At 64.2% G+C, this 113,090-nt stretch carries 98 protein-coding genes, 1 tRNA gene, 14 pseudogenes and 2 riboswitches (2 of these 115 only partly in view); of the genes and pseudogenes, 56 read left to right on the top strand and 57 right to left on the bottom strand.

The window, feature by feature from the left end; translation table 11 throughout:
• Positions 1-381, top strand: partial view of a ketopantoate reductase family protein gene (locus tag ACSKB9_RS08250; RefSeq protein ID WP_438072468.1) — the final stretch only. 546 nt of this gene lie to the left of the window's left edge; 381 of the gene's 927 nt are visible here — the last part of the coding sequence; the start codon falls outside the window, past its left edge; it ends in the stop codon at positions 379-381.
• On the opposite strand, the gene ACSKB9_RS08245 is transcribed toward ACSKB9_RS08250, so the two are convergent.
• The 10 genes from ACSKB9_RS08245 to ACSKB9_RS08200 all read right to left on the bottom strand — a co-directional run bounded on the left by ACSKB9_RS08245 (position 378) and on the right by ACSKB9_RS08200 (position 13,080).
• A complete protein-coding gene (locus tag ACSKB9_RS08245; RefSeq protein WP_438072466.1) occupies positions 378-1,064 on the bottom strand; it encodes an esterase/lipase family protein in 687 nt (228 codons plus the stop codon). The two genes, ACSKB9_RS08250 and ACSKB9_RS08245, sit on opposite strands and share 4 nt — an antisense overlap.
• Positions 1,061-1,951, bottom strand: coding sequence for a crotonase/enoyl-CoA hydratase family protein (locus ACSKB9_RS08240; RefSeq protein WP_018272348.1), 891 nt, complete (start codon positions 1,949-1,951; stop codon positions 1,061-1,063). Before ACSKB9_RS08240 ends, ACSKB9_RS08245 begins: the two co-directional genes overlap by 4 nt.
• A 141-nt stretch (positions 1,952-2,092) precedes the next feature.
• Positions 2,093-3,511, bottom strand: a complete 1,419-nt coding sequence (locus ACSKB9_RS08235) for an amidase (protein ID WP_438072464.1) — start codon at positions 3,509-3,511, stop codon at positions 2,093-2,095.
• Positions 3,504-4,676, bottom strand: coding sequence for a M20 aminoacylase family protein (locus tag ACSKB9_RS08230; RefSeq protein WP_028336101.1), 1,173 nt, complete (start codon positions 4,674-4,676; stop codon positions 3,504-3,506). The genes ACSKB9_RS08235 and ACSKB9_RS08230 overlap by 8 nt, the downstream gene beginning before the upstream one ends.
• Positions 4,677-4,682: 6 nt before the next feature.
• Positions 4,683-6,203: a M81 family metallopeptidase gene (locus ACSKB9_RS08225; protein ID WP_438072463.1), complete on the bottom strand. Its 1,521-nt coding sequence runs from the start codon at positions 6,201-6,203 to the stop codon at positions 4,683-4,685.
• Between the two features lie 222 nt (positions 6,204-6,425).
• Positions 6,426-8,075 carry an ABC transporter ATP-binding protein gene (locus ACSKB9_RS08220; RefSeq protein WP_253608010.1) on the bottom strand — a complete coding sequence of 550 codons (1,650 nt, stop codon included), beginning with the start codon at positions 8,073-8,075 and terminating at the stop codon, positions 6,426-6,428.
• 141 nt (positions 8,076-8,216) lie between these two features.
• Positions 8,217-9,104 carry an ABC transporter permease gene (locus tag ACSKB9_RS08215; RefSeq protein ID WP_229190462.1) on the bottom strand — a complete coding sequence of 296 codons (888 nt, stop codon included), beginning with the start codon at positions 9,102-9,104 and terminating at the stop codon, positions 8,217-8,219.
• Between the two features lie 3 nt (positions 9,105-9,107).
• Positions 9,108-10,049, bottom strand: coding sequence for an ABC transporter permease (locus tag ACSKB9_RS08210; protein ID WP_028336105.1), 942 nt, complete (start codon positions 10,047-10,049; stop codon positions 9,108-9,110).
• Positions 10,050-10,209: 160 nt separating this feature from the next.
• Positions 10,210-11,568 carry a D-amino acid dehydrogenase gene (locus ACSKB9_RS08205; RefSeq protein ID WP_438072461.1) on the bottom strand — a complete coding sequence of 453 codons (1,359 nt, stop codon included), beginning with the start codon at positions 11,566-11,568 and terminating at the stop codon, positions 10,210-10,212.
• 65 nt (positions 11,569-11,633) lie between these two features.
• Positions 11,634-11,748: riboswitch (glycine riboswitch) on the bottom strand.
• Between the two features lie 3 nt (positions 11,749-11,751).
• Positions 11,752-11,858: riboswitch (glycine riboswitch) on the bottom strand.
• Positions 11,859-11,949: 91 nt separating this feature from the next.
• Positions 11,950-13,080, bottom strand: a complete 1,131-nt coding sequence (locus ACSKB9_RS08200; protein ID WP_438072459.1) for a M20/M25/M40 family metallo-hydrolase — start codon at positions 13,078-13,080, stop codon at positions 11,950-11,952.
• 265 nt (positions 13,081-13,345) lie between these two features.
• Here ACSKB9_RS08200 and ACSKB9_RS08195 point away from each other — a divergent pair, with 265 nt between their 5' ends.
• Positions 13,346-14,965: an ABC transporter substrate-binding protein gene (locus ACSKB9_RS08195; protein WP_225160283.1), complete on the top strand. Its 1,620-nt coding sequence runs from the start codon at positions 13,346-13,348 to the stop codon at positions 14,963-14,965.
• Positions 14,966-15,318: 353 nt separating this feature from the next.
• Here ACSKB9_RS08195 and ACSKB9_RS08190 read toward each other — a convergent pair whose 3' ends face one another.
• Both ACSKB9_RS08190 and ACSKB9_RS08185 read right to left on the bottom strand, forming a co-directional pair.
• A complete protein-coding gene (locus ACSKB9_RS08190) occupies positions 15,319-15,561 on the bottom strand; it encodes a hypothetical protein (RefSeq protein ID WP_438072457.1) in 243 nt (80 codons plus the stop codon).
• A gap of 168 nt (positions 15,562-15,729) precedes the next feature.
• A tRNA-Leu gene (locus ACSKB9_RS08185) sits at positions 15,730-15,816 on the bottom strand.
• A 224-nt stretch (positions 15,817-16,040) separates the two neighbouring features.
• Between ACSKB9_RS08185 and ACSKB9_RS08180 the strand changes: the two genes are divergently transcribed.
• Positions 16,041-16,475, top strand: a complete 435-nt coding sequence (locus tag ACSKB9_RS08180; protein ID WP_438072455.1) for a twin-arginine translocation pathway signal — start codon at positions 16,041-16,043, stop codon at positions 16,473-16,475.
• 39 nt (positions 16,476-16,514) lie between these two features.
• On the opposite strand, the gene ACSKB9_RS08175 is transcribed toward ACSKB9_RS08180, so the two are convergent.
• Together ACSKB9_RS08175 and ACSKB9_RS08170 are read right to left on the bottom strand one after the other, a co-directional pair.
• Positions 16,515-17,717, bottom strand: coding sequence for an FAD-dependent monooxygenase (locus ACSKB9_RS08175; protein ID WP_438072453.1), 1,203 nt, complete (start codon positions 17,715-17,717; stop codon positions 16,515-16,517).
• Positions 17,718-17,724: 7 nt separating this feature from the next.
• Positions 17,725-17,970, bottom strand: a complete 246-nt coding sequence (locus ACSKB9_RS08170; RefSeq protein ID WP_018272338.1) for a zinc-finger domain-containing protein — start codon at positions 17,968-17,970, stop codon at positions 17,725-17,727.
• Between the two features lie 234 nt (positions 17,971-18,204).
• Between ACSKB9_RS08170 and ACSKB9_RS08165 the strand changes: the two genes are divergently transcribed.
• Together ACSKB9_RS08165 and ACSKB9_RS08160 are read left to right on the top strand one after the other, a co-directional pair.
• On the top strand, positions 18,205-19,338 hold the full coding sequence (locus ACSKB9_RS08165) for a hypothetical protein (protein WP_438072451.1): 1,134 nt from the start codon (positions 18,205-18,207) through the stop codon (positions 19,336-19,338).
• Between the two features lie 57 nt (positions 19,339-19,395).
• Positions 19,396-20,141 (top strand): annotated as a pseudogene (locus tag ACSKB9_RS08160) (alpha/beta fold hydrolase); the annotation flags it as partial.
• Here the strand turns inward: ACSKB9_RS08160 and ACSKB9_RS08155 are convergent.
• Positions 20,022-21,527, bottom strand: coding sequence for a hypothetical protein (locus tag ACSKB9_RS08155; RefSeq protein WP_438072449.1), 1,506 nt, complete (start codon positions 21,525-21,527; stop codon positions 20,022-20,024). The pseudogene ACSKB9_RS08160 and the gene ACSKB9_RS08155 overlap by 120 nt on opposite strands.
• A gap of 195 nt (positions 21,528-21,722) precedes the next feature.
• Between ACSKB9_RS08155 and cysE the strand changes: the two are divergent.
• Positions 21,723-22,551, top strand: a pseudogene (cysE, locus tag ACSKB9_RS08150) (serine O-acetyltransferase).
• A gap of 193 nt (positions 22,552-22,744) precedes the next feature.
• Positions 22,745-22,957: a DUF3126 family protein gene (locus ACSKB9_RS08145; protein WP_021077729.1), complete on the top strand. Its 213-nt coding sequence runs from the start codon at positions 22,745-22,747 to the stop codon at positions 22,955-22,957.
• A 118-nt stretch (positions 22,958-23,075) separates the two neighbouring features.
• On the opposite strand, the gene ACSKB9_RS08140 is transcribed toward ACSKB9_RS08145, so the two are convergent.
• The gene (locus ACSKB9_RS08140; RefSeq protein WP_438072447.1) at positions 23,076-23,786 is read right to left on the bottom strand and encodes a hypothetical protein; all 711 of its coding nucleotides are present in this window, start codon (positions 23,784-23,786) and stop codon (positions 23,076-23,078) included.
• A 219-nt stretch (positions 23,787-24,005) separates the two neighbouring features.
• Between ACSKB9_RS08140 and ACSKB9_RS08135 the strand changes: the two genes are divergently transcribed.
• Both ACSKB9_RS08135 and ACSKB9_RS08130 read left to right on the top strand, forming a co-directional pair.
• Positions 24,006-24,335 carry a DUF6949 family protein gene (locus tag ACSKB9_RS08135; RefSeq protein WP_028336117.1) on the top strand — a complete coding sequence of 110 codons (330 nt, stop codon included), beginning with the start codon at positions 24,006-24,008 and terminating at the stop codon, positions 24,333-24,335.
• A gap of 192 nt (positions 24,336-24,527) precedes the next feature.
• The gene (locus tag ACSKB9_RS08130; RefSeq protein WP_028336118.1) at positions 24,528-25,058 is read left to right on the top strand and encodes a gamma carbonic anhydrase family protein; all 531 of its coding nucleotides are present in this window, start codon (positions 24,528-24,530) and stop codon (positions 25,056-25,058) included.
• Between the two features lie 4 nt (positions 25,059-25,062).
• Here ACSKB9_RS08130 and ACSKB9_RS08125 read toward each other — a convergent pair whose 3' ends face one another.
• Complete coding sequence (locus ACSKB9_RS08125; protein WP_438072444.1) at positions 25,063-25,332, bottom strand: hypothetical protein; 270 nt, start codon at positions 25,330-25,332, stop codon at positions 25,063-25,065.
• Between the two features lie 87 nt (positions 25,333-25,419).
• Here ACSKB9_RS08125 and ACSKB9_RS08120 point away from each other — a divergent pair, with 87 nt between their 5' ends.
• The 3 genes from ACSKB9_RS08120 (at position 25,420) to ACSKB9_RS08110 (ending at position 26,908) form a co-directional block, all read left to right on the top strand.
• Positions 25,420-25,734, top strand: a complete 315-nt coding sequence (locus ACSKB9_RS08120; RefSeq protein WP_310881147.1) for a hypothetical protein — start codon at positions 25,420-25,422, stop codon at positions 25,732-25,734.
• Positions 25,735-25,889: 155 nt separating this feature from the next.
• The gene (locus ACSKB9_RS08115) at positions 25,890-26,387 is read left to right on the top strand and encodes a hypothetical protein (RefSeq protein WP_438072442.1); all 498 of its coding nucleotides are present in this window, start codon (positions 25,890-25,892) and stop codon (positions 26,385-26,387) included.
• Between the two features lie 371 nt (positions 26,388-26,758).
• The gene (locus ACSKB9_RS08110; protein ID WP_156436402.1) at positions 26,759-26,908 is read left to right on the top strand and encodes a hypothetical protein; all 150 of its coding nucleotides are present in this window, start codon (positions 26,759-26,761) and stop codon (positions 26,906-26,908) included.
• Between the two features lie 457 nt (positions 26,909-27,365).
• On the opposite strand, the gene ACSKB9_RS08105 is transcribed toward ACSKB9_RS08110, so the two are convergent.
• The 9 genes and pseudogenes from ACSKB9_RS08105 to ACSKB9_RS08065 all read right to left on the bottom strand — a co-directional run bounded on the left by ACSKB9_RS08105 (position 27,366) and on the right by ACSKB9_RS08065 (position 35,361).
• A complete protein-coding gene (locus tag ACSKB9_RS08105) occupies positions 27,366-27,857 on the bottom strand; it encodes a hypothetical protein (protein ID WP_076830140.1) in 492 nt (163 codons plus the stop codon).
• Positions 27,858-28,045: 188 nt separating this feature from the next.
• Positions 28,046-28,576 carry a bifunctional 3-hydroxydecanoyl-ACP dehydratase/trans-2-decenoyl-ACP isomerase gene (gene fabA / locus ACSKB9_RS08100; RefSeq protein WP_438080109.1) on the bottom strand — a complete coding sequence of 177 codons (531 nt, stop codon included), beginning with the start codon at positions 28,574-28,576 and terminating at the stop codon, positions 28,046-28,048.
• 33 nt (positions 28,577-28,609) lie between these two features.
• The gene (locus ACSKB9_RS08095) at positions 28,610-29,242 is read right to left on the bottom strand and encodes a TetR/AcrR family transcriptional regulator (RefSeq protein WP_438072440.1); all 633 of its coding nucleotides are present in this window, start codon (positions 29,240-29,242) and stop codon (positions 28,610-28,612) included.
• Between the two features lie 50 nt (positions 29,243-29,292).
• Entirely contained in the window at positions 29,293-29,544 is a 252-nt protein-coding gene (locus tag ACSKB9_RS08090; RefSeq protein ID WP_438072438.1) for a hypothetical protein, read from the bottom strand.
• A 495-nt stretch (positions 29,545-30,039) separates the two neighbouring features.
• Positions 30,040-30,654, bottom strand: a complete 615-nt coding sequence (locus ACSKB9_RS08085) for a transglutaminase-like cysteine peptidase (RefSeq protein ID WP_438072436.1) — start codon at positions 30,652-30,654, stop codon at positions 30,040-30,042.
• 332 nt (positions 30,655-30,986) lie between these two features.
• Positions 30,987-31,604, bottom strand: coding sequence for a PilZ domain-containing protein (locus tag ACSKB9_RS08080; RefSeq protein ID WP_028336124.1), 618 nt, complete (start codon positions 31,602-31,604; stop codon positions 30,987-30,989).
• Between the two features lie 57 nt (positions 31,605-31,661).
• Positions 31,662-33,282 (bottom strand): annotated as a pseudogene (locus ACSKB9_RS08075) (FAD-dependent monooxygenase).
• A 288-nt stretch (positions 33,283-33,570) separates the two neighbouring features.
• Entirely contained in the window at positions 33,571-34,506 is a 936-nt protein-coding gene (locus tag ACSKB9_RS08070; RefSeq protein WP_438072435.1) for an acyl-CoA desaturase, read from the bottom strand.
• 162 nt (positions 34,507-34,668) lie between these two features.
• The gene (locus ACSKB9_RS08065) at positions 34,669-35,361 is read right to left on the bottom strand and encodes a hypothetical protein (RefSeq protein WP_438072433.1); all 693 of its coding nucleotides are present in this window, start codon (positions 35,359-35,361) and stop codon (positions 34,669-34,671) included.
• A 75-nt stretch (positions 35,362-35,436) separates the two neighbouring features.
• Between ACSKB9_RS08065 and ACSKB9_RS08060 the strand changes: the two genes are divergently transcribed.
• From ACSKB9_RS08060 to plsY, 4 genes and pseudogenes are all read left to right on the top strand, one after another.
• Positions 35,437-36,588, top strand: coding sequence for a zinc-binding dehydrogenase (locus tag ACSKB9_RS08060; RefSeq protein WP_438072431.1), 1,152 nt, complete (start codon positions 35,437-35,439; stop codon positions 36,586-36,588).
• 222 nt (positions 36,589-36,810) lie between these two features.
• A complete protein-coding gene (locus ACSKB9_RS08055; protein ID WP_438072429.1) occupies positions 36,811-38,754 on the top strand; it encodes a patatin-like phospholipase family protein in 1,944 nt (647 codons plus the stop codon).
• Positions 38,755-38,812: 58 nt separating this feature from the next.
• Positions 38,813-39,953, top strand: a pseudogene (locus tag ACSKB9_RS08050) (amidohydrolase/deacetylase family metallohydrolase).
• Between the two features lie 40 nt (positions 39,954-39,993).
• Positions 39,994-40,646 (top strand): annotated as a pseudogene (plsY, locus tag ACSKB9_RS08045) (glycerol-3-phosphate 1-O-acyltransferase PlsY).
• Between the two features lie 60 nt (positions 40,647-40,706).
• On the opposite strand, the gene ACSKB9_RS08040 reads toward plsY, so the two are convergent.
• Complete coding sequence (locus tag ACSKB9_RS08040) at positions 40,707-41,927, bottom strand: ABC transporter substrate-binding protein (RefSeq protein ID WP_438072427.1); 1,221 nt, start codon at positions 41,925-41,927, stop codon at positions 40,707-40,709.
• Between the two features lie 289 nt (positions 41,928-42,216).
• Between ACSKB9_RS08040 and ACSKB9_RS08035 the strand changes: the two are divergent.
• Positions 42,217-42,572 (top strand): annotated as a pseudogene (locus ACSKB9_RS08035) (amidohydrolase family protein); the annotation flags it as partial.
• A 118-nt stretch (positions 42,573-42,690) separates the two neighbouring features.
• On the opposite strand, the pseudogene ACSKB9_RS08030 reads toward ACSKB9_RS08035, so the two are convergent.
• The 6 genes and pseudogenes from ACSKB9_RS08030 to ACSKB9_RS08005 form a co-directional block, all read right to left on the bottom strand.
• A pseudogene (locus ACSKB9_RS08030) lies at positions 42,691-42,777 on the bottom strand (IS5/IS1182 family transposase); the annotation flags it as partial.
• A gap of 15 nt (positions 42,778-42,792) precedes the next feature.
• Positions 42,793-43,968 carry a M14 family metallopeptidase gene (locus tag ACSKB9_RS08025; protein ID WP_438072425.1) on the bottom strand — a complete coding sequence of 392 codons (1,176 nt, stop codon included), beginning with the start codon at positions 43,966-43,968 and terminating at the stop codon, positions 42,793-42,795.
• A gap of 311 nt (positions 43,969-44,279) precedes the next feature.
• Complete coding sequence (locus ACSKB9_RS08020; protein WP_438080107.1) at positions 44,280-45,029, bottom strand: amino acid kinase family protein; 750 nt, start codon at positions 45,027-45,029, stop codon at positions 44,280-44,282.
• The gene (locus tag ACSKB9_RS08015) at positions 44,917-45,474 is read right to left on the bottom strand and encodes an amino acid kinase family protein (RefSeq protein ID WP_438072423.1); all 558 of its coding nucleotides are present in this window, start codon (positions 45,472-45,474) and stop codon (positions 44,917-44,919) included. The genes ACSKB9_RS08020 and ACSKB9_RS08015 overlap by 113 nt, the downstream gene beginning before the upstream one ends.
• Positions 45,475-45,513: 39 nt before the next feature.
• Complete coding sequence (locus ACSKB9_RS08010; protein WP_438080105.1) at positions 45,514-46,416, bottom strand: hypothetical protein; 903 nt, start codon at positions 46,414-46,416, stop codon at positions 45,514-45,516.
• A complete protein-coding gene (locus tag ACSKB9_RS08005) occupies positions 46,397-46,636 on the bottom strand; it encodes a hypothetical protein (protein WP_438072421.1) in 240 nt (79 codons plus the stop codon). Before ACSKB9_RS08005 ends, ACSKB9_RS08010 begins: the two co-directional genes overlap by 20 nt.
• Positions 46,637-47,152: 516 nt before the next feature.
• On the opposite strand from ACSKB9_RS08005, the gene ACSKB9_RS08000 reads away from it, so the two are divergent.
• On the top strand, positions 47,153-48,589 hold the full coding sequence (locus tag ACSKB9_RS08000) for an IS1182 family transposase (RefSeq protein WP_438072420.1): 1,437 nt from the start codon (positions 47,153-47,155) through the stop codon (positions 48,587-48,589).
• A gap of 151 nt (positions 48,590-48,740) precedes the next feature.
• On the opposite strand, the gene ACSKB9_RS07995 is transcribed toward ACSKB9_RS08000, so the two are convergent.
• On the bottom strand, positions 48,741-50,144 hold the full coding sequence (locus ACSKB9_RS07995; protein WP_438072418.1) for an alpha/beta fold hydrolase: 1,404 nt from the start codon (positions 50,142-50,144) through the stop codon (positions 48,741-48,743).
• A gap of 246 nt (positions 50,145-50,390) precedes the next feature.
• The gene (locus ACSKB9_RS07990; protein WP_076831674.1) at positions 50,391-50,624 is read right to left on the bottom strand and encodes a DUF1127 domain-containing protein; all 234 of its coding nucleotides are present in this window, start codon (positions 50,622-50,624) and stop codon (positions 50,391-50,393) included.
• A 138-nt stretch (positions 50,625-50,762) separates the two neighbouring features.
• On the opposite strand from ACSKB9_RS07990, the pseudogene ACSKB9_RS07985 reads away from it, so the two are divergent.
• A pseudogene (locus tag ACSKB9_RS07985) lies at positions 50,763-52,325 on the top strand (winged helix-turn-helix domain-containing protein).
• Between the two features lie 676 nt (positions 52,326-53,001).
• On the opposite strand, the gene ACSKB9_RS07980 reads toward ACSKB9_RS07985, so the two are convergent.
• Positions 53,002-54,612, bottom strand: coding sequence for an ABC transporter substrate-binding protein (locus tag ACSKB9_RS07980; protein ID WP_438072416.1), 1,611 nt, complete (start codon positions 54,610-54,612; stop codon positions 53,002-53,004).
• A gap of 349 nt (positions 54,613-54,961) precedes the next feature.
• On the opposite strand from ACSKB9_RS07980, the gene ACSKB9_RS07975 reads away from it, so the two are divergent.
• From ACSKB9_RS07975 to coaA, 4 genes and pseudogenes are all read left to right on the top strand, one after another.
• Entirely contained in the window at positions 54,962-55,822 is an 861-nt protein-coding gene (locus ACSKB9_RS07975) for an FAD binding domain-containing protein (protein WP_028336137.1), read from the top strand.
• Positions 55,823-55,826: 4 nt separating this feature from the next.
• A complete protein-coding gene (locus ACSKB9_RS07970; RefSeq protein ID WP_438072415.1) occupies positions 55,827-56,321 on the top strand; it encodes a (2Fe-2S)-binding protein in 495 nt (164 codons plus the stop codon).
• Complete coding sequence (locus ACSKB9_RS07965; RefSeq protein WP_438072413.1) at positions 56,318-58,576, top strand: xanthine dehydrogenase family protein molybdopterin-binding subunit; 2,259 nt, start codon at positions 56,318-56,320, stop codon at positions 58,574-58,576. The genes ACSKB9_RS07970 and ACSKB9_RS07965 overlap by 4 nt, the downstream gene beginning before the upstream one ends.
• 224 nt (positions 58,577-58,800) lie before the next feature.
• Positions 58,801-59,723 (top strand): annotated as a pseudogene (gene coaA / locus ACSKB9_RS07960) (type I pantothenate kinase).
• A gap of 120 nt (positions 59,724-59,843) precedes the next feature.
• On the opposite strand, the gene ACSKB9_RS07955 reads toward coaA, so the two are convergent.
• Entirely contained in the window at positions 59,844-60,788 is a 945-nt protein-coding gene (locus tag ACSKB9_RS07955; RefSeq protein ID WP_438072411.1) for an ornithine cyclodeaminase family protein, read from the bottom strand.
• Between the two features lie 158 nt (positions 60,789-60,946).
• Here ACSKB9_RS07955 and ACSKB9_RS07950 point away from each other — a divergent pair, with 158 nt between their 5' ends.
• Positions 60,947-61,687, top strand: a complete 741-nt coding sequence (locus tag ACSKB9_RS07950; protein WP_438072410.1) for a hypothetical protein — start codon at positions 60,947-60,949, stop codon at positions 61,685-61,687.
• A 221-nt stretch (positions 61,688-61,908) separates the two neighbouring features.
• Positions 61,909-62,295, top strand: a complete 387-nt coding sequence (locus ACSKB9_RS07945; RefSeq protein WP_438072408.1) for a COG4315 family predicted lipoprotein — start codon at positions 61,909-61,911, stop codon at positions 62,293-62,295.
• A 152-nt stretch (positions 62,296-62,447) separates the two neighbouring features.
• On the opposite strand, the gene ACSKB9_RS07940 is transcribed toward ACSKB9_RS07945, so the two are convergent.
• The gene (locus tag ACSKB9_RS07940) at positions 62,448-62,954 is read right to left on the bottom strand and encodes an HdeD family acid-resistance protein (RefSeq protein ID WP_438072406.1); all 507 of its coding nucleotides are present in this window, start codon (positions 62,952-62,954) and stop codon (positions 62,448-62,450) included.
• Positions 62,955-63,272: 318 nt separating this feature from the next.
• Here ACSKB9_RS07940 and ACSKB9_RS07935 point away from each other — a divergent pair, with 318 nt between their 5' ends.
• Positions 63,273-63,494: a dodecin gene (locus tag ACSKB9_RS07935; protein WP_026192947.1), complete on the top strand. Its 222-nt coding sequence runs from the start codon at positions 63,273-63,275 to the stop codon at positions 63,492-63,494.
• 334 nt (positions 63,495-63,828) lie between these two features.
• Here the strand turns inward: ACSKB9_RS07935 and ACSKB9_RS07930 are convergent.
• The 4 genes and pseudogenes from ACSKB9_RS07930 to ACSKB9_RS07915 form a co-directional block, all read right to left on the bottom strand.
• A pseudogene (locus ACSKB9_RS07930) lies at positions 63,829-64,388 on the bottom strand (N-acetyltransferase family protein).
• An 18-nt stretch (positions 64,389-64,406) separates the two neighbouring features.
• The gene (locus ACSKB9_RS07925) at positions 64,407-66,764 is read right to left on the bottom strand and encodes an Orn/Lys/Arg decarboxylase N-terminal domain-containing protein (RefSeq protein WP_438072404.1); all 2,358 of its coding nucleotides are present in this window, start codon (positions 66,762-66,764) and stop codon (positions 64,407-64,409) included.
• 106 nt (positions 66,765-66,870) lie between these two features.
• On the bottom strand, positions 66,871-68,022 hold the full coding sequence (locus ACSKB9_RS07920) for a DJ-1/PfpI family protein (protein WP_438072402.1): 1,152 nt from the start codon (positions 68,020-68,022) through the stop codon (positions 66,871-66,873).
• A gap of 200 nt (positions 68,023-68,222) precedes the next feature.
• On the bottom strand, positions 68,223-68,828 hold the full coding sequence (locus ACSKB9_RS07915) for a tetratricopeptide repeat protein (RefSeq protein WP_438072401.1): 606 nt from the start codon (positions 68,826-68,828) through the stop codon (positions 68,223-68,225).
• A 265-nt stretch (positions 68,829-69,093) separates the two neighbouring features.
• On the opposite strand from ACSKB9_RS07915, the gene ACSKB9_RS07910 reads away from it, so the two are divergent.
• Positions 69,094-69,480, top strand: a complete 387-nt coding sequence (locus ACSKB9_RS07910; protein ID WP_438072400.1) for an ester cyclase — start codon at positions 69,094-69,096, stop codon at positions 69,478-69,480.
• A 28-nt stretch (positions 69,481-69,508) separates the two neighbouring features.
• Here the strand turns inward: ACSKB9_RS07910 and ACSKB9_RS07905 are convergent, their stop codons facing one another.
• Entirely contained in the window at positions 69,509-71,242 is a 1,734-nt protein-coding gene (locus tag ACSKB9_RS07905; RefSeq protein WP_438072398.1) for an adenylate/guanylate cyclase domain-containing protein, read from the bottom strand.
• Positions 71,243-71,371: 129 nt separating this feature from the next.
• The gene (locus ACSKB9_RS07900; RefSeq protein WP_438072396.1) at positions 71,372-71,926 is read right to left on the bottom strand and encodes a PAS domain-containing protein; all 555 of its coding nucleotides are present in this window, start codon (positions 71,924-71,926) and stop codon (positions 71,372-71,374) included.
• 486 nt (positions 71,927-72,412) lie between these two features.
• Here ACSKB9_RS07900 and ACSKB9_RS07895 point away from each other — a divergent pair, with 486 nt between their 5' ends.
• Positions 72,413-73,210 carry a rhomboid family intramembrane serine protease gene (locus ACSKB9_RS07895; RefSeq protein ID WP_057019671.1) on the top strand — a complete coding sequence of 266 codons (798 nt, stop codon included), beginning with the start codon at positions 72,413-72,415 and terminating at the stop codon, positions 73,208-73,210.
• A 191-nt stretch (positions 73,211-73,401) separates the two neighbouring features.
• The gene (locus ACSKB9_RS07890; RefSeq protein WP_028336151.1) at positions 73,402-73,830 is read left to right on the top strand and encodes a CBS domain-containing protein; all 429 of its coding nucleotides are present in this window, start codon (positions 73,402-73,404) and stop codon (positions 73,828-73,830) included.
• Between the two features lie 3 nt (positions 73,831-73,833).
• Here the strand turns inward: ACSKB9_RS07890 and ACSKB9_RS07885 are convergent, their stop codons facing one another.
• Positions 73,834-74,880 carry a patatin-like phospholipase family protein gene (locus ACSKB9_RS07885; RefSeq protein WP_438072391.1) on the bottom strand — a complete coding sequence of 349 codons (1,047 nt, stop codon included), beginning with the start codon at positions 74,878-74,880 and terminating at the stop codon, positions 73,834-73,836.
• Between the two features lie 278 nt (positions 74,881-75,158).
• Between ACSKB9_RS07885 and ACSKB9_RS07880 the strand changes: the two are divergent.
• Together ACSKB9_RS07880 and ACSKB9_RS07875 are read left to right on the top strand one after the other, a co-directional pair.
• Positions 75,159-76,236 (top strand): annotated as a pseudogene (locus ACSKB9_RS07880) (hypothetical protein).
• Between the two features lie 234 nt (positions 76,237-76,470).
• On the top strand, positions 76,471-78,954 hold the full coding sequence (locus ACSKB9_RS07875; protein WP_438072390.1) for a putative bifunctional diguanylate cyclase/phosphodiesterase: 2,484 nt from the start codon (positions 76,471-76,473) through the stop codon (positions 78,952-78,954).
• A 108-nt stretch (positions 78,955-79,062) separates the two neighbouring features.
• Here ACSKB9_RS07875 and ACSKB9_RS07870 read toward each other — a convergent pair whose 3' ends face one another.
• Positions 79,063-79,626, bottom strand: a complete 564-nt coding sequence (locus ACSKB9_RS07870; RefSeq protein WP_076831733.1) for a nitroreductase family protein — start codon at positions 79,624-79,626, stop codon at positions 79,063-79,065.
• An 84-nt stretch (positions 79,627-79,710) separates the two neighbouring features.
• Positions 79,711-81,759: a threonine--tRNA ligase gene (gene thrS, locus ACSKB9_RS07865; protein WP_438072388.1), complete on the bottom strand. Its 2,049-nt coding sequence runs from the start codon at positions 81,757-81,759 to the stop codon at positions 79,711-79,713.
• Between the two features lie 227 nt (positions 81,760-81,986).
• Here thrS and ACSKB9_RS07860 point away from each other — a divergent pair, with 227 nt between their 5' ends.
• On the top strand, positions 81,987-83,297 hold the full coding sequence (locus ACSKB9_RS07860) for an ATP-dependent Clp protease proteolytic subunit (protein ID WP_438072386.1): 1,311 nt from the start codon (positions 81,987-81,989) through the stop codon (positions 83,295-83,297).
• A 106-nt stretch (positions 83,298-83,403) separates the two neighbouring features.
• Entirely contained in the window at positions 83,404-84,540 is a 1,137-nt protein-coding gene (locus tag ACSKB9_RS07855; RefSeq protein WP_438080103.1) for an MFS transporter, read from the top strand.
• Positions 84,541-84,622: 82 nt separating this feature from the next.
• Here the strand turns inward: ACSKB9_RS07855 and ACSKB9_RS07850 are convergent, their stop codons facing one another.
• Together ACSKB9_RS07850 and yidD are read right to left on the bottom strand one after the other, a co-directional pair.
• Entirely contained in the window at positions 84,623-84,790 is a 168-nt protein-coding gene (locus ACSKB9_RS07850) for a hypothetical protein (protein ID WP_016843922.1), read from the bottom strand.
• A 124-nt stretch (positions 84,791-84,914) separates the two neighbouring features.
• Positions 84,915-85,226: a membrane protein insertion efficiency factor YidD gene (gene yidD, locus ACSKB9_RS07845; RefSeq protein ID WP_438072384.1), complete on the bottom strand. Its 312-nt coding sequence runs from the start codon at positions 85,224-85,226 to the stop codon at positions 84,915-84,917.
• A gap of 368 nt (positions 85,227-85,594) precedes the next feature.
• Here yidD and ACSKB9_RS07840 point away from each other — a divergent pair, with 368 nt between their 5' ends.
• Complete coding sequence (locus ACSKB9_RS07840) at positions 85,595-86,431, top strand: hypothetical protein (protein ID WP_253639525.1); 837 nt, start codon at positions 85,595-85,597, stop codon at positions 86,429-86,431.
• Positions 86,432-86,557: 126 nt separating this feature from the next.
• Here ACSKB9_RS07840 and ACSKB9_RS07835 read toward each other — a convergent pair whose 3' ends face one another.
• A complete protein-coding gene (locus ACSKB9_RS07835; protein ID WP_057019663.1) occupies positions 86,558-87,004 on the bottom strand; it encodes an iron-sulfur cluster assembly scaffold protein in 447 nt (148 codons plus the stop codon).
• A gap of 240 nt (positions 87,005-87,244) precedes the next feature.
• Here ACSKB9_RS07835 and folE point away from each other — a divergent pair, with 240 nt between their 5' ends.
• From folE to ACSKB9_RS07785, 10 genes and pseudogenes are all read left to right on the top strand, one after another.
• Entirely contained in the window at positions 87,245-87,925 is a 681-nt protein-coding gene (gene folE, locus ACSKB9_RS07830) for a GTP cyclohydrolase I FolE (RefSeq protein WP_016843918.1), read from the top strand.
• 28 nt (positions 87,926-87,953) lie between these two features.
• Positions 87,954-88,382 carry a phosphoribosyl-AMP cyclohydrolase gene (hisI, locus tag ACSKB9_RS07825; protein WP_438072381.1) on the top strand — a complete coding sequence of 143 codons (429 nt, stop codon included), beginning with the start codon at positions 87,954-87,956 and terminating at the stop codon, positions 88,380-88,382.
• A gap of 203 nt (positions 88,383-88,585) precedes the next feature.
• Positions 88,586-89,197, top strand: a complete 612-nt coding sequence (locus ACSKB9_RS07820) for a c-type cytochrome (RefSeq protein WP_229159873.1) — start codon at positions 88,586-88,588, stop codon at positions 89,195-89,197.
• Positions 89,198-89,246: 49 nt separating this feature from the next.
• Positions 89,247-90,462, top strand: a pseudogene (locus tag ACSKB9_RS07815) (c-type cytochrome).
• 10 nt (positions 90,463-90,472) lie between these two features.
• Entirely contained in the window at positions 90,473-90,652 is a 180-nt protein-coding gene (locus ACSKB9_RS07810; protein ID WP_438072379.1) for a hypothetical protein, read from the top strand.
• Positions 90,652-91,214 (top strand): annotated as a pseudogene (locus ACSKB9_RS07805) (cytochrome C oxidase subunit II). The gene ACSKB9_RS07810 and the pseudogene ACSKB9_RS07805 overlap by 1 nt, the downstream one beginning before the upstream one ends.
• Positions 91,204-92,829 (top strand): b(o/a)3-type cytochrome-c oxidase subunit 1, encoded by a 1,626-nt coding sequence (locus ACSKB9_RS07800; RefSeq protein WP_438072377.1) that lies wholly within the window; start codon positions 91,204-91,206, stop codon positions 92,827-92,829. Before ACSKB9_RS07805 ends, ACSKB9_RS07800 begins: the two are co-directional and overlap by 11 nt.
• Positions 92,826-93,617, top strand: a complete 792-nt coding sequence (locus ACSKB9_RS07795; RefSeq protein ID WP_438072375.1) for a c-type cytochrome — start codon at positions 92,826-92,828, stop codon at positions 93,615-93,617. The genes ACSKB9_RS07800 and ACSKB9_RS07795 overlap by 4 nt, the downstream gene beginning before the upstream one ends.
• A 92-nt stretch (positions 93,618-93,709) precedes the next feature.
• Positions 93,710-94,714: a transglycosylase SLT domain-containing protein gene (locus tag ACSKB9_RS07790; RefSeq protein WP_438072373.1), complete on the top strand. Its 1,005-nt coding sequence runs from the start codon at positions 93,710-93,712 to the stop codon at positions 94,712-94,714.
• Positions 94,715-94,876: 162 nt separating this feature from the next.
• Entirely contained in the window at positions 94,877-96,058 is a 1,182-nt protein-coding gene (locus ACSKB9_RS07785; RefSeq protein ID WP_438072372.1) for a DUF2336 domain-containing protein, read from the top strand.
• A 68-nt stretch (positions 96,059-96,126) separates the two neighbouring features.
• On the opposite strand, the gene ACSKB9_RS07780 is transcribed toward ACSKB9_RS07785, so the two are convergent.
• From ACSKB9_RS07780 to ACSKB9_RS07770, 3 genes are all read right to left on the bottom strand, one after another.
• On the bottom strand, positions 96,127-96,705 hold the full coding sequence (locus ACSKB9_RS07780; RefSeq protein WP_016843908.1) for an Hpt domain-containing protein: 579 nt from the start codon (positions 96,703-96,705) through the stop codon (positions 96,127-96,129).
• Positions 96,706-96,714: 9 nt separating this feature from the next.
• Positions 96,715-97,260 (bottom strand): response regulator, encoded by a 546-nt coding sequence (locus tag ACSKB9_RS07775; protein ID WP_028336173.1) that lies wholly within the window; start codon positions 97,258-97,260, stop codon positions 96,715-96,717.
• Positions 97,261-97,364: 104 nt separating this feature from the next.
• Complete coding sequence (locus tag ACSKB9_RS07770) at positions 97,365-98,144, bottom strand: NAD kinase (protein WP_253608058.1); 780 nt, start codon at positions 98,142-98,144, stop codon at positions 97,365-97,367.
• Positions 98,145-98,307: 163 nt separating this feature from the next.
• On the opposite strand from ACSKB9_RS07770, the gene ACSKB9_RS07765 reads away from it, so the two are divergent.
• Together ACSKB9_RS07765 and ACSKB9_RS07760 are read left to right on the top strand one after the other, a co-directional pair.
• Positions 98,308-99,909: a S10 family peptidase gene (locus ACSKB9_RS07765; protein ID WP_438072370.1), complete on the top strand. Its 1,602-nt coding sequence runs from the start codon at positions 98,308-98,310 to the stop codon at positions 99,907-99,909.
• Between the two features lie 242 nt (positions 99,910-100,151).
• Entirely contained in the window at positions 100,152-101,132 is a 981-nt protein-coding gene (locus tag ACSKB9_RS07760) for an IS4 family transposase (RefSeq protein ID WP_438072368.1), read from the top strand.
• Positions 101,133-101,561: 429 nt separating this feature from the next.
• Here the strand turns inward: ACSKB9_RS07760 and ACSKB9_RS07755 are convergent, their stop codons facing one another.
• Positions 101,562-102,458, bottom strand: a complete 897-nt coding sequence (locus ACSKB9_RS07755) for a DUF2189 domain-containing protein (protein WP_438072367.1) — start codon at positions 102,456-102,458, stop codon at positions 101,562-101,564.
• 542 nt (positions 102,459-103,000) lie between these two features.
• Here ACSKB9_RS07755 and ACSKB9_RS07750 point away from each other — a divergent pair.
• The 8 genes and pseudogenes from ACSKB9_RS07750 (at position 103,001) to ACSKB9_RS07715 (ending at position 109,799) form a co-directional block, all read left to right on the top strand.
• Positions 103,001-103,834 carry a cytochrome c oxidase subunit II gene (locus ACSKB9_RS07750; RefSeq protein ID WP_438072365.1) on the top strand — a complete coding sequence of 278 codons (834 nt, stop codon included), beginning with the start codon at positions 103,001-103,003 and terminating at the stop codon, positions 103,832-103,834.
• An 83-nt stretch (positions 103,835-103,917) separates the two neighbouring features.
• Positions 103,918-105,693 (top strand): annotated as a pseudogene (gene ctaD / locus ACSKB9_RS07745) (cytochrome c oxidase subunit I).
• A complete protein-coding gene (locus tag ACSKB9_RS07740; protein WP_438072363.1) occupies positions 105,690-106,394 on the top strand; it encodes a cytochrome c oxidase subunit 3 in 705 nt (234 codons plus the stop codon). Before ctaD ends, ACSKB9_RS07740 begins: the two are co-directional and overlap by 4 nt.
• Before the next feature lie 15 nt (positions 106,395-106,409).
• Positions 106,410-107,132 carry a heme-copper oxidase subunit III family protein gene (locus ACSKB9_RS07735; protein WP_438072362.1) on the top strand — a complete coding sequence of 241 codons (723 nt, stop codon included), beginning with the start codon at positions 106,410-106,412 and terminating at the stop codon, positions 107,130-107,132.
• 8 nt (positions 107,133-107,140) lie between these two features.
• Positions 107,141-107,548, top strand: a complete 408-nt coding sequence (locus ACSKB9_RS07730; protein ID WP_050384760.1) for a cytochrome C oxidase subunit IV family protein — start codon at positions 107,141-107,143, stop codon at positions 107,546-107,548.
• A gap of 140 nt (positions 107,549-107,688) precedes the next feature.
• Positions 107,689-108,597, top strand: a complete 909-nt coding sequence (locus tag ACSKB9_RS07725) for a heme o synthase (RefSeq protein ID WP_438072360.1) — start codon at positions 107,689-107,691, stop codon at positions 108,595-108,597.
• A 449-nt stretch (positions 108,598-109,046) separates the two neighbouring features.
• Positions 109,047-109,211 (top strand): hypothetical protein, encoded by a 165-nt coding sequence (locus ACSKB9_RS07720; protein ID WP_167350399.1) that lies wholly within the window; start codon positions 109,047-109,049, stop codon positions 109,209-109,211.
• A 150-nt stretch (positions 109,212-109,361) separates the two neighbouring features.
• Complete coding sequence (locus ACSKB9_RS07715; protein ID WP_438072358.1) at positions 109,362-109,799, top strand: DUF5658 family protein; 438 nt, start codon at positions 109,362-109,364, stop codon at positions 109,797-109,799.
• Between the two features lie 78 nt (positions 109,800-109,877).
• Here ACSKB9_RS07715 and ACSKB9_RS07710 read toward each other — a convergent pair whose 3' ends face one another.
• The 3 genes from ACSKB9_RS07710 to ACSKB9_RS07700 all read right to left on the bottom strand — a co-directional run bounded on the left by ACSKB9_RS07710 (position 109,878) and on the right by ACSKB9_RS07700 (position 111,638).
• Entirely contained in the window at positions 109,878-110,384 is a 507-nt protein-coding gene (locus ACSKB9_RS07710) for a hypothetical protein (RefSeq protein ID WP_438072356.1), read from the bottom strand.
• Between the two features lie 24 nt (positions 110,385-110,408).
• On the bottom strand, positions 110,409-110,621 hold the full coding sequence (locus ACSKB9_RS07705; RefSeq protein WP_438072354.1) for a hypothetical protein: 213 nt from the start codon (positions 110,619-110,621) through the stop codon (positions 110,409-110,411).
• Between the two features lie 135 nt (positions 110,622-110,756).
• On the bottom strand, positions 110,757-111,638 hold the full coding sequence (locus tag ACSKB9_RS07700) for a LysR substrate-binding domain-containing protein (protein ID WP_438072353.1): 882 nt from the start codon (positions 111,636-111,638) through the stop codon (positions 110,757-110,759).
• Between the two features lie 181 nt (positions 111,639-111,819).
• On the opposite strand from ACSKB9_RS07700, the gene ACSKB9_RS07695 reads away from it, so the two are divergent.
• A complete protein-coding gene (locus ACSKB9_RS07695; RefSeq protein WP_438072352.1) occupies positions 111,820-112,281 on the top strand; it encodes a (2Fe-2S)-binding protein in 462 nt (153 codons plus the stop codon).
• 3 nt (positions 112,282-112,284) lie between these two features.
• Positions 112,285-113,090, top strand: the 5' portion of a protein-coding gene (locus tag ACSKB9_RS07690) for a molybdopterin cofactor-binding domain-containing protein (protein ID WP_438072350.1). It continues 1,372 nt past the right edge of the window; 806 of the gene's 2,178 nt are visible here — the first part of the coding sequence; it begins with the start codon at positions 112,285-112,287; its stop codon lies off the right edge, out of view.

The raw sequence follows: 113,090 nt of genomic DNA, 5'->3' as shown, positions 1-113,090 counted from the left end.
CGGTGGCAGAAATTTGTATTCCTCGTCGGACTATCAGGCGCGACCGCAACGACTCGCCAGCCGCTGGGGCCGATCCTGGCCGACCCGGATACGCGAGCGTTCTTTTACAGCCTGATGAGCGAGGTGGTGGCGGTCGGCCGTGCCAGGGGCGTTCCTATTCCGGAGAATTTTGCCGAGGACAGGATGAAATTCGCGGAAGCCTCGCCGCCCACCTTCAAGGCTTCCATGCTGCACGATCTCGAACGCGGCAACCGGCTCGAACTCGACTGGCTCGCCGGAAAGGTGGTGGAGTTCGCCCGCCCGCTTGGCGTTCCCACGCCGGCCAACAATGCGGTCTATGCCATGCTGAAGCTGCACAGGATGGGTAACGCCCACGCCTAGTCCACCTGACGATCTGTGCTGAATCTGCCTTCTTGCAGGAACGCGATGGTCTGCGCGATCGCTTCCTTGTTGCGCACCAGCCAGGGATGCGAGGTGCGGATCACGATGTGATCGGCCATGCCCTCGAGCCTGGTGTTGGCGACCGACACCCGGCCGTCATGCGGCCGCGGCAGGGCCATGGAGGTGATCGGATAGACCGAACGGTTGCCGGCGATGATGCCGGCGGAATAGTCGATCGGCGGCAGCAGCGCGCTGGTCGCGGCATCGCGGCGGGTGACGAGCTGCTGGCCGGCCGGACCGAAATAGGCGCGATAAGCCGCGAGGTTCTTCAGGCGGTCGGCGATCTCGCTGCCGCCGTTCGGCGTGCCCAGCATCACGACGCGGCCGAGCCGCGCCGGGCGATGCCTTGCCAGATAGACGCGCGCCAGAAGCCCGCCCATGGAATGGCAGACGAAGTTCACGGAGCCGTCGAGGCTCTCTGCGAACCGATCGAGCGAGGGGCGGATGTCCTCGGCCAGCGCGTCGAGTGGCTTGCGCCGGCTATCATAGTCGAGATTGAGGGTGGCAAAGCCGGCAGCCTTCAGTGCCAGCTCCATCCTGCGAAACGAGCGCGCCGTCCTGCTGATGCCGTGCAGCAGGACGACGCCATCAAGTGTGGACGCCGCTTGACGCCGTTCGTTCACTTATAGTCGCGCTCTTGCCACCACGGGAAATAGTCGGGCATGTCCGACGACACCTTGTTCTTGAACTGCGCGGGGCGCTTTTCCAGGAACGACACCACGCCTTCCTTGACGTCATCGGAGCGGCCGCGGGCATAGATGCCGCGGCTGTCGACCTTGTGCGCCTCCATCGGATCGTCGGCGCCCATCATGCGCCACATCATCTGGCGGATCAGCGCCACCGACACCGGCGCGGTCTTGGCCGCGAACTCCTTGGCGAGCGCACGCGCGGTCGGCAGCAGATCGTCCGGCGGCACCACCTTGCTGACGAGCCGGCCGGCGAGCGCTTCCTGTGCCGGGAAGACGCGGCCGGAATAGCACCATTCCAGCGCCTGCGAGATGCCGACGATGCGCGGCAGGAACCAGCTCGATGCGGCCTCCGGCACGATGCCGCGCTGGGAGAACACGAAGCCGAAGCGCGCGGCGTCGGAGGCGATGCGGATATCCATCGCAAGCTGCATGGTGACGCCGATGCCGACCGCCGGGCCGTTCACCGCGGCGATGACAGGCTTCAGGCACTTGAAGATGCGCAGCGTCACTTGCCCGCCGCCGTCGCGCACCTGCGGATCGCTGTAGTCGACGCTGCCGTCGGCATTGCGCTTGACCGGGCCACGCCGCGCATCGCGGTCGAAGGTGTTGGCGCCGGAGGAGAGATCGGCGCCGGCGCAGAAGCCGCGGCCCGCACCGGTCACGATGATGGCCCTGACGTCGTCGTCCTTGTCGGCTTTGTCGAACGCGTCGATCAACTCCTGCTGCATCGTGGCGTTGAAGGCGTTGAGCTTGTCGGGACGGTTCAGCGTGATGGTCAGGATCTGCTCGGCGACCTCGTACTTGATCGTCTCATACGCCATGGGGATGATTTCCTCTCGGTTTTCTTGAATGAACGGCGCAGGCGCGCGTCTCCATCCAGTTAACCCGGCAATCATCCCTTGTGAAGAAGAGGGATGCGCGGGCTTGGCTCCGCGCATCCCGACTTGCGTTGAGGCGCTGCTTTACTTCTTCGGCGGCGCGGGCCACGGCTTCTGCGGGCCGCGCAGGCTTTCGAACGCCTTGCCCATGCCGAGCACGCCGATGTCGTCGAAGCGGCGGCCGATGATCTGGACACCGATCGGAAAACCCTTCTTGTCGTAGCCGCCGTTGATCGACAGCGCCGGGTTCTCCGACATATTCCACGGCACGGTAAAGCAGATGTGCTCGAACGGCTTTGCGGGGTCGTTGAGCGGCGCTGCGAACTCCGCCGGGAAGTTCACCACCGGCGATACCGGCGAGATCACGTAGTCGACCTCGCAGAACAATTTCGCGGCGGCCGCGCGGATCGCCATCGTCATGTTGAAGCCGCGCACCACATCGACGCCGGAGAGCTTTGCGCCGGCTTCTGCCCAGTTGAGGATGTAGGGCAGGGTCTTGCCGCGGTCGGCCTGCGACAGTTTCGACAGCTCGTCCCAGGTCCTAGCGCGCCAGAAATTGTCGAGCCCTTCGAGCATCTCGGGCGTCAGGATGCCGTCGATCTCGGTGATGACGGCGCCGGCGGATTCGAACGCCTTCGCAGCCTTCACGACGACCTCGCGAACCTCCTTCTCGACCTTCTGGCCGGAGCCGGCGTCGAGCATCAGCCCGATGCGCAGCTTGCGCGGCGACTTCTCCAGCGCCTTCCAGTTCACCTCGAGCGCCGGCAGGCTCATGCCGTCGCGGCGATCGGGACGCGACAGCACGCTCATCATCAGCGCGGCGTCGTCGACGGTGCGGGTCATCGGACCGGCGACGCGGCCGACATAGGGCGGGTCGATCGGCACGCGGCCGAGGCTCGGCTTCAATGCGACAAGGCCGCACCAGTTGGCCGGCAGCCGCACCGAGCCGCCGATATCGGTGCCGAGATGCAAGGGACCGTAGCCGGCAGCGCCTGCCGCGCCCGCGCCGGCGCTCGAGCCGCCGGGGTTCTTGCTGACATCCCAGGGATTGCGGGTCAGCGGATGGAACGACGACAGGCCCGACGACAGCATGCCGTAGTCCGGCATCGTGGTCTTGGAGAAGATCACGCAGCCGGCCTCGCGCAGCCGCGCCGCGGGCGGCGCATCCTTCTCCGCGGGCGCCAGCTTAACGCTCGCCGCGCCCAGCGGCACCGGCTGCCCCTTGGTCGCGACATTGTCCTTGATGGTGGCGGGAACGCCATCGAGCGTGCCGGCCGGCTCGGCCTGCTGCCAGCGCTCGGTCGAGGTCCTGGCGACCTTCCGCGCCCCTTCGGGGTCGTACAAATACAGCGCCTTGATGTGCGGCTCCCAGGTCGCGACCTGGGAGATGATTTCCTCCAGCACCTCGGACGGCGAGAACTGCTTGGCACGATAGCCGGCGAGCAGGTCGACGGCGGAGAGATCGTGCAGCGACGTGATGGCGTCCCCTTTGGGCTTATGCATGCGCACCTGCCGGCATGCGTTTCTCGATGATGCGGGCGAACATGCTGGCGCCGATCGGCAGGATCTTGTCGTCGAGAACGTAACCGGGATTGTGAACGGGCACGGAGCCGTCATGGCCGACCCAGAAATACGCGCCGGGAATGGCCTGCATCATGTCGGCGAAATCCTCGCTGCCCATCTTGGGTGTCGAGCGGGTGATGACCTTGGCCGGATCGACCACGGTGCGCGCGACTTCCTCGACCACGCGGGACTGCTCTTCCTGGTTCACCAGTACGCTGAAGCCGTCGCGGATCTCGACCGAGATTTCGGCGTCATATGCCGCCGCAAAGCCGGCGGAGATTTCGCGCATGCGCTTGCGGATCAGCTCACGGATCTCGTCGGAGAAGCAGCGCACCGTGCCGCACATCCAGGCTTCGCCGGGAATGACGTTGTACGCCGACCCGGAATGGATCTGCGTGATCGACAGCACCGCAGCCTGCAGCGGATCGACGTTGCGGCTGACGATCGACTGCAACGCCTGTCCGAGCGTCATTGCGATCACGACCGCGTCCTTGGAACGCTCCGGCATCGCGCCATGCGCACCGTAGCCCTGGATCCTGATGTCGAAGAAGTCGGCTGCGGCCATTGCCGGGCCCGGCAGGATCGCGATCTCGCCATGGTTGAGGTCGGGCGCGTTGTGCAGGCCATAGACCTCGTCGCAGGGGAACTGCTTGAACAGGCCGTCCTTGATCATAGCGCGCGCGCCGCCGAGGCCTTCCTCGGCCGGCTGGAAGATGAAATGCACGGTGCCGTCGAAATTGCGGGTCTCGGCGAGATAGCGTGCCGAGCCGAGCAGCATCGTGGTGTGGCCGTCATGGCCGCAGCCGTGGAAGCGGCCCGGGATGGTCGAACGCCACTTCAGATTGGTGTTCTCCTCCATCGGCAGCGCGTCCATGTCGGCGCGCAGGCCGATCTTCTTGGTGCCGTTGCCCTTGCCCTTGAGCACGCCGACCACGCCGGTGCCGCCGAGGCCGCGATGCACCTCGATGCCCCAGCTCGTCAGCTTGTCGGCGACGATGCCCGAGGTGCGGACCTCCTCGAAGCCGATCTCGGGATGCGCATGCAGATCCCGTCTGATGGCGGTGAGTTCGTCGGCAAAACTGTCGATGCGCTCAATGGTCGGCATGGCTCTCTATCCGTTTGTGCGTGATGGGGAGGTGGGTGTGAAAGTAGGGCCGTTCGGCTTGATACGAATGCCGGGACGCAAATGTCTCCACGGCAGCGTGGCGGTATCGGCGGGCATCGCGCCGGGAGCGGCGCAAATCAAGAGCTTCTCGGCGATCGGCTCGAAATCGGCGCGGAAGTGCACCGAGCTCTTGTTGACCAAAATCTTCTGTGCCGTCGGCTCGATGCCGACATAGCGGTACATCGCCTGGTCGGCAAGCTGGGCCTTGTAGGAGCCGACCACGACGCGGACGTCGCCGACCCGCAGGCAGGCCGAGGGGCCCATGTCCATGTCGCGGCCGCCGAAATAGGGACCGGGAGCCACGAATTTTCCATCCGAGAGCTGTTCGACGACAAAAGTCTCCCGGTATGGCGCGTCGCCGGGAATGCCGGACTTGCCGCCGAGCTCGAGCGTGACTGATGCCCCGACACCGGCGCTGTGCGCGGCCTTCGCGGATTGCGGGTCGTAGATCACGCCGGTTGCGGCACTCGCCTTGTTGCGCACCAGCGCGCGCAGCATGCCGGTGGTGTCGGAATCGCCGCCGGCGCCGGGATTGTCCTGGGTGTCGGCGATGATGATCGGCTTGCTGGCCGATTTCGCCAGTTCCATCGCCAGCCGCACGCCTTCGTCGGGCGAATAGATCCGGCCGTCGAAATCGTCCTCATGGCTCTCGATCAGGGCGACGACCTTGTCGGCGGCGGCATCCGCATCGGCCTCGGTGCGGCCGTAGGCGAATACGCTCGGCCCGCAATCCCTGAAATCAGCGGCCGGGAAACCCGGCGCAAACGACAGCGTCGGCACCGCATCGCTCTCGAGGGCGGCGAGCTTTTGATAGATGCTCTTGGTCGGCTGGTCGTTGGTGCATTGCCAGCTGATCGGGATCAGGAACGGCAATTGCCGGAATGCCTTTGCGAAGCGCTGCCTGGACTTCAGCATCAGCGCCAGATGCCGGGCGCAGGCGCGGCCGGTTTCGGCCATGTCGACATGCGGATAGGTGCGGTAGGCAATCAACGCATCGGCATGTTCGATCATCTTTGGCGAGACGTTCGCATGCAGATCGAGGCTCGCCACCAGCGGCAGGTCGTTGCCGATCGCCTTGCGTACGCGGGCCAGGGTTTCGCCTTCGCCGTCGTCATGATGCTCGGTGACCATGGCGCCGTGCAGGTCGAGATAGACGGCATCGATCGGTCCGGCCGCGGCGATGCCGTCGACCATCTCCGTCACGATCCGCTCATACGCATCCTTGCTGACATGCGCCGACGGGCTCGCCGCGGCGAAGATCGTCGGCACCAGCTCCCAGCCATTGGCTTCCGCCGCCTCGACAAAGCCGGCGAGGCCGACATTGATCTTGCGCATGACCTTGAGCACGTCGGCGCCATGCGTCATCGACGGCCAGCCGCCGCCATGCACGAAATCGTCATAGGTTGCCTTCGTCGGTGCGAAGGTATTGGTCTCGTGCAGGAAGCCGCCAACGGCAATGCGGGTCATCAAGTCGGTCTCGGTACGTTTCTTCGATCATGATGCGATCAGGACGACGCGCGTCATGATCTCATCTCGTTGGTTGGAGCGTGATCTCCGGGGAAGACCGGTGTCCGCCTTCAGAGCCACGCTCTAGCGCGCGACGTTAAGCGTGTCGTCGCGCCAAGCGCAAGCCGGGGAGCACCAGCGGATTTGCATGCCCTGTGGGCGGAAAGGCTTGAGGCTAAAGACCTAGGCCGTCGCCACAATGCCTTCCGAAACGGGGCGGAAGTTGGCGAAGTCCCAGCCGCGTCCAGGCGCCGCATCGAGCAGCGCGCGGGTATAGGCCTGCTGCGGATTGGTCAGCACCTCGGCGGCCGGTCCCTGTTCCACGACGCGGCCATGTTGCATCACGGCGACGTCGTCGCAGATTTGTGCGGCGACGCGCAAATCATGCGTGATGAAGAGCAGCGCGATGCCCAGCCGGCGCTGGATTTCGTCAAGCAGATCCAGAACCTGCGCCTGCACCGAGACGTCGAGCGCGGACACCGCCTCATCCGCGACGAGCACGTCGGGATCGAGCGCCAGCGCGCGCGCGATCGCGATGCGCTGGCGCTGGCCGCCGGAGAACTGGTGCGGATAGCGCGAGATCGCGTCGGGCGGCAGGTGTACGAGCTCGAGCAGCTCGCGCGCGCGCGCCAGTGCATCCTTGCGCGGCATGCCGTAATTGACCGGGCCTTCCGCGATGCTCTCGCCGACGGTGACGCGCGGATTGAGCGAGCGGTAGGGATCCTGGAAGATGATCTGGATCTTCTGGCGATGCGGCTGCAACAGCCGGCGCGACAGGTCGGAGATTTCGCGGCCGGCGAGGCGTACCCCGCCCGAGGTCGGATCGATCAGGCGCACGATGCAGCGCGCGACCGTCGACTTGCCGGAACCGCTTTCGCCGACGATGCCGAGGGTGCGGCCCTTGCGCAGAGTGAGCGTGACGTTGCTGGCGGCGGCGACCTCGCGGGCTTTGCCGTACAGCGACCGCTCCCGGTAGACCTTGCTGAGCTCGTTGGCTTCCAGCACCACGGGCTCGGTGGTCTCCGGGCGCGGCGCGCGCGGCACCAGGCTCGGCACCGAGGACAAGAGGTTGCGGGTGTACTCCATCTTCGGATTGCGCAGCACGTCCTGCAGCGGGCCAGTTTCGACCAGGCGGCCGTGTCGCATCACCGCGACGCGGTCGGCGATCTCGGCCACCACGCCCATGTCGTGGGTGATGAACAGAACAGCGGTGCCGTGATCGCGTTGCAGGTCGCGGATCAAGGTGAGGATCTGCTTCTGGGTGGTGACGTCGAGCGCGGTGGTCGGCTCGTCCGCGATCAGGAGCTTCGGCTCCAGAACCAATGCCATCGCGATCATGATGCGCTGGCGCTGGCCGCCCGACAGGCGGTGAGGGTAGGAGGAGAAGATGCGCTCCACGTCCGGCAGCCGCACATGCTCCATCATCGCCAAAATCTTCTGGCGCCGCGCGCGGGCATCGAGATCAGTGTGGGCGCGCAGCACCTCGTCGATCTGGCGGCCGACCGGCACCACGGGATTGAGCGCGGTCATCGGCTCCTGGAAGATCATCGCCATCCGCGTGGCGCGGAGTTGCCGCAGCCGCCGGTCGCTGGCGGTGAGCAGTTCCTCGCCGACCAGCTTGACGCTGCCGCCAGACGGCACCAGCGTGCCCTTCTGCTGCAGGCCCATCACTGTGAGCGATGTCACCGACTTGCCCGAGCCGCTTTCGCCGACCAGGCACAGCGTCTCGCTTTCACGTACCTGCAGCGAGAGGTCGTCGATGATGCGATGCGCATCCGCCTTGCGGCCGAGGCCGACGACGAGATTGCTGATGTCGAGGACGACGTTGGTCATGTCAGGGTCTCTTGGCGCTGCGAAGGAATTTACCCACTGTCATTCCGGGATGGTGCGCCAGCACCAGACCCGGAATCTCGAGATTCCGGGTTCGATGCTTCGCATCGCCCCGGAATGACGGCTTCAGAAGAGCTGAAGCCGTCACTTGCCCTCACGCTGCTTCATGCGTGGATCGAGCGCGTCGCGCGCGGCGTCGCCGATCAGGTTGACGCTGAGAATGGCGATCGAGAGCAGCAGCCCCGGCCAGAAGATCAGCGACGGCTTGACCTGGAAATAGGCGCGGCCCTCGGCCATGATGTTGCCCCAGGTCGGCGTTTCCGGCGAGATGCCGGCGCCGAGGAACGACAGGATCGCCTCGGTCAGGATCGCGGACGCGCAGACATAGGTGCCTTGCACGATCAGCGGCGCGATGGTGTTCGGCATCAAATGCCGCCACATGATCTTCGGCAGGCTGGTGCCGAGCGAGATCGCGGCCTCGACATAAGGCTCCTCGCGCGCGGTCAGCACCACCGAACGCACCAGCCGCGCCACGCGCGGGATCTCGGGGATGGTGATCGCGACCATCACGGTCCAGATGCTGGCGCCCGACAGCGACACCACGGCGATCGCGAGCAGGATGGCGGGGATCGCCATCAAGCCGTCCATCACGCGCATCAGCACCGCATCGACCCAGCGGAAGAAGCCGGCGACGAGGCCGATCAGAAGGCCGATGGCGATCGAGCAGACCGCGGCGCCGAGCCCGATCACCAGCGAGATCCGTGCGCCGTAGATGATGCGCGACAACAGGTCGCGGCCATAGGCGTCGGTGCCGAGCAGATATTGCGCGCTCGACGGCTTCAGTCGCTGCGACGGCGTCAGCAGCAGAGGATCATGCGGCGCAAGCAGCGGTGCGAAGATCGCCATCAGGATGATGAGGGCGAGGCTGATCGTCGCAATCGCGATGATCGGCGTCGACGTCAGGAAGCCGAACTTGACGCGGAACGGCCGGGTGACGGGAAGCGAGGATTCGGGAAGGGTTTCGATCGCCATTGCTCAGTACCGGATACGAGGATCGAGCAGGGTGTAGGCGAGGTCGATCAACAGATTGACCGCGACGTAGATACCCGACGTCAACAGGATCATCGCCTGGATCACCGGATAGTCGCGCGCCAGCACCGCGTCGACGGTGAGGCGGCCGATGCCGGGCAGGTTGAACACGCTTTCGGTGACGACGACGCCGGAGATCAAGAGCGCGAAGCCGGAACCGATCACGGTGATGACCGGAACCGCGGCGTTGCGCAGCGCATGGCGCAGCAGCACGCCGGTCTCGCCGATGCCCTTGGCCCGCGCCGTGCGCACGTAATCTTCGCCGAGCACATCGAGCATCGAGGCCCGCGTCATGCGTGCGATCAACGCGACATAGATGAAGGAGAGTGTGCAGGTCGGCAGGATGAGGCGCTGGAAGAACGGACCGAAGCCGGCCGAGATGCTCTTGAAGCCCTGTACTGGAACCCAGCGCAGATCGATCGCAAAGATCTGGATCAGCACATAGCCGATCACGAACACCGGCACCGAGAAGCCGAGCACCGAGAGCCCCATCACGAAGCGGTCGATCCAGGTGCCGTGCTTCCACGCCGCGATCACGCCGAGCGGCACCGCCACCAGGATCGAGAGGATGATGGTGGCCAGCGCGACCGAGATCGAGGGCTCGAGGCGCGGGACGATCATTTCGAGGATCGGCTTGTTCGAGATCAGGGAGACGCCGAGGTCGCCGTGCAGCAACTTGGCGATCCAGGTGTAGAACTGGATGTAGATCGGCTCGTTCAGACCAAGCGAGGTCCTGATACGTTCGAGCTGTTCGGGAGTCGCGTTGTCGCCGGCGAGGATGGCGGCCGGGTCGCCCGGCGTCAGCCGCAGCAACAGGAACACGAACAGAGCCACCACGCCCATCACGGGAATGGCGGCGAGGATGCGGCGAAGCAGATATCCGAGCAAATTTGATCCGTTGGGTTGTGGTCGATGAAGTCCCCAGCGGGACCGTTGCACACCAGACCGTAGCACAGATGGTAGCAGACTCACGGTAGAACTTGAGCAAGTCCCATGCCATCGGTGCTGCGGATTTTGCGGTGCAGCTAATCAGTCCTGTTGGCCGCGATTATTCCTCCGGTGAGGTTCGAAGCAGTCCACTGGAAGGTGGATTGATTTCAGCTTTGCGCGCGTTGGCAGGCACGTCGAGCCCGGCACCGAACGTCGGCGCCATCGGCGGCGTGTCGAGGTCGCGCCAATCGTCGATCGCCTGGGCCACCATCTGCGCCGTCGCCGCCGACAGCGTCCAGCCGAGATGACCGTGGCCCGTGTTGTAGAACACGCCCGGAATCCGTCCGGCGCGAACCACCGGCATCATGTTCGGCATCATCGGGCGCAAGCCCGCCCATGGCACGACTTTCGACGTATCGATCTCCGGGAAATGATGCCGCACCCAGTCCACCAGCGGTTGAATGCGATCGGCACGAATGTCGCGGTTGAAGCCGTTGAACTCGGCAGTGCCGGCGACGCGGAAGCGGTCGGCGCCGAGCCGGCTGGTGACGATCTTCGCAGCTTCATCGAGCAGGCTGACGGTTGGGGCCGCATTCCGGCTTTGCGGCGCATCGAGCTGCACCGTGATCGAATAGCCCTTCACCGGATAGACATTGACGCGGTCGTTGAGCAGGCTGGCGAAGTGGCGGCTCGCCACGCCGGCGCAAATCACGATCCCGTCCGCCTGCAACTGCTGTCGCGTCGCGACCGCAGCATCATGTGAAGCTGCTTCGTTCCAGCCGATGCGGAAGCCGTCATCGCCGCGCGCGATCGTGTCGACGTCGGCTTCATGGACAAAGCTCGCGCCACGGCGGATGCAGGCGTCGGCAAGCCCACGCGTGAACTTATGGATATCGCCGGTCGCGTCCGACGGCGTGAAGAAGCCGCCATAGCAGGCCGTCTGCAGCGCGGGTTCGATGACGCGGATCTCGTCCGGCGTCACCGGCCGGCGGTCGAGCCCGCCCTGCCGCAGCAGCGTGTTGACCTTGAGGCCGGCTTGGAAGCCGGCCCTGTCGTGATAGACGTGCAGGATGCCGCGGCGTTCGAGATCGAAGGCGATGTTCTCGCGCTCTGCGATCGAGAACAGATGCTTGCGCGCTTCGATGGCGAGCTTCGTGGTCTCGATGGTGTTGCCGCGATAGCGCGTGATGTGGCCTACGAACTCGCCGATCCAGGAATATTTGTGCCAGCTCGGCTTCGGGTTCATCAGCAGCGGCGCGTCGCTTCTCAGCATCCAGCGCAGCCCCTTGAGGATGGTCGCAGCGCTGTTCCACACCTCGGCGTTGCTGGCGGAGAGTTGTCCGCCATTGGCGAACGAGGTTTCCATCGCGGCGTAGCGATGCCTGTCGAGGACAGTCACCTTGTAGCCGCGTTCAAGCAGGGCATAGGCCGTCGTTACGCCGGTGATGCCGGCGCCGATGATCGCGATGTGTGGCATGATAGTTGTCAGGCTCCCGTGGGTTAGAGTCGCCGAACCACCGGTGAAACCGGCATCGGCGCCCCATCTGTCACGGTACCTGAGAGCTTGATCCGCATCGGGCCGGGGCCAGAAGCGAACTATCCCCTTCGGTGGACGTCATGGCCCTTGATGTGCGGCCATGTTCGTCTCTCTCCAGATCGTCCTGACGATACAGTCCTTTTGCCTGAGAGTTTCCGGGGCGGTTGCTCCGTCGGCGCCGAAGGCAACAACACGAATGTTGTCGCTTCGATCTCTCCCGCATCGTCGCGTTGGACGGCCGGACCGTAGGCGAAGCCTTAAAAATGGACAAGGCTAAATTTCGATCCGGCAGTGCCAACGTGTTGTGCAGTGCAATCGATGTCAGTCCAGCGTTGCCAGCAGCGCCGCCATCAGGCGGCCGCGTTCGGCGAGGCTGTCGACCTCGATGTGCTCGTTGAGCGTATGTGCATCGGCGCCGCGAACGCCGAGGCCGTCGAGCGTGGGGATGCCCATCGCGCCGGTGAAGTTGCCGTCCGAGCCGCCGCCGGCGCTGCCATGCGGCAGATCGAGACCCATCGCTGCCGCAAGGCCTTTTGCCTTTTCATAGAGCGCCATGGTGCCGGCATCGGGCTCCCACACCGGGCGAGTGACGCCGCGCGTCACCTTGAAGGTCACGTCGTTGGCGGTGCCCGACAGTGCCAGCATGCGCTCGACGCCGCGGTCGAGATCGGCCTGGCGCTTGGCCATGCTGAGCGCTTCGCCGGTGCAGGTCGTCGCGACGCAATTGACCCACTGGCCGCCATGCACGATGCCGACCGAGAAGGTGCAGTCCTCGGTGGTCATGCCGTCGATGGCGATGATCTGCCGCGCCATCTCGCGGATCGCGGAGCGGCCGGAAGACAGCGTCGCGCCGGCATGGCTGGGCTTGCCGGTGGCTTCCAGATTGAAGCGCGCGATCGCATAGCGGCCGGTGACGACGCCGTTGTTCGGACGGCCGGGCTCCGGCACCAGCACGTACTTGTTGCGCGCGGCTTCCGCCTCGATGATGTCGCGCGTCGACGGCGTGCCGACCTCTTCGTCGGGGGTGAACAGCACGGTGATCGGCAGCGGGGTCGTGAAGGAGGCGCGCGCCAATTGCCTGAGCGCCTCGATCGACAGGTAGTTGCCGCCCTTCATGTCGAAGATGCCCGGCCCGAAGCACTTGTTGCCTTCGCGCCGCCACGTCAGCTTCTCGATGGTGCCGACGGGGTGAACGGTGTCCAGATGGCCGGCGATCAGGATGCCGGGCTGGCCTGGTTTCGGATGGGGGAAACGGGCGCGGACGCAGCCCGCGAAGCCCTGGCGTCCGGCGATGCGCTCGATCGTCGCACCCATGATCGCCATCTCGCGGGCGGCGAGATCGAGCATGCGTTCGACCGCGGCGGCGTCCCAGGTCGGGCTTTCGCATTCCACCCAGCTGCGCAGGCCTTGCAGCATCGTTTCGGAATCAAAGGGGAGATTGGCGGGGTTCATCGTTGTTCTCTCTTGTTGTTCTGACGGCGCCGGCATCGCGCGCGCGTTACGAAAATCTCAGCCGACGATTTTGTAAAGCCAAAATCTGGCGCGCGGCCTCATTCGTTTGTGTACGTCCGATGCGACCTGAAACCGATTGACGCGCTTGGCGCTTGGTGCAAGTCTCGATTTCACAAGCCATACAGCATGTTAGTTCGCCTAAATAACGAACCACATGCATAACGAATAAGCCGGCTTTGACCAGTTACACGTCAGGAGAGATTGCATGTTCCCTATCTCGCGTTGGAAACACCGCACGCTAGCGGCCGCGTTGACGGCGCTCGCGCTGTCGTTCGCGCCACAGGAATTGTCATTCGCGCCGCAGGCGATGGCCGCGGGCAAGACCATCACCGCGGTGATGCACTCGGATCTGCGCGTCATCGATCCGATCATGACCACGGCCTACATCACCCGCGATCATGGCTACATGATCTATGACACGCTGCTGGCGACGGATTCCAATTTCAAGATCCAGCCGCAGATGGCGGACTGGAAGGTTTCCGACGACAAGCTGACCTACACGTTCACGCTGCGCGACGGTCTGAAGTGGCACGACGGCGCGCCGGTCACCGCGGAAGACTGCGTCGCCTCGCTGCAGCGTTGGGGCAAGGTCGACGGCATGGGCCAGAAGCTGATGGACTTCGTCGCGAGCCTGGAGGCGACCGACGCCAAGACCATCACGCTGAAGCTGAAGGAACCCTACGGCCTCGTGCTGGAATCGATCGGCAAGCCGTCATCGCGCGTGCCGTTCATGATGCCGAAGCGTCTGGCCGAGACGCCGCCGGACAAGCCGATCCCGGAACAGATCGGCTCCGGACCGTTCAAATTCGTGCAGGCGGAATTCCAGCCGGGCGTGAAGGCGGTCTATGAGAAGAACAAGGACTACGTACCGCGCAAGGAGCCGGCGAGCTGGACCGCGGGCGGCAAGGTCGTCAAGGTCGACCGCGTCGAGTGGGTCACGATGGCCGATGCGCAGACCGCGGTGAACGCGTTGCAATCCGGCGACATCGATTTCATGGAGAACCTTCCGTTCGACATGCTGCCGGTGCTCGAAGCCAATCCGGATCTCAAGATCGACGTCCTGAACAAGTTCGGCTTCCAGACCCTCGGACGCATGAACTTCCTCTATCCGCCGTTCGACAACCCGAAGGTGCGCCGGGCTGCGTTCCTGGCGATGAACCAGAAGGACGTGCTCGACGCGCTGGTCGGCAACGCCAAGTACCAGAGGATCTGCGGCGCCTTCTTCGTCTGCGGCACGCCGCTCGAGACCGACGTCGGGGCCGAAACGCTAGTGAAGGGCAACGGCCTGGCGGAAGCCAAGAAGGCGCTTGCCGCATCCGGCTATGACGGCACCCCCGTGGTGATCATGGCGCCGGGCGACGTCACGACGTTGAAGGCCCAGCCGGTCGTGGCCGCGCAGCAGTTGCGCGAGGCCGGCTTCAAGGTCGACCTGCAGGCCACCGACTGGCAGACCGTGGTGACCCGCCGCGCCAGCCAGAAGCCGCCGAAGGAAGGCGGCTGGAACATGTTCTTCACCAACTGGGTCGCGGCCGACGTCTCCGATCCGATCGTCAACGCGTCGATCACCGGTCGCGGCAAGAATGGCGGCTGGTTCGGCTGGGCCGAAGACCCGAAGATCGAGGAGCTGCGTGACAAGTTCGCACGCGCCGGCTCGGCTGAGGAAAAGAAGAAGATCGCCACGGAAATCCAGACCGAGGCCTACGATCAGGTGATCTACGTTCCGCTCGGCCAGTACACCATTCCGAGCGCGTGGCGGAAGTCGCTGACCGGTGTGCTCGACGGCCCGGCGACGCCGATCTTCTGGAATATCGACAAGTCCGAGTAAGCTTGCGGCTTGACGCAAAACAAATGGCCGGGACTTGTCCCGGCCATTTTCTTTTCGCGCTGTCGCGTGTCAGGTGTGGCTGTCGCGGAGCTGCTCCAATCCGTCGCTGAGCGGTGGTCCGCCTTGTGGTGCGTGCTGCGGCGGGGAGGGGCGCTCCTTGCGCTGATCGGGTTGGTCGGTTGCGCGCTGCGCGGATGGATCGTCGTTCGGCATCGTCATGCTCCAATTGCGGCATGACAACGAATACGCAGTGCACGGGTTCCGAACCGGCGACCGCTAATCGCCGTGATCTGGTCTCATGCTGCTCGGGCTCGACAGGCTCGTGAGCTGCGTCGGTCCGATGCCGGTTCCGCTCATCCAGACGCCGCTCCAGCGGCAAACGCGAGCAGTCCGTACACCATGATCGCGCCGCGGATCCATCGCCGATAGATCGCGCGGTCGTCGGGCGCAGCGTCGCGGAATTTCTGTGCATCGAGCCCGTTGCTGCAATGAGCCGCATCGTCGCCATGCTGGAGAGTAAAGGCACCATGATCGCGCGCCGTTTCGCTGGCAATCCGATTGCCCTTCGCAATCCGATTGCAGTTTGCAATCTCCATCGCCGCCTCCGACCAAAATTGATTTCGAAATGCAACAGCCGCGAAAATGCGCGGCCGGAATTTCCAATGCGGGCAAGACTACGACAGACAGCGACCGCGGTGTGTGAACTGCGCCACAGCCGGAAAACACGACGCTGGCCCGCTCGGGTGCGCGTGGCATGCGAAGGTTGGTGCGGGCGGTGGGACTCGAACCCACACGACGTTGCCATCGAGGGATTTTAAGTCCCTTGCGTCTACCAGTTCCGCCACGTCCGCGTTGCGCCAGGCGCGCCGATTTCTAGCGCGTTTGGGCGCCGAGTGGAATTGTCATTATCCGGTGCTAACAGGTGAGCTTTCAAAGGCTTAAGCGGCGGCCCGCAATTCCATTTGCCTCGGCGGCCGAGCATTGGGATAAGCAGCGCGCCGCCGCGATTGAGCCTCAATCCGGACACCGGTGGCTGCTTTAGGCAATCTCAACACTGTCCGGTTAAGAAAGCTGAATGTCCGTTCGTTTCCCACGCCGCCTGATGCTGTCGCGCGCGGCGGCCGTCATCGCGCTGCTCGCCTCGGCCGCGGGCGTTTCCGGCTGCGCGCAGATCGGCGACACCGTGCCGTCGGCATTCGCCGATCCCGCCAAGTACGAGCTTTATGATTGCAAGCAGCTCGAGAACGAGCGCAGCAATCTCAAGACCCGCGCGGCGGATCAGGAAAAATTGATGGCCAAGGCGGAGACCGGCGTCGGCGGTACTGTCGTCTCCGAGATGGTCTATCGCAACGAGCTGATCTCGATCCACTCCCAGCAGAAGCTGGCGGATGAGGCCTGGCGCAAAGGCAGGTGCCATGAAAGCACGCCGGACACGCCTGCGGCCGCTGCACCCGCTGCCCCGACGCCGGCGGCGAAGGGCCCGCGCGCGCCACGGGGCCTCGTCCACTAAGGCTGCGTTTCCGGACGAGTTGGTCGTGATTGGCCGACTTCAGGCGCGCCAGTCGTAGATCCAGTGCTGCCGCGCCAGCATGCGCTCCGGACCGATGGCGCGGATCGCCAGATCGCGCGCGATCGCCGCCGGCCCGCGCAAATGATAGATGCGGCCCTGCTGTCGCGCCAGGCGCTGCACTTTCAGCACGCGCCCGCGCCGCACCCGTGCGTAGCGCTTCAACGCGGCGGGAATGCCCGCGGTGTTTTCCCCGGTGCTGTCGCTCAAGGCCTTGGCGAGCACGGCCGCATCCTCGATCGCCATGCCGGCGCCTTGTGCGGCGAACGGCAGCATCGCATGCGCGGCATCGCCGAGCAGCGTCACCGCGCCTTCGCTCCAGCGGCCGATGTCGGGCAGGGTGAACAGCGCCCATTTGCGCCAGCCGTCGACCGCGCCGATCAGCATCCGCGCCGTCGCGGGCCAGCGCGCGGTGGCGAATGCACCCTTGATCTCGTTGATGTCGCCGGGCTCGCTCCAGCCCGGCCGGTTCCAGGTGCCCGATACGATCGCGACCACGTTGATCTGGCGTCCGGCCGAGATGGGATAGGCGACGAGATGCGCGTCCGGTCCCATCCAGAGCTGCACACGCGGTGCGGTGTATTCACGCGGCAGGGCGGTGGCGTCCAGCGTGCCGCGCCAGGCGATCAGGCCGGAGAATTGCGGCTGTACATCCGGAAACAAATGCCCGCGCACCGACGACCAGATGCCGTCGGCGCCGATCAGCGCGACGGCCAATTCCTCCTGCCGTGAATTGCCGCGGCGTTGCACGACGGTGAGGCCTCGCGCATGCTTGGTCACATCCTCGAACTGGCAGCCGAGCCGCAGATCGATATCGGGATGGTCGCTCGCGGCGGCCTGCAGCGCGGCCTGCAAATCGGCGCGGTGGATCACCCAATAGGGTGCGCCGGCGCGGAACTCGGCGGCCTGGCCAAGCGGCATCCGTGCGATCTCGCCACCGGCCCGCGCGCTCAGGATGTTGACGGATTCAGGCGTGACCGCGCGCCGCGCAAGCGGTTCCTTGAGCCCGAGCTCGACCAGGATGCGGCTGGCATTGGGAGAGAGCTGGATGCCGGCGCCGGCTTCCTCGAGCCGTTCGGCCTTCTCCAGCACGACGACGCGAAAGCCCTGTGCCGCCAGTGTCAGCGACGCCGTCAGTCCTCCGATCCCGGCGCCTGCAACGATGACGGTTCGCGTCAGCGCCACGGAGCGGTCAGGCGACCTTGTCTTTCAGCACGCATTCCGGCGGTCGCGCTTCGCCGGCCGCGAGGTCGGATGCGAAGCGATAAAGCGTCGAGCAGTACGGGCAGATAATCTCGTTGTCATTGCCGAGGTCGAGGAACACGTGCGGATGGTCGAACGGCGGGTTGGCGCCGACGCACATGAACTCCTGCGATCCGATTTCGATCACCGAGACACCGGCATCGTTATGGAAGTGCGGGACGACGTGGTCGGACATATTCTCACCTTGATGGCAACGATGGGCAGACGCAATCAACAGCATGCGGCATCGCGAAATGCCGCGCACCATACTGGCGGGAACAGTTGATTCCTAGAGCCCCGATGGCTCATTTGCTCATGCAAATTCGACACAATCTTGTCGTCCCAGAGAAGCCCTCCTTTGGTCGGAGCCGTTGTGTCGCAAAAACGGCACACTATCTCCAAGGCGAATAAAACTAGAGGTTTTATCGGAATGAATCGGGTGCGCGTCAGCTTGGCGGTGGTCGGCGTGGCGGCAAGTGCTGCCGTGGGCGCGGCGATCTGGCCGCACGCCCGTGACGCCGGCACCGTGCTGGCGGCGCGGGACGATCCCGCTGCGCTCGCCGACATCAGGCTCAATTCCGTGCTGCGCAACAACCCGGCGTTGATCTCGGACAATATCGAGGCGGCGCTGGCCTCCGGAGATGCCGACCTTGCGGCCAGCTTTGTCGAACTCGCCGGCGAGAAGACCATCGCGCTCAGTGATGACCTCACCAAGCGCGTCGATGACGCGCGCGCCGAGCAATCATCCACCATGCATTTCGCCAAGGGCTTCGCCACCGGCCTGGTGACCGGCAATGCCGACGATGTCGCAAGCCTGTCCGGCACGGTCGCCGGCGACCTGTTCGTGTTCGGTGATGTCAGGGACGTCGTGCGCGAGGGCAAGCACCTCGTGATGGGCGAGGACACCGACCAGCTGGTGCTCGGCCTCGCGGCCGCCGGGCTCGCGGTGACCGCGGCCACCTATGTGTCGGTCGGTGGTGCCGGGCCGCTGCGCGCCGGGCTGACGCTGGTCAAGGATACGCGTAAGGCCGGGCGGCTGAGCGAGGGGATGATCGAATGGGCCGGACGCTCGACCCGCGAGGTCGTCGATCAGCCGGCGCTGCGCGAGGCGGTCGCATCCGGCTCGGTGCTGCGGCCGGTGCAAACCGCAACCGCGATCCGCGCGGCCTTCCGAGCCGAGAAGGCGGGCGCGCTGGTGCGCGTCGCCAAGGACGTCGGGCGCATCGGCGAGGCGGCCGGGGTTCGCGCTGCGCGGGATACGCTGAAGGTCGCCGAGAACCCGAAGGAGATCGCGCGGGCGGCGCGGATCGCCGAGGTGAAGGGCGGCCAGACCCGCGCGATCCTGAAGCTGCTCGGCCGCGGCGCGCTGCTGCTGGCGGCCGGCGCATTCAATCTCACCATGTGGCTGTTCGGCGCGCTGCTGGCGCTGTTCGGCTTCCTGTCGTCGATCAAGGCCACCACCGAACGGGCCACCGCCGGGTGGCTCAGACGAAGCAAGGTGCTGCGCCTGAAGCGGCAGATGGCCGCTCAGGCTACCTTGGCGAGTATGCCCGCCCAGGGTTAGGCTTGCGGTCGCCGGTCGATCGCCAATCGCAAATCCCAAGAACAAACGGAATGGATGATGCCGAGTTTCCATCACGGCGATGTTCAAATTGCCTTTATCGACGAAGGCGCGGGCGAACCGATCGTGCTGGTGCACGGCTTTGCCTCGAGCAAGAACGTCAACTGGATCTACCCGACCTGGGTGTCCGATCTCGTCAAGGCCGGCCGTCGGGTGATCGCGCTCGATAATCGTGGCCACGGCGAATCCGCCAAGCTCTACGATGCCGCGCAGTACGAGATCGCGACCATGGCCGGCGACGTGATTGCGCTGATGGACCATCTCGGAATCGCGCGCGCCGACATCATGGGCTATTCGCTGGGCTCGCGGATGACCGCGATCCTGGCGCGAGAGATTCCGATCGGGTGCGCTCGGCGATCCTTGGCGGGATCGGCATCGGACTGATCGAGGGCGGCGGCCCCGGCGAGGCGGTCGCGCTGGCGCTGGAGGCGCCGTCGCTCGACGATGTCACCGACCCGGTCGGCCGTACCTTCCGCGCCTTTGCCGATCAGACCCGCTCCGACCGCCGCGCGCTCGCCGCCTGCCTGCGCGGCTCGCGCCGCCTGATGACGCGCGAGGAGGCGGCCGGCATCCGCGTGCCGGTTCTGATCGCGGTCGGCAGCAAGGACGAGATCGCGGGCTCGGCGTCAGCGCTCGGCCGGATCATTCCGGGTTCGGAGGTGCTCGACATTCCGAACCGCGATCACATGCGGGCGGTCGGCGACAAGGTCTACAAGACCGGAGTTATCGACTTCCTGTCGCGGCGAAAATAGATCGTCGGCTTCATCCCTGGCGAAGGCGCGCGCGGCCGCGATCAACACCACGAAGGTCGCGACCCACACCATGCGCGCGCCGTAGCGGTCGTGCGGTCCCGAGATCACGCCGCAGACAAAGGCATTGCCGAGCAGGGCGAGCGTGACCGTGCCCGCCAGCAGCGTCAGATCGTCGAGCCGCCGCTGCCACAGGCCGCGGCCGAACAGGATGACGACCAGGAGCATCGAGCCCAGCGCGACCGGCACGTGGATGCGGTTGATCGCGGTGAAGTCGAGATGCCAGCGTTGCTGCCGCGCCGCGCGCATCGGCCGGACCTGTTTGGGAATGTAGCGCTCGATGATGCCGTAGGTATGCGGGATCCAGCCATTGGTGCCTTCACCGGTCGCGACGTGCATGAGCTGGTCGGCGGTTGCGGCCAGCGCCGCCCTGGCCTGCCATTCCGGATATTCGGCCAGCGAGCGCAGCACGATGGTGCCCATCTCGTCATTCAGTCCCTTGAAGCGGCCGAGCGTGTTGAACATGCTGTGGCCCCACAGGAAGTCGTCGGCGGTCGGCGGCAACTCGTTGCGATAGGGGCAGAGCTTGAGCTTCTCCGTCGCGCAATGATCGTGCAGATACTGCGCGACGATGCCATCCTGCAGCATGCGGCCGAAGGCGACGCCATAGCCGCCGGGCGTCCAGGCCAGCTGTCCGGACAGCGCAAAGTTCGCCGCCAGCAGCATCGCCGCGCCGGCAACGGTGGTCAGGCTGCCTTGCACCAGGCCCGCGACCGGGATGCGCCGGCCGAGCCACGGACGCAACATCCAGCCGACGCAGCACAGGCCGAGCAGCACCGCCAGCGTCGCGCTGTGCGTGGCGGCCGAAAACGCGATGAAGGCGAACAGCACCGCCTTCTCCAGCGTCGAGATCCGTTCGCCGTGCAGGACGAGGATGAAGAGTGCGAGCACCGAAAGGCCGGCGAAGATGTCGGTCAGCAGCATGCTGGCCAGCCAGGGCAAGGCGGTGGTTGCGATCAGCGCGAGGCTGATCGCGATCAGCCGGACCGGCCGGGCGAGGCCGAGCACGCGCAGCGTCAGCTGCAGGATCCACAGCGTCGCCAGGGTCTGGATGCCGAGGTTGAGCCAGAAGTCCGACGTCTCGCCGACATGGAGGTAGATGCCGAATACCGTGGACCGGCTCGGCACCAGGTAGCCCTCATACCAGCGCGCCAAATAGCCGCCGGTATCCCATTGGAGCAGCGGATAGCCGTTCCAGAAGGCAGGGGCGAGCAGCAGGAGGGGGATGGCAATGGTCGCGATCCAGACCGACCGTGCGTCGGTCAGGCGGGCACCTAAACTGCGGGTATTGATGATGTTTCCCCCTTTATTGGGGCCGACCATGCCCAAAACCACACGGGGGACGAAATCCGCCAATAGTTGCAGAAGCACGGCTTGATTTCGGCAAAATCCCGACCAATTCCCCTAGACGCCGGCCCGGGGTGTTCGGCTGGGGTTTACCGTACTGAGCCATCCCGGGACGCGCTGGGTCCATCGTGCTATAACGCACATCAGAACAACCGAATTGCGAGAGCAGCTATGGCAGTTCATCAGGTCAATCCGCAGGGAGGCAAGCTTGCGGCGCTCGATCCGATCTGGGATCGAATCCGCGGCGAAGCGGAGGACATCCTGCGGCGCGAGCCGGAACTCGCATCCTTCATCTATGCGACCGTGCTGCATCATGAACGGCTGGAAGATTTCGGTAGTCCATCGCATTGCCGAGCGGCTCGATCACGCCGCGCTGTCGGGCGATTTGATCCGCCAGACCTATGGCGAGGCCTTGCGCGATGCGCCCGATATCGGCAACGCCTTCCGCGCCGACCTCGTCGCCGTCTATGACCGCGATCCGGCGACCTCGCGCTTCATCGATCCCTTGCTCTACTTCAAGGGCTTTCACGCGCTGCAGACCCATCGTCTCGCGCACTGGCTGTATCAGAAGGGCCGCAAGGATTTTGCCTTCTACCTGCAGAGCCGCTCCTCGGCCGTGTTCCAGACCGACATCAACCCGGCCGCGAGGATCGGCCGCGGCATCTTCCTCGATCATGCCACCGGTTTCGTCTGCGGCGAGACGGCGGTCATCGAGGACGATGTCTCGATCCTGCATGGCGTCACGCTCGGCGGTACCGGCAAGGAGAATGAGGATCGCCATCCGAAGATCCGCCACGGCGTGCTGATCGGCGCCGGCGCCAAGATCCTCGGCAATATCGAGATCGGTCATTGCGCGCGCATCGCGGCCGGCTCGGTCGTGGTCAAGCCGGTGCCGCACAACGTCACGGTCGCGGGCGTGCCGGCGAAAATCGTCGGCGAGGCCGGCTGTGCCGAGCCGTCGCGCACCATGGACCAGATGCTCGGCGCGATCGGGCTTTGATTTCACTCGCTTTCTGATCGCGGCGCGTTCCTGCGCGAAGTGGGCGCCGGTTCGCGTGAAGAAAACGCCACAAAGCACAAAACGAGAGTCGTGTGCGCAACATCACGTCGCCAAAGCCTGAAAAGGCTCTGGCGATCTTTGCCGTCTCGTCCTAAAACTCCCCCGAAAATCATCGACCCGATTGGAGACGGCCGTGGACGTTCAGGAAGTCAGGAAGCTCGACGCGTATCTCAAACGCGTGTTCAGCAATCCCAAGATCCGCGTGGTGCCGCGGCCCAAGAAGGACGACTCGGCCGAGGTCTATATCGGCGAGGAGTTCATCGGCGTGCTGTTCGTCGACGACGAGGACGACGATCGCTCGTTCCAGTTCCAGATGGCGATCCTGGAAGAGGATCTGGCCGAGTAAGGCGGAACAGCCTCGCCTTCGCACGTCGTTGCGACGAACTCGCGACAAAATTGCAGAGTGATTTTGCGCTGGAGCGACCATCCTTCGCGGACACGTCGCTCCGCTTGCAATGACAGTGTCATCCCCTCGCGCTGTGCATCTGCGCGGAGAGACGGTTCATCGCGGTGGCGATGTCGCGCCACTGCGCGAGCCAGCTGCGCGGAAAGCGAAAGATCAGGTCGGCGCCGTCGATGCGCCGCTCACTCAGGCACATGCCGGGCGTCGAGGTATCGCGCGTGCAGCGCGCGGTCAGCTGCGGCTCGCTCGCGGTGAACAGGTCCTCGCCGCCATAGGGCGTGCCGTCGCGGAACGCGCGCGCCGTCAGGCCGTCATCAATGTTTGCGCGCTCGTCGAGATAGCGCGGATAGATCGTGCGCAGGCGCATGTCCGGCGCGAGTGAATCGTGGTGCGCCGCGATCGATACGAAGATCCTGTCGATCGGCTGCACCTTGTCATCGACCGTATCGGCGCTGTAGTGCTTCGGCGCGGCGGGCGCGTCCAGCGACGGATAGAGGAAGCTCAAATCGACGCGCTCCTGCGGCCCGGAGTGGCGCTGGATCTTCATGCGCACCGCCATCGTCGGCACGTTGAACAGCGTGCCGCCGACGCTCACCGGCAGCCGCCACGGATCGCTCGGCGGGATGGTCGTGTAGGTCGGCCACAGCAGATAGGCGACAAGCGCGACCGCGCCCGCCGCGATCACCGCCGAGGCGATGATCGGAACGAGATGCGCGCGCGGGTTGCGGCGGGTGTCGCGGGCGAGATGTTGGGCGGTCGAGAGAAGCGTCATGAGCGAGGCTGAGATCAGGTCGGGAGTGGCCGAATCATCTGCCGAATATGCCACGTAGCGGGGAATTTCCGTACGATTCCAATGGAATCCGGGACCGAATGGCCATGCGCAAACGCCGCGCCTGATGTGTCCGGTTAACCTTTCCTTAAGGATGATGTGGCGGCAGGCTGCCAATTCTGCGAAGCAGGGCGGGTGGCCTGTTGCGTAGCGGAAGTTCCGATGTCGCCCGATACCTTGAATTCCCTGTTCTCGCTCTTGATCGGTTTCGCGCTCGCGGGCGCGCTGGCCAACGGTTACCAGGCGATGGCGGAGCGCCCGGCCGGTTTCGGTCTGCTGCAGGAGGGCGCGGCGCCGAAGACCTTCGCCGCGGTCCCGTTCCTCGTCTTCGCCGCACCGTTCATCATCATGCGCAACACGCTGCGCGGGGCGCGCATCGAGCGCCGCCGCTTCGAATTCGTGATGATGGCAACCGTCATCTCCGGCTTCTGGAGCCTGATGTCGGGCACCTTCTTCGTGATGACGCTGCGCGCTGCGGGCGTGCTGGCCTGATCCGATCATGATCCGCGGCCGATCACGGTCGCGCTTGCTTGAAACCATGTCGGCCGTCGTGCCAAGGTCTCCTGCGATCAGGGCTTCGGTTCTGATTGAATCAGAAACCGAAGCTCTGGATTTTCGTTTCGACGCGTTTTCTTCACGCGAACCGGTGTCCACTTCGCTCGAAAACGCTCCAGGGAGACCTCAATGGCGATCTACGAACTCGACGGGCAGGCGCCCGATCTTCCCGCCGACGGCAGCTATTTCATCGCCGACAATGCCGTGGTGATCGGCAAGGTCCGCCTCAAGTCCGCCGCGAGCGTCTGGTTCGGCGCCGTGCTGCGCGGCGACAATGAGTGGATCGAGATCGGCGAGGGCTCCAACGTCCAGGACAATTCCACCCTGCACGTCGATCCCGGTTTTCCCCTCAGCATCGGCAACAACGTCACCATCGGGCACAATGCGATCGTGCACGGCTGCACGCTGGAAGACGGCGTGCTGATCGGGATGGGATCGATCGTGATGAACGGCGCGCGGATCCGGCGCGGCAGCGTGGTCGGTGCCGGCTCCGTCATCACCGAGGGCAAGGAGTTTCCGGAAAATTCCCTCATCATCGGCGCGCCCGCCCGCGTGGTGCGTACGCTTGACGCTGCGCAGGCCGAGGCGTTGTCGCGGCCGGCGAAGTCCTACGCCATCAGGGGTCCGCAATACAAAGCGGGACTGAAGAAGATCGGCTGAAGCCTCAGCGCTTGCGGCCGCGCTTGCGCGCGGCGTTTGCTGCCGTGGTGCGAGGCTTCGCTGCGTCTTGCGGTCTCGTTGCCTGTAGTCTTGTTGCCTCCTGAAGTCTTGCGCTCTTGCGCAGCGCATCCTTCAGGTCGATCGGAATGCCGTACTTCTTGAGCAGGTCGGCGAAAGCTTCGTCGGCGAGCTCCTGCAAGGTCGCCATCCGGTCGCGCCCGAGCTGCTTCAGCTTGTCGAAAGTGTCGTCGTCAAACTCGATCAGCTTGCGCAAATTGCATTGCTCCCAAACTGTATTGCTCCAACGCCTGTCGGAACCGGCGTTTTGCGGACTCGTCGACGTCCGCAAGGGAGAATTGCCATGCGCAAATTATCTGTCACCACCGCGCTCGCGACAATCGCGATTGTGCTGACGCCCGCGGTTACCGTCGCCCAAGGTACCGGGACCGGTGCCGGGACCGGCAGCCCTTCGTCAGCCAGCCCGACATCGCCGCAAGCCACTTCACCGCCGGCCGGGACCAACAGCGCCGGGACCGCGCAATCCTCCGGCGGCCCCAATACCGGTAGAGGCGTTACCACCGGATCGGCAACGACGACCGAGAGCGTCGACAAGGCCATCGCCGACGAGAACGAAAAAGTCGAGCGCCGTACGAAAGGCATCTGCCGCGGCTGTTAACTTCTGACGGCCGTGCTTCGATGAACGCGGGTCGCGCAGATGTGAGCGCGACATAGGCGCGCGGTAGAAGCCGCGGTCCTAGATTGAGCTAGCATACGCAGGACGCGGCGGAGGAGGCTTGAAAACAAAGCCTTTGAAAAAAGGAGTAACGGGTGATGTTGCGTAAAACGATGATTGCCTTGCTGGCGACGGCCTCGGTCGGTCTGTTCACCGTCGATGCTGCGTCGGCACGCGGTGGCTTCGGTGGCGGCGGCTTTCATGGTGGCGGCGGCTTCCGCGGCGGTGGCGGATTTGGCGGCTTCCACGGCGGCGGCGCTGCATTCCGGGCGATGGGCGGAGGCGGTGGCTTCCGGTCGGCTGCGATCGGCAGCGGCGGTTGGGCCGGCCGCGGCTGGCACGGCGGAGGCTGGCGTGGTGGCGGCTGGAACGGTGGCTACTATCGGCGCGGCTGGGGCGGCGGCTGGGGCTATCCGCTCGCGGCGGCTGCGGTCGGCTTCGGGCTGGGCTATGACGGCTACTACGGCAATCCATACTACGCCGGCTACGGCTACGACGATGGCTACGGCTACGGTTACGGCGGCTGTTACGTCGTTCGCCGCGGCGTGATGACACCGTATGGCTGGCGCGTTCGGCCGGTGCAGGTTTGCAATTGAGCCATTCGCTCGCGCATGGCCGGTCCATTCGCTCGCCATGCTGATGGTCTTGCAATGATCGGCGCGGCCGGCGTTTCGATGCCCGGCCGCCGCGTTCTCTGTCGCGCACTAGTGTGCTGAATGCGAAGTTCGTGCGATTTCGCGGCAACCACTTTCACGAACTTCGCATTCATAAAGCACACTAGAATTATAAGTTTGCTAGTGTCTTTATCAAATCCGAAGTTCGCTCCGAAGGTGCGGCAAATGATGCGAACTTCGGATTCGGGACACTGGTATGCAGCTTGCACCGCCTTGCAGAAGTCCGTGCGTGAGCGCGCCGCGAAAACAGATGGCCCGGCCGCGATTGAAGCCGGGCCCAGAGGACATCAGAGATGCTGACCATTCCTGACCTGACATTGCTGCTCATGGTGGTTGTTGCGAGCCTTGCCGTTGCGCTGATCTACATGCTGCGCGAGCTCGAGCCGAAGCTTGCGCGGCTGCGACTGCGAGGTGGTCGCGTCTTGCGCGATCGCACCGAATAGGGGCGGCAATTCCGTTCGCCGCGGCTTTGGCCGCGGTGATGCTGCGCATACAGAGTCGTCAGCCGAGCACGCCGTGTTTCTTCAGGCGGTCTGCGTCTTTCGCGCGGCGAGGGCCGCCTTCGGGATCTCGAGCTGGAGCTTTCCTGCCGGGCGGTCGCGAGCGGGATTCAAGGACCCCAAAAAACAAGGCCGTCGACGTAGTATACCGTCAACGACCTTGCCAGCCCCGGATATTGAAATCGGCTCACGCCATCCGGTCATTCGAAGATGACTCGGATTCGAAGGCCAATATGTGAACCAGTTCACAAAGTCAGGATTAATTCACGGTAACGGGCACTCATGATCGGCCGCCGCCGGCAGCCCTCGAGCGCGAAAGTTCCCGTTAGATGATGATCTTGCTCGGGATTTGGCGCATTTTTATGGCTGGGCACCTGGGTGGGCGGGGTCTGCGGGGGCGTCAACCGCGCGACCTGTGGCGCTTCCGGTTGGCGCTACGGGTGGCCTTCGAGCGCTTGCGGGGCGCGGGCTCGGCGGCCGGCTCGTTGGCCTGCGCACTCGCCAGCGACTGGCGCAAACCCTCGACCTGTTCGGTCAGCGCGGCGACCTGGTCGGAGAGCCTCTTCGCATCGGCCGCCTGCAAGGCGAGCTGCTTGCGCATGGTCTGCAGCTGGTCCTGCACCTCCTGCAGCTGGTCGATCGATTCCTGCTGGGTCGCCTCCATGCCCTTGGTCTTTTCCACCAGGGCCTCGGAGACCTGCGCGGTCCGCGCCTGCAACTGCCGCGCGGCGACCATGCGGTCGGTCTCCGGCACGTTGCCGGTGTAGGCGCGCCACAGCGCGATCGAGCCGATCCCGAACAGCACGAGCACCAGCGCCACGGCGCCGATCGCAATCGGCTGCACGCCAATCAGGCTGCTGGCTTGTGAATTCCGGGGGGCAAGTTCGACCATGCGACCAACAACCGGACATCAATTGAAAGGTTCGAAATAGCACAAACCCCGGCGCGGGCAAAACCGGGGGTGTGTAGACCACTGCGGCAGCAGCGAAATTTGTATCATATGTTAGTTTTCGGCCGTGCTGCCCGGCCTGCTCGAGGCACGATCGGCCTCTGGCCGACCCGAACTCAACCTCCCCGAATTCAGCCTCTGGGCGCGATCAGGCCGACCCGCATGTCCCTTGCCAGATAGACGCAAGCGCCGTCGGCGAGCACCCGGCCGTCGGCGATGCCCAGCACCAGCCGGCCGCGCCTGGCCTGGCGTATGTCGACCTCATAGCGCACCAGCCTGGCATCCGGCGTGATGTGCCCCCTGAACTTGACCTCGCCGACCCCGAGCGCGCGGCCCTTGCCCGGCGAGCCCGACCAGCCGAGCCAGAAGCCGATGATCTGCCACATGGCGTCGAGGCCGAGGCATCCGGGCATCACGGGGTCGGCGGCAAAGTGACAGGCGAAGAACCAGTGGCTAGGTGCAATCTCGAGTTCGCCGGCGACGTGGCCCTTGCCGAACGCGCCGCCGTCCAGGCTGATCTCGGTGATGCGGTCCATCATCAGCATCGGCGGTGCCGGCAGCTGCGCATTGCCCGGGCCGAAATAGCCGCCCTCGCTCGAGCGCAGCAGATCGTGCTTGCTGTAGGACGATTGCGGTGCGTGAAAATCGTGCGGATTGAACAAGATGGCCATCGATGTTGGGATTCTGGCTGAAGCTTAGCTGCGGCTGCGCCGCGTGGCTCCTGGCCGCGCGGACAGGGGTTTGGCGGGTAAGCGCAGCGCGGCGGCCATGAAGGCCCAGATGTCGCCGGTCAGCGTTGCCGGATCCGGCCGTCTTTCGCTCATGAGCGCGCCGATCAGCGCCTGGCGGATGCCGCCGATCATCAGCGCGATGGTGAGGTGAGCGTCGATGCCACCGGGCACGATCCCGTCGCGCTGGGCCGCCTCGAGCATGCGGGCGCCGGCTGCAAGCTGCCGGCCGGTGAAGGCGGTCTCGACATCGAGCACCTCGGGCGCGCGGCTGAGCGGTCCGATCACGAGGGGCGCAAACGGGTGATCATAGTGAAAGGCGACATAGGCGCCGATCCGCGCCCTTTCTCGGTCAGCCCAGTCCGTGGCGGACAGCTTGGCACCGCCGAATGCCGCCGCATCAAGCTGTTCATAGAAGCCTTCGACCACGGCGGCGATCAGGCCGGCCTTCGATCCGAAGTGGTGGTAGGCGAGCCCGACCGAGACCTGCGCCCGCCGTGCGACGGCCTGCATCTCGAGGTGCCCATGGCCCTCGATAAGCTCGGCCTGCGCTGCCGAGAGCAATCGTTCCCGTGTCCCGAGGCTCGCCGCGTCCATCATGGGCCCATTCGCTGAATTGAATTCAATTCAACATCGCCGATGCCAGGATGTCAAGCCGCCGACACGGATGGCAAAGCGAGCCGGCGAAGGAAGGCGATGGCGTTTGCGATCAAGACCGAGATCCGAAATCCGCGGGCGAAGGTGTTCACCTTCACCGCGCAGAAGACCATGTATGGCGGGAAGCACATCGCGGCCGACGATGTCGTGTTCGTATTCGCGAGCGAGAACGAGGGCGGCAGCGGCCTGATCGCCCGCGCGATCGTCGCGTCGGCGGACGCGACACCGCGCAAGGTCGGCGTCATCAGGCAGGACGCCGCGCGTCAGCATCACGGTCAGACGCACCGCATCCGCGGCGCGGCTGCTCGGCCGCGACCAGCTCAAGCGCTGCGAGGATTGGGGCGATGGCCGGCCCGAGACCGAGCTGAATTTCAAGTTCTATCGCCAGGCCACCAACAAGATCGTCGGCATCTCAGACGAGACCGCGGCGTTTCTCGATCGGTTCTTCTAGTGTCCCGAATCCGAAGTTCGCATCATTTGCCGCACCTTCGGAGCGAACTTCGGATTCGATAAGGACACTAGCAAACTTATGATTTTAGTGTGCTTTATGAATGCGAAGTTCGTGAAAGTGGCTGCCGCGAAATCGCACGAACTTCGCATTCAGCACACTAGGCGTCGATCGCGCCGCTCAAAAAAGGTGCGGCCACCCTTTGGGGGAAGGGTGGCCGCGCGCGAACCGGTCTGGGACGGGGAGGGGTGGGGATGTGACCGGGTCGCGAACTCGAAATTTCCTGTTCTGCTCAGCGCGAGCTTGCCGTTGCAACTGCCGGGCGGTTGTCACCGAGCGAGACCCACACATTGGGATCGCCCTGCGACTGCCGCTTGACGAAGCGGTAGCCAGTGTCGGTCCAGGCGACGATGCTCTCGTTCTGGTTATCGAGCACGAACTCGCCCTTGTCGGTCTTCACCGTCAGCACTGCGTGGCCTTCGCCCTTCTTGTCGCGGACCACCGTGATCAACAGCGCCTCGCGGGGCCAGCCGGCGTCCATCAGCATCTTGCGCTTCAGGAGCACGTAGTCCTCGCAGTCGCCGTAACCGTCGGATGGCAACGACCATTTCTCGATCACGCCCCAATGATCCATGTCGGTCATCGGCTTGATGGATTCGTTGACCCACTTGTTGACCCGTACGAGGTCCCGCCAAGCGGTCTGCGACAACACGATGTCGCGTGGTTGCGTCGCGCCGCCGCGGCATTCGCCCGGATTGTCGGCACAGAATTCGACCCAGCCGATCGGCGAACGCGCAACGTCACCCAGGCTGGCGTAGACCGGGTCGCCGGCCTTGGCCGACACGCACGCCGCAAACAGGATGGCGGCAACCGCCAAACCTTTCCCCTGTCCCCTGAACCCAAACATCGTGGCCCCCGTTCTTCTTGTTGGGACCACGTTTCGCACAAAGCTTTTGCGCCGCCGCTAAGTACGCAAAGTAGATTTGACGCGAATACTGGTAAAAGCTGCGGCGAATTCGAACTGTACTTGAATCGAATTCGCGTAAAATTTGAAACAACTGCAATTGATTCAAATTTTATGCATTAACGCGGCAAGCGCTGCGCCAGCGCGGTTTGTTGCGCCAAACGCTGGGGCCGTTAACCGCCGATTTTCACCGGGCCAAACGCGCGGAAGGCGGCCACCGATGCACCGGTGGCCGCCTTCGCGGGCCAAACAGGGGTCTTGAGCGCTTTTTCGCTTTACCTCGCGGTAACGCTCTCTTCGAGCGTTTCCGCCGATTGCTCGTGAACGAACTCGAGCGCGAAGCCTTCCTCGAGATTTCGCACCACACGGGCCTGTACCCGCCCGAGCATCACCAGCGATTTCAGCGGCGGGCGATTCTCGGCGGCAATCGCAGCACCGGACAAGGAAAGGTCGATGATGCGGCAGGTCATCCGCGTACCGTCTTCCTGGGTCAGCAGGGCGATCGGGTTGCGCGGCACGATACGGTCGTGGCGGCGATCCTCGGGCAGATTGAGGATGTCGCGGTTGGCGAGCCAGGTCAGCTGCGCGGCGAGCTTGTCGCGCTTGCGCGCAGTGGCGCCGATCGTCATCGCAAAGCCGTTGTCGATGATGCGGGTGATGCGTCCTTCGACCCGGCCGATATGGTCGAGATAGGCGATCACACGGTCGCCGACATTGCCGATGCCCGGCGCCAGCAAAGCGAGGCCGCCCGGCGACATGTTGATAATCTGGCAGGGAAACTCGCGCCGGTCGGGCAGCATGTAGCGGCCGAGCAGGTGCACCTTGACGCGCTGGAAGCGCCGCCGCTCCTCGGCTACGGGGACGACGGTAGTTTTCTTCTGTGCAAACGACATCACGACAAACCCGGCCACCGTCCATTCGGAGCCCCGACGACCCTACGGCTGATAGGGTTAACGGGGCGTTACGGTTGAGGCGGGGAACCCGCACACGGTGCAAGAGAAGTGTGAGTGGAAGGGGCAGGGCCGCGCATCAGGTTCGCCGAACCACCGCGACATGACCTGAGCGGCTTCATCGAGGTGGGGGGCGGTGTCGGCGGCCCATGCGACGAAGCCGTCGGGGCGTACGAGCACGGCATTAAGGCCCAGCCGATCCCGCGCGTCGCTTGCGACATAGCCGATCCGCCCATGCCAGCGATCGGCAAGCGTTTGCAGGGGCGCGCGCCGATCAAAGTCCAGCAGCAGGCCGCGCCCGTTCCTGAGCAGCTCGCCGAGTTTCGTGCCACAGGCGAGCTCGAAGTCGGGCGCGCTGCGGCCCACCAGCGGATGGTTGCCGCCAAGATCGTAGCGCAGCGAAACGCCCCACACGCGCTCGGCAAAGTAGGTCGCGCCGTCTGATGTCGCGATCAGGTCGCGGATGATGGCTTCGAGCGCGCGCGAACTGCGGCTTGGCCGCATCAGCGCGACCTGGGCGCGCGACCAGTCCAGCACCTGCGCGCCCACCGGATGCCGCTCACGCGAGTAGCTGTCGAGCAGGTCCACCGGTGCGTCGCCGCGGATCGTGGCCGCGAGCTTCCAGCCGAGGTTCATCGCATCGCCAAGCCCGAGATTGAGCCCCTGGCCGCCGAGCGGAGAATGAATATGCGCGGCATCGCCCGCGAGCAGCACGCGCCCCTTGCGATAATCCGTCGCCTGACAGGTGCGATCGGTCCAGGTGGTGGCAAGCCGGAGCGCCGTCAACGTGACGTCTGTGCCGGAGACGCGGCGCAGCACCGCCTGCACATGCTCGCGCGTGATCGGCCGGGTTCGGTGGAAGGCGCCGCCGTCGAACTCCACCATCGCGATCGTGCCGGGCCGTGCGTAGGTATACATGCCCGTCGGCGTGTAGTGACGGCCGGTGCGGAGCTTGTCCGGATCTGATATATCGACCTCGACCGAATAGCCGGTGAACTCGGGATCGGTGCCGACGGATTCAAAGCCGCCGGCCTTGCGCACCATGCTGCGGCCGCCGTCACAGCCGACCAGCCAGCGTCCGTGGAACGTCTCGGCACCGTCGCGAACGATCACGCCATCATCCGATTGTTCGAACGCCTCGACGCCTGTGCCGCGCCTGATCTCAACCCCCATCGCGGTTGCGCGCGCGGCGAGGGCGGATTTCGAGCGCCTCCATCTCGACCGCCATGCTGGTGCCTGCCGGGCTCGGCAGACGAAACAGCCACTTCGACGTGTCGAGATCATCGTGAAAGAACTGGATGCCGGCAAAATGGCCGGCCGGGCGGCGCGGCTGTTGCATCCAATGCGCGCCATTCGATGCGCTGCTGCCCGAGCCATCTCTTGCGTGCTGTCGTGCCGCGATGTCATCCAGCATCCCGCGACGATAGAACGCCTCGATGCTGGGCGCCGAAAGGCCGCGCATACCGAAGGGCAGCCGCTTCAGCGGCGAATGCGGATCGGCGGCCTGCTCCAGCACCAGCACCGAGCACCCTGCGAGCCGCAGCTCGCAGGCGAGCATCAAGCCGACGGGGCCGGCGCCGGCAATCACGACATCATGGGGAAGGGGGCGGCTGGTGTGCATGGAGTGCTCCGATGTCGGTGTTCGACCGGAGCGGTTCGTCGGGTTGAGAACCACACGGACGAACACGATGGGCGCCTGGATGGCGTCCGGTGTTCGTCGTGGGGATCTCATGCGCGAGGCAGGAGACCAGAGCTTTCGTTCTCGAAAGGACTTCGATCCGAAAGGACCTTCGTTTTCGAAAGGACTTGGGCTTACCAAACCAAGTCTGCCTTTTCCGACACGGGCGATATAGCGGCATCGCGACGGATCTGCAACGGGCGCGGCGGCTATGCCACCTACGCGCTGTCGCTAGGTCCCGGCGACCGCATCGGCGTTGCCTGGTTCGTCGACGCGGCGCGAGCCCGGGCGCGGCGCAAGATTGTCCGGCGTCTTGATGTTGCTCGCGAGTCCTGCGGCTTCGAATGCCTTGATCAACCACCAGCCGAGGTCGATCTGACCCGGCAGCAGCCCGAGCTTCGCGGAGCCGGGATAGGCGTGGTGATTGTTGTGCCAGCTTTCGCCCATGCTGATCAGGCCCGCGATGCCGACATTGTAGCCCTGGGCCGCGACGCCTTCGATGATCCAGGTCTGTCCGCCCTTGCGATGCGAGTAATGACCGATCAGCCAGTGACCGGTGACGCAGACGGCGACGCGGACGCAGATGCCCCAGACCAGCCAGCTCCACGAGCCGATCGCGAGGAACAGGATCGCCCAGGGCAATTGCTGCCACATCCAGGTTCGCTCGACGAAGGCGTAGAAGGGGTCATCGGCGAGCCGCCGTTCGAGCCGGAATTCGGGCGGGTGTTTCAGCACCAGCGTGCAGTGCAGTTGCCACCACGCGTCGCGCCAGAAACCGGCGCGGTGGCAGGAGTAGTCGTGGCACGCCGTCTGGCGCTGCGCCCAGTCGCGGAAATCGTGCAACCGCACCATGCCGTAGGGGCCGGCCATCCCGACCAGCGTGCCGAGATAGACGCAGAGCCGCTCCAGCCACAGCGGACAGTCGAAGCTCGCATGGATCAGGCGGCGGTGCATGCCGACTGAATGCCCGAAGCACAGCGTGATCGCGCTGGTGATGATGAATAATGCGAACGCGCTCCACGTGAACAGCAGCGGCCCGAGGACGATCGCGACCGCGGTCATGCTGCCAAGCCACAGCGACTTCGCCGGCGCCCATCGCACGCGCCCGTCCAGCGGATCGGTGCTGGCGTCCACGAAGATTCGCTCCGAGCCGGGTTGCGGCTTCATTCCGTCACCTGAGGTTGCATCGCAGGTTGCGGTGAAGCGATCGTCGCTGTCAATCGGCCGCGCACGTCCGTCATGTCGCAGCCCATATTGGCGTCTGCGGCGGCTTCAGCCGGGTGGCGGCACCCGGCGGATCCTGGGGTGTGCGGAAGCGGCGCGGTGAGGTTATTTGGCCTCGGCGTCCATTTCCGGTTCGACAGCCGTTTCCGGTTCGACTGCCGCCGCTGGTGGTCCAACAGCCACGGCTTTCAGCATCTTTCGTTTCGCCGCGCGGACCTCAATCTGCAGCGGCGGCTGATAGGATTTGCTTGGCGGCACGAAGACGAAGGCATGGTGTCCATCGCCCTTGTTGAGCTTGAGAAGATCGTTGCGGAACTGATCGGCGACGACTTCGCCAACGAGATTGCCGTTGAAGTAGATATCGATCGCGACCCTCTTGTCGGGGTGTTGGTTGTACAGCGCCCAGCCGGAAATCCTTTTTTCGTTGACGACGTCGACATGGCCGGTGATCTCGCCATACAGACTCTCGATGCCGGCCTCGATCACCTCGAGGTCGCTCCTGTAGATCGATCTCGTCACATCGAAGCTGAAATTCGCGGTATCGACGCATTGGTCGAGCAGACCCTGTCGATGCTCCTTCATTCGTTGCAGCGTGTCCAGTTCGCCCAACTTGACGTACATGCCAACGATGCCTTCGATACCAGGATTCATGGTGTCGTTCCCCGCAATGCTACCAGCCAATTCGCCCTTGGCTTCTTTCACAATCGATGCCTCCTTGCGGAAAAATGCTCCCGCCAGGACGAAAAGCGCCTCGTTCCGCCAAGGTCCGTCACGAAGACCTTCATGGCAGGCCTTCATGACATCCCAATCGTCCTGACCTAAAGTCGGCTCGGCCGAACCCGGCCCAACGACAAGGACAGGGAGAGCGAACCGATGGAGCAGATCCGCGTCTGCACGCATGATGGACCTGGAGCCAAGCCGGTAATCCGGACAGTGCCATGGCCGGAAGTCGGCAAAAAGGCGGCCTTGATCAAGGTGGGCGCCTGTGGCGTTTGCGGAACCGATCTGCACATCCTGAAGGGACATTGGCCGAAGCCGTTGCCGTGGCCGTTCACGCTCGGCCATGAACTCGGCGGCGTGATTGTGGAATGCGGCGCGGAGTTCACCGAGGATTTCATGAGCAAGCCGCTGCAGGTGGGATCGAAGGTGATGATCCCGCCCTTGATGCCGTGCGGCCGCTGCTACTACTGCATCCATTATCCCGAGAGCGCCAACAAATGCCTGACGCCGGTCTATTACGGCCGCTATCTCGGTTTCGACAAGGCGCCGCACATGTGGGGCGGCTGGGCTGAATATGTCTATGTCGATCTCGACATGCTGCCCGGCACCAAGATCTACAAATTGCCTGACGACATGTCGCTGCGGCTCGGCGCGCTCTCCGAGCCTCTGACCTCCTGCATCCGCGCCTTCAACCGCGCCACCCGCGCCGGCGGCTTCGGCTGGGGCGACACGGTGGTGATCCAGGGCTCGGGGCCGATCGGTATCCTCGCGGTCGCCGCTGCGCAGGAAATGGGCGCGGGGCGCGTGATCTGCGTCGGCGCGCCGGAGGCGCCGCGCCTTGCGCTGGCGCGCAAGTTCGGCGCCGAGGCGACCGTCGATATCGAGCAGCTCAAGACGCCGGAGCAGCGCATCAAGGCGGTGCGTGACATCGTCGGCGGTTTCGGCGCCGACCTCGTCATGGACTGCTCGGGCCATCCGACCGCCGGCCCCGAGGGCATCGAGATGCTGCGCGACGGCGGCACCTATGTCGAGATGGGGCAGTTCACCGATGCCGGCTCGATCAACACCTCGTGGCACCGTATCTGCACCAAGGATCTCAACGTGCTCGGCTCCTGGGGCTTTACCGGCAACGACCTGCCGCTCGGCGTCGACATGCTCTACCGCACGCGCAACAAATATCCCTGGCTCGACATGCAGACGATCTATCCGTTCACCGAAGACGGCGTCGCCCGCGCGGTTGCCGACGCAATGGCGATGAAAACGGTGAAGTCGACCATCGTGCCGTGGCCGGAATTGGTCGGGTGAAGCAGATGGCGGATGCTGCAAATCCTGCTGCAGTGCTCCCAAGGATTTGTGGCTGGAGCGTTTTCGAGCGAAGTGGATGCCGGTTCGCGTGAAGAAAACGCGTCAAAACAACAATCCAGAGCCCCGTTCCGATTCCATCGGAACGGAAAATGGCTCCAGGGTGCGGCCGATTGGGCCCTGATATCGCTCGCCGGGACGACGGCCCGGCGCTGACATCGGATCATGCATTCGAACCGTGTGCCGCCGAGCGCGACGTTTGCGTGGGGAAACGTGTCCGAGGACTTCGCGCTGTTCAGAACCCTCAGCGCGGAGCAGCGGCTGATCGCCTTTGGCGCAATGACCCGGCGCGACCTCGTGCGCGGCGAGCTGCTGGTCGAGCAGGGCGGCGCCTCCGACGCGCTGTTCCTGGTGCTGCATGGCGCGCTCGCGGTGTACCGGACCAGTCATCCCGAACCGATCGCGGAACTTCGCGCCGGCGAACTGGTCGGCGAGATCGGGTTCTTTGCCAATATCCCGCGCACGGCCAACGTGATTGCGATCCGCGACACCAGCGTGCTGGTGTTGACGCGCGCCGCCTATACGACGCTGGCGCGGGAAACGCCCGAGATCGTCGAGGCGCTGCTGGCTGCGCTCGCGTGGCGGTTTGCCACCGAGACCGCGCGTCTGCTGCCGCTCCGGGCGTCACCGAAGGCGCGCACCGTCGCGCTGATCCCGGGCGGACGGGAACCGGTGCCTGCCGCCTTTGAGCACAGGTTGCGCGAAGGCCTTGCCGCTGCGGGTGCCGAGATCGTCGACCTCGCGCGGATTCAGGCGATGTTTCCCGGCCGCGCGCTCGACGCATCCGAGGTCGCCGACTGGCTCAACAGGATCGAGTACGACGCGCCGCTGGTGGCCTATTTCGGTGGTCCTGACGCATCGGAGTGGGCGCGGAAAACCATCCGCCAGGCCGATCTTGTCGTGTTCGCCTGCCGTGGCCATGCGCCGACGCCCGATCTGACGGAGATCGAACGCTTCGCCTGCGCCGTGCATCCGGCGTCGACGCGGCGCCTCGTCCGGGTTCATGACGTCAGGCGCCACGAGGTCAGCGGCACCGCGGCGTGGCTGGCGCGGCTGCCCTGCTTCATGCATCATCACGTCGCGCTCGAGGACCAGCTCGACATCGACAGCCTGGTTCGCTTCCTGTGCGGTCGCGCCGTCGGATTTGTCGCCGCCGGCGGCGGCAGCCTCGGCACCGCGCATGTCGGCGTCTACAAGGCGTTTCGTGAGCGCGGCGCGATGTTCGACATCTTTGTCGGCACCAGCGTCGGCTCGGCGATGGCGGCGGGCTTTGCCAAGAACTACGACGCCGAGCATCTCGAGCGCGGCACGCATGAGATATTCGTCTCCAGTCGCAGCTTCCGCCGCCCGACCTGGCCGCGCTACGCCTTGCTGGACCACAAGGCGTTCGATGCCGCGCTCGCCGAGCAGTACGGCCACAATTGCCGGATCGAGGACTGCTGGCGGCCGTTCGCGGCGGTCGCGACCAATCTGTCGACGCATAGTCTCGAATTGATCCGCACCGGTCTGCTGTGGCACGCGGTGCGGGCGTCGAGCGCCATCCCCGGTCTGCTGCCGCCGTTCTATACGAGGGACGGCTCGATGCTGGTCGACGGATGCCTCGTCGACAACGTTCCGCTGGCGCAGATGCACCAGATGAAGAGCGGACCGAATCTGGTGGTCCATTTCGGCGACCCGGCAACCGAGATGTTCGACGTCGACTACGCCGCGCTGCCGGGGCGGCTCGAGCTGCTTGCATCGCTGCTGACGCCGTTCCGCAAGAAATTGCTTCCGGCCGCGCCGAGCGCCGTCAACGTGCTGTGGCGAAGCCTCGTCGCGCATCAGCGCTATGATACGCTGCCGACCACGCCGCTCGACATGGTGATGCGTCCGCCGACGCCCGACGGCATCGACGTCACCGATTTCGACCGCCATCAGGAAATCTTCGAATCCTCGTACCGCTGGGCCCGCGAGACCATTGCTGCCTCGGAGGCGGCACATAATCCCGCCATTGCGGCCATCGTCGCGTCGGCCAACGGAGCGGACAAGGGAACGGACATGGTCGCTGACAAGGGCGCGGATCGCGCGACAGCGACCGCGCCGGTTTCCCAACAGGCCCGTGTCGGTTGAGCGGCTTGCAGGCGCCGGCGAAGTCGACCATCGTGCCGGACCGAATCCGGAGAACACGATGCCTTTCGATTTGATCCTGCGCGGCGGACGGGTGATCGACCCGTCGCAGAAACTCGATGCCGTGACCGATGTCGGCTTTGCCGCGGGCAAGGTCGCTGCGGTCGGCCGCGAGTTGCAAGCCGATCCCGCCACCGAGGTCCGCGACGTCTCGGGGCTAATCGTCTCACCGGGCATCATCGACCTGCACACCCATGTCTATTGGGGCGGCACCTCGCTCGGCATCGACGCGGAGGAGTTTTGCCGCAATTCCGGCGTCACCACCTCGGTCGACACCGGCAGCGCCGGCCCCGGCAACTTTGCCGGCTTCCGCAAGCATGTGATCGAGCCGAGCCAGGTCCGCATCCTCGCCTATCTGCACATCTCGCACGCCGGCATCTTCGGCTTCTCGGATCGCGTGATGGTCGGCGAGAGCGAGGAGCTGCGGCTGATGAATCCGAATCGATGCGGCGCGGGTCGCCGACGAGAACCGCGACCTGATCGTCGGCATCAAGGTGCGGGTCGGCCTGTTCGCCTCGGGCACCTCGGGGCTGGTGCCGCTCGAGATCGCGCTCGAGGTTGCCGAGCAGGTCGGCATGCCCCTGATGGCGCATATCGACCATCCGCCGCCGAGCTATGAGGAGGTGCTCGGGCGCCTGCGTCCGGGCGACGTGCTGACCCATGCGTTCCGTCCGTTCCCCAACACACCCGCGACCGCGCAGGGCACGGTGAAGAAGGTCGTGCTGGAGGCGCGCGAGCGCGGCGTGCTGTTCGACATCGGCCATGGCAAGGGCTCGTTCGCCTTCAGGACGGCGCGCGCGATGCTCGCCAACGGCTTCTATCCCGACACCATCTCCTCCGACATCCATCAGCTCTGCATCGACGGCCCGGCATTCGACCAGGTGACGACGATGTCGAAATTCCTCTGCATGGGGATGCCGCTGCCGGACGTGATCGCGGCGTCCACCGTCAATGCCGCGATGGCATTGCGGCGGCCGGAACTCGGCAGCCTCAAGCCGGGCAGCGTCGGCGACGCCACGCTGCTCTCGGTCCGGCAGGGGACGTTCGACTATGTCGATGTGGTCGGCGAGCATCTGACGGGCGATCGCAAGATCACATCCGAAGGCGTCGTGGTCGGCGGACGCTGGTGGCATCCGCGCTAGGATTGATGGACGCGCCGCCGCGGGCATCGAGGTGACTGACATGATCTTCTGGATCGCGGGTGTGGCTGGACTGGCGATCGCCTATCTGCTCGGTTCGACGCCGACGGGGTATCTGGCGGGAAGCTGCTGAGGGGCATCGATATCCGCCAGTATGGCTCCAAATCCACCGGGGCAACGAACGTATTGCGAACCCTCGGGAAGTGGCCCGCATTGGCGGTGCTCCTTGTCGACGTGCTGAAAGGCGTAGCGGCAATCCTGTTTGCCCGCTGGTTTTATCCCTGGTTGTACACCTTGCCATCCGTCACGCCGCCGGCAGCGCTTGATCCGCAAACGTGCGTGTCCTGGGCTGTCTGCCTGGCCGGGCTGGCCGTGTTGCTGGGGCACGGCCGTTCGATCTGGCTGAATTTCACCGGCGGCAAATCGGCCGCGACCGGGCTCGGCGTGTTGCTGGCGATGTCCTGGCCGGTAGGCCTCGGCGCTGCGGCGGCCTTTGGCGCTGTGGTGGCTGTCTTTCGGGTTGTCTCGCTCGGCTCGATGCTGGCGGCATTGACGGCGATCGTCCTCGTCTGCGGCCTGGAGCAGCCGTTGCCCTATCGCTTGCTGGTGATCGCAGGCGGCATCTACGTGATCGTGCGCCATCGTGCCAACATTCAGCGGCTGCTGGCCGGCACGGAGGCGCGGCTCGGGCATTGAGACGTCTTCGGATGTGCAAAGTGATCGCGGTGGGACAGGAGCGGTGACGCGTGGATAGGGTCAATCCTTGACCATCGGTCCGAGCGGCTCCCAGCGCTCGCCGGTGAAGCGCATCATCCGGAACTCCTTGACGACGCGATAGTCGCTGCGGCTGGTGTTGATGGAGAGGCCTGGCAGTAAGAGATCGAGCTTCACGTCCTTCAGATTGGCGGCCTGGCGCATGATGTTGTCGCGCGAGAGATCGTCGCCGCATTGTTGCAGCACGCGCACCAGCAGCTCGGCGGCGCTGTAGCCGTAGGTCGTGAAGAGGCTGTTCCGGTCGCCTTCCGGGTAATAGGAGGCCATGAAGGCGCTCCATCGTTTCATGCTGGCATCGTCGGCCCAGGTCGGGTCGCTGGCTTCCTTGAACGAGCTCGCCGAAATCAGCCCGCGAGCGTGCTCGATCCCCGCCGGCACAAGCACCGCGTCGATCGAGGACGAGCCGACACCCAGCAAATGCAGCGGCTTCCAACCGAGCTCGGCGGTCTTGCGGATGGCCTGCGCGGCGAATTTCGGCGCGGCCATGTCGATCAGCACGTCGACCGCCGCAGCCTTGAGCCGGACCACCTGCAAGTCGATGGTCGGGTCCGTCATGTCATAGGGGGCTTCGGACGCCAGCATGGCCGGCGCCCGCGCGCCGAGCGCGTCCTTCAGCCCCGCGAGATATTCCTTTCCGCTCTCGTCATTCTGGTAGAGCAGGCCGATCCTGGCGTTCGGGTAATTGTCGAGAATGAAACGCGCATAGACGCGGATCTCGGTCCGCAGGTTCGGCGCGAATCCCATGGTCCAGGGAAAGTTGACGGGATCCTCGAACCGCATCGACCGCCCGCCCGCGAAGAGCTGGGGAACGTGGCGGTCGTTGAGATATTTCTGGATCGCGATGTTGGGGGCGTTGCCCACCGACTGGAACATGAACAGGACTTCGTCACTTTCGACGAGCTTGCGGACCTGTTCGACCGTCTTCGCCGGCGTCGCGGCATCGTCGTAGGAAATCAGGTTGATCCGGCGGCCGTTGATGCCGCCCCGCTCGTTGATCATCCGGAAGTAGGCGGCCTGCACCTTGCCGATGACGGAGAATACCGACACCGGGCCGCTATAGGGCATCGTCTGTCCTATCCTGATCTCGGTATCGCTGGCACCGGGATCGTATTTGCGGCCTTCGGCAAACAGGTCGGCCGCTGCAAGCAGACCGAGGCTGATGATCGCAGCTCCGATTGTCGGCCTGAACCAGCCCTTGCGCATCGCGTGGCTCCACGGTCGGCAGTCATGATGGCGATGTCATCCGCGCACCGGGTTGTGGAGGCGTGGTACGACCGTCGAGGAGGCGCCGGCGCTTGGCTGCCTGCTGCCGCGCAAGCATTCCCTCGTAACAGACTCCTAGCATTCGCGCGTGCAGGCGGTCTCGCAACGTCATCGGGCGTTTTGCCGAAGCGGCGTGGAAATACTCCCGACTGATCGGCGAGCCACGTTCCTGTGCGGCGTGAGTTCTTCGTCCGGGAACATTGCGCTCCTTGCGCTCCATCGCCGCGTGAAGATGGCGCGCGCGATGCTCGCCAGCGGCCTCTACCCCGACACCATCTCCTCCGACATCCATCAGCTCTGCATCGACGGATCGGCATTCGACCAGGTGACGACGATGTCGAAATTCCTCTGCATGGGGATGCCTTTGCCGGACGTGATCGCGGCGTCCACCGTCAATGCCGCGATGGCATTGCGGCGGCCGGAGCTCGGCAGCCTCAAGCCGGGCAGCGTCGGCGACGCCACGCTGCTCTCGTCCGGCAGGGGACGTTCGACTATGTCGATGTGGTCGGCGAGCATCTGACGGGCGATCGCAAGATCGCATCCGAAGGCGTCGTGATCGGCGGACGCTGGTGGCATCCGAAATAGGGCACGTACTCACAAAACCGCGTCCGCTTCGTTCTCAAGCAGGCGATAGCGAAGCCGGTCTGGATGCCAAGGGCCGACGGGCGACGTCGTCCCTTGCCAAATTTCAACTAGGGCGCGGACTCGTCAGGCCCCCTCGCGAGCGACCCATATCTTGGCGATCGTTGTCCGCGATGCAGGCTCCGTGCTGGTGCACGCGCACGACGGAACGTGCTCGGGCGAACTACTCGGGATAAGACTCCATGCCCTCCCGCGTCGGCTTCTCGAAAAGAATAAACAGCAAAGGATTGCCCGGCTCAGATGTCACGTCAGTACGCAGTGCAAAGACCTCCCCCGTGACGCTGCTCATATATTCGGCAACAATCTCGCCAAAGCTGTTGCGCTGTACAGCGACCTTCTGCCCAGGGTTGACCCTGTCGTGAAGCTTAACCAGAGGTTCGACGAAGCCGGCTTCGGTCGCAACAATCGGGAAGCCACTGTTGCCAATGAAAACAGTCACGTCCTTGCCGGTTTTGCCCATCGGGCCGGATACGATACCGTGGTGTTTGAGTACGTTCATCGTACCCTCAACGAACAGATCGATCATATCAGGAGTGAGTACCCGAGCGGGGCCAATCTCAGAGCAGAACGCAGGAATGCCCACGTCAATCAGAGCGTTATGGAGAACAACCGGATACACCGGATTATTGAAGATCTGGGTAACGGGAAAGAGTTCCAGCATCGCCTTGACCTCCGGAATATTCATATCGCCGAGATTGAAGGCACTAGCACTAAAGCCGGTTGCTCCGGTGTGGAAATCGATGGCGAAGTCGGCGTTCGGCCGCAGCAGACGATTGAACAGCAACCCCGCATGTCGGCTGGTCGGGGTGGGGCCGTTTTCGTCTCCCGGCCATACTCGGTTCATGTCTATGAGGTCGGCACCCAACCCCACGTTGGGCCATCGCCGCTGCATGCTTTCCAAGGCGGGGCGAGACACATCGGTGACCGCAATCACCGTGCCCGACATACTTTTGGGGTCGAGCTGGTTCATCACGGTCATGACCGTATGGATCGAGCTCATCTCGTCGCCGTGCACACCACTGATCAGAAGGACGCGCTTGCCTGGCCTTACCCCCTTCGCGACCACTACCGACACATTCCAGTGTTTGCCCGTAGGCATCTGCACGCCCTGAAAATAGAAGAGATGCTTCTGCCCGGGCTCAAGGTCGTTGACGTCCAGCGCGCTGATGACCTTCTTCCCCTGGATCACATCGCCGGTATAGACGGTCCCCGCCGACGCAGCCGACGCTTCGCCAGCAGCGTTAGCGTTGACAGCGAAGGCGGCCGAGGCTCCAGCGGTGGCGATAGATGCAATCAAGAAGTTGCGGCGATCGAGACCTTTTTCGGAATTGTCTGGCATGGTGTCAATTCTCGCTTTTTTATGATGGTACGATCAGAGAATGAAACGCATAATGGTCGCGACATCCCGCGACTGCCGGGCACCGAAGTGTGTTACTGATCTCATCAGGGTGCAAGATTGTTGCGCGAGCTGATGTTGGAATTGGCTCGGACTAGGGACTTTGCAGCGTTGTTCGCCAAACTCCAGGATGGCAGATCATCAGAGAGGGACCGGCCTCGCGTCGGTTCGCTGCTGTGCAACAATGCGTGGGCTATCGGGGCACAGCGGACACTGACAACGCGTCAGCGCGGCGCGTTTATGGGTTCACGGCCTTAGATCAGCGAATGCAAAGCCATGACCGCGGCCTCGCGGCTCTCCACCGGAACAAAGAAGCTTACCGAATGCGATGACAAAACATACTTGTCGGCGATGATTCCGTGACGTTGCAGAATCTGAACCGCCTTGTATGGCAGGTCCGAGGAAATGCCGCCGAAGCATGTGAGGCTCACCGAACTCAGCGTCTCGCGCTGTTTGCGCAGGTCTTTGCTCCGTTCCAGTGTGCGCAGCAACGCGTCGAGTGTCTCAGAATTGCAAGTCATCATGATGCGGGTTTTTTCGGCGGTGAAAGCCGAGGCGAGGAGTTGCGGCCAAGGCAAGCCATTTTGCTGGAGATGCTGCGCGAACTTCTCAAAGCCTTGATTGAGGTCCGCCGAATCGATCTCCACATGCTCAATGCGAGCCATCGAGTTGACGGCCAGGACTTTTCCGTTCTCCATGCCTGCGACCTCCTTCATCACTTGCGTGCTGTGTCGAGCGCCGCCCCACTTTCTCAGGACCAAAGGCACGTTTTGGCTGTGGGCCAGCTCCACGCTGCGAAAGTGCAGGACTTTGGCGCCCCAGAAGCACATTTCGGATAGGGATGCGAAATCCAGCTGACGCAAGGGTCTTGCGTCCGCGACGATGCGCGGGTCAGCCGAGCAAACTCCGTCGACCTCCTTGATGATCTCGCAGCACTCCGCCTTGAGCGCCGCAGCCATGGCGACCGCGGTGGTATCGCTGCCACCGCGGCCAAGCGTCGTGATTTCCTTGGTCAGCGGGTTCACGCCCTGAAAGCCCGCCGAAAACCACGATGCGTCCACGATCGAGTTCTTCGCGCACGCGAATGGGCCGCACGTCCAGAATGCGTGCGGAGGAATGGGACCCGTCGGTCATGACACCGGCCTGACTGCCGGTAAAGCTGATCGCCGGCACGCCGAGATCGGACAGCGCCATGCTCATCAAGGACATGCTGATGCGCTCGCCGGTGGTCAAGAGCATATCGAGTTCGCGGCGATTGGGATGCGGGCTGACCTGATAGGCCATCCTGACGAGTTCATCGGTGGTCTTGCCCATCGCTGAAACGATCGCCACGACACGATGACCGCGGCCATGCAAATCGGCGACACTGCTCGCGGCCGCGCGGATTCTTGCCGGTGTTTCGAGACAGACGCCGCCGTATTTTTGCACGATGATGGGATTGCTAGGCATTGTTGCCCGCGTCGTGTTGGAAGGCGCAGCTGAACCCGATCAGATCGTTCTCCCCTTCGACGCCTTTGCGGTCTTTGATCGTTTTGCCACGACCCGCACAGCGCCCCGGTCGCGCTTCTTGCGATCCGTTTCCGCGTGCTGAGCTTTCGTCCCGCCGCGGTGAGCGGCGTATTCCTTGCCGTCGATCGGCGCGACATGTGGTGGATCTCGATCGAGATACGGTCGCCCGATTCCAAAATCCGGTCCACGCGCATCGATCCATTTCCAAAGGGCCTCGGTGGAGACCCAACGCTCCGCCCGCGTCGCGCCTCTGACGCTCACGACATCGACGGCAAGCCCGTGGCCATAGCCGCCGCGGAAGCTCCCGCCATGGTATGACTTGTCGGACGCCGCCTTCAGGCCGCTCGCGATCGATTGACGGTAGTCATCGCGGAACGCGCTGGTGATGCCGGGCGCCAACCCGGCCTGCTCCGCCGCGTAAAGTGCGTGAAACAGCTTGAGTTTGAAGTTTCGATCCACCCCTCCAATCACGTAGTCGATCATCGGCATGCCCACTCGTTCCGCCGCCTTCGGATCCTTCCACGTGAAATCGTTATCGACGCGCCTGGTGAACGTCCTGGTGACAGTCACCGTCTTGCGCTTCTTCTTGACGGTCACTTTCCGCTGCTCTTGCACGCTGATCGTGTCTTGCTTCGGCGTCCGCTGGTAGAGCGCCCACAGGTACCGGTCGATGCAGACATCGACGACGAGGCACTCCTCGAAAATATCCAGGGGTCTCGCGGCCTCCTCGGCGTCACCAGACACTGGAGGCAGGCTCGCCGTTGCCGCTTGCACCGGCGATGTTTCGGCCGGCAGCGTCTGCGACGAATCCGGCAACGCAGCCACGACGATTGACTTCGGCTCGCTGGAGGTTGCTGTCGCATCAGGGGGCGTCGCCGGCACCAATTTCAACCGCCATCGCCGCATCGGCGTTGGCGACAGCGTTACCCATGACGCCCGCCTGCGGCGTGGCCATCGTGTCGGACGCCGGCCCCGTCACGGGTTCTGCAGCCATCGCTGCTTCAGCATTCACTTTGGTGACGTTGTCGACTGCCGTGGCCTGTCGCGTATCAGCCAGTTCGGCGTTGGCGGCGAGAGATGGTGCGAGGTCCTCGATGGACACTGCGCCGCTGTTCCCGATGCCGGCAGAGCCGGCAAGCCAGGCAAAGAGCCAACCTGCGAGAACGACCGTCCCGCACAACTCCGGAGTCGCAATTCGCCGCGGGTTCATCACCCCGTAGCCTCCAAAGGCTCGATCCGAGCCCTGTCTGCATCCGCCCAGCACGCGACGGCATCGATCATTCGGATCAAAATGGAAACGCGCAATGGGCGGAAGCTGTTGGCGCTACGCTTTTCCAGAAAGCGTTGCCCGACCGCAACGCGCGGCCGCGAGCAACCCGGCACGGCGCGTGCTGCTGTGTTCGGTGATTCACCAGCGCTCAAGCTTTGATTCCCATTTTGGGTCAAAAGCCGCCCATAGCGACCGAGCCGGGTGACTTCCGGTTCACCTCGAAGAGCCGACGTTCGCGATCGTCATGCAGACCGTCAGCTATGGGCCCAGGCTGTGTGAAAACCGTGAAAACCTTCTGTTTGAAGTGATTCGCGCGATAAGATTCTCCGACGACTTGCGGGGGATCAGATGAAGCGCTTCGTCGAAGGGTTGGATCGCGGGCAGAGCACACTTTTTCCGGCATCGCTCGACGATTATGTGACCGAGGATAATCCGGTGCGAGCGGTCGACGTGTTCGTTGACGGTCTCGATCTCCGCAAGGTCGGGTTTGCAGGTGTCCAGCCACTCGACACCGGCCGCCCCAGTTATCATCCCGGCACTATGCTCAAGCTCTATATCTACGGCTACCTTGATCGGATTCCGTCGAGCCGGCGCCTCGAGCGGGAATGCCAGCGCAACATCGAGTTGATCTGGTTGACGGGGCAGCTAGCACCGGACTTCAAGACCATCGCGGATTTCCGCAAGGACAATGGCAAGGCCATCCGTCAGGTCTGTCGCGAGTTCGTCGCGCTGTGCCGCAAGCTTGATCTGTTCAGTGCCGCGAGCGTCGCCATTGATGGATCGAAGTTCAAGGCTATCAATGCCCGGGACAAGAACTTCACCGAGGCCAAGATGAAGAGGCGTCTTGAGCGGATCGATGAGAGCATCGCCCGCTATCTCTCTCAACTGGAGACCGCCGATCGGCATGGCGATGCGGTGCCGGAGGTGAAGGTTGAGCGGTTGAAGGGCAAGATCGAGAAGCTCAAGGAGGAAATCGTCCGGCTCAACGCGATCAACGCAGAGATGATGAAGAGTGAAGACAAGCAGATCTCGCTCTCCGATCCTGACGCTCGCTCGATGGCGACAAGTGGCAAGGATACTGGCATCGTTGGCTACAACGTGCAGATTGCAGTTGATACGCAGCATCATCTCATCGTGGCTCACGAGGTGACCAATGTGGGCAGCGATCGCCACCAGCTCGCCAACATGACCGGGCAGGCGCGTGCCGAGATGGCTGTCGAGACACTCGATGCCGTTGCTGATCGCGGCTACTACGACAGCGAAGAGATTTGCGCCTGCGAGGAGGCTGGCATCACGGTCACACTGCCGAAACCGATGACCTCAGGTGCGAAAGCTGCAGGCCGTTTCGGCAAGCAAGACTTCATCTATGCCGCGACCGAAGACATCTACCGCTGTCCTGCTGGTGAACGGCTGACGTATCGCTTCACCGTCGAGGAGGATGGCAAGATACTCCGCCGTTACTGGACGACTGCTTGCCGCATCTGCGCGCTCAAGGCTCAGTGCACGACCGGCCCCGAACGGCGTATCACGCGCTGGGAGCACGAAGCTGTGCTGGAGAAGGTTCAGCAGCGACTTGACCAAGACCCCAACAAGATGACCTTACGCCGGCAGACGGCGGAGCATCCGTTCGGGACCATCAAGGCCTGGATGGGTGCGACGCACTTCCTGATGCGACGACGACACAAGGTTGCGACCGAAATGGCGCTTAATGTGCTCGCCTACAACATGAAACGCGTAATAGCGATTTTGGGCTGCGCCACACTGCTGGAAGCGATGCAGACGTAACCCGACATTGTACCGGCGCCTCAGCGCTTAGAACCTTCTGGCAGCTCATTGGCAGCCCAGACGAGCTACGAAACCGGTGCGGGAACATCTCGCCCGCCAATTGAAAACAGGGTTCTCACACAGCCTGGGCCAAGACCGGAAGTGCTCGCATTTACCCCATTTCTAAAAATTGCCTTACCTCCTCGAGAAATTGGGCCATTCCGGGATCGTTTTCCAACAGTACGTGATTTTTGCCAGGGAGAGATACAAACCTCGAACCAGGAATAGCTGCGGCTAGGCGGCGGCCTTCTTCTATGGGCTGCATAATTTCTTCTCGGGCATGTAAGACGAGCGTGGGTACAGAAACTTCGGGCAATAGCTCAGTAATGTCGAAATTGCTCACTGTCTCGTAGTAGCGAACAGCGTTCTCTGACGAGGTAGATTTTCGCTGCATGATGTTGAAGGCGGCTGCCTGTTCAACGGTCGCTGTCGGAGCGAGCTGTGATGTCAGCAATTGTCTGAAAGTTGGCTCATCTGAATTCCAACCCACTCGTATTAACGTTCTAGTGGCATTGTAGCGATCGAGGTCTGCTTCGGTCACGGATGGCCGCTTGCAGCGTCCGGTAGCGAAACCTCCATAGAGGATCAATTTTGATACACGGTTTGGGTAGCGGTTTGCGAAAGCCACACTGACCGCGCAGCCTTGTGAATAGCCGAAGAGTGGAAAACGTTCCAACCCGGACGCATCAACAACAGCTTTTAGATCAATCACCCAAGCATCAAGCGACATTTCACTTACGTCCCAATCGGACAAGCCGCTTCCTCGTGCGTCGTAACGAACAAGAGTGTTTCGCCTCGCAAGCTCTACCAGCATGTGGCGGTAAATTGGCAATTCCCAATCGAGCTCCAGATGGCTAAGCCAGTTTGCGGTTTTTACCAAAGGCGGCCCGGTCCCAACTCGCGAGTAAGCCAGTCGCACACCGTCAATTGATCTACAATATTGTACCTGCTGGGCCGAGGGGACGCTCCGACTAGCGTCGACCGCCTCGTTAAGTACGGCAAAATAGATGTCCACCGGTCGCTCAATATTTTTCAGTTTTTGCAGACCCCGCGACGCAAAAGAGACATCGATCTTGCGATCCACCTGATCATAGACGACAGCTGATACGCAAATTCCACCAGGGTCACAAATACCTTCCAATCGCGCGGCGATGTTTACACCGTCCCCGAAAATGTCGTTGTCATCGAATATGATGTCACCAACGTGGATGCCTATACGAAATTCGATACGCCGATCCTGTGGCCCATTAGGATTATGCTCAGCCATGCTACGTTGGATTTCAACTGCACTGCGGATCGCATCGACTGAGCTGCCAAACTCAACCAACATACCGTCGCCGGTCGTCTTGACGATACGGCCTCGGTGAGAAGCTATAGACGGATCAACGATCACTTTTCTGACGGTCTTTAAGCCGGCGAGCGTCCCTTCCTCGTCAATTCCCATCAGGCGGCTGTACCCAGCAACATCCGCCGCCAGCACGGCCGCCAGCCGTCGTTCCATCCGTTCGCCCGTCAAGGACTTGATCCCAGATTGGTGATTTCGGCATCAAAGCATATTGGATTGGCGTCGGGCTAGGTCCCATATCGGCTGTGGGTCAAAAGCCGTCCACGGCGGCCGAGCCAAGGGACTTCCGGTTACTCTCGAAGAGCCGACCTTCCCGGTGGTCATGCAGACCGTCAGCTTAGGGGCCAAAAGCCGACTTCATCGACTTTCCCCGGCAGATCTAAGGCCGCATCGCCCCGTCCGGCCAAACTAGGGCAGCTATAATGTGAAACGCGGATCGGCTGAGAGCGCCGATCGGGCGACGTAGTCGAGTTCGCCCCGTGCAATCCCGATATCCATCAACTCTCTGTCGCTCAGATCGTCCAGCGCAGCACGCAGCCTCTCGCGTTTGCGCCACTCACGAAATGCATTCCAATATGCCTCGAGGGGACTGTAAAACTGCCGCCTTGCCGTTGCTGGTCCAAACTCACTGGTTCCGTGGATGGTGCTCATTGGAATGTCCAGGTTGGTCTATTTCTGCCAAGCGAGATTGCAGGCACATCCCCTGGCGCGCTTAACAGTTGGCTTACATTTCCCTTACGGGCAGCTTATTCTTGGGGTTTCAGAGGTGGCCGCGAGAGGGAATGCAGCTTGCGTTTTCTTTTTGAGGATTACGCATTGGATACCGACAGGCGCGAACTGCAGCGCGCAACGGAAGAGGTCGTTGTCGCACCCCAAGTATTCGACCTGATTGAATACCTGATCCGGAACAGGGAGCGCGTCGTCAGCAAAGACGACCTCGTCGGCGCCGTTCGGAAGGGTCGCGTCGTCTCGGATGCCGCGCTAACGACTTGCCTGAACGCCGCCCGGAGCGCAATCGGCGACACGGGCGAGAAACAGCACTTGATCAAAACATTGCCGCGCAAAGGTTTCCGCTTCGTTGGCGCAGTGAAGGAAGACCGGAGGCCCGCAAATGAGACGATTGGCCCAATTGAGCGAACCGGCGAAGCGCCGCCGCGCCTATCCATCGTCGTGCTACCCTTCGCGAACCTGAGCGGTGATCGTGAGCAGGACTATTTCGCGGACGGTATAACCGAGAGTTCTGACCACGGACCTGTCGCGCATCGGTGGTTCATTCGTAATGGCACAGAACAGCGCCGTCTCATACAAGGGCAGAGCTGTCGATGTCCGCCAAGTCGGCCGCGAATTGAATGTTCGCTACGTGCTCGAAGGCTCAGTGCAACGCAGCGGCAAGCGACTTCGGATGAATGTTCAGCTGATCGATGCCAGGAGCGGCCAGCATCTTTGGGCCGATCGCTTCGAGAAGCCTGTCGTCGACCTGTTCGATATGCAGGACGAAATCGTGTCGAGGCTCGCCGGTGCATTAGGTGCCCAGCTCATCGAGGCTGAGGCGCGACGAGCCGAGCGTACGCTGCATCCCGATGCGATGGACTTGTACTTCCAGGGCCGGGCCTGGTTCATGAAGGGGATTAGCCTTGAATGCGTGACGCAAGCGCGGGGCTTCTTCGAACGCTCGCTGGAGTTCGATCCCCGCAACGTCGAAGCAATGATTGGTCTGGCAAATGTTGATACGGTAGTTGGAGGTAGCTTTACGACGGATGATGGGCCCGCGCGGCTTGCGGCGGCCGAGGCGATGATGAACAAGGTATTGTCGATTAGGCCGAACAGTGCCTCAGCCCACATGGCTCGGGGTTGGGTCCAGACCTTTACGAACCGGGCCGCCCAAGGCATCCGTGAGTTCGAACATGCGTTGGCGCTGGCTCCGAATTGGTCCACGCTCATGCTGCCCTTGGTTTCGCCAAATCCTACATAGGTCGCGCTACCGAGACCGAAGGCCATATACTCGAAGCTTTACGGCTCTCTCCTCGCGACGTTTTCGCTTACCAGTGGGCGTGTTTTGCGGGCGTGGCCAAGCTGCTGCTTGGTTCAGACGTCGAAGCCGTCAGTTGGCTGCGACGAAGCACCGAGGCGAACCGTAACTTTCATCTCGCTCATATATCGCTCGCCGCTGCCTTGGCCTTGACCGGCGCGCTCGATGAGGCGCGAACTGCTGCGAGAACGGGACTTGCGCTCAACTCAGGTTTCACCATTCGTCGCTTGCTCGCAGCTCAACAAAGCGACAATCCAATTTACCTTGCCGGGCTGCAGCGCTTGTGTGAAGGCTGGCGCCTCGCTGGCGTGCCGGAAGGGTGATGAGCGCTTCGGGCCGTCTTCGGTGCTTTACTGCCCTACGTCGGCTTTGGGTCAAAGTGCGACATCTGGGCCTTCGGGGCCGGTATCAGTTGTACTCTCGTATCCGGACATCTCCGCGATGGCCCGGAGGTCAGGAACGGTGACAGAAGCCGACATCTGAGCTGGCCTTCGGCACGTCTGCGTTGGTTGGCTGGACAATCGAACTACCCACCAAGCGAACGGAAACTCAATTCCTAGTTGCTTTCGAACTCCTGTAGTCGACAACGGAGTTCGTTGTCGACAGTTGCTGCATAACGGCTGTCACTTTGATACCAGTCGGGAGCAAAGTCGGTGCATCGTAGTCTCATCTCGATCGCCTTGTGGCTATTCTTCTGCATGTCTACTGCAAGGCTGCTTCGAGAAAACGGACTGGAATAGGACGAGCTATCCTTTCGCGTGTGGGAGCGCGCGCTGAACGAGGATAAGACGACGACGCACATGCAATCGCCGGGCGCGAGGCGTTTGCGCGATTTCGGAATATTGGAAATGTATCCCTGAGTTGCCCGACGTGTCAAGTTGCCTTGTCGAACGCCGGCAGCCGCCAGCTCCTTTGCATGGGGTTGTTTTCGATATTTTGGCCGCGCGCAGCTGCGGTGGTCGCTTGGGGGCGAAGGGGGTCTGCGGACCAGCCGATTGCTTATTCGGTCTTGTCGACGTTCCAGAACACCGGCGGCGCCGGGCCTTCCAGCACGCCGGTGAGCGATCTGCGCCAGGCGCTGGGCAAGCGGAACTGGCCGAGCGGGATATAGATCACCTGCTCGTAGGCTTGCTTTTGAATCTCGACCGCGACCTTCTTCTGCTCCTCAGGCGAAGTGGCGCGCGCATAGGCGTCGCGCATCTGCTCGAGCTTGGCGTCTTCGGGCCAGCCGAACCAGGCCCGCTTGCCGTTCGCGGCGATCTGGTTGTTGACGATCGGGTTCATCACCTCGGTCGCGCCGGTGAAGGTGAAGAACAGGTTCCAGCCGCCTTCCTTGGGCGGCTTCTGGCTGGCGCGGCGGCTCACCACGGTCTGCCAGTCCGTCACCTGCGCGTCGACGTTGAAGCCGGCCGCACGCAACAGCTGCGCCGCGACCGTCGGCGGCCCCTTCAGCGTCTGCACGTCGCCGGGGATCATGATCACGACGGGCGTGCCGTCATAGCCCGAGGCGGCCAGCGCCTTCTTCGCCTCGGCCATGCCGTTGCCCTTGATCAGCGTCTCGGCGCCGGCGTCGCTGGCGAGCGGCGTGTCGCAGGCGAAATAGGAGCCGCAAATCTCGTAATATTTCGCGTTGCCGACGGTGGCGTCGAGCACGTCCTTCTGGTTCATCGCCAGGAATGCGGCGCGGCGGACCTTGGCGTTGTCGAATGGCGGGTGCAGGAAGTTCATCCGGCCCTCGATCTGGAAGCCGAACTTGTTCAGCACCGCCACGATGAGATCGGAGTTCGCCTCGAGCACCGGCAGCAGGTCGACCGACGGCTGCTCCAGGAAGTCGATCTCGCCGGATTGCAGCGCGTTGATCGCGGTCTGCGCGTCGGGCATCGTGACCCATTCGACGCGATCGACCTTCGCGACCTTGCCGCCCGACAGCCAATCCGGCTTGTCCTTGCGCGGCACGTAGTCGGCGTTGCGCTCATAGACGGCCTTCACGCCCGGCTGGAATTCCGCGGTCACGAATTCGAACGGCCCGCAACCGATCTGCTCGGCGATCTGCTTGCCCGGCGCCGTCTCCGCGAGCCGCTTCGGCATCATGAAGGCGACGTAGGAGGAGGGCTTTGCCAGCGACTCCAGCACGAGGCCGTACGGCTCCTTGAGCTTGAGCACGATCGCCTTCGGCCCGCTCGCCTCGAGGGAAGCGGTGAATTCGGCCAGCTTCTGCGCCATGCCGTCGACGGCGGTCCAGCGCTTCAGCGAGGCGATGCAGTCCTCCGCCGTGACGGGCGCGCCGTCATGCCATTTCAGGCCGTCGCGCAGCGTGAAGGTGTAGGTGAGCTTGTCGTCCGAGATCGTCCAGTCCGCCATTTGCGGGCGGACCTTGAAGTTTGAATCGATGCCGAGCAGCGTGTCGTAGACCATGTAGCCATGGTCGCGGGTGATGTAGGCGGTGGTGAAACCGGGATCGATGATGCGCAGGTCCGAATGCATCACTGCGGTGATGGTCTTGCCCTTGCCCGCGGCAAAGGCGCGCGATGACAGGATGGCCGGCGCCGCGATGGCCGGCGGCACGCCGGCCGCAAGCTTGAGGAGCGTTCTGCGCGAAACTTCGACCATTCGCCGTCTCCCGATCTGTCATTGCGCCGGCATGCATGCCACAGCGGCTGGCATGCTTCACCAATCCGTTGCGCAAAGCAAGCAAGGGCCGTCCCGCCAATCCGGCGCCGGGCTGCCTGGATTGAGGACGTGAACGTTCGATGACCGAGACCGCTGCGCGCGCCGCCGCCGGCACTGCACAAGTCCGCATCCTGCATAGGAGCCTGCGCTTCCTGCCGCACCTCGCAGGCTGTTCGGACCCCGATCCGCCGTGTAGGCTTGCGGTCTGCCGGCCAGCAATAAGGCCACATCCCGCAAATCCTGAGGGAACAAGCAGTCGAGGGAGACCGAAAGAACCGTCATGACCGATATCCGATACGTAGCACCGCGCACGCTTGACGAAGCGATTGGCGCATTTGCTGCCGCCGGGAGTGCCGCCCGCATTATGGCAGGGGGCACCGACTTATTGGTGCAAATGCGCTCCGGCCTGGTGCGGCCGGGACTGATCGTCGACATCAAGAAGATCGGCGAGATGACCGAAATTAGCGAAACCGCCGATGGCGGTTTCCGCGTGGGTGCCGCCGTCTCCGGCATGGAGCTCGCCGAGCATGCGCGCTTTGGCAAGGTATGGCCCGGCGTGCTCGAGGCCGTGAACCTGATCGGCTCCAAGCAGGTGCAAGGCCGCGCTTCCGCCGGCGGCAATCTCTGCAACGGCTCACCGGCCGGCGACAGCGTGCCGGCGATGATCGCGGCGGGTGCCGTCGTCACCGTGCAGGGTCCGAACGGCCGGCGGGACATGAAGGTTGAGGATGTGCCGGCCGGACCTGGCCGCACCAACCTCAAGCCGGGCGAGATCCTGGTGAGCTTCACCTTGCCGCCGCGGCCGAAAGGCTCGGGTGACGCGTACCTGCGGATGATCCCGCGCACCGAGATGGACATCGCGGTGGTCGGGATCGGCGTCAGCCTGACCTTGAAGGACGGTGTCTGCACCGCGGCCCGCGTCGGCCTCGGCGCGGTGGCGCCGACCGCGCTGCTGGTTGAACCAGCGGCAAAGGCGCTGATCGGCTCGAAGCTCGACGATGCCGCGCTCGAAGCCGCGGCTGCCGCATGCCGCGCCGCCTGCCGTCCGATCGACGACAAGCGCGGCACCATCGCTTACCGAACCAAAACCGCCGGCGTGCTGCTCAAGCGCACCGCCGCGATCGCCGCACAGCGCGCGGGAGGACACTAGCACCATGGCGAAATTGCACGTCACCACCTCAGTCAATGGCGAGCCGGTCGAATTCCTGTGCGAGCCGTACGAGACCATGCTCGACGCGCTGCGCGGGCAATTGGGGCTCACCGGCTCGAAGGAGGGCTGCGCGTCCGGCGATTGCGGCGCCTGCTCGATCACGCTCGACGGCCGCCTGGTCTGCTCCTGCCTGATGCTCGCGGCCGAGGCCGAGGGCCACGAGATCGGGACCATCGAGGGCATGGCCAGAGGCGAGAAGCTGCATCCGTTGCAGCAGAAGTTCCTCGAGCACGCCGCGCTTCAGTGCGGCATCTGCACCTCGGGCATGCTGGTCGCCTCCGAGGCGCTGCTCGCCAGGAATTCAAACCCGACCGAAGAGGAAGTCCGCTTCTGGCTCGCCGGCAATCTCTGCCGGTGCACCGGTTACGACAAGATCGTCCGCGCGGTGATGGAGACCGCGGCTGAAATGCGGCAAGGAATGGTGGAGACCCGCCCATGAACGTCGTCAACAACAAATGGATCGGCCAGCGCACCATCCGGCCCGATGGCGTCGACAAGGTGACCGGCCGCGCGGCGTTTGCCGCCGACACCACCATGCCCGGCATGATCTGGGGCAAGGTGCTGCGCAGCCCGCATCCGCACGCCCGCATCAAGTCGATCAACACCGCCAAGGCCGAGGCGCTGCCTGGTGTGAAGGCGGTGGTCACCGCGCGCGACATCGTCGACTTCACGATCGAGAAGGGCGCCGTCATGCTCGGCATCCAGGACATGCGCTGGATGTGCCGCAACGTGATGGCGCGCGACAAGGCGCTGTTCCCCGGTCATCCCGTCGCCGCCGTGGCCGCGACCACGGAGGCGATCGCGGCAGAAGCCTGCAAGCTGATCGAGGTCGACTACGAGGTGCTGCCCTGGGCGATCGAGATCGATGACGCGCTGAAGGCGGATGCGCCGATCCTGCACGAGTTCAACAGGTTCGACGGCAAGCCCTCGAACATCATGGGCCGCCTCGAATCGAAGAAGGGCGACATCGCGCAGGGCTTCAAGGATGCCGAAGTCGTCATCGAGCGCTCCTTCACCACGCGCCCGGTGCACCAGGGCTATATCGAGCCGCATGCCTGCCTGATCTCGGTCGCGGCCGACGGCAAGACCACGATCTGGTCGTCGAGCCAGGGCCAGTTCATGGTGCGCGCGATGACCTCGATGCTGACCGGCATCCCGCAGAGTGACATCCGCGCCATCCCCGCCGAGATCGGTGGCGGTTTTGGTGGCAAGACCATCGTCTATCTCGAGCCGCTCGCGACCTTGCTCGCCAAAAAATCCGGCCGCCCGGTCAAGATGGTGATGACGCGCGAGGAGGTGATGCGCGCCACCGGGCCGACCTCGGGCTCGAAGAGCACGGTGAAGATCGGCGCCAAGAAGGACGGCACCATCGTCGCCGCCCATGGCAGCTTCTATCTGCAGGCCGGCGCCTTCCCGGGTTCGCCGATCCGCGGTGCGGTCGGCTGCAGCTTCGCGCCCTACGACATCCCGCATGTGCTGTCGGAGGGGTTCGACGTCTGCTCCAACCGCTCCAAGGTCGCGGCCTATCGCGCGCCCGGCGCGCCGATCGGCGCCTATGCGGTGGAATGCGTGCTCGACGAGCTTGCCGAGGCGCTCAAGATGGACCCCTTGGCGCTGCGGCTGAAGAACGCGGCCAAGGAAGGCACCAAGGCGGCGCACGGCCCGGTGTTCCCGCGGATCGGCTATATCGAGACGCTGGAAGCCGCCAGGAACCATCCGCATTATGCCGCGCCGCTCGGCAAGCTGCAGGGCAGGGGCGTCGCCTCCGGCTTCTGGTTCAATGCCGGCGGTGAATCCTCCGCGCAGGTCAACATCACCGAGGACGGCAACGTCGTCGTCACGACCGGGCATCCCGATATCGGCGGCTCGCGCGCCGGCATCGCCAATATCTGCGCCGAGCTGCTCGGCATCGACTACAAGCGCGTCTCCGTCATCATCGGCGACACCCAGACCGTCGGTTTCTCCAACCTGACCGGCGGCAGCCGCGTGCTGTTCGCCTCCTCGATGGTGGTGACGCAAGCCGCCGACAAGGTGATCGCGACCTTGCGCGAGCGCGCGGCGAAGATCTGGGAGATCGATCCTGAAGCCGTGAAGTGGGAGAACGGCGCCGCGCATCCGGTGAGCCCGAATGCCGGCCAGTTCGAGCCGTTGACGCTCGCCGACCTCGCCGAGAAGGCGCCGTCGCAGGGCGGCCCGATCGGCGCCAGCGTGCAGCTCAACACCCAGGGCGCCGAGGGCGGCTTCGGCACCCATATCTGCGACGTCGAGGTCGATGTCGATCTCGGCATCGTCCGCGTCATTCGCTACACCGCCGTGCAGGATGTCGGCCGCGCCGTGCATCCGAGCTATGTCGAGGGCCAGCTGCAGGGCGGCGTCGCGCAGGGCATTGGCTGGGCGCTGAACGAGGAATACATCTACAACAAGGACGGCAAGGTCGATAATCCGGGCTTCCTCGATTATCGCATGCCGGTCTGCTCCGACCTGCCGATGCTCGACTGCGCGCTGGTCGAGGTGCCGAACCCGAAGCATCCGCAGGGCGTTAAGGGCGTCGGCGAGGTGCCGCTGGTGCCTGTGATGGCCGCCGTCGCCAACGCCGTCCACAACGCGCTCGGCAAACGCTTCTACAGCCTGCCGATGTCGCCGCCGAAGGTGTCGGAGGCGCTGGACGCACCGACGCAGCAGGCCGCGGAGTAGGGAGCGTAGGGCGGGTTACGCCAACGCAAACCCGCCCTACGGTTCTACTACGGTCGCCGCGTAGCCCGGATGAGCGAAGCGATATCCGGGGGAGACCGGCCCCGCATGTCGCTGCGCTCATGCGGGCTACTCGTTGCCATCGCCGCCGCAAAGGGCGATTGACGTAACCGGCATTGCCTCGGCAAGATCGATCGGACGCATCAGGCTCACCGTGAACGGCTGAGATGACCCACCCCGACGAGCTGTCCGCCTACATGATCTTCGGCCGCAGCGATTGGGCGGCTTTGCGCGCCAGCACGTCGCTGACGCTCTCGGACGCCGATCTCGCGGCGTTGCGCGGCTTGAACGAACCGATCAATTCCGCCGAAGTCAGCGACGTCTATCTGCCGCTGACGCGCTTGTTGAACCTGCATTTCGCGGCCGCGCGCAACCTCGCGCACGTCAAGGCGGAGTTTCTCGGCCGGCCGGCACGCCGTTCGCCCTACATCGTCGCATTGGCCGGCAGCGTCGGCGTTGGCAAGAGCACCTTCGCCCGTGTGCTGTGCGCGCTGCTGGCCCGCTGGGCAGATCATCCGCGGGTCGAGCTCGTGACGACCGACGGCTTCCTGCATGCCAACGGCGTTCTCGAAGAGCGCGGTCTGATGCGGCGCAAGGGTTTTCCCGAGAGCTACGATCTGCCGCGCAGTTTGCGATTTCTGGCGGCGGCGAAGGCGGGCGAACGCGAACTCGAGCTGCCGGTCTATTCGCATCTGATCGGCGATATCGTGCCGTCGGAACGCCAGGTCATCCAGCAGCCGGACATCCTGGTCTTCGAGGGCCTCAACGTGCTGCTGGCGCGCGGCACGGCACCGGTGGTGGTGTCGGATTTCTTCGACTTCTCGATCTACCTCGATGCCGACATCCAGTCCTGGTATGTCGAACGCTTCCTCAGGTCGCAGCCGACGGCGTTCCGGAATCCGCGTCCTATTTCCATCACTACAGGGACCTGCCGCCGGGTGACGCGCGCGAGGTCGCGGAGCGGCTGTGGCGTGAGCATCATCGCGCCAATCTCAGGGAGAACATCTTGCCGACGCGGACGCGGGCCGACGTCGTGCTGCGCAAGCGCTTCGACCATTCGATCGGCGAGATCTGGTTGCGCGAGACGTAGATGTAGCCCGGATGAGCGAAGCGATATCCGGGGGAGGCTGATCCCGCATGTTGCGGAGCCCGTCATCGGGCGCGCATTCGTGCGACCCGTTGGCTCATGCGTGCTACAGAACAGTTCCGCTTACCGCAGCTCCTTCCCCAGCTGCGCAAGCACCGTCTCGCAGGTCATCAAGTCCAGATGCCCGCCACCGGCGTTCTTGAAGAAGGTGATGTCGCTATCCGACAGCCGGCCGGCGACGGTGCCGCGGGCAAGATCGTAGTGGTCGCCGAGCACGTCGTTCTCGGTGATCGCGCCGCTCGCGATCGGTTGCAGGATGTCGCCGACACCGTCGAAGGCGGATTCGCGGCGGTCGACGAAGATGCGCGAACGCCGCGCCGCCTCGTCGTCGGACTCGCGGGTCTCAGGGGTGAAGCCGCCGACCAGGTCGAGATGGGTGCCGGGCTTCAAATTGGCGCCCTTGACCAGCGGCTGGCGCGAGCGGGTGCAGGTGGTGATGATGTCGGCCTCGCGTGTCGCGGCGTCGAGATCGGTGACGGCCTCGGCCGCGATGCCGTCGCCTTCCAGCAGCGCGGCAAGTTCCTCGGCGCGTTCCACCGTCCGGTTCCAGACCTGCACCCGTTTCAGCTGCGGCCGCACGGTGCGATGGCCGCGCACCAGCCAGCGCGCCATCTCGCCGGCGCCGACCACCAGCAGCGTCTCGGCATCCGGCCGCGCCAGGTGTTTCGCGCCGAGCGCGGAATCCGCGGCGGTCTTCCAATGGGTGATCTCGGCGGCGTCCATCACCGCGAGCGGCCGGCCGTCATTGCCGTCGAACAGCACGCAGACCGCCTGCACCGCCGGCAGCTTGCCGTGGGCGAGGTTGCCGGGAAAGCTGGTGTAGAGCTTGGTCATCATGAAGCGGCCGGCATCGACCGCGCTGCGCGTCACTAGCTGCTGGCCCTTGTCGTCGCCGAGATAACCGTCGTGCACCGCGATCTTCGGCCGCCGGTGCGCGGCCTCGATCGCCTCGATCAGGACCGGAAAGCTCAGGACGCGGTTGACCTCGCTGTCGTCGACGATATGCACGTGGTATCTCCTCTGGAGCGCCCCTCGCGCTCTCGCCGGATGTCCCCCAAATCTGTGCGGACTGGATAGCGCGTGGGCGGCGTAGTCAACCGGACATGCACCGCCGGGCGTCCCTTGCTATCCTGCGGACCTGATTCTCTCGCAGGTTTTCGCAAGCCGTGGTTGCATTCATCGTCGCCGTCCTGATCTTCATCCTGCTCGGCGGCGCCGCGCTTGCGACCATGGCGATCCATGTCCGGCTCGCCGATCATCACCGCAGCGACGAGACCAATACCTCGGTACGCCTGGTCGCGACGCTGTTCGTCACCATGCCGTCGCTGCTGCTCGGCCTGATGATGAACAGTGCCGCCAACACCTATGTGGCGGTCGATCGCAATTTGCACGTCTTCGCCACCGACCTCATCCTGCTCGATCGCAGCCTGCGGCCGCTCGGGCCGAGCGCCGAGGAGCCGCGCAAGCGGCTGCTCGCTTATGTCGAGCAGGTGCTCAAGGATGTTCCGATCTCCAGGGCAAGCGCGGTGTCCGAGCGCCTGCTCGACGAGGTCGGCACCAGCCTGCGCGAGCTGCGGTTCGACGACGAGCAGAAGGTCGCGCTGTGGAACGACGCGCGCTCGGTCTATCGGCAGGCGGTGCAGCAGCGCTGGACCTTTGTCGAGCAGTCCGACGGCTCGTTTCCGTCGCCGCTGATCTGCATCCTGGTCGGGTGGCTGACGCTGATGTTCGCCACCCTCGGCTTTCGCGCGCCGCGCAACGCAGTGGTGATCTCGACCACTGTCGCCGCCGCGGCGTTGATCTCGGCCGCGATCTATCTGATCCTCGAAATGAGCACGCCGTTCTCCGGCCCGATCCAGCTCTCCGACCGCCCGCTGGTGCGCGCGGTCGAGGAAATCAAACGGTAGGGAAGTGTAGCCCGGATGGGCGAAGCAATATCCGGGGCGGAGTACTCCCGCATCTCGCTGCGCTCATGCGGGCTACGGGACGGTATCGGCACGCGCCTGCGGCTTTATTCCCCTCGCATCGATCGCCGTCCCGAAAATTCTTCGCGCGCCGCCAGCGGAATAGTGCGCGCCCTCCGGCGTCCTAACGCATGCAAGCCATTTGCATTCGAACAGGAGACATCATGAAGACATCGATCTCGCTCGCGCTCGCCACCGCCGTGTCGCTTGCGTTCGCCTCAGCCGCCTTTGCCGCGCCGCCGACCAAGACCGGAACCACCGCGAAAGGCTCGGTCCTCACCGACGCCAAGGGCATGACGCTCTACACCTTCGACAAGGATTCCGAAGGCAAGTCGGCCTGCAACGGACCGTGCGCGACGAACTGGCCGGTCTTGAAGGCGGACGCCAGCGACAAGGCCGAAAGCGGCTACACCATCATCTCGCGTGACGACGGCTCCAAGCAGTGGGCCTACAAGGGCAAGCCGCTCTATACCTTCGCCAAGGACCAGAAGGCCGGCGACATCACCGGCGACGGCTTCCTCAACGGCGCCTGGCACCTCGCGCAGCCCTGAGGCTTGCGGGTGGATTGAGGGTAGGGCGGGTTAGCGCAAGCGTAACCCGCCATCTCTCCGCGCGCGAAACATGCGGCGGGTTACGGGCCGCCCTGCGGGCGGACCCGTTGGCTAACCCACCCGTCGATCGTGCCTGAGGCGACGATCGCGCCTCACGCCCTGCGCTTCAGCGCCATGCCCATGCTGATCCAGCTCACGCCGGCGCAGATCAGATCGACGCTGAGGAAGATGCCGAGCACGTAGAGGCTCGAGACCGGCCAGCGCGCCAGGATCATGGCGCCGAGCACCAGCGTGATCAGGCCGGAGATCGCGACCATTCCCCAGGGCGCTTCCGAGTTCATGCCGAAGGCGAGGAAGATGCGGACGATGCCCGACACCACCAGCGCGATGCCGAGGAACAGCGTCAGCGTCGCCGCGGCGAGCAGCGGGTTCTCGAAGGTGATGAAGCCCGCCACGACATAGAGCGCGCCGAGCAGCAGCCAGAACAGGAATTTGCCCCAGGTCTTGAACTGGAACGCGTTGATGATCTCGGCGACGCCGGCGACGATCATCATGGCGCCGACGAACAGCACGCTGACGACGGTGGCGAAGAAGACGCTGCCGAAGGCGAGCACGCCGGCGATCAGGTAGATCACGCCGAGGGCGACGATCAGCCCCACTTGGCGCGGAGGTTGGAAAGCCCGGATCCGAGGCTGTGAGGAGGTGTGGCGGGTGAGCTGGACGCAGTGGACATCGTATCGCTCCCGAATACTTGATGAAACCATGCTACCATAGGTCAAGGCACGGACAAGGGCGGGTGCGCAGCTGGCACGAACTGCATGCTGGCACCAAAGGCGCCGCGATACGTTGATTCAATTCGTCCGCTGTGTTGCCGCGCAGCATTCGTCGGTTTGACGGCCGCCGGCCCGCATCGGACGATGGACTGTCCGAACCGCAGCGCAAGCGGTCCGGATCGCGCATCCACAGAGGAGGTCGACATGCCCGCCACGCACGACAAGGATCACGTCTACAAAATCCTGGAACTGGTCGGATCATCGGACAAGAGCATCGAGGCGGCGATCGAGAACGCCGTGAGCCGCGCGTCAAAGACGATCCGGGAAATGAAGTGGTTCGAGGTGGTGCAGACGCGGGGCCATATCGAGGACGGCAAGATCCGGCACTACCAGGTGGCGCTGCGCGTCGGCTTTACGCTGGAGTAGGGCGTTCAGGTCGCTTGCGCCTTGCAGCCTGCAGGATTGCTCGGGACCCATGGATGCGATCGGCATCCGGCTTTCCCTGCGCCCTCTGTCATCAGGGCGGCGAAACGAAATGCAAAACTCGCGCTGCAGAGGCCGCGAGACTGCAGATGCGTGACTCACAAGCCGCACCACACATTCATCGTCGTCCCGGCGCAGGCCGGGACCCATTACCCCAAATCTCGATTGTTGCGCGACGCTGGGGCCGCGACCCCCGTTCATCACCGAATTCGGTGGTGATGGGTCCCGGCCTTCGCCGGGACGACGAATGTGGAAAGAGCGGTGCCGCCGGCCCTCATCACCGCCGCGACAGCGGCGCGGGGGCGGCGGGGCGGTGGCGCCGGCGGCGAGGGAGCGCTGCACCATCATGGTGTCGGACCAGCGGCCATAGCGATAGGCGACACCGGGCAAATGGCCGACGCGGGCGAAGCCGAACCTTTCGTGCAGCGCGAGCGAGGCGGCATTGTCGCTGTCGATGTAGCCGATCATCTGGCGGAAGCCGGCGGCGGCGCAGGTGTCGATCAACTCCTGCAGCAGCCGGCCGCCGACACGCTGGCCGGTGAAGCGGTGATGCACATAGATCGAATGCTTCACCGTGTAGCGGTAGGCCGGACGCTTGCGAAACAGCACGACATAGGCATAGCCGACCACTTCGCCGTCACAGATCGCGACGAGGTGGGGCAGGCGGGTGTTGCGCAGATTCTTGCGGCGATCGCGCAGATCGTCGGGCTCCGGCGTGCCGCTGTCGTCGACGCTTTCCTCGACGCCGCGGCGGATATGGTGGCGGTAGATCGACAGCATGGCGTCGACGTCGCTGTCGCGGGAAGGACGGACGGTGATCTTGTGATCATTCTCCATTGTGTTGCGTCCGTTCGCCTATTCGGACACGACATAGGTGTAGAAGCGGACACGGCCGGAGTCGTCGATCTCCTTGTAGATGCCCTGGACCTCGACCTCGAAGCCCGGGAACGCATTGAAGCTCGCCTCGAACATCTTCAGGTAATCGATCATCGGCTTGCTGCGTTCCGACAGCCGCTCGCCGGGCACGATGGTGGCGATGCCGGGCGGGTAGACCACGAATGGCGTCGCGGCGACGCGGCCGAAGATCTGGTCGATCGGCAGATAGTCGACATCGTTGCGGATGAGATATTGTGCGGCCTGGCGCGGCGACATCGCGATCTCGGGCAGGTGCTCGGGCAGGAATTGCCTGGCCTGCAGCGTGCTGACGCCGCCGTCGCGGAAGAAGCGGTGCATGTCGCCGCAGAGGTCGCGCAGCCGCACCCCGCTATAGCGTTGCGGGCGGCGGCGGAAGAATTCGGGGATGACGTCCTCGATCAGCGCGTTGTCGTCGTGCAGCTTCTTGAAGGCGACGAGCCCCGACACCAGTGTGCCGGCCTTGCTGGCCTCGACGCCGGGCGTCAGCAGGAAAAGCAGGGAGTTGAGGTCGTTCTTCTCGGCGACGATCTGGTTCTCGCGCAGATACTGCGCCACCACCGGTGCGGGGATGCCGTGATCGGCATAGGCGCCGGTGGCGTGATCGAAGCCCGGCGTCAGCAATGTGAGCTTGTTCGGATCGGTCATGGCAAAGCCGGCCGTCAGCTCGGGGAAGCCGTGCCAGGTCTCGCCGGGATTGAGCTGCCAGTAGGACGGGTTGGTCGCGAGCTGGTCGGTCGAGATCGCCTCCCAGGCGACATTGTGCACGCCGTTCTCGCGCGCGACGTCGGGGATCATGACGCGATCCGGCACGAACGGCTCGAAGAACCAGCGCCGCTCGGCCCGCGTCTCCTTCTCCTCGAACTCGCGCTTCACGGCGCGGATCTTCTTGCGCAGCTCGATGCCGAGCCGGATCGTGTCGTCCCACAACACTTCGCCGGAGCGGCCCTTCATCATCTGCGCGCCGACATCGAGCGAGGCGAACAGCGGGTAGAACGGCGACGTCGAGGCGTGCTGCATGAAGCTTTCGTTGAAGCGGCGGTGCTCGACCCGGCGCTTCTGGCCCTTGATGTGGCGGTCGCGGATGTGGATCTGCGAGGCCTGCGAAAAGCTCGCGAGCTGCTTGTGGGTCGATTGGGTCGCGATGATGCCGGGCGCCTCGGTGCCGAGATCGGACAGTCCCATGGCGAAGCGGCCGGCATAGATCGGGTGGAATTTCATGAAGCCGGCCCAGGCCTCGTCGAACAGGATGTAGTCGCAGAGATGGCCGATCCGCTTCAGGATCATCTCGGCCGAGTGGATGGTGCCGTCATAGGTGCACTGCTCGACCACGGCGACGCGGAACGGACGCTCCTTCTTCCAGGCGTTCTCGTCCTTCACCAGCGGGTGCTTGCGGATGTGGTCGCGCAGCGTGCCCTCGTCGAGCAGGTCCCAGCGCATCGGCCCGATCAGGCCCCAGGCGTTGCGCACCGTCGGCACGTAGACCGGGATGCCGCCGCCGATCAGCAGCGCGCCGTGATGCGCGGCCTTGTGGTTGTTGCGGTCGAACAGCACGAGGTCGCCGTCGGTAACCAGCGAGCCGAGCGCGACCTTGTTGGAGGTCGAGGTGCCGTTGAGCACGAAATAGGTCTTCTCGGCGCCGAAGATCCGCGCCGCCTCCTTCTGCGCCCGCAGCGCCGGTCCCTCATGGGTGAGGAGGTCGCCGAGGTCGAGCACGGAATTGTCGAGGTCGTCGCGGAACACGGCTTCGCCGAGATGTTCGACGAACACCCGTCCGATCGGGCTGCGGCTATAGAAGACGCCGCCATTATGGCCCGGGCAGGTCCAGAGCTGGTTGCCTTCCTCGGCATAATCAACCAGTGCGCCGAAGAACGGCGTCTTCAAATTCTCGGCATATTGCTTCAGCCTGGAGATCAGGTTCTTGGCGATGAAGGGCGGGGTTTCCTCGGACAGGAACACATAGCCGTCGATGAAATCGAGCACCTCGACCGGCAGGTCCTCGAACCGCTTGCGGCGGATCAACAGGATGATCGGGAAGTCGAGGCCGCGCCGGCGCATCAGGTTGATCAGCGCCGCGGTCTTGCCTTCAAGGCCCTTCTTGCCCCAATCGACCACCATGCAGCCGATCGCCGCATCGGTCTGCACCGCGATCTCGGCATCTTCCAGCTTGCGGGCACGAACCACCTCGAAGCCGGAGCGCTCGATCTCGGCGATGATCTGGTTGAAGCGGATGCCCTCGAGGTCGTCGGCCTCGAACACTGGCGCTGCGAACAGGAAGTTGAAGCGTTTGAAATAGTCCATGCGTGTCCCCGAACTGGTCCGGCGCTGACGTGTCGGCACAATTCATGACAGGCAGATGACAATGGGGCGGATGGAGGATCGAATACGTTGTTGGGGACGCAATCCCTCACTGCACGACGTCAGCCCGTGGATATTCGAGTTGCATGGCGACGAAGTCCGCCGTATCACGGCCATAGCGTGTTTCGATCCCGGCAAGCGCCCGGTCGAGCGCCTGCGCGGGTGGCGCGGTGCCGACCGCGGGCAGCAGACGATCCGCGGACCAATCCGGCGCCACGACCTGCGGATAGACGCGCAGGCCGTTGCGGGTCGTCACGACGTCGTCGGTCGCGGCGAACGTCACGGCATGCGAACGGTAGGTGCGCGACCAACTGTCGGCGACCAGCGCCAGCGAGACCTCGTCGACGCCGGGGGCCAGCGCGAGGCCGAGCTGTTCCCGGTTCCAGAACGCCAGCGTGTTCCGGAGGGCGGTCAGCGCGAAAGGACGCGTGAACTTGAAGGCGTTGCTGTCATGTCGCGCGTCCCAGCCGGGCAGGCCGATCTCGCGCGCGACGGCCTCGGCCTTGTCGCGGCCGGCGATCGCCTCGATCAGGGTCAGCGACATCGGCATCGAGGCCGAAATCCCGGTCGTCGTCGCGACGCCGCGATCGACCACGATGCGGCGGTCGGCGACGTATTGGATGGCGGGATGTTTGCTGCGCCAGTTCTTCAGGTAGAACCAGTGCGTGGTGGCGCGCCTGCCGTCGAGCAGGCCGGTCGAGGCGAGCACCTTGGCGCCGGCGCAGACGGCGACGATCACAGCGCCTTTCTCCGCCTGCTGCCGGATCCATTGCATGACTGCCGGATCGTCGTCGCGGCTCATCGCCGGTACGATGACGTAGTCCGCGCCGTCCGGATGTGCGGTGTCGAATGCGGCGATGGTCGCATCAGGCTCGACTTTCAGCACCGGGAACAGCGCGACCGGACCGGGTCCCGTCGCCAGCGTGACGACATCGGCGACATCGGCGCGCTTGAGGATGCCGTAGGGCATCAGATAGTCGGTGGTCTCGGTCATGTCGTTGATGCCGAGCATCACGATCAGCGGGCGCGACCGCTTCGGCGGCTTCAGCTCAGCGACCATCGCGTCGTGCTCTTGCGTCGCGATCGGCGGCGGAACGCGGAACGCCGATGCGGCGGGCAGGGTGAAGAGCCAGATGCCGCCGATGATTGGAACCAGCGCGGCAACGGCGATGCCGCTCCACGCGAGAAGCCGCCAGGTCATGATGATCGATCTCAACGTATCCGCGTGCGTCGCCCGGCACGCAAGCTACTCGCCGGCCACGTCAACCAAAACGGCGAAATTCCCGCAAAAAAGGACACGCGAACAACGCGGCTCACAGGCATCGCCCGGACGAGCGACAGCGACATCCGGGGCGGTCCTTCCCCGCATGTCGCTCCGCTCATGCGGGCTACGCGACGTGCTCAGTAGACGAGGTTTGTACCCGGCGGCTTTTCCAGTGCCGCCGCCAGCGTCCGATACTCATCGCAGTCGGTGCCACATATCTCGGCGATCCGCTGCAGATGATACTGCGCCTGGTCGCGGTTTCCCTGTTCGATCTGCCACAGGCCGTAGTAGTTCCACGTCAGGACGTGGTTCGGATCGGCCTTGAGCGCACGTTCGTACCAGACCTGCGATTGCTTGTAGTCGCCGAGCTTGCGATAGGAGTAGCCGATCAGGTTCGCAACGTTCGGCTGATCATCGCGGCCGAGTGCGTGCAACTGATCGATCGCGGCGGTGTAGTCGTTGCGTTCGTAGATTGTCGCATAGGCTGCGCGATAGCCGTCGCGGAACGCCGGGTCTTCGAAGCCGGACTGCTTGACGGGCTTCTTGATCTTGTGCGTGGTCTTTCTGTCCTTTTGCTGGGGATAGGACGGCGCGGGAGTGCCGTAGCTCGACCCGTATGGGTCGCCACCACCACCACCACCACCACCGCCGCCGCCTCCGCCAGCCGCGATGGCGGTCTGCGATGGGAACAGAATGATCGGCGCTGTCAGGAATGCCGCAAGCATCATCGGTGACTTGATCATGTACGCCTCCCGATTTGACAAGGACAGTTATTGACCTGAAGCACTAACTCCCGATCGCGGGAGACATTCCGCGCGTTTTGAGAAATTGTTTGCCGAAGCGGCAATCGCACTGTCTCTTCGGGACGTCGCGCTTTCACGTGCACGCCGGCAGAGTGTTTTGTTCGCACCATCGGACATCGGACATCGGAGTCGAAACTAACATCGGTGTTAGAATCACACGCAAATGCTCAATGGCCATCTGGACCCGCGGCAAGGAGGACGATCGATGATGAAAACGGACCTCGCCGAGATCTACCGGAACTACATTGCCTGTTTGAATCGCCAGGACTGGCCGCAACTCGGTCAGTTCGTTGACGAGGATGTGTGCCACAACGGCCGGCGGCTCGGGTTATCCGGCTATCGCGCGATGCTGGAAGGGGACTTTCGCGACATCCCGGACCTTCGCTTCAACATCGTTCTGCTGGTGTCGGATGGGTCCCATGTCGCGAGCCGGCTGGCGTTCGACTGTTCGCCGAACGGCACATTCCTCGGTCTCGGCGTCAACGGCAAGCGCGTCTCCTTCGCCGAGAACGTGTTCTATGAATTCCGCGACGGGAAGATCGTGCAGGTCTGGTCGGTGATCGACAAGGCTGCGATCGAGGCCCAGCTGTAGCGGCGGAGCCTGGATGAGCGTGGCGTCGCTATTTCCGCTCCGGATGCCAGGCGCCGTCCCAATCGGCCGCCGGCGGATCTTGCATGAAGGCTGCGACGCGCGCCTTCATGGCGATCGACGGGCCGTCGCCGGGCGCCGCCGCCAGCGCCGCGGCGAAGGCTTGCTCGGCGTCATCCCAGCGGCGCTCGCGATAGGCGGCGAGACCGTCCGCGTAACGCTGCCGCAACTCGGTCTGCGCCGGCGTCAGTTCGTCCTTCTTGCCGAGGATTTCGAACACCGCGACCGGCTGGGTCTGCCCCATCACGACGAGGCGGTCGATCTCGCGCAGCTCGATGGTTGCGGCGCAGGCCGCGGCGGTGGCCTCCGAGATCAGGCTGCGGCTGCCGTAGAACTTGTTGGCGCCTTCCAGCCGCGAGGCGAGGTTCACGGTGTCGCCGAGCACGGTGTAGCTCATCATGAACTCGGAGCCGATGCTGCCGACCAGGGCCTCGCCGGTGGCGATCCCGATCCGGATGTCGCAATCGGCCGGGATCACGCGCACGCCGAGCAGTTCGGGCAGATCCTTGCGCAGCTGGTTGACCTGGCCGATCATGTCGATGGCGGCAAGCGCGGCCAGATGGGTCTGCTCGGCCTCCTCGACGAAGGGCGCACCCCAATAGGCCATGATGGCGTCGCCGATATATTTGTCGATGATGCCGCGATGCGCATGGACCGGCGCCGACATCGTCGACAGGTAGAGGTTCATGATCTTGACGAGGCCGCTCGGCGTCACGCCCTCGCTCAGGCTGGTGAAGCCCTTCATGTCGCAGAACATCACCGTCATGACGCGGCGCTGTCCTTCGGTCGCGGCGATCGCCGGCTGTTCGAGCAGGCCCTCTGCAATTCGCGGATTGATGTAACGGCCAAACGTCTCGCGGATGCGCTGGTTGTGGCGCAGCGTCTCGATCATGCGGTTGAAGGCGGCCGACAGCTGGCCGATCTCGTCCTGGGTCGTGATGGTGATGGCTCCGTCGAGGCGGCCGGCCTCGACCTCGCGGGTACTTTCGAGCAGGCGCATCACGGGACGCGTGATGCCGCTGCCGACCAGCATCGCGAACACGAAGCCGAGGATCGCGGCAATGGCGGTCACGACGCCGGAGATGATGATCGCCCGCTGCTGGGCACTCATCACCTTCGCGGCGGCCGAAGCGACCTGCGCCAGCATGTCGGCACGGATGCCCTCGATCCTGGTGTTGAAGTCGTCGCGCAGGGCGTTGGCGCGGAGCGTGGTCGCTTTCGCCGCCGCAAAGTCCTTGGCGTCGATTTGCTCGAGCAGCGTCTTGTTCTCCGCGTTCAGGCGCATCAAGAGGTCGTTGACGGCATTGTCGATGCGGTCATCGAGGCGTCCGAGCGCGGCGTTGTCGGATGGCGTCGAAGGATCGGCGATGATCGCATCGATCAGCACGCGCGCGGCGTCGGCCTCGCGCTTGATCAGCGGCTCGATCTCGTCGAAGGCCTTGCGTGCGCTTTCGTAGCCTGAGTCTTCGCCCGGCGCCTGCATCTTCGCCATCATCATCCGGCGCATGGCGAGCGACCGCTCCAGCGCGCGGATGTTGACGCGGGCGAGGTGGCCATAGGCGGGGATGTAGCGGTTGGTGAGCTCGTCGAGGAGATGGCCGACCTGGCCCGCCATCACCATCGACAGCAGCGACGTGATCACCGCGAGGATGATGAGTCCCGCGGCAATGCCGACGATCTTCTGCCTGATCGAATTCCGAAACATGCCCAGCCCGGCCGCAGCTGCAATGAGCGGGTCCACCCCGCCGTGACGGCCAGACAGCTAATAGAGTTCCGCGGGGCGGGGTGCAAGCGACCGGCGCCTGCCATCCCGTCCCAAGGCGGGCGCCGGCGGCTAGCGCAGGCCTTCGTAGACCATCAGGCCGCGCGCGATGGCGAGCTTGCGCAGGGTCCGCGGCACGAACCGCTCCTGGGGATGCAGGTAGCGCCACGAGGTCAGCACCAGGTCGTGCAGCCGGCCGATGTCGTCCTCGAACGGGGCGAGCAGGCCGGTGAGGCTCGCCGGCATATGGACGCGGCTCGTGAAGGGCAGCAGCAGCAGTTCGAGATGCGCCTTGGCGCCGCTCTCGGTCGTGGCGGTGATGCCGGCGATGGCCGGCAGGGTCTCTTCGACGACGCAGGTGATGATGTCTTCGATCTCGCCGCGGCTCGCGCTGGTGAACAGGGCGGAAAAGCTCCGGTTCTTGAGGTCGCAGCCGAGCAGGGCGGAGGTGCGGGTGCCGGCCACGCGGAACGGAAAGCGGGTCTCGCCGTCATAGGACAGCACGAAGATGTCGGACAGCAGTTCGCGTACCGCGGACGGCTCGAACTCACTCCGGTCAGGTGCACGTGCGGTGCCGCGCTTCGCATTCCAATATGCGAAGAACTCGCGGCTCGAGCTGTGTTTCATCTAAACCTTGCCCGGCACCTGTCTCGGCGGGACACATCTGTCCCGGTTTTGCTCAGGCGCCTTCCCTTCTCTGTTGTGCAGGGAAGGCTGTGCAGCGTCCATGCCGTGGCCGCGCTTTGGGCGGCTTATCGGCAGCTTTGTGTTGTTAACGTAAATTTAACTATGTCCTTGGCCCCCGCGGAACCAGTGGGTAGGGTCCGCGCGTTCCCGTTCGCGCCGGCTGCCCCAAGCGCCGGCGCCTTTGGTACACAGGTGGCGTCAAACAGTTTGGTCACCGTGCGGGGAGGGGTGGGGATTTTCTCCCGATCCCTCCGGGGCACGAGAAGACCAGCAGATCAGGGAGGGCGTTCTCAGCGCCCTCCCTTTTCTTTTGTCCCGATTCCGCACTGCGCGACACCCGGTGTCCGATTTTGGGATTGTGCACTTGCACAGGGGTGCGAAAGCCGCCTATCTCTGATCCACCGCCGCATCGAGGTCGCCGACCCCTTGGACTCCCATCCCGAATCCCCGCTCGCGCCGCCGCCGGAGGCGCCGCGCGAGCCGATCCTGACCTTGCCGCCGGCGCTCACCGCCTACATCCTCCTGATCGCGGTGATTCATCTGCGGGTGCTGCTGCCGCCGGAGCTGGAGAACTGGACCATCGACGTCTTCGGCTTCATCCCGAAGCGCTACGATTCGACGCTGCTCGACATCACCTTTCCGGGCGGCGAAGGCGCCAAGGTCTGGACCTTCGTCACCTATTCGCTGCTGCATGCCAACCTCACCCATATCGGCTTCAACGTGCTGTGGTTGCTGCCGTTCGGCAGCGCGCTGGCGCGGCGGTTCGGCGCGCTGCGTTTCTTTGTCTTCATGGCGGTGACGGCGGCCGCCGGGGCGCTTGCGCATCTGTTGACCCATGAGCACGCGATCGCGCCGATGATCGGAGCGTCGGCTTCGGTGTCGGGGACGATGGCGGCGGCGATCCGCTTTGCCTTCGTGAAGGGCAGCTTCCTGTCGTTCAGCCGTGGCGATGCCGAGGCGGCGGCCAAGGTGCCTGCGCTGTCGCTGTGGCGGGCGCTGCGCAACGGACGGGTGCTCGCCTTCCTGGCGATATGGTTCGGCGTCAACATCCTGTTCGGCGCCACCTCGCTGTCGCTCGGCGGCGAGGGCGCGAGCGTCGCCTGGCAGGCGCATATCGGCGGCTTCCTCGCCGGACTGCTGCTGTTCTCGTTGTTCGATCCGGTGCCGCGCACGCGGGACGATGCTGCAGATGCGTCGTCGGTGGATCAGTCGGGGCGCGTCTGATCGCCGCTTGCGGCCTGGATCGAATTCCTCCATCATCTTCGCGACGCAGAAACAAAGCGGGCCGACAAATCGAGCCCTGCTACTCACCGCGCCCCGGAACCGAAATCGGCGCGGAACTGTCGATTGAAGACTCTGGCGAACAGGCTCGGCTCCGCTCAAGCGGGGCACGAGCGGATTTAGGGAGGCCGACAATGACGGTACGTTCCATTCTCGATGCAAAAGGCCATCAGGTCATGAGCGTCGCGCCCGGCGCGAAGCTCTCGGCCGCGGTCAAGCTGCTCGGCGAGCGCAAGATCGGCGCGGTGCTTGTGATGGAGCAGAGCCGCATGGAGGGCATCCTGTCGGAGCGCGACATCGTGCGCGTGCTCAGCGAGCGCGGCGCAGGCGCGCTCGACGAACCGGTCAGCGCGGTCATGACCAAGAAGGTCGTGAGTTGCCGCGAGTCCGATACGGTCAGCGGCATCATGGAGATGATGACCACGGGAAAATTCCGCCATCTTCCTGTCGTCGAGGACGGCAAGGTGGTCGGGCTGATCTCGATCGGCGACATCGTCAAGCGGCGCGTCGAGGAATATGAGCGCGAGCAGGAGGCGCTGCGCGACTACATCAAGACCGCCTGAGCGCTACTTCCCGGTGTTGCCCGCGCCGCTCGACGGCGGCACCAGGATGTCGATCGCTTCCTCGATTGCGCTGATAGAGCGTTCGGCGGCGCGCATGCCGTGCGCGATCAGGTCGTCGGCGCGGTGGAAGTCGAACCAGCCGATCTGACCGACCCGCGGCGAGATCAGCATATCAGGCGGATCGCCGGCAAGGCGTGCGCGGGTGATGCGGTCCTGCATGATGTTGAAGGCGTCGACCATGACGCTCGAGATGCCGGGCCGGCTGGCGCTGCCGAAAAACTCCCGCTTCACGGTGCGTTCGGCGGAGAAGAAGCGGCCAAACCGGCGCTTCGGCGGCTCCGGCTCGAGCTCGGCCTCGGCGGTCACCGCAACCGTAACTTCGGGCGCGGCGGACGGGCCGTGATTGTAGATCGTGGTCGAGTGCGCGAACACGTCGCTGGAGAGGTTCGCCGCAATGACGATCTCGGCGCCGAGCGCGCGCGCGGCCGAGACCGGCACCGGATTGACCAGCGCGCCGTCGACCAGCCAGCGGTCGCCGATCAGGACCGGTGCGAAGATGCCGGGCAGGGCGTAGGAGGCGCGCATGGCGTCGACCACGCGGCCCTGGGTCAGCCAGATCTCGTGCCCGGTGCGCACTTCGGTGGCGACGCTGGCGAACTTGACCGCGAGGTCCTCGATCATGACCTGGCCCAACGCAGCCTCGATCTCGGCGGCCAGCTTGGCGCCGCGGATCAGGCCGGAGCCGTTGAGGCGGATATCGAGGTAGCCGAGCACGCTGCGCGGCTGCAGGCCGCGCGCCCATTGCTCCAGCGTCTCGATATGGCCGGCCGCATAGGCGCCACCGACCACGGAGCCGATCGAGGTGCCGACCACCACATTGGGGACGATGCCGTGGGCCAGCAGGGTCTTGATGATGCCGATATGGGCAAAGCCGCGAGCGGCGCCGCCGCCGAGCGCAAGCCCGATGACCGGCCGGCGAACCGTTCCCAGGCCTACCTTGTCGGGGCCGTCGGAGCTCTTGTGGCCTCGGCCCATCCAGCTATCCAACACGACAAATCTCCTGCCAGCGCGAGACTAGGCTGCGCAGCATGGCTGCGCCAGCGTCGTCCGTCTTCATGGTTAGTCCCACAGGCACGATTCATGCCCCGGGTAGTCCGCGGTAGGCAGGGAATGTGACTGGACCGCGACGGTAGAGCTAACATCGGCTTGATCGCGTGGTTCCAAATGGCGGACGCCGCCCGCCCGGACTGTGACAAAGCCTTGGACGCCCCCTGGATCCCCTTGGACGAAGGCTTGAATTTGCCGCGTTTTCGTTGAAAAGCATGATGATGACTTCGAGGGGCAACGGCATCGACGGATGCGGGCGGGGCATGCGGCTCCTTCCGGTGTTGACGCTTGCGGCATTTTTGCTCGCCCTGATCCCCGGTTCCGTATCTGCACAGTTCTTCAGCGACCGGCCGCCGCCGATTCCGCCCGCCTCGGTCCCGGAGGTGCCGTCCGGTCCGGCGCTCAACCTGGCGCCGCCATCGGGCGGCGGTTCAGGGCCCGTTCTGCCCGGTCCGCTGAACCAGCCGACCATCGTCCAGCCCTCGATTGCGACCGTGCCGCCGGTGGTAGCCGTGCCGCCGGCCGGCTCGCCCGCCGCGGGGCAGGCGGTGCTGTCGCTGACGGCGCGGTACGGCAAGGACCTGCCGGTCATCAATGCCGGGCTGGTGTGGCGGGTGTTCGCCGACAAACCTGACGACAACGGCACCTACAAGCTGGTCCGCGAAGAGCGCGGGGCGACGCCCAACGTGGTGCTGCCGCCCGGCAACTATGTCGTCCATGTCGCGCTCGGCCTCGTCAGCGCGGTGCGCGCCGTCAGCCTGAAGTCGGAGACCGACCGCGAGTCCTTCGTGCTGCCGGCCGGGGGCCTGCGGATCGAGGGCCGGGTCGGCAGCAGCAAGATCCCCGCCAACCAGATCTCGTTTGCGATCTACAAGGGCAGCCAGTTCGACGGCTCGGACCGTGGACCAATGGTGCCGAACGTTGCCGCCGGCGACGTCGCGCTGCTGCCCGAGGGCACCTACTACATCGTCTCCAACTATGGCGACGCCAACTCGGTGGTGCGCTCCGACATTCGCGTCGGGGCGGGCAAACTGACCGACGTCACCGTCACCCATCGCGCCGCCGTCATCACCCTCAAGCTGGTCAGCGAGCGGGGCGGCGAGGCGCTTGCCAACACCGCCTGGTCGGTGATCACGCCGGGCGGCGACGTGATCAAGGAATTCGATCGGCGCGTTCCCGCGCGTCGTGCTCTCCGAGGGCGAGTACCGCGCGATCGCCAAGAACGAAGGCAAGGTGTTCGAGCGTCCCTTCAACGTCGTCAACGGTGTCGATGGCGAAGTCGAGGTCGTGGCGCGCTGACGTCCGGCCGGTCCTGCATTTCATGCAGCTGTCATAGTCTCTAATGTGAACTAACCATCGCGCGAATTTGAGCCGTCATAATCGCTCGCGGCGATACCGGGCCTGCCTATTTTTACATGACGTTAAGCCGCGGCATGACTTGGATGCCGTGGGGACTTTGGGTTTGAGCATGATCTTTTCGGAAAACCGCTTCGCACTTTTCCGGATCATGCTCGTGTTTGCGTGGGGCGCGCCATGGTCATGGCCAACAAGAAATCAGCTAAAGCATCGGCCAAATTCAATTCCGAGATGTTCGCCGACGTACCGGTTCTGCAACGCAAGTGGCAGGCCGCGGTCCGTCCCGGCGAAAAGCTGCCGCACTATGAAGACGTGATGCTCGGCAGTCTCGGCCGGCTCGCGGATCATATCGTGCTGCTGCGGAGCGTCGATGGCATACTCAGCGTCTCGCATGCCGGCCGCTATGTCCAGACATGGCTGAACGACGAGCGCTGGGACATTCCGCTCAGCGCCCTGCCGCCGGATTGTGCCACCGCGTTGACCGAAGCGGCCGCAAACGCGCGCGAGAACTGCCGGCCCTATCTGGCGTCGGCGCATTGCGTCCGCGACGGGCTGGTGCGGACCTTCGACGTGCTGGCGCTGCCGACGCGGTCGCGCTGGGGCGGTATCCTGGTCGGCGTCTATGTCAACGAGCGCAATGCGCAGTACAATCTGCTCGATACGATTTTCTCGGCCACCGACGAGGGCGTGCTGTCGCTCGCCGCGATCCGCGATGCGCGCGGCGAGCCGGCCGACTTCCAGATCGTGCATCTCAACCAGGGCGCCGCAAGGCTGCTGATGCAGCCTGCGACCGAATTGCTGTGGCGCCGGCTCAGCGCCGGCGGCAATCCGCTTGCGGCGTCAGCGGTGATGAGCCGTCTGCGTGGATTTGTCGGCGGCGGCCCGGGCGGGCAGTTCGAGATCGACAGCGGCGATCGCTGCCTGCGGCTCGGCGTCACGGCGTTCGGCGACATGCTGTCGCTGACCGTCTCCGACGTCACCGCGCTGAAGCAGCGCGAGCTGTCGTTCCGCCTGCTGTTCGAGAACAACCCGATGCCGATGTGGGTGTTCGACGCCGGCACGATGGAATTCCTCAGCGTCAACGACGCCGCCGTTCAGCACTATGGATACAGCCGGGAAAAGTTTCTCGGCATGACGCTGCGCCAGATCTGGCCGGTGGACGAGTGGAGCGTGCACAGCGCCGCCTTGCGCGAGATCGGCGACGTCTATCAATCGAGCCGCGACTGGCGGCACATCAGGGCCGATGGCAGCGAGATCCATGTGCTGACCTTCGGGCGCAAGGTGGCGTTCGAGGGCCGCGACGGCTATCTGGTCGCGGTGGTCGACATCACCGAGCGCCGCGCCGCCGAAGCGCGGATCGCGCATATGGCGCACCATGACGGTCTCACCAATTTGCCGAACCGCGACTTCTACCAGGAGCGCCTGCGCGAGGCGCTGGAGCGTGGCCGCAGCGGCAACAAGCGCGTCGCGGTGATGTGCATCGACCTCGACCTGTTCAAGAACGTCAACGACTCCTTCGGGCATCCGATGGGCGACCGGCTGCTCAAGCTGGTGGCGGAGCGGCTGCGCGAGGTGGTCCGCGACGACAATGTGGCGGCCCGCCTCGGCGGCGACGAGTTCGCGATCGTGCTTGCGGCCGACGTTTCGCCGAACGAGGCGAGCGCTTTCGCCGAACGGCTGATCGAAGCGCTGAGCGCGCCCTACAACATCGACGGGCTCGAGGTCGTGGTCGGCGCCAGCGTCGGCATCGCGCTGTCACCGGGTGACGGCACGACGTCGGAAGAATTGATGCGCAATGCCGACATGGCGCTGTACCGCGCCAAGTCCGAGGGCGGCGGCGTGCACCACTTCTTCGAACCGGAGATGGATCAGCAGGCGCAGAAGCGCCGCGACATGGAGCGCGATCTGCGCGCGGCCTTCAGCAACGGCGAGTTCGAGCTGCACTACCAGCCGCTGGTCGATATCGCGGCCGACCGCATCTCTGGCTTCGAGTCGCTGCTGCGCTGGCGGCACCCGCAGAAGGGCATGGTGTCGCCTGCGGAGTTCATCCCGGTCGCCGAAGACATCGGCCTGATCGTCGCGCTCGGCGAATGGGTGCTGCGCGAAGCCTGCTCCGAGGCGATCAAGTGGCCGGCCGACGTCAAGGTTGCCGTCAATCTGTCGCCGGTGCAGTTCCGCAGCCGCAATCTGGTCCAGGCCGTGATCTCGGCGCTGGCGCATTCCGGCCTGTCGGCGCGGCGGCTCGAGCTCGAGATCACCGAGTCGGTGTTTCTGGCGGAGACCGAGGCCAACCTCGCGATCCTGCATCAGCTGCGCGAGCTGGGCGTCAGCATCTCGATGGACGATTTCGGCACCGGCTATTCCTCGCTGAGCTATCTGCGCAGCTTCCCGTTCGACAAGATCAAGATTGACCGCTCCTTCGTGAAGGATCTGGCGCGGCGCTCCGATTGCCTCGCGATCGTGCGCGCGATCTCGGGGCTCGGCCGCAGCCTCAGGATCACCACGACCGCGGAAGGGGTCGAGACGACAGACCAGCTCGACTGGCTGCGCGCCGAAGGTTGCAACGAGGTACAGGGATTTCTGTTCAGCGCGGCGCGGCCGGCCGGTGAGATCGCGGCCTTGCTGAGCGGCTTTGCGGAGCGTGCGTCGAAGGCGGCGTAGTCGTCATGCCCGACAATGGCGAGGGCTTTGTAGCCCGGGTGAGCGAAGCGACACCCGGGACGAGTGTCCCGCATATCGCTCCGCTCATGCGGGCTACAAGGCTATACCCTAGAACCGCGTCACGATATCCGACAGGGCCGGGCGCGGGCGGTCCTCGCTCGGCCTGGTCGGGGTGCCGATGTGAATGAGCCCGGCGAGCTTCTCGTCCGGCTTCAGGCCGAGGCCGTCGAGCACGTCGCGGTCGAAGACAAACCAGCCGGTCAGCCAGCAGGCGCCGTAGCCGAGCGCGGTCGCCGCGGTAACGATGTTCATCGCGCTGGCGCCCGCCGACAATTCCTGCTCCCACGGCGGCACCTTCGGGTGCGGCTTGGTGAAGGAGACCACGCCGATCACCAGCGGCGCGTCGGTCAGGCGTTTCTTCTCGACCTCGATGTCGGAGGCCGGCGCCCCGGGATTCTTCCGGGCGAAGACCTTTGCGATCACGTCGCCGGCCCGCGCGCGGGCATCGCCCTCGAACACGATGAAGCGCCAGGGCGCGAGCTTGCCGTGGTCAGGCACGCGTGCGCCGATCGTCAAAATGGTCTCGAGCTCGGCCGCGGACGGGCCCGGGCCGGTCATCTCGCGCGGTTTCATCGAGCGGCGCGTCTTCAGGAGTTCAATGGCATCGGGCACGGAAATGTCCTTCAAGGGGAGTCGTGCCCCCAAGATGGGGACACGACCAAGCCAATGAAAGCCAGTTTAGACCGATTGTGAAGATCAGGCGACGGATCGCGCCCGCTTCACGTCGGGCGGCGTCGCCTCATCCACCAGCGCGGCGATCGCCTCATCGGTCGGCATCACCGTCTGCCGCTCGCTGCCGAGGCGGCGGACCGAGACCGAGTGGGTCTCGGCTTCCTTCTTGCCGACGACGAGCAGGGCCGGGATCTTGGCCAGCGAGTGCTCGCGGACCTTGTAGTTGATCTTCTCGTTGCGCAGGTCGATCTCGACCCGGAGCCCGGCGCGGCGCGCTGCCGCCGCCACCACCTTGGCGTACTCGTCGCCTTCGGAGGTGATGGTCGTGACCACGAGCTGGGTCGGCGCCAGCCAGAGCGGGAAGTTGCCGGCATAGTGCTCGATCAGGATGCCGATGAAGCGCTCCATCGAACCGCAGATCGCGCGGTGCACCATGACAGGCGCCTTCTTCGAGCCGTCATGATCGATGTAGAACGCGCCGAACCGCTCCGGCAGGTTGAAGTCGACCTGGGTCGTGCCGCACTGCCAGTCGCGGCCGATGGCGTCGCGCAGCACATACTCGAACTTCGGTCCGTAGAACGCGCCTTCGCCCGGATTGATCTCGGTCCGGATGCGGTTGCTGCCCTTGGCCTTGATCTCCGACAGCACCGTCGCCATCACGCGCTCGGCGTGATCCCACATCTCGTCGGTGCCGACCCGCTTCTCCGGCCGCGTCGAGAGCTTGACGGTGAGCTCGCCGTCGAAGCCGAAATCGGCGTAGGTCGACAGGATCAGGTCGTTGATCTTGAGGCACTCGTCGGCGAGCTGCTGCTCGGTGCAGAACACATGGGCGTCGTCCTGGGTGAAGCCGCGCACACGCATCAGGCCGTGCATCGCGCCCGACGGCTCGTAACGGTGTACGACGCCGAACTCGGCGAGCCGCAACGGCAGGTCGCGGTAGCTCTTCAGCCCGTGCTTGAAGATCTGCACATGGCCCGGGCAGTTCATCGGCTTCAGCGCGAACCAGCGCTTGTCCTCGGCCTCGTCGCCGGCGGACTGCGCCGCAAACATGTTCTCGCGGTACCAGTCCCAATGGCCCGAGGTCTCCCACAGCGCCTTGTCGAGGATCTGCGGGGCGTTGACCTCGTTGTAGTCGCCGAGCAGCCGGCGCCGCATATAGGCGATCAGCTGCTGGAAGATGGTCCAGCCCTTGGGGTGCCAGAACACCACGCCCGGGCCTTCCTCCTGGAAGTGGAACAGGTCGAGCTCGCGGCCGAGCTTGCGGTGGTCGCGCTTCTCGGCTTCCTCGATCTGCTTGAGATAGGCGTCGAGGTCTTCCTGCCTGGCGAATGCCGTGCCGTAGATGCGGGTCAGCATCGGATTGTTGGAGTCGCCGCGCCAATACGCGCCCGCCACCTTCATCAGCTTGAAGGCGTTGCCGACCTTGCCGGTCGAGGTCATGTGCGGGCCGCGGCAGAGGTCGAACCAGTCGCCCTGGAAGTAGATCTTGATCGGCTCGTTGCCGGGAATGGCGTCGACCAGCTCGACCTTGAAGGCCTCGCCCTTGTCGCGGAACACCTGCTTGGTCTTCTCGCGATCCCAGACTTCCTTGGTGAACGGCTTGTCGCGCGCGACGATCTCGCGCATCCGCTTCTCGATCGCGGCAAAATCTTCCGGGGTGAACGGCTCGTTGCGGAAGAAGTCGTAGTAGAAGCCGTTCTCGATCACCGGGCCGATCGTGACCTGGGTGCCCGGCCACAGCGACTGCACGGCCTCCGCCAGCACATGCGCGGCATCGTGCCGGATCAGTTCCAGCGCGCGCGGGTCTTCGCGGCCGATCAGCTCGATCTTGGCGTCGGCCTCGATCGGATCATTGAGGTCGGCAAGCGTGCCGTCGAGCGCCATCGCGACGGTGCGCTTGGCGAGCGAGGGCGAAATGCCTTTGGCGATGTCGAGACCGGTGGTCCCTCTCGGGAAATCGCGCCTCGCTCCATCAGGGAAGGTGAGGGCGATCTTGTTCACGGGTTCTGCGGGTTTGAGGTTAGAGAGGCTGTACTGGAATCCGGATTCGGATTTGGGTGGCGTTTCTGCCATGGTGACTCCTGTAGCTCACTCCTGCGAACGAGCGCAGGTAAGCGGAAAGCAGCGGTATAGCAGGGGATTTGACGCCTGCAATCCGGCAATATCAAGAAAATGGGCCTCCGGCCGCACGGATTTGAACAAGGCTTGGCTGCAGGTAACGCCGCGGATCGTTGCGACGCTGCCGATCATCGTCTAACGTCCGGCGTCCATTTTCCGCCATCGCGCAATCCGCAAGGTTCATGTTTTCCCGTCTCCTGTTTTTCGTGGCGTTGCTTCTGATCCCGGGCGTGTTGCGGGCGGAAGAAACACCGGTCCAGAAGGCCGGATTTGCGAAAAAGCTGACCATCTATCTCGCCCATGGGCCACCGAACGCCTGCGGCGCCGGCTGCGATCGCTGGATCGCGATCGAAGGCGAGATCGATCGGGAAGCCGCGCAGCGGATTCGCACCTTCCTGTTTGCCAACAAGGACAGGCAGCTTCCGATCTACCTTCATTCGCCGGGCGGAAACGTCGAGCAGTCTTATGGGATCGCGCGGTTCCTGCGCGCGCACAAGGCAATCGCCCGGGTCGGCCGTACCATCGTGCCGGCCTGTTCCACCGGTACGCAGATCGACGCCGCATGCCTGAAGATCAAGGCTGCCAAGGGCGAGGTCGAGGCCGAGCTCGCCACGCGCAACGCGATGTGCGTGTCGGCCTGCGCCTATCTGTTCCTGGGCGCGACCAGCCGCGAAGTGGCGCCCGATTCGGTGCTCGCGGTGCATAACTCCAAGCTGATGTTCGTCGTCCACGGGCATCCGCCTGCGCAGGTCGTCGCGGACTTCAGGCGGCGCGAGATGGTGAGCGCCGATCGCGACCGCAATGTATTCCTCGCGGCGATGGGCATCAGCCATGAGCTCAGCGACCTCATCAAGTCCGTGAAGTTCGAGGACCTGCACGTGCTGACGCGGCCGGAGCTCTATCGATTCGGCATCGATACGCGGCCGCTGCCGGAAACCCTGTGGGCGGTGGAGAAGGAGACACGGCCCTATGTTCGCAAGATCGTGCAGCAGAAAAGGGCCGACGGCAGCGCGTTCCGCATGATGGAGTGGCGGCTGTTCTGCGAGAGCAAGGATCGCGGGCGGCTGATGTTCGTGCGCGAGTTCGAGGAGGGGGCAGCCGGCAAGACCACGGTGCTGATGATGGCCGGCGCGACCAAGACCGTTGCATTCGGCCGGTCGGCGCGGTTCGGCAAATACGAGGTCTGGAGCGAGGCGGTGACCTCGGACACCGTCAAGGCGATGCTCGCGGCCCCGCATCTGCAGATCGGCGAAAGCCCGCCGGCAGCCGACGCCAAGCTTGACGCCAAGTCTGGCGTCAAGTCTGACGTCAAGTCTGACACCAAGTCCGGCCTTGCGACATTCGATATCGGCACCACCGGGCTGGACCAGGGCTGGACGCAGCTTCTGGCATCATGCCCGGCAGCGACCGCCGCTCCGAAGCCTGCGAGCCCGTTGCCGGCCGCCGCGTCGCCGGGCGTCAGCGCGGTGCCGGCGGCATCGCCGTCGCCATGAGCGCAAGAGGCGCCGTTCGATCAGGTGCCATGCATTTAGATGCAGTTGCATCGATCTCGGCGTCTGCTAACAACGCGGCGTGAAACGCTTCGCCCCCACCGCATTGATGCTCGGCAACATCGTCACCGGCTGCTCGGTGCTGGCGCCGGCCGGCATGCTGGCGGAGTTGTCCGACGGACTCGGCGTCACGATCCACACCGCGGGTCTCCTGATTACCTTCGGCGCGATCGTGCTGTGCGTGGGCTCGCCGGTGACGGCGTGGTTGACCAGCCGGATCGAGCGGCGGGCGCTGCTGACGGCGACGCTGCTGGTGCTGACGCTGACCAATGCGGCATCCGCCTTTGTGCCGAACTACGACAGCCTCCTGATCATTCGGCTGGTGATGCTCGCGGTCGGCGTGCTCTACACGCCGCAGGCGGCGGGCACCGCGGCACTGATCGTGCCGGTGGAGAAGCGCGGCAGCACGATTGCCTACATCTTTCTCGGCTGGTCGCTCGCCGCCGCGATCGGGCTGCCGCTGATCACCTTCATCGCAAGCCGCTACGGCTTTCGCGCGACCTATGGCGCGATCGCGCTGACCGGGCTCGTCAGTTCCCTGCTGCTGTGGTGGCGGCTGCCAGGCGGACTGCACGGCGCGCCGGTTGACCTCCGAACCTGGGTCGATCTCGGCCGCAATCCGATGGTCATTCTGCTGCTGTCGATCACGACGCTGCAGATGTCCGGCCAGTTCGTGGTGTTCACCTTCATGGGACCGCTGCTCGCCAAACTGACCGGCGCCAATGCGGACGCCATCGGGATCGTGTTCGCGCTCTACGGCATCTTCGGGTTCGTCGGCATCGTGATCGCAACGCGCGTGGTGGATTCCTGGGGCGCCTGGAAGACCTCGGTCCTGTTCACTGTGCTGCTGCTCGCAGGCGTCGCCGGCTGGGCGCTGAGCGCCGGCGCCTACGCCCTGATGGCCGCCTCCGTCGCGGTGTGGGGCCTCGGCTTTGCGTCGACCAATTCGATGCAGCAGGTACGCCTGGTCGGTGCGGCGCCGGCGCTCGCTTCGGCGTCGGTCTCGCTCAATACCTCGGTGCTGTATATCGGCCAGGCCATCGGCTCCGCGATCGGTGGCTTGCTGTTCGCCCGCGAATGGCTGCACAGCGCAGGCTACGTCGCCGCGGCCTTCGTCGCGGCGGCGCTTGCGGTCGTGGTCGTCACGCGGCCGCGACGGACGGCCGCCACCGCCACGGCCGAGTGAACGGTTGGCTTTCACGCTTGTGTTCGCGAGAGCATCCCAAGCAACGATCCGCGTGAGGAACATCAGGGAGCTCGGCTGCGCGTCACCACCTCACGCTTTGGCTGGGCACGATGAACGCCGTCGTGCTTGGCTTGTTCGGATTGTGGGTGAAGTAGCCGTAGGCGGCGACGATCACGACGAGCAAGGCAAGCACGGCCAGCAAGTCGATCTGCCGGGGATCATGACCGTTGTGGCTGATTTTCCAGCGCATTGTTGTTTCCTCCCCAAGGGGGCAATGAAACAATGCGCCAACTATCGCCACAGTTCCGCCGGGCAGCAATGCGCGCCGCGCTTGGACGTGCCGCAGCAATCGATCAATTGTGGTTGACGCCGCGTCAGCCTTCGTTGACGCCGCGCCAGCGGCCATAGCGCCAGGGCAGGTACCAGCGTGCCCCGGGCGGCTTCGTCAGCGGGACATTATCGATCCCGGATGTTCCCCAGGGCTGGCAGCGCAGCAGCCGCGCCAGCGTCATCCAGCCGCCGCCCCACAGGCCGAAGCGTTCGATCGCCTCGTCGCCATAGACCGAGCAGGTCGGCAGATGCCGGCAGTTGTAGCCGACCAGCGGCGACAGCGAGTGCCGGTAGATCCAGATCAGGGCGCGGCCGAGATTGCGCGGCAAGCGGCGCATGGTGCTGGCACAGTCCATGCATCGTGGATGGTGTGTCGTTGAATGGTCTGTCGGCGGCATACGCAAGTATGTACGTAGTCTTGCGGGGGTTCCAAGCCAAGGAACTGTTTTGTTGCAGATATTTACGCCACAGTTCGTTATTATTGCACAGCACCGATGGCGCTGCAGCAAGGGCTCTATGGACGGTCCGGGTCAGCAACGCTACCGTTCCCATAACGCGCCGCTGACAGAATCGTGGCGCATTGCCATGGGGCCATTGCCACCGCTCGCATCACCAAGGGCTTGGGGAAGGAACCAAATTGAGGCTCGTCAGGTCGCTCTCGTTGCGCAGTTGGGCGCTTACCGGCGCCGTTGCCCTTTGCTTCGCGGTTTCCGGCACCGCCGCCATGGCGGGCGGTTCCGCGCAGGCGAATTCGACTCTCGAAGAGCGCAAGCTGCCGATGAAGTTCAGCTGGATCGCCTGCCAGCCGAATTGCCGCGGCTGGGTGTCCGCGGTCGGCATCATCACGGCCGATAGTCCGAGGGAATTCGACGAGTTCGCGCGCGGCCGCCAGCTCAACGGCGCCACCATCGTGCTCGATTCCAGCGGCGGCTCGGTCAACGACGCGATCGCGCTCGGCCGCCGCTTCCGCGGTCTTGGCGTGCTGACCACGGTCGGCACCAGCGTCGTCAATCAGGCCGCGCAGGGCGGCCGCGCGAGCGTTCTGCCGGATGCTTATTGCGAGTCGATGTGCGTGTTCCTGCTGTTGTCGGGCAAGACGCGCTACGTTCCGCCGGCGGCCCATGTCCGCGTGCATCAGATCTGGATGGGCGATCGCGCCGACGACGCCAAGGCCGCGAGCTACACCGCGCAGGACCTGATGATCGTCGAGCGCGATATCGGCCGTCTTGCCAAGTACACCTTCGATATGGGCGGCGCGGGGGATCTGCTGGCGCTCTCGCTCAGCGTGCCGCCGTGGGAAGACCTGCACGAATTGTCGGCGGCCGAATTGCGGCTGACCAATCTCATTACCACCGATGCGGTTGCCGACGTGCTGCCGCGGCAGGACAACAGCAAGGACAACGCAATTCCCGTCGCCGAGGCGAAGCCGAAGAACAACGATCGCTTCGTGAGCAGCGCGATGGAGGGCGAGGCGTCGCAGGCGAGAGCGACCAAGACCGCCGAGGTCGTGGTGCCGACCGGCGGCAGCGCAGCGCCGGCGCCGGTCCAGCCCGCGCAGTAAGAACGCACATTGTCGCGTCGTTCCGGGACGCGTAAGCGGACCACAGATGCGCAATTGCGCATCGGGGAACCTCGAGATTCCGGGTTCGATGCTGCGCATCGCCCCGGAATGACCTGACATGCAATTTTACGCCGGCTGCTTCGCCTTGGCCTCGATCTGGCCGATCGCATCGACCACTGCATCGAAGGTCAGCAGGGTCGAGGCATGGCGGGCCTTGTAGTCGCGCACCGGCTCGAGCAGCGCGATATCGGCCCATTTGCCGCCCTGCGGGGGCTGGCCATTTTCCTTCAGCATCTTGCGGACCGTCTCGCGCAATTCGCGCAGCTCGTCCGCGGTCGAGCCCACCACCCGGCTCGCCATGATCGAGGAGGAGGCCTGGCCGAGCGCACAGGCCTTCACGTCATGGGCGAAATCCGTCACCACGGGACCGTCCATCTTGAGGTCGACCTTGACGGTCGAACCGCACAATTTGGAGTGGGCGGTGGCGCTGGCGTCCGGGTCGGCCAGCCGTCCGAGGCGCGGAATATTGCCGGCCAACTCGATGATCCGCTTGTTGTAAATGTCGTTCAGCATGGGGACAGATGCCTGGTTCCGGCGGTGCCGGGCGCTCTTGGCGGCTGGGTTGCACCGTCCTATATATGGACGGCAACGCCGGAAACATAGCCCGGCCATGCAGCCACCGCGGCCCACCTCCGCCGCGGCGGTGCTACAATTGTGGGACTCAGGCGCCCGGCGGTCGAACCATCCGCCCCGTCTGCCCGGTGACACATCCGGACCAAGGTCAAATCCGAGGGCCGGTCGAACGGAGAAGACATGGACGCCTTGATCAAATCGATTCGCCCCAACAAGCCGGCCGACGCCAAGCCCGGCGAACTCGACCCCTCAGAATTCATGACGGCGGCCGTTCGTGCCGACCAGCCGCGCCCGTCGCGGGCGGAGGCGGAGGACGCCGTGAAGACGCTGCTCGCCTATATCGGCGAGAACACTGGCCGCGAGGGCCTGCTCGACACGCCGCGCCGGGTCGTCGAGGCCTATGACGAGCTCTATCAGGGCTACCACCAGTGCCCGGCCGAGGTGCTGAACCGCACCTTCGGCGAGACCGCCGGCTACGACGATTTCGTCCTCGTCCGCGACATCGAGTTCACCTCGCAGTGCGAGCATCACATGATGCCGTTCTACGGCAAGGCGCATATTGCCTATACGCCGGTGGAGCGCGTCGTCGGCCTCTCCAAGCTGGCGCGGCTGACCGACATCTTCGCCCGCCGTCTGCAGACCCAGGAGCATCTCACCGCGCAGGTCGCGGCTGCGATCGACGAGGTGCTGAAGCCGCGCGGCGTTGCCGTGCTGATCGAGGCGGAGCATACCTGCATGTCGGTGCGCGGCGTTGCCAAGCATGGTGCATCGACCTTCACCAGCCGCTTCACTGGCATGTTCCGCGACAATCCGGCGGAGCAGCAGCGTTTCTTGTCCCTGGTGCGAGGACCGAACCGGTAACCTCGCATTTTCCTGAGCGAGGTTTTCCGTGTCCGCAGCGACCCACGATCACGACCGCGAGGAGGGGCTGGCCTTCCAGCCCAAATTCGACGCGGCAGGTCTTGTGACCTGTGTCGCGACCGATGCCGCGACCGGCGATGTGCTGATGGTCGCGCACATGAACGACGAGGCCCTGCGCAAGACGATCGCGACCGGCGAAGGCTGGTACTTCAGCCGTTCGCGCAATGCGCTGTGGCGCAAGGGCGAGAGCTCGGGCCAGACCCAGCGCGTGGTCGAGATCCGGATGGATTGCGATCAGGACGCGGTGTGGATCAAGGTCGAGCAGATCGGCGCCGCCTGCCACACCGGACGGCGATCCTGCTTCTATCGCGCGGTGAAGGACGAGGGTGGCAATGTCAGCCTGTCCTTTGTCGATGCCGATCGCATGTTCGATCCGGCGCAGGTCTATCGCAAATAGATCATTGATCTGAATCAAGTACAGCGCGGCGAAGTCGTGTACTTCGTTGCCCCCTGTTACGCCATGCGCAAGCCGTTGCGCACGGTCGTCTCTGGGGGTGAACTGTGGCGCATCGCCTGATACCGCTTGTTGGGTTTCTTGCCTGGGCTGTGTGGCCGATCGGCGCGGCGCAATCGCAAACGACCGAGCGTGCGCCCGATACCATGGCCGCGCGCGTCCTTGCCTGTGCGCCGTGTCACGGCGCCGAAGGCGAGGGCACCAGCGACGCCTATTTCCCGCGGCTGGCCGGCAAGCCGGCGGGCTATCTCTACAACCAGCTCATCGCATTCCGGGATGGACGGCGGAAATATCCGCCGATGAACTACCTGCTGGAGTTTCAGACCGACGATTACCTGAAGAAGATCGCCGAATATTTCGCCTCGCTCAGGCCGGCATTTCCGCCGCCGGTCCCGCCGGTCGACAGCAAGGAGATTCTGGCGCGCGGCGAGACGATCGTGAAAAACGGCGATCCGCAGCACGGCATTCCGCCCTGTTCAGCCTGCCATGGTCCCACATTGGGCGGCATGGAGCCCGGCATTCCCGGCCTGCTTGGCCTGCGCGCGGCCTATATCAGCGGCCAACTCGGGGGCTGGCGCTACGGTACGCGGACCGCGTTCGCTCCCGATTGCATGCAGATCGTCGCGGGCCTGCTGACGGAGGACGACGTGAAGGCGGTGGCCGCCTACCTGTCGTCGCGTCCGGCGCCGGCGGATCCATCCTTCGCGCCGCGAGGCAGCCTTCCGATGCCGCTCGAATGCGGCAGCGAACCGCATTGAAGGGATCGTGCCGATGTCGCGAACCTTAACAGGACTGCTTGTCGGACTGATGCTGGCATTGTCGCCGATTGGAGCAGCGGCGCAGCAGAAGGCGGCCGATCCGGCCGTCGTCGCCAAGGGTGAGTATCTCGCACGCGCCGGCGATTGCATCGCCTGCCACACCGCGCGCGAAGGCAAGACCTTCGCCGGCGGCCTGCCGATGAAGACACCATTCGGCACGCTCTACACGTCGAACATCACGCCCGACCCGCAAACCGGGATCGGCACGTGGACCTCCGATCAGTTCTACCAGATGATGCACAATGGCCGCTTCCCCGACGGCGGCCTGGTCTATCCGGCGATGCCGTTCGCCTCCTATACCAAGGTGACGCGCGAGGACAGCGACGCGATCTACGCCTATTTGCGCACGGTGCCGCCGGTCAGGCAGCTCAACAAGCCGCATGACCTGACATTCCCGTTCAACAACCGCTCGCTGATCCTCGGCTGGCGCACGCTGTTCTTCAGGGAAGGCGAGTTCAAGCCTGATCCGACGAAGTCGGCGGAGTGGAACAGAGGTAACTATCTGGTCGAGGGGCTGGGTCATTGCGGGATGTGTCACACCCCGATCAATGCGCTCGGCGGCAGCAAGCAGTCGCAGGCCTTCGAGGGCGGCCTGATCCCGATGCAGAACTGGTACGCGCCGTCGCTGACTTCCAACAAGGAGACGGGGCTCGGCGACTGGACGATCGAGGAGATCGTCGACTGATCTGCGCAAGGGCGTGTCCGCCAAGGGCGCCGTGTACGGGCCGATGGCCGAGGTCGTCTACAACAGCCTGCAATATCTCAATGATGATGATGCGCGCGCGATGGCGGTCTATCTGAAGGGCCTTGCGCAGGGCGGTCCTCCGGAGAAGGCGTCGACTTCGCTGCCGTCGGCCGAGAGCAGTCTGCTGCTGTCCTTTGGCAAGTCGATCTATGACCGCGACTGCGCAAGCTGTCATGGTGCGATCGGGCAGGGCATGCCGCCGGATTATCCGCCGCTTGCCGGCAATCAGTCGATCCAGATGGTCTCCGCGGTGAACCCGATCCGGATGGTGCTCAATGGCGGGTATCCGCCGGGCACGTCGGGCAATCCGATGCCCCACGGCATGCCGCCGTTCGCGCAGAAGCTGTCGGATGACGAGGTCGCGGCTGTCGTGACCTACATTCGAACGGCCTGGGGCAATCGCGGCGAGCCGGTGTCGGCGCGGCAGGCCAACGAACTGCGGGCAGCAACGCTGAATTAGGAGCGCGATCATGATCAACTCGTCTTCGCCGCAACGGCCGGCATCGGGCTCGGAAGACGATCATGTCGAGACCATCGTACGCGCCGGTCCGGGCGGCGCGGTCGCGGTCGCGGGCATTGCGACGGCCGTCGTGGTCGGGTTGTGGTTTGCATTCTATCTGCTGGTCTTCCTGCCGCGGAGCGTTCCCTGATGGCAAGTGAGACCGATCACAGCCTCGGCGAGGCCGTTGCCGCACGGATCGAGCGGCGCTGGGCGACGCTGTCGATCGTCATTGTCGGCGTCCTGGTCGGCATGGCGGCCTATATCGGCATCCATCAGGCGACGATGCCGCAGGGCCGAGTCGAAACCGCCGATCCCAAGACGCTGCATCTGTCGGGCGAATTCGTCGAAAGCAATCTCGGCAGCGAAATGCAGGCCGACGGATCGGTCACCGTGCGCGCGATTGGCCAGCAATATTCCTTCACGCCGCAATGCATCGTGGTGCCCGCGGAGACTCCGATCACCTTCCGCGCCACCAGCGCCGATGTCGTCCACGGTTTCCTGATCGAGGGCACCAACATCAACACGATGCTGGTGCCGGGCTACGTCACGGACCTGCCGGTGCGCTTCAAGGCGCCGGGCGATCACGTGATGCCGTGCCAGGAATCTGCGGCATCGGCCACCAGGGCATGTGGGGCAAGGTCAAGGTGATCGACAAGGCCGCGTTCCGTGACAAGGCGGCAGCGAAGCGGAGGCTGACCTGTGTTGATTAACAAGCGGCTGATCGCGGCGCATTTCTGGCTTGCCTTCATCGTGTTCGGTGTCGCGCTGGTGCTCGGCGCCTGGCAGATGTTCGTGCGCAGCCCGTTGAACGCCTGGCATTTCAATCCGGAATTCTACTATCGCTCGGTCACCGCCCATGGCTCGGCGATGGGATACGTATTCCCGACACTGATCGCGATGGGATTCGGTTACGCGATCACCGAAGCCTCGCTCGAGAAAGAGTTGGTCGGACGGCGCTGGGCCTGGGTGGGCTTCTTCCTGGTCGCCGTCGGCGCCGTCGTCGCGATGATCCCGGTGTCGCTCGGGCTCGCCTCGGTGCTCTACACCTTCTATCCGCCGATGGTCGGCAATCCCTTCTATTACATCGGCGTCGTCATGGTCGTGGTCGGCTCATGGATCTGGGTCGCGCTGATGGTGACCAATTTCGTGATCTGGAAGCGCGAGAACCCGGGCAAGCCGGTGCCGCTTGCGATGTACGCCAATGTCGCGGGCTCGCTACTCTGGGGCTGGACCGCGGTCGGCGCGGCGCTCGAAATCCTGTTCCAGATCCTGCCCGTCGCGCTTGGGCTGAAGTCGACGATCGATGCGGGGCTGGCCCGCGTCTTCTTCTCCTGGACGCTGCACGCCATCGTCTATTTCTGGCTGATCCCGACCTACATCGCCTATTACACGATCTTCCCGCGGGCGATCGGCGGCCGGCTCTTCAGCGACGCGATGGCGCGGATCTCGTTCATCCTGTTCGTCGTGGTCGCGATGCCGATCGGCGTGCATCACCTGTTTGCCGACCCGCAGGTCGGCGCCGGATTCAAGTTCATGCACTCCGTGTTCACCGGCCTCGTCGCGCTGCCGACGCTGCTCACGGTGTTCACGATCTGCGCGTCGGCGGAGATTGCCAGCCGCCTGCGTGGCGGCCGCGGCGCATTCGGCTGGATCGGCGCGCTGCCATGGTCCAATCCGGTCATGCTGGCGACGGCACTGTCGCTGGTCATGCTCGGCTTCGGAGGCGCCGGCGGTCTGATCAACATGAGCTATCAGCTCGATGCCACCGTGCACAACACGCAGTGGATCACCGGCCATTTCCACCTGATCTTCGGTGGCGCCATCGTGATCATGTATTTCGCCATCGCCTATGATCTGTGGCCGCATCTGACCGACCGGGCGCTGGACAGTTTTGGCCTGATGCGCACGCAGCTCTGGCTGTGGTTCATCGGCATGATCGTGACCACCTTCCCGTGGCACTATGTCGGCATCCTCGGCATGCCGCGCCGCATGGCGTTTTATGACTATGCCAACCCCGCGATCTCGCCACAGGCCCTGTCGGTCACGATGTCGGCAATCGGCGGGTTCATTCTTCTGATATCGGGCCTGCTGTTCCTGCTGGTGCTGATCCGCGGGCAGTTCGGCGCGCGAGGCGAGGCGGGCGCGTACCGCTTCGCGGTGCCGCTGCACATGCCGACACGGATTCCGGTCGCGCTCAACTCATTCGGCCTGTGGCTCGCGTTGATGGTCGGTCTCACCGTGGTGAACTATGGTTTCCCGATCGCGCAGCTGATGGCGCTGAACCAGACCAGCGTGCCTGCGGTCTATGTCGGAGCAGGCCGATGAGCGACCAGCCGCTGTTCTCGCTTCGCAATCCGTGGTTCGGCGCCAGCGTCGGCATCACGGTTGCCATCGCTGTGTTGTCGGCCGTCGCAGGCCTGATCTGGTTGCCGCTGGCGCAGCCCAATTTGAAGCTTGCGGGGGTCTGGGATGCGATCTGCAGCGCGGCCGGCGTTCCGCGTGCCGCCGTGCAGGAGCCCGGCATCAAGCCGGATTTCAAGACGTCCAATGTCATCATGACGTCGGAGATGCTGACCAAGGTGAATCAGGTCTCGATCGGGCGGGGCGCAACGCTGGCGCAGCGCTGCGCGATCTGCCACGGACCGCAGGGCGTCAGCGACGCCCATTCACCGAACCTCGCCGGGCAATTTGCCGCGGTGACCTACAAGGAGCTGAATGACTTCAAGGCCAGCGCGCGGGTCAGCGTGGTGATGAGCCCGTTCGCAGCGGCGATGAGCGATCAGGACATGAAGGATGTCGCGGCCTATTACGCCTATCTGCCGCGGGTGCCTTCGAACAATCTGGACACCGCGCGTCCCGCGCCGGCGATCGTGGTGACGGGCGCCCCGATGCGCAACATCGCGCCTTGCGGCTCCTGCCACGGCGATGTCGACAACAAGGCGGGAAGCCCCTGGCTGGGCGGCCAGTCGGCAGTCTACATCAAGGCACAGCTCGAGGCCTTTGCATCCGGGGCCCGCCGCAACGACATCAGTCAGCAGATGCGCAACATCGCGCGCCAGATGACGGCCGAGGAGATCGACCAGGTCGCGCATTACTACGAGGCCCAGCCCTGAACCGGCGCTATTAACGCGCCATTAACCATAATTACGGCACCTTGACGGGACATGGGTGCCGATTGCCGGCGCCCGGCAAGGCACCCGGACAGATGGCGGTCGACCTCTTCAATGCGACGGCTTCGGCAGGTGTCGATCCCTCGCGCCTCAAGGTCGCGAGCTCGATCAAGCAGGCGGCCGCGACCACCGGCACGAGCTTCGAATATCTGCTCACGACCGCGAAGATGGAATCCAATTTCAATCCGCGGGCCGGCGCCACGACCTCGTCGGCGCATGGACTTTATCAATTCATCGACCAGACCTGGCTCGGCACCGTCAAGGAGGCCGGAAGCCAGCTCGGTTATGGCCAGTACGCCGACGCCATCACCAGGAATTCCGACGGCAGCTATTCGGTCAGCGATCCCTCGGCGCGCGCCGCGGTCATGAAGCTGCGCGACGATCCGGACGCGGCGTCCTCGATGGCAGCGGTGCTGACGCAGTCCAACAGCTTCAAGCTCACCGGTAAGCTCGGCCGCCGTCCGACCGATGCCGAACTCTACATGGCCCACTTCATGGGCGTTGGCGGCGCCGGCAAGCTGATCTCGAGTGCCGAGGACAGCCCGAGCGCCAATGCGGCCGCGATGTTTCCGAAGGCGGCAGCCGCCAACCAGTCGATCTTCTACGACAGGTCGGGCAACGCGCGCAGCGTCAGCCAGGTCTATTCGGTGTTGACCACGCGCTACGCCGCGGCCGCGAACTCCCAGGACACGCGCACCGCCTTCGCCGCGGCCGGCGGCGACACCATGTCGCCTTACGCGATCGCAAGCGCCGCGCCCACCACGGCGCTGACCATGGACACCGCGTCCTATCTCTCGACCTTCCCGGACTCCCGGTCGGCGACGCCCGTCGCTGCGACCTCGGCCGTCGCATCGGCGCAGCCGGCGCCGACCTTCCGCTCGCTCTACCAGGCCGGCGACCGCTCGGAGCCGATCTCCCCGGCGGTGCAGGAGCTGTGGGGCAATTCCGCCTCGCTGACGTCATCGGCGACGCCGAAGGTCCGCGCGCCCGGACGGCTCGACCTGTTCAGCGATCCGAGCGGCACCTACAGCAACGGCTAGCGCTGTCTTGCTGCGCGCGCGAAGCCGCGCGCCGTTGCGGCTTTAACGAAACGTCAATAATCCCAAACGTTTATGGTGAACCCTTTGTTAAGCGTCATGGTTTATTTTTCCTTGCGTGGCGTCGTATGTCGATGCCGTTTCGTTGCGTAAGCCGGAAGGACCATGATCGTTCGGCAGTTTATTAGTTGGATTAGGACCGCTCCAGCAGGTGAGCGAGCAGAGGCAACGCGAGCGTTGGCCCGGGCCTGGCTCATCTCGGATCTCACCGAGGACGACCGCATCGCAGCCGAAGGCGCGCTGCTGATGCTGCTCGACGACCCGTCGCCGCTGGTACGGCAGGCGATGGCCGAGGTGTTCGCGCGCAGCGTGGACGCGCCTGCCGCAATCGTACAGGCGCTGTCGGCCGACCAGCCGGCGATCGCGCTGCCGGTGCTGGAGCATTCACCGCTCCTGATCGATGCCGACCTCGTCGACATCGTCGCCACTGGCTCCGACGAGATGCAGTGCGCGATCGCGCGCCGCACCAATCTGCCGGCCTCCGTCGCCGCCGCGATTGCCGAGGTCGGCTCGGCGGCCGCCGCGCTCGAGCTGATCGAGAATCCTTACGCCGGCCTCGCGCCGTTCTCCTGGGATCGCATCGTCGAGCGCCACGGCCATCTCGCCGCCATCAGGGAATCGATGCTGCAGCTGGAAGACTTGCCGTCGGCAACGCGGCTGGCGCTGGTCGCAAAGCTCTCCGACACGCTGGCGCAGTTCGTCGTCGCGCGAAACTGGCTCGGCGCCGATCGGGCCGACCGCATCGCCGGCGAGGCCAGGGAGCGCTCGACGGTGAACATCGCCGCGCGCGCCTTCGGCGACGACATGCAGAACCTGATCACGCATCTGCGCGCCACCGGGCAATTGACCGCCGGGTTGATCCTGCGCGCGCTGCTGTCGGGCAATCTCGATCTGTTCGGGGCGGCGCTCGCCGAACTGTCCGGGCTGCCCTATGGCCGCGTCTCCGCGCTGTTGAACGACCGCGGCGGCAACGGCCTGCAGGCGCTGCTGCGCCGCGCCGGCTTGCCGGAATCCACCTACGCCGCGTTCCGCGTCGCGCTCGAGGCCAGCCACGAGGTCGGCTATGTCGACAGCGGTGACGGCGCGGCGCGGCTGCATCGCCGCATGGTGGAGCGGGTGCTGACGCATTGCGAGACCGATCATTCGGCGGCCGAGCCGCTCCTGATCCTGCTGCGCCGCTTTGCGACCGAATCGGCCCGCGAGGACGCACGGATGTTCTGCGAGGAGCTCGCCGCGGAAGACGCCATCGCGGTGCTGCCCTACGACGACGATCTCATCGCGGCCTGAGGGCCGCGCTTCCTTCCCATCGATGGATGCTTGAGTGGGCTGCGCAACGCGAGCAGCCGGCCGCGCGGCTATTCGCCGGGCACGATGCTCGGCGCGAGGATCGCCTCGAGGTGCTCGGGACGGTCGCGGTTGGCGTGGGTCAGGAATTCGTCGGCGATGCCGCGGAGCTGCTTGCTCAGCACGCCGGCGACGACCGCGGTGTCGAGCTTGGTGCGGTTGCGCACGATCGCCTGCACGGCGTTGATGTGGTGCGCAATCAGCTGCGGCGGCACGGCGCCGAGATCCGGCGCGTGCTCGATGATGCGGCACAGGCTCTCCGCGGCTGCGGCCGCCGACGGATAGCCGAATGTCGCGGCATCGCCCTTGATATCATGCGCGGCGCGGAACAGCTCCTCGCGCGTCTTGTCGCTGAAGCCCTCGCGCAGCACGGTGGCGTGCGCGGCGGAGAGGCGGTCGGCCTCGATCGTCATCCACTCCTTGAACTCGCCCGACAGCCCGGCGAGCGCCTTTTCGGCGCGGCCGACCGGATCGTCGAGATCGCTCTCGGGGACGCGCAGCAGCATCTTGCGCAGCGGATTGGGCTGCGTGATGACGTGGTGCGTGCCGAAACTCTTGACCTCGATCGTCCCGGGTTTGTCTTTCGCCATGGCGATGTCCTAGATGGCCGAGCGCGCCTTTTCGAGCAGCGACGGCTGTTGCAGCACCTCGACCTCGCCGCTGCCGCGGCGTTCGGGGCCGATATAGGTGTTGGTGGTGTTCCGGCGGCGGTCGGGGCCGAAATAGGTCTTGGTCTTGATGAACGGGCGCGGATTGGCGACCACGTTCATGATGCGCTGGTAGAGGCCCTTGGCCGAGATCGGCTTGGCCAAGAATTCGGTGACGCCGGCATCGCGCGCCACCGTGACACGGCGCTTCTCGGAATGCCCGGTCAGCATGATGATCGGCGCGTAGGGGTTGCCCTTGGATTCCGGCTGGCGGATCATCTGCGCAAGCTCGAGCCCGTCGAAGATCGGCATCGACCAGTCGGTGATGACGATGTCGGGCACGTAGTGCGTATACATTTCGAGCGCGGTGGCACCGTCCTCGGCCTCATACACTTCGCGCGCGCCGAACGAATGCAGCAGCGTCCGCAGGATGCGGCGCATATGCGGATTGTCGTCGCAAATCAAAAATCGCAGCTTGTTGAAATCGATGCGATACATGGTCCGGCCCTGATAGGGCATACCGGGCCAATGCGGTATTACCCGACGTTAACCATATCCCGCCGGGGGTTAATGATTGGTTGCCGGGCAAGGGGCAGACGCCGTCAGTAGCCGAACTGCTCGCGCAGGATGCGTTCTTCCAGCGAGTGGCCGGGGTCGAACAGCATCCGCATCGCGATCGTCTTGTCGGACAGCACCTCGACCCGGCGGACGTCGCGGACCTCGTCATGGTCGGCGACCGCTGCGACCGGGCGCTTCTCGCCCTCGATCACCTCGATCACCACGAAGGCGGAATTCGGCAGCAGCGCGCCGCGCCAGCGCCGCGGCCGGAACGCGCTGATCGGGGTCAGCGCCAACAGCGCCGCGTTGATCGGCAGGATCGGCCCCTGGGCGGAGAGGTTGTAGGCGGTCGATCCGGCCGGCGTCGCCACCAGGATGCCGTCGGCCATCAGCTCGGGCATCCGCTCGTGCTCGTCGATCAGGATGCGCAGCTTGGCGACCTGGTAGGTCTGCCGGAACAACGCGACCTCGTTGATGGCATGATGCAGATGCACGGCGCCGTGGATGTCGGTCGCGCGCATCAACAGCGGATTGATCAGCGACTCCCGCGCGGCGGCAAGCCGGGCGCGCAGATCATGCGTCGAATATTCGTTCATCAGGAAGCCGACCGTGCCGCGGTGCATGCCGTAGATCGGCTTGCCGCTGCGCATGTTGGCGTGCAGCGTCTGCAGCATCAAACCGTCGCCGCCGAGCGCGACCACGACGTCGGCATCCGCGGGTAGATGGTTGCCGTACATTTCCGTCAGCTGCTCGAGCGCCGACTGCGCTTCCACGCTCGCGCTGGCGACGAAGGCGATCTTGTCATACCGCTTGGAGCTGGCCATTCGCTCACGAACTCGTTTGGCACGGAACACGCCGCGCTCGTCTATACATCCCGGGCGGCCTTGTCGAGATGGTCCGGGAACGGACCGCATGCCACGCCGGCGCCGCCAAACTAGCGCAGTTTGTTGCTGGATTGCGTAAATCGGGGCGCAGGGAGTGAACGATATGGCTAACAGTCTTACGACACGGTTCGCCGCGGCGTTGCTGGTGGCCTGCCTTGCGACCGCGGCGCGAGCCGACGATGACGTCCCGCAGCCATCGCCGTCGCCGAGCGCGCAGGCCCCAAGCGGCCAGAACCCAGGTGGTCAGAACCCGAGCGGCCAGAAAGGGCGGGCAGGACGCGGCGGCGAGGCCGGCTCCGGCGCCGGCACTGCTGCCAATGCCCCTGCAGCCGAGCAGCACCGCCTGCCGCCGGACTCCACGACCAAGCAATCGGCCGCGCTGCCGAACCGTACCCTTAACTTCAGCGCGACCGCGGGTTCGATCCGCGTGTTCGACGACAAGGGCGAGCCGCTGGCCGACATCGCTTATACGTCCTACCAACTCGACGGCGCCGAGAAGGCGAACCGGCCGGTGACCTTCCTGTTCAACGGCGGTCCGGGCTCCGCGTCGGCCTGGCTGCAATTGGGCAATGTCGGGCCGTGGCGGCTGCCGTTCGACGGCGCGGTGTCCTCGGCCGCGCCCGAGCTGCAGGCCAATGCCGATACCTGGCTCGATTTCACCGATCTCGTCTTCATCGACCCTGTCGGCACCGGCTACAGCCGCTTTGTCACCACCTCGGAGGAGGCGCGCAAGCGCTTCTTCACCGTTGACGGCGACGCCAATTCGGTCGCGCTGGTGATCCGCCGCTGGCTGGAGAAATACGACCGGCTGACCTCGCCGAAATATCTCGTCGGCGAAAGCTATGGCGGCATTCGCGGGCCCAAGGTGGTGCGCAATCTGCAAATGCAGCAGGGCGTCGGCGTCCGCGGCCTGGTGCTGATCTCGCCGGTGCTCGATTTCCGCGAATATACCGGCTCCAGCCTCCTGCAATATGTCGCAAGCCTGCCGACCATGGCGGCGGTGGCGCGACAGACGAAGGGTCCGGTGACGCGCGAGGATCTCGCCGACGTCGAGAGCTATGCGCGCGGCGATTTCCTGCTCGACCTCGTCAGGGGTCAGGCCGACACCGAGGCCACCACGCGGCTCGCCGACAAGGTCGCGAGCCTGACCGGGATCGATCAGGTGGTGAGCCGCAGGCTGGCCGGCCGCTTCGACATCGGCGAATTCCGCCGCGAGTTCGATCGCAAGAGCGGCAAGGTGACCGGCCGCTACGACGCCTCCATCGAGGGCTTCGATCCCTATCCGGATTCCAGCTATTTCCGCTTCAACGATCCGTCCGGCGATCCGCTGATGGCGCCCTTGACCAGCGCCGCCGTCGACCTCACCACGCGCAAGCTGAACTGGCGGCCGGACGGCTCCTATCATCTGCTCAGCGAAAGCGTGAACAAGGCCTGGGAGTTCGGTCACGGCATCAGTCCGGCGGAGTCGGTGACGCAGCTTCGCCAGGCGCTGGCGCTCGACCCCAACCTGAAACTCCTGGTCGGCCACGGCCTGTTCGATCTCGCCACGCCGTACTTCGCCTCGAAGATCATCCTCGATCAGTTGCCGGCCTTCGCGGGCCCGAGCCGCACCAGGCTCGCGGTCTATCCCGGCGGCCACATGTTCTACTCCCGCGACGGCTCGCGCCAGGCGTTCCGCAAGGAGGTCGAGGCGCTGATGAAGTGAGGGGGTGTGGCAGTTTAGATTGCGCCGCGTGCCGCAAATGTTGTCGTCGTCCTGGCGAAAGCCCATAGGCGCTAAAATAGGATTTGCGCCTTGGATTCGCTTGTGATTCCAAGATGGAATGGCACACGAATCGCTTGTGAACAAAGATTGGGCGCGCGTTGTCGCCCAACTTGGCGGAGCCGATGCTCTGAACATTAGCGCGCGCAAGACGAAGGCGTTTGTCCGTCCGCGGGAGATCAGCAATGCGGTCGAACTTGCTGCGCCTGATCTTGGCTTATTGCCTTGGTGAGAAAGGGCTGCGGTTGACGGCGGCATGGGCCACGTCGGTTGGGCTTGTCGATATCTCCAACGTGGCTCTGTTGTATCGCTTACGTCAGTGCGGAGATTGGCTGGCAATCTTGGTCGAGCAGGCGCTTGCCGCCGCGGCGCCGAAGGCGAGCTGCGGTCGTCTGATCCGTATTGTTGACGCCACGACGGTCCCCAAGGCTGGGACGAGCGGCAGGAACAAGAACGCAGTGTGGCGTATCCATAGCGCGTTCGATCTTCCGCAGGAGCGCTTTGGTCACTTCGAACTGACCGATCAGCGAGCGGGCGAGACGCTGGATCGGATACCGGCGGTTGCCGGTGAGATCCGTCTTGCCGATCGCGCCTATCTGCAACCGGAGCGCATGGCGCATCTCGTCGATGCCGATGCGGACTTCGTGATCCGGGCCGGCTGGAAGAGCGCGCGCTGGCTCGATGCCGAAGGTAATCTTGTTGACCTCACTGCCGAACTGCGCAACGCCTCGGCGCGTGGCCTGATCGATCGGCCGATTTGGATAAAGCGCAAGTCAGGTGCGCCGCCGCTCGCAGTGCGTCTGGTTGCCGCGAAGAAGCCGGTGCAAGCTGCTGCGGCTGCGCGACGCAAGGCGCGCCGGACCGCACAAAAGGGAGGTCATCAGCTCTCCAGGCAAACACTTGACGCCGCAGATTGGGTGATCCTGGTGACCTCACTCAGGCCAGAGGACTTCACGACTGCAGATATCCTCGCCCTCTATCGGCTGCGATGGCGCATTGAGCTCGGCTTCAAGCGGCTGAAAAGCCTGATTGGCCTGAAGGGACCTCCCGGAACCGACGAGCGGTCCGCCAGACCCCATATCCTCGCTCATCTGCTGATCATTCTATTGCTCGAGCCGCTCGTCGACGAACTCGAAGACTCTCCCCGCTTGGCCGACGCCGCCTGACCCACCCAGTGACGTGGCGTCTGCTGCGCCAGCTCGTCGCTTCGCTACGGCAAGCGATCATTCCACAGCCCGCAATCGCTCTACTCAGCAGAGCCAGTCACGCTCTCCGGCGACATCTACGCGAGCCACCCAGACATAAGCGCCACTATCAGACTATGATCAAACTATCTTAGCGCCTATGGGCGAAAGCCAGGACCCATAACCACCGAATTCGATTGTTAACGGGATCGCGGCCCCGACGTCGCGCAACAAATTCCTTATGGGGTAGTGGGTCCGGCTTTCGCCGGGACGACATCGGTTGTGTGGCACAGCCGACATCCACATTCGTCGTCCCGGCCCTCGTGCGCAATTGCGCACCAGGCCGGGACGACACTGATTGTTGCGGTGCCATGCACCCGCATTCTCGCGGTATGCTTCGCTCGAAAACGCTTAGCGTTCACGGCTCCACGGGAAGAGGGAGGCCGGGAAATCGGCCGCGTAGCGGTGACCGATCGGCGGGCGGGGCTCTTCTTGTGGAGGATTCCGGTCAGGCTCGACCACCTTCCTGTAAAGATGCCAGGTCGCATGACCGAGCACCGGCAGAACGACGCAGAGACCGACGAAGAATGGCAGTGAGCCCACCGCCAGCAATACCGCAACGATCAATCCCCACGCGGCCATCTCAATTGGATTTATCATCACGGCCCGTATCGAGGTGCGGATCGCATCGATCGCGGTCGCGTGACGGTCGAGCATCAGTGGAAATGACACGACGCTGACGCATAGGGCAACCAAGGCGAAAAGGAAGCCGACGCCGCATCCGACGATGATGAGCGACCAGCCTTCGGGCGTCGTCAACACACGCTTTGCGAAATCAGGGATGCTCGCAGCCGGCGCATAACCGAACGTCATGATGTAGATCGCGTCCGCGGTGGCGATCCAGACCCCGAACAGAACGAACAGAAGAACGCCAAGTTCGAACATGGCGCCGAACGACGGCGCGCGCAGCACCTGCATTGCATCCCAGGCTCCTGGCTCCTCTCCGCGTTCGCGCCGTCGGCTCAGTTCGTAGAGGCCGAGGCCGGCGAAAGGACCGATCAGGGCGAAGCCGGCGGCGAGCGGAAACAGCAGCGGCAGCACCGAATAGCCAAGCACAAGTCTGAACAGGACAAGTCCGAGCACGGGATACATCACGCACAGGACGATTGCGTGGGTCGGGATGGCCTTGAAGTCTTCCCAGCCGAGGCGCAACGCGTCGCCCAGGTCGGAAAGGCTGATCTTGCGAACGACGAAGGCGGTAGAGACGCCAAACAATTGCAGCTTGGGTCGTGCGAACACCGTGGTCATGGTTCCGGTCTCCTTGCTTGTGGCCGCAGGGGAACGGAGCGCCATCAACACACGCACATCCGCCTCATGCGCGAAAATCGCGACTGAGTCCGGCAAATCAGAATTCAACCAGAAGGAGCTTGCCGGACGACATCTGTCGCAACCGGTCCAGTAAAACTAGTCCGATGCGCGGCAGAAGCAAGGTGGCGAATACGGTCGGGAGAATTGTGCAGGTGCACACACGAGGTCTTGCGATGCACCATGCGATAGGGGAGGGCCGATCAGTGTTCGCGGCATCCAATGCATCCAACACGCGCCGGACAGCGGCGGGCATTACTCCTCTATTGACGTCTGGCTCGATGGGTACCATGTTGATGCTTGACGCCCCCAGCTCCGATGAGGTTGCGGCCGTGACGTTGAGTTTTTGTCATGTCCCAGCATCGCGACCGGCAGAATGGGCGAGGCAAAAGCCACGGTGATGGTGAACGTGAGACCATCCCTCTGACGTGAGCTCCGCCCTTTCGTTCGTCTCCGCAGCCTTCGATGGCAAGGAGGAATGAGGGATGGCTGTAGCGATCTTACTGCTCCTGGTTGCCGTCGCCTCGGTGCTGTTCCACCTCTACAGCCCCTGGTGGTGGACCCCGATTGCCTCGAACTGGAGCTATATCGACCACACGATCAACCTGACATTCTGGATCACCGGAGCGGTGTTCTGCGCGGTGATCGTGTTCATGGCCTATTGCGTCCTGCGCTTTCACCACACCGAGGGACGGCGCGCCCACTACAATCCCGAGAACAAGAAGCTCGAATGGTGGCTCAGCATCGGCACCGCGATCGGCGTCGTCGCCATGCTGGCGCCAGGCCTCATCGTCTGGCACCAGTTCGTCACCGTTCCCGCCGACGCGACCGACGTCGAGGTCGTCGGACAACAGTGGATGTGGAGTTATCGGCTTCCGGGAAAGGACGGCCGGCTCGGTACGTCAGATGCGCGCCTGATCAGCTCCGACAATCCACTCGGGTTGAATTCCAATGATCCGAACGGGCAGGACGACATCGTCGTGCAAAACGAGGATCTGCATCTGCCGGTCGGGAAGCCGGTGAAGGTGCTGCTCCGCTCGATCGACGTCCTGCATGATTTCTACGTGCCCGAGTTCCGGGCGAAGATGGATATGATCCCTGGCTCGGTGACCTACTACTGGCTCACGCCGACCCGGACCGGAACCTTCGACGTCCTCTGCGCCGAGCTTTGCGGTGCCGCGCACGCACAGATGCGCAGCAAGGTCGTCGTGGAAGAAGAGAAGGAATATCACGCGTGGCTGGACAAGCAGCACACGTTCGCCGCCTTGTCCGGCCAGCGCAACGTCGCGAAGGCCGCGTACAAGACTGGAAGCGAATGAACATGCCGACGAGGATCGGCCGGGTGTTCGGCCGGATATGAAGTGAACTCGTCGCTGAGCGGAAGACCAAGGAGGGTATTCCGATGGTCGATATCCCGTTTGATGAGGTCGCAGGCATCCCGCCCGCCGAAGTAGGTGAGGTCGAGCTCTATCATCCGCACAGCTGGTGGACGAGGTACGTCTTTTCGCAAGACGCCAAGGTGATCGCCGTCCAGTACTCGATCACGGCGATGTCGATCGGAATGGTTGCGCTGGTGCTGTCGTGGATGATGCGGCTGCAACTGGGGTTTCCCGGCACGTTCTCCTTTATCGATGCCAACCAGTACCTTCAGTTCATCACCATGCACGGCATGATCATGGTGATCTACCTGCTCACGGCGTTGTTCCTTGGCGGCTTCGGCAACTACCTCATCCCGCTGATGGTTGGCGCGCGGGACATGGTCTTCCCCTACGTGAACATGCTGAGCTATTGGGTCTACCTGCTCGCGGTGCTGGTGCTGGCCGCGACGTTCTTCGTGCCGGGCGGGCCGACCGGCGCCGGCTGGAACGCTTTATCCACCCCAGGCGATTCTCTCCGGTACCCCCGGGCAGGACTGGGGCATCGTTCTCATGCTGGCCTCGCTGATCCTGTTCATCATCGGCTTCACGATGGGCGGGCTCAATTACGTGGTAACAGTATTGCAGGCCCGCACACGCGGCATGACCTTGATGCGCATGCCCTTGACGGTGTGGGGCATCTTCACCGCGACCGTGATGGCGCTGCTGGCGTTCCCGGCGCTGTTCGTGGCCTCGGTGATGCTGCTGCTGGACCGCCTCCTTGGAACCAGCTTCTTCATGCCGACACTGGTCGAAATGGGCCAGCTGACCAAGTACGGCGGCGGCAGCCCGATCCTGTTCCAGCATTTGTTCTGGTTCTTCGGCCATCCCGAGGTCTACATCGTCGCGCTGCCGGCGTTCGGCATCATCTCGGATCTGATCAGTACGCACGCGCGCAAGAACATCTTCGGCTATCGCATGATGGTCTGGGCGATCGTGGCGATCGGGGCGCTCAGCTTCGTCGTGTGGGCGCACCACATGTATGTCAGCGGCATGCACCCGTATTTCGGGTTCTTCTTCGCCACCACGACGCTCATCATCGCGATCCCGACCGCGATCAAGGTCTACAACTGGGTGCTGACGCTTTGGCGCGGCGACATCCATCTCACGGTGCCGATGCTGTTTGCGCTCGGTTTCATCGTCACCTTCGTCAATGGCGGCCTGACGGGTCTGTTCCTCGGCAACGTTGTCGTCGACGTTCCGCTGTCCGATACGATGTTCGTCGTCGCGCACTTCCACATGGTGATGGGGATTGCGCCGATCATGGCCGTGTTCGGCGGGATCTATCATTGGTATCCGAAAGTCACCGGGCGGATGCTCAATGACGCGCTCGGACGCTTCCACTTCTGGGTGACGTTCATCGGAGCCTATGCAGTGTTCTTCCCGATGCACTATCTCGGCCTGCTCGGGATGCCGCGCCGCTATCACGACATCGGCGAGACCTCGTTCGTCCCGGCCTCCGCCCATGACCTCAATGCGTTCATGAGCGTGGCGGCGCTGATTGTCGGCTTCGCTCAGCTCGTCTTCCTGTTCAATCTGGTCTGGAGCCTGTTCAAGGGAAAAGAGGCGGGCGGCAATCCCTGGGTGCCACCTCGCTGGAATGGCAGACGCCGGAGACCCCGCCGGGGCACGGCAACTGGGGCAAGGCGCTCCCCGTCGTCTATCGCTGGGCCTACGATTACAGCGTGCCCGGTTCCGCGAGGGACTTCATCCCGCAGAATGAACCGCCGGCCAAGGTGCTGGCCCAGGGAGCCCATCCGTGAGTGCCATCGTCCTGTTCATTGCTACGATTGCAGCGATCGCGGGATGGTGGCTCTCGCAGCAACGGCTGGCCGCCAAGCCGTGGCTGGAGCAGGGCATTGCCGTGGATCTTCGCGGCGATCGCGGCTCTTCGGTGCCGGCGGCGAAAATCGGCCTCGGTGTTTTTCTCGCGGTGGTCGGCTCGCTGTTCGCGCTCCTGATCAGCGCCTACTCGATGCGCACCACCATGGTGGACTGGCGCGAGTTGCCGCTGCCGAAGTTAGTCTGGTTCAACACCGGCGTCCTCGTCATCAGCAGCGTGGCGCTGCAATGGGCGCTGATGGCCGCGCGCCGCGACGACCATGAGGGCCTGATCGCGGGCCTGTTGGTCGGCGGTGCATCGGCCGTGATGTTCCTGATCGGGCAGCTCGTGGTGTGGCAGCAGCTCAACATCGCCGGCTATGTCATGGCGTCGAATCCGGCCAATTCCTTCTTCTACCTGATCACCGCGCTCCACGGGCTGCACGTGACCGGCGGCCTGGTGGCGCTCGGCAGGTCGACCGTCAAACTGTGGCGGGGCGCGCCGATGACGCAGATGCGCCTGAGCGTCGAGCTTTGTACCATCTACTGGCACTTCCTGTTGTTGGTCTGGCTGGTCCTGCTCGGTCTGCTGACGGGCTGGACCGACAATTTCGTCGACATCTGTCGCCAGTTGCTCACCTAGCGAGGGCAGGAAGCGATGACCGAAACCACATTCGCAACCCCCAAGGCGCTGCCCGGAACGATACCCGGATTGCGCGGCATCGCCGCCGACTGGGCCTCGGACCAGCGCGCGTTCAAGAACGTGTCCTGGGGGAAGGCCATGATGTGGATCTTCCTTCTGAGCGACACCTTCATCTTCAGCTGCTTCCTGCTGTCGTACATGACGGCGCGAATGTCGACGACCGTGCCGTGGCCCAACCCCAGCGAAGTATTCGCGCTCAATATCGGCGGTCAGCACATCCCGCTCATCCTGATCGCGATCATGACCTTCATCCTGATCAGCAGCAGCGGGACGATGGCGATGGCCGTCAACTTCGGTTACCGCCGGGATCGCGTCAAAACGGCAGCCTTGATGCTGGCCACCGCGGCATTTGGCGCGACGTTCGTCGGAATGCAGGCTTTCGAATGGACCAAGCTGATCATGGAAGGCGTGCGGCCCTGGGGCAACCCGTGGGGCGCACCGCAATTTGGCGCTTCCTTCTTCATGATCACCGGCTTCCACGGCACCCACGTGACCATCGGCGTGATCTTCCTGATCGCCATCGCGCGAAAGGTTTGGCGGGGAGACTTCGACGTCGAGCGGCGCGGCTTTTTCACGAGCCGCAAGGGCTACTACGAGATCGTCGAAATCATGGGCCTGTACTGGCATTTCGTCGATCTGGTCTGGGTGTTCATCTTTGCCTTCTTTTATCTCTGGTGAGGTCGCGCATGACAGAAGCAGCGGTACATGTGGAAGGGCAGGCAGCACAGCATGCGCTACACAGCTATGTGCACGGCGCGGTGGCATCGGGCGCCGCGCATGCAGAGGGCCAGCAACACCCGATCAAGCTCTATCTCGTGGTCTGGGGATGGCTGTTCGTGCTCAGCACCTGCTCCTATCTCGTCGACTATTTCGGTATCCACGGCCACCTGCGATGGTCGCTGATCCTGCTGTTCATGGTGCTGAAGGCCGGCCTGATCGTCGCTGTGTTCATGCACATGGCCTGGGAGCGGTTGGCGTTGGCCTACGCCATCCTGTTGCCGCCGGTGCTGGTGCTGGTTTTTGTCGGGATCATGATGTTCGAATCCGACTATACGCATCTGCTTCGGGTGATGTTCTTCGCGTCAGCAAGCTAAGAACGGGACGGCCATGACCGCGTGGGTCATGCTGGACAAGGCAAAGCGTCCTGAAGGCGGAGGACTCGCCACATCGTCCGGAACCCTGTGAAGCAGGCCTTTGGCCGATGGCTTTTTCGAACCGACGAGGAATTAGTCTCGTGCAAATCAATCGTTCAATTCTTCGCCGGAGCTATGCCAACATCGGAGATTACGTCGCACTGACGAAACCGCGCGTGATGTCGCTGGTCGTCTTTACCGCACTGGTCGGTCTCATGGTCGCACCAGGCGGCATCGATCCCTTCACCGGTTTCGTTGCTCTTCTCTGCATCGCCGCGGGAGCTGGCGCCGCAGCTGCGCTCAATATGTGGTACGACGCCGACATCGATGCGGTGATGGCGCGTACCGCCATCCGTCCAATTCCCAGCGGCCGCGTATCGCGCCCGGAAGCATTGGCCTTCGGATTGATGCTCGGCACGTGCGCCGTCCTGGCTCTCGGCACCTTGCTGAACATGGCCGCTGCTGCGCTGCTTGCTTTCACTATCTTCTTCTACGTCGTCGTCTACACGATGTGGCTCAAACGCCGAACGCCGCAGAATATCGTTATTGGCGGTGCCGCCGGCGCGCTCCCTCCGGTGATTGGCTGGGCTGCGGTCACGGGACATGTTGGGCTCGAGCCGCTCATCCTGTTTCTGATCATCTTCCTCTGGACGCCACCCCACTTCTGGGCACTGTCGCTCAATCTTGCTGGAGAATACGCCCGTGCCGGTGTGCCGATGTTGCCGGTCGTGGCTGGCAAGACCGAAACAAAGCGCCAGATTCTTCTCTATTGCGTGCTTTTGGTTCCGATCTCACTGCTGCCTTGTGCGCTGGGGTTCGCGGGAGCCGTCTACGGCGCGGCCGCGGCGACGCTGGGAGCGATCATGATTTTTCTCGCATGGCAGTTGCGCCGGAGCGACGACAAGGAAAGGCGGCCTGCTCGTCGCTTGTTCGTGTTTTCGATGCTCTATCTGGTCCTGCTTTTTGGGGGGCTGCTGATGAATGCTGCACCCTACGCTCAGTCCCACTGACTGGACGCATTCGAATCGACAGCCGCAGGGTTTGTTCGGGAAAAGCGAATATTGTTGCCGAGCGGGGTTGCGCCGCCGGGCAGCTCAGTGATCGAATTTCGCGGGGCACCCGCCAGACGCCCCTAGCGCTCGTCCCGCATATATGGACTTCGCTGGGAGACGAGTCTCAAGTCTTGGTCTGCCGACATCGTCTGGAGCCCGTGCATATGTGGCCCGCTCGCCGGGTTGCCCAACAGGATCCAGGCGATGGCGCCTGTGGCCAGCATTCCGCCGCAAATAACCAAAAGGTCCCGCCTCATCGCGCGTCCTCCGTATGCGGCCATTTCCAAGCATAAATCAGGCCAATCCATTCGGGCCCGGGCAGGTGCGGCGCACAGGATAGCGTTGGACAAGTAGGACAGGCTCGCCCTGAAGGTCCGTCCATCGCAGCAGCGAGGCGCGGTTCAAGAATGGACTGGTCCTACTATCTCGGGGGCACTGCTATTGTCCTGCTCCTTCTTGCCTATCGGCTGCATGGCGGGCTGTTTAGGAAGAATTCACTGCGGGACGAGAAACTAAATCGACTGATTGATGAACGCATCGGACGCTTGGACCTGAAGCGCCGCAACGATTGAACCGCCCTGAAGCGGCACCTCGAGGCCAACGCAACGCCACTCTCCGGAATTATCCTCACGGCGACGGCAGAGCTACCTTGGTCTCCCGAGATGACCATCTCGGCAGATGATACTTTTTTGTGATTTGAAAAGAGCTATTTGAGCAATCGAATGAAAGTCTGGGTCTATACCGACACGAGCAAGCCCGTTGGCGAGCCGGAGCATCTGAAGATTTTCGCGACCAATGACGCCGCGCAGTCGTGGTTCAAGAGAAACGTCCCGGAGGGCGCCGCATTTGCTTACGAGATTATTCTGGGGCCACGTTACTTGGCCAAGACGCTCCTCGTGCTGTCCGTCCTGCTTCTTGGCATCGCCGATCTCTACACCACCAACACGATCCTGAATCTCGGCCTCGGCGAGTTGAACCCGTTCATGCATGTCGCTCAGACATGGCTCGGCCCCTGGTGGCTTATTCCGAAGCTCGGTCTGACCTATTTCATGATGTGGCTGCTTTGGCGCAGCAACAACCCCTACAATATCGCGATCGTGGCGGCGTTTTGCTCCACGCCCGTACTCAACAATCTTCTGATCATAGCAAGCACGAAGTAGGGCGCAACACCAGTGGTGCCTCCGCCAGGGCAGGCGCGAGACATCACTGGCGCAACATCGGCTCGCCCGCTGCGGCGATTACTGGCAGTAGTCCCAGAATCCTTGCGTGCGGGACGGATCGGTATAGTACCAGCACATGCCGGGCGCCGGCGCGGCACCGGCCCACGCCGCGGCCGTTGCCGCCGTCACGACCCCGATGGCTGCGCCGGCTGCGATTGCGCCGCCCCGCGGCCAGTAATACCGGCCGGGACGCGCCCATCCGCCGCCTCCCACCACGGTCCGGCCGCGAACCGCGACGTTGCCGCGCGGACCGACAACCGCGGTGCGGCCGCGATAGGCGCCACCGCGCGGCCCAACGGCTGCGCCGCCACGGTGAACGACGGCACCTCCGCGGGGACCGACCGCTGCGCCGCCACGGCGACCGGCCGCGCGGACTGCAACGACGTCGGATGATTGCGCGACGTGATTACCGATCGGCATCGCGCCGAGCAGCGCTGCGGACGCCGATTCAAGCGGTATCGCCGCAATGATCGAGGCGGTGAGGATGGACGCTGCAAGCCTCGTTGTACGCATCAAGTCAAGCATCGATGTATCTCCTGTTAAATTCGGCTACGTCCACCGATCGATCCGGTGGGCGCGGCACGGTCCTCCGTCGATCAGCCCGCTGCTGCACTGGATGCCGTCCGAGTTCGAAAAGACGAGACTGCCCGAGAGATGACCGCTGGACATCTGGGTCGAGTCAAAGCCCGCGCCGCGAACGGCGTCGCTCAGATATTCAATTCTCGAGATGGGAAGGCGCGTCCAAACCTCGGCAGGCAGCATGTTGCGCCTCGACTTGAACGGAAGCCGCCCGGCATCGGCGCGACGGCCTCATTGCACATTCTCATCCTACGCGCTCCGTCGCGATGTCACAACCTTGGCCAGTCGCGTTGAGCGGTTTGGCCGCGGCGATCTGTCTCAGCCATACGTCTCCACGATGAAGTCGATCAGCGCGCGCAGCTTCGGCGTCATCTTGCGATGCTTCGGCCACAGGATCTGGCGCGCGCGGCTCTGCGTCGTGTAGTTCGGCAGCAGGACCTGCAGCCGTCCCGCGGCGATATCGTCGGCCAGCAGCTCGTTGCGCATCAGCACGATGCCGGCGCCCGCCAGCGCCGCATAGCGGATGCCGAACGCGCTGTTGATGAAGAGGCGGCTCGCGACATCGACATACACTTCGCCCTCCGGCCCCGAGAATGTCCATCGCTGCCCGTCCGACCAGCCGGGGTAGCGCAGGCATTCATGGCGGGCGAGATCTGCCGGATGGGTCGGCGTGCCGCGTTCGGCGAGATAGCTCGGAGCTGCGCAAACCACGCCGGTATAGGGCGACAGCGAGCGCGACATCATGGTGGAGTTGGTTAGCGTGCCGACCCGGATCGCCGCATCCAGCCCTTCCTCGAGCAGATCGACCATCCGGTCGCTGAGGATGAGGTCGACCGAGACTTCCGGATATTTCTTCATGAAGCGCACCAGCGCGGGTGCCAGGCTGTACGACCCAAAGGCGACCGAGGTCGCGATGCGGAGCTTGCCGCGCGGCGCGCTCAGGGCTTCCTCGACCAGCGCATCGCCGGCCTCGGCCTGTTCAAGCAATTGCTTGCAGTGATCGAGATAGCTGCGGCCGAGCTCGGTGAGGCCCTGCCGCCGGGTCGACCGGTTGATCAATTGCGAGCCGAGCCGGTCCTCGAGAAAGCGGATATGCTTGCCGATCATGGTCGGCGACATCCGCAACTCCTTGGCAGCCGCGGTGAAGGAGCCGAGATCGGCGACGCGGGCGAACACGGACATGCTGGTCAGTCGATCCATGATTATAAACCAATGGTTATTTCACTGCGCATCAAGGTGCTACTTATGGGGCGCTGGAACTGTATTTATTACCATAAGTGAGCAATCGGCGCGATGATCCGTCCGATTGCTTCGAAATGCTGCCGATTTCGCCCGGAGGGACGCAATCCCGCCGGAGCCTGAACCAGACAGGAGTGTCACGATGCCCTTCCAGATCACGATCAATGGGACCAGTCATTCGGTCGATGCCGATGGCGACACGCCGCTGCTCTGGGTGCTGCGCGACGTGCTCGGCATGACCGGCACCAAGTTCGGCTGCGGCATGGCGCTGTGCGGCGCCTGCACGGTGCATCTCGACGACACGGCGGTGCGCTCCTGCATCACGACCATCGACAGCATCGGCGACTTCAGGATCACGACCATCGAGGCGGTCGGCATGACGCCGGCGGGCAAGAAGATCCAGGACGCCTGGCTCGCGCATGAGGTGCCGCAATGCGGTTACTGCCAGTCGGGGCAGATCATGTCGGCCTCCGCGCTACTCGCGGGCAAGCCGAAGCCGACCGATGCCGATATCGATGAAGCGATGTCGGGCAATATCTGCCGCTGCGGCACCTATGTGCGCATTCGCGAAGCCATCAAGCAAGCCGCGCAGTCGGGAGGTTGAGCCATGACGCTGATCGACAATCTGTCCGAGCGCGCTGCCGACCTGTCGCGGCGCAATTTCCTCCGCGCCGGCGCGATCGCGGGCGGCGGTCTGCTGCTCAGCGTGAGCCTGCCGTTCGCGGGCCGCGAGAGCGAGGCGGCGGCCTCCGACGGCTTCGCGCCGAACGCCTTCGTCCGGATTGGCGGCGACGGCAAGGTCGTGCTGACCATGCCCTATGTCGAGATGGGGCAGGGCACCTACACCTCGATCCCGATGTTGATCGCCGAGGAGCTCGAGATCGGCCTGACGCAGGTCCGGCTCGAACACGCGCCGCCGAGCGACAAGCTCTACGCCAACCCGCTGCTCGGCGTGCAGGCCACCGGCAATTCGAACGCAATGCGCGGCGCCTGGCAGCCGATGCGGAAAGCCGGCGCGACCGCGAAGGCGATGCTGGTCGCGGCCGCGGCGAAACGCTGGAACGTCGAGCCGGGGACATGCCGCGCCGAGAACGGCGAGGTGCATCACGCGGCCTCCGGACGCAAGCTGGGTTACGGTGAACTCGCGACTGACGCGGCGCAGATGCCGGTGCCGGAGAATGTCACGCTGAAGAGCCCGTCCGAGTTCAAGCTGATCGGCACGCCGGCCAAGCGGCTCGATACACCCTCCAAGATCAACGGCACGGCGGTCTACGGCATCGACGCACGGCCGCCCGGGGTGAAGGTCGCGACGCTGGCGCAGTCGCCGGTGTTCGGCGGTCGGGTGAAGCGCGTCGACGATGCGGCGGCAAAAGCCGTCAAGGGCGTGCGCCAGATCGTCACGCTCGACGACGC

Origin of the sequence: Bradyrhizobium sp. BR 1433, assembly GCF_051547665.1 — a bacterium.
Taxonomy (GTDB): Bacteria; Pseudomonadota; Alphaproteobacteria; order Rhizobiales; family Xanthobacteraceae; genus Bradyrhizobium; species Bradyrhizobium australafricanum.
This window is presented reverse-complemented; position numbering and strand designations above follow the sequence as displayed.

What these genes read in the sequence shown, in the direction of transcription:
- ACSKB9_RS08240 (WP_018272348.1), bottom strand. Translation starts at nt 1,951, where the DNA reads ATGGCGTATGAGACGATCAAGTACGAGGTCGCCGAGCAGATCCTGACC.
- ACSKB9_RS08235 (WP_438072464.1), bottom strand. Translation starts at nt 3,511, where the DNA reads ATGCATAAGCCCAAAGGGGACGCCATCACGTCGCTGCACGATCTCTCC.
- ACSKB9_RS08230 (WP_028336101.1), bottom strand. Translation starts at nt 4,676, where the DNA reads ATGCCGACCATTGAGCGCATCGACAGTTTTGCCGACGAACTCACCGCC.
- ACSKB9_RS08225 (WP_438072463.1), bottom strand. Translation starts at nt 6,203, where the DNA reads ATGACCCGCATTGCCGTTGGCGGCTTCCTGCACGAGACCAATACCTTC.
- ACSKB9_RS08220 (WP_253608010.1), bottom strand. Translation starts at nt 8,075, where the DNA reads ATGACCAACGTCGTCCTCGACATCAGCAATCTCGTCGTCGGCCTCGGC.
- ACSKB9_RS08215 (WP_229190462.1), bottom strand. Translation starts at nt 9,104, where the DNA reads ATGGCGATCGAAACCCTTCCCGAATCCTCGCTTCCCGTCACCCGGCCG.
- ACSKB9_RS08205 (WP_438072461.1), bottom strand. Translation starts at nt 11,568, where the DNA reads ATGCCACACATCGCGATCATCGGCGCCGGCATCACCGGCGTAACGACG.
- ACSKB9_RS08200 (WP_438072459.1), bottom strand. Translation starts at nt 13,080, where the DNA reads ATGAACCCCGCCAATCTCCCCTTTGATTCCGAAACGATGCTGCAAGGC.
- ACSKB9_RS08195 (WP_225160283.1), top strand. Translation starts at nt 13,346, where the DNA reads ATGTTCCCTATCTCGCGTTGGAAACACCGCACGCTAGCGGCCGCGTTG.
- ACSKB9_RS08190 (WP_438072457.1), bottom strand. Translation starts at nt 15,561, where the DNA reads ATGGAGATTGCAAACTGCAATCGGATTGCGAAGGGCAATCGGATTGCC.
- ACSKB9_RS08180 (WP_438072455.1), top strand. Translation starts at nt 16,041, where the DNA reads ATGTCCGTTCGTTTCCCACGCCGCCTGATGCTGTCGCGCGCGGCGGCC.
- ACSKB9_RS08170 (WP_018272338.1), bottom strand. Translation starts at nt 17,970, where the DNA reads ATGTCCGACCACGTCGTCCCGCACTTCCATAACGATGCCGGTGTCTCG.
- ACSKB9_RS08165 (WP_438072451.1), top strand. Translation starts at nt 18,205, where the DNA reads ATGAATCGGGTGCGCGTCAGCTTGGCGGTGGTCGGCGTGGCGGCAAGT.
- ACSKB9_RS08155 (WP_438072449.1), bottom strand. Translation starts at nt 21,527, where the DNA reads ATGGTCGGCCCCAATAAAGGGGGAAACATCATCAATACCCGCAGTTTA.
- ACSKB9_RS08140 (WP_438072447.1), bottom strand. Translation starts at nt 23,786, where the DNA reads ATGACGCTTCTCTCGACCGCCCAACATCTCGCCCGCGACACCCGCCGC.
- ACSKB9_RS08135 (WP_028336117.1), top strand. Translation starts at nt 24,006, where the DNA reads ATGTCGCCCGATACCTTGAATTCCCTGTTCTCGCTCTTGATCGGTTTC.
- ACSKB9_RS08130 (WP_028336118.1), top strand. Translation starts at nt 24,528, where the DNA reads ATGGCGATCTACGAACTCGACGGGCAGGCGCCCGATCTTCCCGCCGAC.
- ACSKB9_RS08120 (WP_310881147.1), top strand. Translation starts at nt 25,420, where the DNA reads ATGCGCAAATTATCTGTCACCACCGCGCTCGCGACAATCGCGATTGTG.
- ACSKB9_RS08115 (WP_438072442.1), top strand. Translation starts at nt 25,890, where the DNA reads ATGTTGCGTAAAACGATGATTGCCTTGCTGGCGACGGCCTCGGTCGGT.
- ACSKB9_RS08110 (WP_156436402.1), top strand. Translation starts at nt 26,759, where the DNA reads ATGCTGACCATTCCTGACCTGACATTGCTGCTCATGGTGGTTGTTGCG.
- ACSKB9_RS08105 (WP_076830140.1), bottom strand. Translation starts at nt 27,857, where the DNA reads ATGGTCGAACTTGCCCCCCGGAATTCACAAGCCAGCAGCCTGATTGGC.
- ACSKB9_RS08095 (WP_438072440.1), bottom strand. Translation starts at nt 29,242, where the DNA reads ATGATGGACGCGGCGAGCCTCGGGACACGGGAACGATTGCTCTCGGCA.
- ACSKB9_RS08090 (WP_438072438.1), bottom strand. Translation starts at nt 29,544, where the DNA reads ATGACGCCGACCTTGCGCGGTGTCGCGTCCGCCGACGCGACGATCGCG.
- ACSKB9_RS08085 (WP_438072436.1), bottom strand. Translation starts at nt 30,654, where the DNA reads ATGTTTGGGTTCAGGGGACAGGGGAAAGGTTTGGCGGTTGCCGCCATC.
- ACSKB9_RS08080 (WP_028336124.1), bottom strand. Translation starts at nt 31,604, where the DNA reads ATGTCGTTTGCACAGAAGAAAACTACCGTCGTCCCCGTAGCCGAGGAG.
- ACSKB9_RS08070 (WP_438072435.1), bottom strand. Translation starts at nt 34,506, where the DNA reads ATGAAGCCGCAACCCGGCTCGGAGCGAATCTTCGTGGACGCCAGCACC.
- ACSKB9_RS08065 (WP_438072433.1), bottom strand. Translation starts at nt 35,361, where the DNA reads ATGAAGGCCTGCCATGAAGGTCTTCGTGACGGACCTTGGCGGAACGAG.
- ACSKB9_RS08060 (WP_438072431.1), top strand. Translation starts at nt 35,437, where the DNA reads ATGGAGCAGATCCGCGTCTGCACGCATGATGGACCTGGAGCCAAGCCG.
- ACSKB9_RS08055 (WP_438072429.1), top strand. Translation starts at nt 36,811, where the DNA reads ATGCATTCGAACCGTGTGCCGCCGAGCGCGACGTTTGCGTGGGGAAAC.
- ACSKB9_RS08040 (WP_438072427.1), bottom strand. Translation starts at nt 41,927, where the DNA reads ATGCGCAAGGGCTGGTTCAGGCCGACAATCGGAGCTGCGATCATCAGC.
- ACSKB9_RS08025 (WP_438072425.1), bottom strand. Translation starts at nt 43,968, where the DNA reads ATGCCAGACAATTCCGAAAAAGGTCTCGATCGCCGCAACTTCTTGATT.
- ACSKB9_RS08015 (WP_438072423.1), bottom strand. Translation starts at nt 45,474, where the DNA reads ATGCCTAGCAATCCCATCATCGTGCAAAAATACGGCGGCGTCTGTCTC.
- ACSKB9_RS08000 (WP_438072420.1), top strand. Translation starts at nt 47,153, where the DNA reads ATGAAGCGCTTCGTCGAAGGGTTGGATCGCGGGCAGAGCACACTTTTT.
- ACSKB9_RS07990 (WP_076831674.1), bottom strand. Translation starts at nt 50,624, where the DNA reads ATGAGCACCATCCACGGAACCAGTGAGTTTGGACCAGCAACGGCAAGG.
- ACSKB9_RS07980 (WP_438072416.1), bottom strand. Translation starts at nt 54,612, where the DNA reads ATGGTCGAAGTTTCGCGCAGAACGCTCCTCAAGCTTGCGGCCGGCGTG.
- ACSKB9_RS07970 (WP_438072415.1), top strand. Translation starts at nt 55,827, where the DNA reads ATGGCGAAATTGCACGTCACCACCTCAGTCAATGGCGAGCCGGTCGAA.
- ACSKB9_RS07965 (WP_438072413.1), top strand. Translation starts at nt 56,318, where the DNA reads ATGAACGTCGTCAACAACAAATGGATCGGCCAGCGCACCATCCGGCCC.
- ACSKB9_RS07945 (WP_438072408.1), top strand. Translation starts at nt 61,909, where the DNA reads ATGAAGACATCGATCTCGCTCGCGCTCGCCACCGCCGTGTCGCTTGCG.
- ACSKB9_RS07935 (WP_026192947.1), top strand. Translation starts at nt 63,273, where the DNA reads ATGCCCGCCACGCACGACAAGGATCACGTCTACAAAATCCTGGAACTG.
- ACSKB9_RS07925 (WP_438072404.1), bottom strand. Translation starts at nt 66,764, where the DNA reads ATGGACTATTTCAAACGCTTCAACTTCCTGTTCGCAGCGCCAGTGTTC.
- ACSKB9_RS07920 (WP_438072402.1), bottom strand. Translation starts at nt 68,022, where the DNA reads ATGACCTGGCGGCTTCTCGCGTGGAGCGGCATCGCCGTTGCCGCGCTG.
- ACSKB9_RS07915 (WP_438072401.1), bottom strand. Translation starts at nt 68,828, where the DNA reads ATGATCAAGTCACCGATGATGCTTGCGGCATTCCTGACAGCGCCGATC.
- ACSKB9_RS07910 (WP_438072400.1), top strand. Translation starts at nt 69,094, where the DNA reads ATGATGAAAACGGACCTCGCCGAGATCTACCGGAACTACATTGCCTGT.
- ACSKB9_RS07905 (WP_438072398.1), bottom strand. Translation starts at nt 71,242, where the DNA reads ATGTTTCGGAATTCGATCAGGCAGAAGATCGTCGGCATTGCCGCGGGA.
- ACSKB9_RS07900 (WP_438072396.1), bottom strand. Translation starts at nt 71,926, where the DNA reads ATGAAACACAGCTCGAGCCGCGAGTTCTTCGCATATTGGAATGCGAAG.
- ACSKB9_RS07890 (WP_028336151.1), top strand. Translation starts at nt 73,402, where the DNA reads ATGACGGTACGTTCCATTCTCGATGCAAAAGGCCATCAGGTCATGAGC.
- ACSKB9_RS07875 (WP_438072390.1), top strand. Translation starts at nt 76,471, where the DNA reads ATGGTCATGGCCAACAAGAAATCAGCTAAAGCATCGGCCAAATTCAAT.
- thrS (WP_438072388.1), bottom strand. Translation starts at nt 81,759, where the DNA reads ATGGCAGAAACGCCACCCAAATCCGAATCCGGATTCCAGTACAGCCTC.
- ACSKB9_RS07860 (WP_438072386.1), top strand. Translation starts at nt 81,987, where the DNA reads ATGTTTTCCCGTCTCCTGTTTTTCGTGGCGTTGCTTCTGATCCCGGGC.
- ACSKB9_RS07855 (WP_438080103.1), top strand. Translation starts at nt 83,404, where the DNA reads ATGCTCGGCAACATCGTCACCGGCTGCTCGGTGCTGGCGCCGGCCGGC.
- ACSKB9_RS07850 (WP_016843922.1), bottom strand. Translation starts at nt 84,790, where the DNA reads ATGCGCTGGAAAATCAGCCACAACGGTCATGATCCCCGGCAGATCGAC.
- yidD (WP_438072384.1), bottom strand. Translation starts at nt 85,226, where the DNA reads ATGGACTGTGCCAGCACCATGCGCCGCTTGCCGCGCAATCTCGGCCGC.
- ACSKB9_RS07840 (WP_253639525.1), top strand. Translation starts at nt 85,595, where the DNA reads ATGGCGGGCGGTTCCGCGCAGGCGAATTCGACTCTCGAAGAGCGCAAG.
- ACSKB9_RS07835 (WP_057019663.1), bottom strand. Translation starts at nt 87,004, where the DNA reads ATGCTGAACGACATTTACAACAAGCGGATCATCGAGTTGGCCGGCAAT.
- folE (WP_016843918.1), top strand. Translation starts at nt 87,245, where the DNA reads ATGGACGCCTTGATCAAATCGATTCGCCCCAACAAGCCGGCCGACGCC.
- ACSKB9_RS07820 (WP_229159873.1), top strand. Translation starts at nt 88,586, where the DNA reads ATGGCCGCGCGCGTCCTTGCCTGTGCGCCGTGTCACGGCGCCGAAGGC.
- ACSKB9_RS07810 (WP_438072379.1), top strand. Translation starts at nt 90,473, where the DNA reads ATGATCAACTCGTCTTCGCCGCAACGGCCGGCATCGGGCTCGGAAGAC.
- ACSKB9_RS07795 (WP_438072375.1), top strand. Translation starts at nt 92,826, where the DNA reads ATGAGCGACCAGCCGCTGTTCTCGCTTCGCAATCCGTGGTTCGGCGCC.
- ACSKB9_RS07790 (WP_438072373.1), top strand. Translation starts at nt 93,710, where the DNA reads ATGGCGGTCGACCTCTTCAATGCGACGGCTTCGGCAGGTGTCGATCCC.
- ACSKB9_RS07785 (WP_438072372.1), top strand. Translation starts at nt 94,877, where the DNA reads ATGATCGTTCGGCAGTTTATTAGTTGGATTAGGACCGCTCCAGCAGGT.
- ACSKB9_RS07780 (WP_016843908.1), bottom strand. Translation starts at nt 96,705, where the DNA reads ATGGCGAAAGACAAACCCGGGACGATCGAGGTCAAGAGTTTCGGCACG.
- ACSKB9_RS07775 (WP_028336173.1), bottom strand. Translation starts at nt 97,260, where the DNA reads ATGTATCGCATCGATTTCAACAAGCTGCGATTTTTGATTTGCGACGAC.
- ACSKB9_RS07770 (WP_253608058.1), bottom strand. Translation starts at nt 98,144, where the DNA reads ATGGCCAGCTCCAAGCGGTATGACAAGATCGCCTTCGTCGCCAGCGCG.
- ACSKB9_RS07765 (WP_438072370.1), top strand. Translation starts at nt 98,308, where the DNA reads ATGGCTAACAGTCTTACGACACGGTTCGCCGCGGCGTTGCTGGTGGCC.
- ACSKB9_RS07760 (WP_438072368.1), top strand. Translation starts at nt 100,152, where the DNA reads ATGCGGTCGAACTTGCTGCGCCTGATCTTGGCTTATTGCCTTGGTGAG.
- ACSKB9_RS07755 (WP_438072367.1), bottom strand. Translation starts at nt 102,458, where the DNA reads ATGACCACGGTGTTCGCACGACCCAAGCTGCAATTGTTTGGCGTCTCT.
- ACSKB9_RS07750 (WP_438072365.1), top strand. Translation starts at nt 103,001, where the DNA reads ATGGCTGTAGCGATCTTACTGCTCCTGGTTGCCGTCGCCTCGGTGCTG.
- ACSKB9_RS07735 (WP_438072362.1), top strand. Translation starts at nt 106,410, where the DNA reads ATGACCGAAACCACATTCGCAACCCCCAAGGCGCTGCCCGGAACGATA.
- ACSKB9_RS07730 (WP_050384760.1), top strand. Translation starts at nt 107,141, where the DNA reads ATGACAGAAGCAGCGGTACATGTGGAAGGGCAGGCAGCACAGCATGCG.
- ACSKB9_RS07720 (WP_167350399.1), top strand. Translation starts at nt 109,047, where the DNA reads ATGGACTGGTCCTACTATCTCGGGGGCACTGCTATTGTCCTGCTCCTT.
- ACSKB9_RS07715 (WP_438072358.1), top strand. Translation starts at nt 109,362, where the DNA reads ATGAAAGTCTGGGTCTATACCGACACGAGCAAGCCCGTTGGCGAGCCG.
- ACSKB9_RS07710 (WP_438072356.1), bottom strand. Translation starts at nt 110,384, where the DNA reads ATGCTTGACTTGATGCGTACAACGAGGCTTGCAGCGTCCATCCTCACC.
- ACSKB9_RS07705 (WP_438072354.1), bottom strand. Translation starts at nt 110,621, where the DNA reads ATGCTGCCTGCCGAGGTTTGGACGCGCCTTCCCATCTCGAGAATTGAA.
- ACSKB9_RS07700 (WP_438072353.1), bottom strand. Translation starts at nt 111,638, where the DNA reads ATGGATCGACTGACCAGCATGTCCGTGTTCGCCCGCGTCGCCGATCTC.
- ACSKB9_RS07695 (WP_438072352.1), top strand. Translation starts at nt 111,820, where the DNA reads ATGCCCTTCCAGATCACGATCAATGGGACCAGTCATTCGGTCGATGCC.